The sequence below is a fragment of the Mesorhizobium shangrilense genome, assembly GCF_040537815.1.
Taxonomy (GTDB): domain Bacteria; phylum Pseudomonadota; class Alphaproteobacteria; order Rhizobiales; family Rhizobiaceae; genus Mesorhizobium; species Mesorhizobium shangrilense.
The window spans coordinates 4800449-4914249 of sequence record NZ_JBEWSZ010000001.1 but is presented as its reverse complement, the minus strand read 5'-3'; the positions used below and the strand labels follow the sequence as shown (position 1 = coordinate 4914249).

Annotated in this window: 101 protein-coding genes and 1 tRNA gene (2 of these 102 running past the window's edge); 41 read left to right on the top strand and 61 right to left on the bottom strand. The window is 63.8% G+C overall.

From position 1 onward, the window contains the following. The 5 genes from ABVQ20_RS23680 to ABVQ20_RS23660 form a co-directional block, all read left to right on the top strand. Positions 1–951, top strand: the 3' portion of a protein-coding gene (locus ABVQ20_RS23680; RefSeq protein WP_354461889.1) for a GlxA family transcriptional regulator. The gene continues 21 nt to the left of window position 1, outside the view; only the last 951 of its 972 coding nucleotides appear in the window; its start codon lies off the left edge, out of view; its stop codon occupies positions 949–951. Between the two features lie 237 nt (positions 952–1188). Next, on the top strand, positions 1189–2493 hold the full coding sequence (locus ABVQ20_RS23675) for a M24 family metallopeptidase (RefSeq protein WP_354461888.1): 1305 nt from the start codon (positions 1189–1191) through the stop codon (positions 2491–2493). Between the two features lie 346 nt (positions 2494–2839). Then, on the top strand, positions 2840–3520 hold the full coding sequence (locus ABVQ20_RS23670) for an isochorismatase family protein (protein WP_354461887.1): 681 nt from the start codon (positions 2840–2842) through the stop codon (positions 3518–3520). Positions 3521–3570: 50 nt separating this feature from the next. Next, positions 3571–4548, top strand: a complete 978-nt coding sequence (locus ABVQ20_RS23665) for an alpha/beta hydrolase (RefSeq protein WP_354461886.1) — start codon at positions 3571–3573, stop codon at positions 4546–4548. A gap of 336 nt (positions 4549–4884) precedes the next feature. After that, a complete protein-coding gene (locus ABVQ20_RS23660) occupies positions 4885–6525 on the top strand; it encodes an ABC transporter substrate-binding protein (protein ID WP_354461885.1) in 1641 nt (546 codons plus the stop codon). 266 nt (positions 6526–6791) lie between these two features. On the opposite strand, the gene ABVQ20_RS23655 is transcribed toward ABVQ20_RS23660, so the two are convergent. The 5 genes from ABVQ20_RS23655 to lepA all read right to left on the bottom strand — a co-directional run bounded on the left by ABVQ20_RS23655 (position 6792) and on the right by lepA (position 12178). Beyond that, entirely contained in the window at positions 6792–7301 is a 510-nt protein-coding gene (locus ABVQ20_RS23655; RefSeq protein WP_354461884.1) for a hypothetical protein, read from the bottom strand. Between the two features lie 16 nt (positions 7302–7317). Then, on the bottom strand, positions 7318–7836 hold the full coding sequence (locus ABVQ20_RS23650; RefSeq protein WP_354461883.1) for a hypothetical protein: 519 nt from the start codon (positions 7834–7836) through the stop codon (positions 7318–7320). Between the two features lie 183 nt (positions 7837–8019). After that, a complete protein-coding gene (locus ABVQ20_RS23645) occupies positions 8020–8724 on the bottom strand; it encodes a hypothetical protein (protein WP_354461882.1) in 705 nt (234 codons plus the stop codon). A 5-nt stretch (positions 8725–8729) separates the two neighbouring features. Next, on the bottom strand, positions 8730–10307 hold the full coding sequence (locus tag ABVQ20_RS23640) for an RNA-directed DNA polymerase (protein WP_354461881.1): 1578 nt from the start codon (positions 10305–10307) through the stop codon (positions 8730–8732). 65 nt (positions 10308–10372) lie between these two features. Further along, positions 10373–12178, bottom strand: coding sequence for a translation elongation factor 4 (lepA, locus tag ABVQ20_RS23635; RefSeq protein WP_354461880.1), 1806 nt, complete (start codon positions 12176–12178; stop codon positions 10373–10375). A 172-nt stretch (positions 12179–12350) separates the two neighbouring features. Between lepA and ABVQ20_RS23630 the strand changes: the two genes are divergently transcribed. The 5 genes from ABVQ20_RS23630 (at position 12351) to msrA (ending at position 16052) form a co-directional block, all read left to right on the top strand. Beyond that, positions 12351–13415, top strand: a complete 1065-nt coding sequence (locus ABVQ20_RS23630; protein WP_354461879.1) for a TadE/TadG family type IV pilus assembly protein — start codon at positions 12351–12353, stop codon at positions 13413–13415. A 98-nt stretch (positions 13416–13513) separates the two neighbouring features. After that, positions 13514–13885: an endonuclease domain-containing protein gene (locus ABVQ20_RS23625; RefSeq protein ID WP_354461878.1), complete on the top strand. Its 372-nt coding sequence runs from the start codon at positions 13514–13516 to the stop codon at positions 13883–13885. 264 nt (positions 13886–14149) lie between these two features. Continuing rightward, positions 14150–14857 (top strand): DUF1223 domain-containing protein, encoded by a 708-nt coding sequence (locus tag ABVQ20_RS23620; RefSeq protein WP_354461877.1) that lies wholly within the window; start codon positions 14150–14152, stop codon positions 14855–14857. An 84-nt stretch (positions 14858–14941) separates the two neighbouring features. Further along, a complete protein-coding gene (locus ABVQ20_RS23615) occupies positions 14942–15202 on the top strand; it encodes a hypothetical protein (RefSeq protein ID WP_354461876.1) in 261 nt (86 codons plus the stop codon). A gap of 112 nt (positions 15203–15314) precedes the next feature. Next, a complete protein-coding gene (gene msrA, locus ABVQ20_RS23610; RefSeq protein WP_354461875.1) occupies positions 15315–16052 on the top strand; it encodes a peptide-methionine (S)-S-oxide reductase MsrA in 738 nt (245 codons plus the stop codon). A gap of 221 nt (positions 16053–16273) precedes the next feature. On the opposite strand, the gene ABVQ20_RS23605 is transcribed toward msrA, so the two are convergent. The 3 genes from ABVQ20_RS23605 to ABVQ20_RS23595 all read right to left on the bottom strand — a co-directional run bounded on the left by ABVQ20_RS23605 (position 16274) and on the right by ABVQ20_RS23595 (position 17392). Then, complete coding sequence (locus tag ABVQ20_RS23605) at positions 16274–16774, bottom strand: hypothetical protein (RefSeq protein ID WP_354461874.1); 501 nt, start codon at positions 16772–16774, stop codon at positions 16274–16276. Positions 16775–16842: 68 nt separating this feature from the next. After that, entirely contained in the window at positions 16843–17142 is a 300-nt protein-coding gene (locus ABVQ20_RS23600) for a hypothetical protein (RefSeq protein ID WP_354461873.1), read from the bottom strand. Then, complete coding sequence (locus tag ABVQ20_RS23595) at positions 17120–17392, bottom strand: DUF4242 domain-containing protein (RefSeq protein ID WP_227344281.1); 273 nt, start codon at positions 17390–17392, stop codon at positions 17120–17122. Before ABVQ20_RS23595 ends, ABVQ20_RS23600 begins: the two co-directional genes overlap by 23 nt. Positions 17393–17604: 212 nt before the next feature. On the opposite strand from ABVQ20_RS23595, the gene ABVQ20_RS23590 reads away from it, so the two are divergent. Next, positions 17605–20199, top strand: a complete 2595-nt coding sequence (locus ABVQ20_RS23590) for a helix-turn-helix transcriptional regulator (RefSeq protein ID WP_354461872.1) — start codon at positions 17605–17607, stop codon at positions 20197–20199. Positions 20200–20254: 55 nt separating this feature from the next. On the opposite strand, the gene ABVQ20_RS23585 is transcribed toward ABVQ20_RS23590, so the two are convergent. Beyond that, positions 20255–21259, bottom strand: coding sequence for a cytochrome d ubiquinol oxidase subunit II (locus ABVQ20_RS23585; RefSeq protein WP_354461871.1), 1005 nt, complete (start codon positions 21257–21259; stop codon positions 20255–20257). A gap of 1 nt (position 21260) precedes the next feature. After that, a complete protein-coding gene (locus ABVQ20_RS23580) occupies positions 21261–22622 on the bottom strand; it encodes a cytochrome ubiquinol oxidase subunit I (protein WP_354461870.1) in 1362 nt (453 codons plus the stop codon). Between the two features lie 255 nt (positions 22623–22877). On the opposite strand from ABVQ20_RS23580, the gene ABVQ20_RS23575 reads away from it, so the two are divergent. Continuing rightward, positions 22878–23804 (top strand): ABC transporter ATP-binding protein, encoded by a 927-nt coding sequence (locus ABVQ20_RS23575; RefSeq protein ID WP_354461869.1) that lies wholly within the window; start codon positions 22878–22880, stop codon positions 23802–23804. Next, complete coding sequence (locus tag ABVQ20_RS23570) at positions 23801–24562, top strand: ABC transporter permease (protein WP_354461868.1); 762 nt, start codon at positions 23801–23803, stop codon at positions 24560–24562. The genes ABVQ20_RS23575 and ABVQ20_RS23570 overlap by 4 nt, the downstream gene beginning before the upstream one ends. Positions 24563–24585: 23 nt before the next feature. On the opposite strand, the gene ABVQ20_RS23565 is transcribed toward ABVQ20_RS23570, so the two are convergent. Then, entirely contained in the window at positions 24586–25623 is a 1038-nt protein-coding gene (locus ABVQ20_RS23565; protein WP_354461867.1) for a phosphatidylglycerol lysyltransferase domain-containing protein, read from the bottom strand. Between the two features lie 241 nt (positions 25624–25864). On the opposite strand from ABVQ20_RS23565, the gene ABVQ20_RS23560 reads away from it, so the two are divergent. Further along, on the top strand, positions 25865–27013 hold the full coding sequence (locus ABVQ20_RS23560) for a flavin-containing monooxygenase (protein WP_354461866.1): 1149 nt from the start codon (positions 25865–25867) through the stop codon (positions 27011–27013). 25 nt (positions 27014–27038) lie between these two features. On the opposite strand, the gene ABVQ20_RS23555 is transcribed toward ABVQ20_RS23560, so the two are convergent. The 6 genes from ABVQ20_RS23555 to ABVQ20_RS23530 all read right to left on the bottom strand — a co-directional run bounded on the left by ABVQ20_RS23555 (position 27039) and on the right by ABVQ20_RS23530 (position 33353). Beyond that, positions 27039–28037, bottom strand: coding sequence for an ABC transporter ATP-binding protein (locus ABVQ20_RS23555; protein WP_354461865.1), 999 nt, complete (start codon positions 28035–28037; stop codon positions 27039–27041). 32 nt (positions 28038–28069) lie between these two features. Continuing rightward, complete coding sequence (locus ABVQ20_RS23550; protein WP_354461864.1) at positions 28070–29131, bottom strand: Gfo/Idh/MocA family protein; 1062 nt, start codon at positions 29129–29131, stop codon at positions 28070–28072. Further along, entirely contained in the window at positions 29128–29967 is an 840-nt protein-coding gene (locus ABVQ20_RS23545) for a carbohydrate ABC transporter permease (RefSeq protein ID WP_354461863.1), read from the bottom strand. The genes ABVQ20_RS23550 and ABVQ20_RS23545 overlap by 4 nt, the downstream gene beginning before the upstream one ends. Positions 29968–29977: 10 nt before the next feature. Continuing rightward, a complete protein-coding gene (locus ABVQ20_RS23540; protein WP_354461862.1) occupies positions 29978–30907 on the bottom strand; it encodes a carbohydrate ABC transporter permease in 930 nt (309 codons plus the stop codon). A gap of 224 nt (positions 30908–31131) precedes the next feature. Further along, positions 31132–32391: an ABC transporter substrate-binding protein gene (locus ABVQ20_RS23535; protein WP_354461861.1), complete on the bottom strand. Its 1260-nt coding sequence runs from the start codon at positions 32389–32391 to the stop codon at positions 31132–31134. 2 nt (positions 32392–32393) lie between these two features. Next, entirely contained in the window at positions 32394–33353 is a 960-nt protein-coding gene (locus tag ABVQ20_RS23530) for an N-acetylmuramic acid 6-phosphate etherase (RefSeq protein ID WP_354461860.1), read from the bottom strand. Positions 33354–33552: 199 nt separating this feature from the next. On the opposite strand from ABVQ20_RS23530, the gene ABVQ20_RS23525 reads away from it, so the two are divergent. The 6 genes from ABVQ20_RS23525 to ABVQ20_RS23500 all read left to right on the top strand — a co-directional run bounded on the left by ABVQ20_RS23525 (position 33553) and on the right by ABVQ20_RS23500 (position 40685). Then, the gene (locus tag ABVQ20_RS23525) at positions 33553–34431 is read left to right on the top strand and encodes a glucosamine kinase nucleotide-binding domain-containing protein (protein ID WP_354461859.1); all 879 of its coding nucleotides are present in this window, start codon (positions 33553–33555) and stop codon (positions 34429–34431) included. Next, the gene (locus tag ABVQ20_RS23520) at positions 34428–35210 is read left to right on the top strand and encodes a GntR family transcriptional regulator (protein WP_354461858.1); all 783 of its coding nucleotides are present in this window, start codon (positions 34428–34430) and stop codon (positions 35208–35210) included. The genes ABVQ20_RS23525 and ABVQ20_RS23520 overlap by 4 nt, the downstream gene beginning before the upstream one ends. 14 nt (positions 35211–35224) lie before the next feature. Beyond that, entirely contained in the window at positions 35225–36259 is a 1035-nt protein-coding gene (locus tag ABVQ20_RS23515; RefSeq protein ID WP_354462257.1) for an SIS domain-containing protein, read from the top strand. Next, positions 36256–37428, top strand: coding sequence for an N-acetylglucosamine-6-phosphate deacetylase (nagA, locus tag ABVQ20_RS23510; protein WP_354461857.1), 1173 nt, complete (start codon positions 36256–36258; stop codon positions 37426–37428). Before ABVQ20_RS23515 ends, nagA begins: the two co-directional genes overlap by 4 nt. A gap of 26 nt (positions 37429–37454) precedes the next feature. Beyond that, positions 37455–38567, top strand: coding sequence for an NAD(P)/FAD-dependent oxidoreductase (locus tag ABVQ20_RS23505; RefSeq protein WP_354461856.1), 1113 nt, complete (start codon positions 37455–37457; stop codon positions 38565–38567). 75 nt (positions 38568–38642) lie between these two features. After that, positions 38643–40685 carry an ABC transporter ATP-binding protein/permease gene (locus ABVQ20_RS23500; protein WP_354462256.1) on the top strand — a complete coding sequence of 681 codons (2043 nt, stop codon included), beginning with the start codon at positions 38643–38645 and terminating at the stop codon, positions 40683–40685. Positions 40686–40798: 113 nt separating this feature from the next. Here ABVQ20_RS23500 and ABVQ20_RS23495 read toward each other — a convergent pair whose 3' ends face one another. The 5 genes from ABVQ20_RS23495 to ABVQ20_RS23475 form a co-directional block, all read right to left on the bottom strand. After that, entirely contained in the window at positions 40799–42313 is a 1515-nt protein-coding gene (locus ABVQ20_RS23495) for a malonate--CoA ligase (RefSeq protein ID WP_354461855.1), read from the bottom strand. A gap of 52 nt (positions 42314–42365) precedes the next feature. Next, the gene (gene rpe, locus ABVQ20_RS23490) at positions 42366–43043 is read right to left on the bottom strand and encodes a ribulose-phosphate 3-epimerase (RefSeq protein ID WP_354461854.1); all 678 of its coding nucleotides are present in this window, start codon (positions 43041–43043) and stop codon (positions 42366–42368) included. A 291-nt stretch (positions 43044–43334) separates the two neighbouring features. Then, positions 43335–46685 (bottom strand): DUF7929 domain-containing protein, encoded by a 3351-nt coding sequence (locus ABVQ20_RS23485; protein ID WP_354461853.1) that lies wholly within the window; start codon positions 46683–46685, stop codon positions 43335–43337. Positions 46686–46695: 10 nt separating this feature from the next. Beyond that, positions 46696–48660, bottom strand: a complete 1965-nt coding sequence (locus ABVQ20_RS23480; RefSeq protein ID WP_354461852.1) for an NHL repeat-containing protein — start codon at positions 48658–48660, stop codon at positions 46696–46698. Positions 48661–49005: 345 nt separating this feature from the next. Then, positions 49006–49542, bottom strand: a complete 537-nt coding sequence (locus tag ABVQ20_RS23475) for a MarR family winged helix-turn-helix transcriptional regulator (protein ID WP_354461851.1) — start codon at positions 49540–49542, stop codon at positions 49006–49008. Positions 49543–49785: 243 nt separating this feature from the next. Between ABVQ20_RS23475 and dnaK the strand changes: the two genes are divergently transcribed. The 6 genes from dnaK to ABVQ20_RS23445 all read left to right on the top strand — a co-directional run bounded on the left by dnaK (position 49786) and on the right by ABVQ20_RS23445 (position 55605). Next, on the top strand, positions 49786–51702 hold the full coding sequence (gene dnaK / locus ABVQ20_RS23470; protein ID WP_354461850.1) for a molecular chaperone DnaK: 1917 nt from the start codon (positions 49786–49788) through the stop codon (positions 51700–51702). A 212-nt stretch (positions 51703–51914) separates the two neighbouring features. Continuing rightward, positions 51915–53045, top strand: coding sequence for a molecular chaperone DnaJ (gene dnaJ, locus ABVQ20_RS23465; protein ID WP_354461849.1), 1131 nt, complete (start codon positions 51915–51917; stop codon positions 53043–53045). 204 nt (positions 53046–53249) lie between these two features. Next, positions 53250–53855: a phospholipid N-methyltransferase PmtA gene (gene pmtA / locus ABVQ20_RS23460; RefSeq protein ID WP_354461848.1), complete on the top strand. Its 606-nt coding sequence runs from the start codon at positions 53250–53252 to the stop codon at positions 53853–53855. Between the two features lie 65 nt (positions 53856–53920). Continuing rightward, complete coding sequence (locus ABVQ20_RS23455) at positions 53921–54517, top strand: NADPH-dependent FMN reductase (RefSeq protein ID WP_354461847.1); 597 nt, start codon at positions 53921–53923, stop codon at positions 54515–54517. Positions 54518–54528: 11 nt separating this feature from the next. Next, positions 54529–55242, top strand: coding sequence for an orotidine-5'-phosphate decarboxylase (pyrF, locus tag ABVQ20_RS23450; protein WP_354462255.1), 714 nt, complete (start codon positions 54529–54531; stop codon positions 55240–55242). 75 nt (positions 55243–55317) lie between these two features. After that, complete coding sequence (locus tag ABVQ20_RS23445; RefSeq protein ID WP_354461846.1) at positions 55318–55605, top strand: DUF1330 domain-containing protein; 288 nt, start codon at positions 55318–55320, stop codon at positions 55603–55605. 38 nt (positions 55606–55643) lie between these two features. Here the strand turns inward: ABVQ20_RS23445 and ABVQ20_RS23440 are convergent, their stop codons facing one another. From ABVQ20_RS23440 to ABVQ20_RS23400, 9 genes are all read right to left on the bottom strand, one after another. Further along, on the bottom strand, positions 55644–56912 hold the full coding sequence (locus ABVQ20_RS23440) for a low temperature requirement protein A (protein WP_354461845.1): 1269 nt from the start codon (positions 56910–56912) through the stop codon (positions 55644–55646). Positions 56913–56973: 61 nt separating this feature from the next. Further along, entirely contained in the window at positions 56974–58053 is a 1080-nt protein-coding gene (locus tag ABVQ20_RS23435) for a D-alanine--D-alanine ligase family protein (protein ID WP_354461844.1), read from the bottom strand. Between the two features lie 143 nt (positions 58054–58196). Continuing rightward, on the bottom strand, positions 58197–59078 hold the full coding sequence (locus ABVQ20_RS23430) for an SMP-30/gluconolactonase/LRE family protein (RefSeq protein ID WP_354461843.1): 882 nt from the start codon (positions 59076–59078) through the stop codon (positions 58197–58199). Beyond that, a complete protein-coding gene (locus ABVQ20_RS23425) occupies positions 59075–59713 on the bottom strand; it encodes a 2-dehydro-3-deoxy-6-phosphogalactonate aldolase (RefSeq protein ID WP_354461842.1) in 639 nt (212 codons plus the stop codon). The genes ABVQ20_RS23430 and ABVQ20_RS23425 overlap by 4 nt, the downstream gene beginning before the upstream one ends. Then, on the bottom strand, positions 59710–60654 hold the full coding sequence (locus ABVQ20_RS23420; protein WP_354461841.1) for a 2-dehydro-3-deoxygalactonokinase: 945 nt from the start codon (positions 60652–60654) through the stop codon (positions 59710–59712). Before ABVQ20_RS23420 ends, ABVQ20_RS23425 begins: the two co-directional genes overlap by 4 nt. Continuing rightward, positions 60651–61418, bottom strand: coding sequence for an SDR family NAD(P)-dependent oxidoreductase (locus ABVQ20_RS23415; protein ID WP_354461840.1), 768 nt, complete (start codon positions 61416–61418; stop codon positions 60651–60653). The genes ABVQ20_RS23420 and ABVQ20_RS23415 overlap by 4 nt, the downstream gene beginning before the upstream one ends. Positions 61419–61573: 155 nt before the next feature. Beyond that, a complete protein-coding gene (locus ABVQ20_RS23410; protein ID WP_354461839.1) occupies positions 61574–62923 on the bottom strand; it encodes a putative bifunctional diguanylate cyclase/phosphodiesterase in 1350 nt (449 codons plus the stop codon). Between the two features lie 126 nt (positions 62924–63049). Then, positions 63050–64843, bottom strand: a complete 1794-nt coding sequence (locus ABVQ20_RS23405) for a GtrA family protein (protein ID WP_354461838.1) — start codon at positions 64841–64843, stop codon at positions 63050–63052. A gap of 117 nt (positions 64844–64960) precedes the next feature. Continuing rightward, entirely contained in the window at positions 64961–65152 is a 192-nt protein-coding gene (locus ABVQ20_RS23400; RefSeq protein WP_354461837.1) for a hypothetical protein, read from the bottom strand. Between the two features lie 259 nt (positions 65153–65411). On the opposite strand from ABVQ20_RS23400, the gene ABVQ20_RS23395 reads away from it, so the two are divergent. After that, positions 65412–66545 (top strand): acyltransferase family protein, encoded by a 1134-nt coding sequence (locus ABVQ20_RS23395; RefSeq protein WP_354461836.1) that lies wholly within the window; start codon positions 65412–65414, stop codon positions 66543–66545. Between the two features lie 63 nt (positions 66546–66608). Here ABVQ20_RS23395 and ABVQ20_RS23390 read toward each other — a convergent pair whose 3' ends face one another. After that, a complete protein-coding gene (locus tag ABVQ20_RS23390; RefSeq protein WP_354461835.1) occupies positions 66609–66755 on the bottom strand; it encodes a hypothetical protein in 147 nt (48 codons plus the stop codon). 133 nt (positions 66756–66888) lie between these two features. Between ABVQ20_RS23390 and ABVQ20_RS23385 the strand changes: the two genes are divergently transcribed. From ABVQ20_RS23385 to ABVQ20_RS23365, 5 genes are all read left to right on the top strand, one after another. Then, positions 66889–67899 (top strand): glycosyltransferase, encoded by a 1011-nt coding sequence (locus ABVQ20_RS23385; protein WP_354461834.1) that lies wholly within the window; start codon positions 66889–66891, stop codon positions 67897–67899. A 9-nt stretch (positions 67900–67908) separates the two neighbouring features. Further along, the gene (locus tag ABVQ20_RS23380; protein WP_354461833.1) at positions 67909–68283 is read left to right on the top strand and encodes a GtrA family protein; all 375 of its coding nucleotides are present in this window, start codon (positions 67909–67911) and stop codon (positions 68281–68283) included. 115 nt (positions 68284–68398) lie between these two features. After that, positions 68399–69340 (top strand): glutathione synthase, encoded by a 942-nt coding sequence (gene gshB / locus ABVQ20_RS23375; protein ID WP_354461832.1) that lies wholly within the window; start codon positions 68399–68401, stop codon positions 69338–69340. Between the two features lie 331 nt (positions 69341–69671). After that, complete coding sequence (locus tag ABVQ20_RS23370; RefSeq protein WP_354461831.1) at positions 69672–70673, top strand: radical SAM protein; 1002 nt, start codon at positions 69672–69674, stop codon at positions 70671–70673. A 297-nt stretch (positions 70674–70970) separates the two neighbouring features. Continuing rightward, the gene (locus tag ABVQ20_RS23365) at positions 70971–72503 is read left to right on the top strand and encodes a YifB family Mg chelatase-like AAA ATPase (RefSeq protein ID WP_354461830.1); all 1533 of its coding nucleotides are present in this window, start codon (positions 70971–70973) and stop codon (positions 72501–72503) included. Between the two features lie 243 nt (positions 72504–72746). Here the strand turns inward: ABVQ20_RS23365 and ABVQ20_RS23360 are convergent, their stop codons facing one another. The 5 genes from ABVQ20_RS23360 to ABVQ20_RS23340 all read right to left on the bottom strand — a co-directional run bounded on the left by ABVQ20_RS23360 (position 72747) and on the right by ABVQ20_RS23340 (position 78808). Beyond that, positions 72747–74921 carry a malate synthase G gene (locus tag ABVQ20_RS23360; protein ID WP_354461829.1) on the bottom strand — a complete coding sequence of 725 codons (2175 nt, stop codon included), beginning with the start codon at positions 74919–74921 and terminating at the stop codon, positions 72747–72749. A 267-nt stretch (positions 74922–75188) separates the two neighbouring features. Next, positions 75189–77246, bottom strand: coding sequence for a hydantoinase/oxoprolinase N-terminal domain-containing protein (locus ABVQ20_RS23355; RefSeq protein ID WP_354461828.1), 2058 nt, complete (start codon positions 77244–77246; stop codon positions 75189–75191). 83 nt (positions 77247–77329) lie between these two features. Beyond that, positions 77330–77632, bottom strand: a complete 303-nt coding sequence (locus tag ABVQ20_RS23350; protein WP_354461827.1) for a cupredoxin domain-containing protein — start codon at positions 77630–77632, stop codon at positions 77330–77332. Between the two features lie 57 nt (positions 77633–77689). Next, positions 77690–78316 carry a CDGSH iron-sulfur domain-containing protein gene (locus tag ABVQ20_RS23345; protein ID WP_354461826.1) on the bottom strand — a complete coding sequence of 209 codons (627 nt, stop codon included), beginning with the start codon at positions 78314–78316 and terminating at the stop codon, positions 77690–77692. A 120-nt stretch (positions 78317–78436) separates the two neighbouring features. After that, on the bottom strand, positions 78437–78808 hold the full coding sequence (locus tag ABVQ20_RS23340) for a hypothetical protein (protein ID WP_354461825.1): 372 nt from the start codon (positions 78806–78808) through the stop codon (positions 78437–78439). Between the two features lie 256 nt (positions 78809–79064). Between ABVQ20_RS23340 and ABVQ20_RS23335 the strand changes: the two genes are divergently transcribed. Continuing rightward, the gene (locus ABVQ20_RS23335; protein WP_354461824.1) at positions 79065–79538 is read left to right on the top strand and encodes a hypothetical protein; all 474 of its coding nucleotides are present in this window, start codon (positions 79065–79067) and stop codon (positions 79536–79538) included. Positions 79539–79701: 163 nt separating this feature from the next. Here ABVQ20_RS23335 and ABVQ20_RS23330 read toward each other — a convergent pair whose 3' ends face one another. Genes ABVQ20_RS23330 through ABVQ20_RS23320 form a run of 3 tightly spaced genes read right to left on the bottom strand, consistent with a single transcriptional unit; the run spans position 79702 to position 82701 of the window. Then, positions 79702–80058 carry a hypothetical protein gene (locus ABVQ20_RS23330; RefSeq protein ID WP_435528427.1) on the bottom strand — a complete coding sequence of 119 codons (357 nt, stop codon included), beginning with the start codon at positions 80056–80058 and terminating at the stop codon, positions 79702–79704. 50 nt (positions 80059–80108) lie between these two features. Then, a complete protein-coding gene (locus ABVQ20_RS23325) occupies positions 80109–81599 on the bottom strand; it encodes a pyridoxal phosphate-dependent decarboxylase family protein (protein WP_354461822.1) in 1491 nt (496 codons plus the stop codon). Between the two features lie 13 nt (positions 81600–81612). Continuing rightward, positions 81613–82701: a PLP-dependent cysteine synthase family protein gene (locus ABVQ20_RS23320; protein WP_354461821.1), complete on the bottom strand. Its 1089-nt coding sequence runs from the start codon at positions 82699–82701 to the stop codon at positions 81613–81615. Between the two features lie 197 nt (positions 82702–82898). On the opposite strand from ABVQ20_RS23320, the gene ABVQ20_RS23315 reads away from it, so the two are divergent. The 4 genes from ABVQ20_RS23315 (at position 82899) to ABVQ20_RS23300 (ending at position 89623) form a co-directional block, all read left to right on the top strand. Next, the gene (locus ABVQ20_RS23315) at positions 82899–84920 is read left to right on the top strand and encodes a transcriptional regulator (protein ID WP_354461820.1); all 2022 of its coding nucleotides are present in this window, start codon (positions 82899–82901) and stop codon (positions 84918–84920) included. A 206-nt stretch (positions 84921–85126) separates the two neighbouring features. Then, complete coding sequence (locus tag ABVQ20_RS23310) at positions 85127–86503, top strand: virulence factor family protein (protein ID WP_354461819.1); 1377 nt, start codon at positions 85127–85129, stop codon at positions 86501–86503. Positions 86504–86707: 204 nt separating this feature from the next. Further along, positions 86708–89329: a bifunctional lysylphosphatidylglycerol flippase/synthetase MprF gene (mprF, locus tag ABVQ20_RS23305; RefSeq protein WP_354461818.1), complete on the top strand. Its 2622-nt coding sequence runs from the start codon at positions 86708–86710 to the stop codon at positions 89327–89329. A gap of 117 nt (positions 89330–89446) precedes the next feature. After that, positions 89447–89623 carry a hypothetical protein gene (locus ABVQ20_RS23300; protein ID WP_227344205.1) on the top strand — a complete coding sequence of 59 codons (177 nt, stop codon included), beginning with the start codon at positions 89447–89449 and terminating at the stop codon, positions 89621–89623. A gap of 18 nt (positions 89624–89641) precedes the next feature. On the opposite strand, the gene ABVQ20_RS23295 is transcribed toward ABVQ20_RS23300, so the two are convergent. After that, complete coding sequence (locus ABVQ20_RS23295) at positions 89642–89953, bottom strand: UBP-type zinc finger domain-containing protein (RefSeq protein ID WP_435528398.1); 312 nt, start codon at positions 89951–89953, stop codon at positions 89642–89644. Next, a complete protein-coding gene (locus tag ABVQ20_RS23290; protein WP_354461816.1) occupies positions 89950–91641 on the bottom strand; it encodes an FAD-dependent oxidoreductase in 1692 nt (563 codons plus the stop codon). The genes ABVQ20_RS23295 and ABVQ20_RS23290 overlap by 4 nt, the downstream gene beginning before the upstream one ends. Positions 91642–91893: 252 nt before the next feature. Here ABVQ20_RS23290 and ABVQ20_RS23285 point away from each other — a divergent pair, with 252 nt between their 5' ends. From ABVQ20_RS23285 to ABVQ20_RS23275, 3 genes are read left to right on the top strand one after another with little or no spacing between them, the layout of a single operon-like run. Then, on the top strand, positions 91894–92721 hold the full coding sequence (locus ABVQ20_RS23285; RefSeq protein ID WP_354461815.1) for an FMN-binding protein: 828 nt from the start codon (positions 91894–91896) through the stop codon (positions 92719–92721). Between the two features lie 30 nt (positions 92722–92751). Next, positions 92752–93468: an FAD:protein FMN transferase gene (locus ABVQ20_RS23280; RefSeq protein WP_354461814.1), complete on the top strand. Its 717-nt coding sequence runs from the start codon at positions 92752–92754 to the stop codon at positions 93466–93468. Continuing rightward, entirely contained in the window at positions 93465–94976 is a 1512-nt protein-coding gene (locus ABVQ20_RS23275; RefSeq protein WP_354461813.1) for an RnfABCDGE type electron transport complex subunit D, read from the top strand. Before ABVQ20_RS23280 ends, ABVQ20_RS23275 begins: the two co-directional genes overlap by 4 nt. A 1-nt stretch (position 94977) precedes the next feature. Here the strand turns inward: ABVQ20_RS23275 and ABVQ20_RS23270 are convergent, their stop codons facing one another. The 13 genes from ABVQ20_RS23270 to ABVQ20_RS23210 all read right to left on the bottom strand — a co-directional run bounded on the left by ABVQ20_RS23270 (position 94978) and on the right by ABVQ20_RS23210 (position 107108). After that, positions 94978–96321: a sensor histidine kinase gene (locus ABVQ20_RS23270; protein WP_354461812.1), complete on the bottom strand. Its 1344-nt coding sequence runs from the start codon at positions 96319–96321 to the stop codon at positions 94978–94980. Beyond that, on the bottom strand, positions 96321–96986 hold the full coding sequence (locus ABVQ20_RS23265; protein ID WP_354461811.1) for a response regulator transcription factor: 666 nt from the start codon (positions 96984–96986) through the stop codon (positions 96321–96323). Before ABVQ20_RS23265 ends, ABVQ20_RS23270 begins: the two co-directional genes overlap by 1 nt. Then, entirely contained in the window at positions 96983–97312 is a 330-nt protein-coding gene (locus ABVQ20_RS23260; protein WP_354461810.1) for a PepSY domain-containing protein, read from the bottom strand. Before ABVQ20_RS23260 ends, ABVQ20_RS23265 begins: the two co-directional genes overlap by 4 nt. Before the next feature lie 82 nt (positions 97313–97394). Next, a complete protein-coding gene (locus ABVQ20_RS23255) occupies positions 97395–97937 on the bottom strand; it encodes a cytochrome b (protein WP_354461809.1) in 543 nt (180 codons plus the stop codon). 292 nt (positions 97938–98229) lie between these two features. Next, positions 98230–98314, bottom strand: a tRNA-Leu gene (locus ABVQ20_RS23250). Between the two features lie 74 nt (positions 98315–98388). Next, complete coding sequence (locus ABVQ20_RS23245; protein WP_354461808.1) at positions 98389–99009, bottom strand: 2,3-bisphosphoglycerate-dependent phosphoglycerate mutase; 621 nt, start codon at positions 99007–99009, stop codon at positions 98389–98391. A gap of 83 nt (positions 99010–99092) precedes the next feature. Further along, on the bottom strand, positions 99093–99935 hold the full coding sequence (gene dapB / locus ABVQ20_RS23240) for a 4-hydroxy-tetrahydrodipicolinate reductase (RefSeq protein ID WP_354461807.1): 843 nt from the start codon (positions 99933–99935) through the stop codon (positions 99093–99095). Next, a complete protein-coding gene (locus ABVQ20_RS23235; protein ID WP_354461806.1) occupies positions 99932–101851 on the bottom strand; it encodes an ABC transporter ATP-binding protein in 1920 nt (639 codons plus the stop codon). The genes dapB and ABVQ20_RS23235 overlap by 4 nt, the downstream gene beginning before the upstream one ends. Positions 101852–101872: 21 nt before the next feature. Next, a complete protein-coding gene (locus tag ABVQ20_RS23230) occupies positions 101873–102919 on the bottom strand; it encodes a glucokinase (protein WP_354461805.1) in 1047 nt (348 codons plus the stop codon). A gap of 187 nt (positions 102920–103106) precedes the next feature. Further along, positions 103107–104183, bottom strand: coding sequence for a penicillin-insensitive murein endopeptidase (gene mepA, locus ABVQ20_RS23225; protein ID WP_354461804.1), 1077 nt, complete (start codon positions 104181–104183; stop codon positions 103107–103109). A 186-nt stretch (positions 104184–104369) separates the two neighbouring features. After that, on the bottom strand, positions 104370–105272 hold the full coding sequence (locus ABVQ20_RS23220; protein ID WP_354461803.1) for an SDR family oxidoreductase: 903 nt from the start codon (positions 105270–105272) through the stop codon (positions 104370–104372). After that, positions 105269–106435, bottom strand: a complete 1167-nt coding sequence (gene queG / locus ABVQ20_RS23215; RefSeq protein ID WP_354461802.1) for a tRNA epoxyqueuosine(34) reductase QueG — start codon at positions 106433–106435, stop codon at positions 105269–105271. The genes ABVQ20_RS23220 and queG overlap by 4 nt, the downstream gene beginning before the upstream one ends. Beyond that, positions 106416–107108 (bottom strand): glutathione S-transferase family protein, encoded by a 693-nt coding sequence (locus ABVQ20_RS23210; RefSeq protein ID WP_354461801.1) that lies wholly within the window; start codon positions 107106–107108, stop codon positions 106416–106418. The genes queG and ABVQ20_RS23210 overlap by 20 nt, the downstream gene beginning before the upstream one ends. 162 nt (positions 107109–107270) lie before the next feature. On the opposite strand from ABVQ20_RS23210, the gene ABVQ20_RS23205 reads away from it, so the two are divergent. Next, the gene (locus ABVQ20_RS23205) at positions 107271–108077 is read left to right on the top strand and encodes an undecaprenyl-diphosphate phosphatase (protein ID WP_354461800.1); all 807 of its coding nucleotides are present in this window, start codon (positions 107271–107273) and stop codon (positions 108075–108077) included. A gap of 57 nt (positions 108078–108134) precedes the next feature. Here ABVQ20_RS23205 and ABVQ20_RS23200 read toward each other — a convergent pair whose 3' ends face one another. The 6 genes in view from ABVQ20_RS23200 to ABVQ20_RS23175 are tightly spaced (at most 48 nt apart) and all read right to left on the bottom strand, a layout consistent with a single transcriptional unit that may run on beyond the window. Beyond that, positions 108135–109529 carry a glutamine synthetase family protein gene (locus ABVQ20_RS23200; RefSeq protein WP_354461799.1) on the bottom strand — a complete coding sequence of 465 codons (1395 nt, stop codon included), beginning with the start codon at positions 109527–109529 and terminating at the stop codon, positions 108135–108137. 30 nt (positions 109530–109559) lie between these two features. Further along, complete coding sequence (locus ABVQ20_RS23195; protein WP_354461798.1) at positions 109560–110642, bottom strand: branched-chain amino acid ABC transporter permease; 1083 nt, start codon at positions 110640–110642, stop codon at positions 109560–109562. 1 nt (position 110643) lies between these two features. Further along, positions 110644–111543: a branched-chain amino acid ABC transporter permease gene (locus ABVQ20_RS23190; RefSeq protein WP_354461797.1), complete on the bottom strand. Its 900-nt coding sequence runs from the start codon at positions 111541–111543 to the stop codon at positions 110644–110646. Positions 111544–111551: 8 nt separating this feature from the next. Beyond that, positions 111552–112256, bottom strand: a complete 705-nt coding sequence (locus ABVQ20_RS23185; protein ID WP_354461796.1) for an ABC transporter ATP-binding protein — start codon at positions 112254–112256, stop codon at positions 111552–111554. Between the two features lie 48 nt (positions 112257–112304). Further along, positions 112305–113459, bottom strand: a complete 1155-nt coding sequence (locus ABVQ20_RS23180; RefSeq protein ID WP_354461795.1) for an ABC transporter substrate-binding protein — start codon at positions 113457–113459, stop codon at positions 112305–112307. A gap of 44 nt (positions 113460–113503) precedes the next feature. Then, positions 113504–113801, bottom strand: partial view of an ABC transporter ATP-binding protein gene (locus tag ABVQ20_RS23175; protein WP_354461794.1) — the 3' portion only. It continues 428 nt past the right edge of the window; 298 of the gene's 726 nt are visible here — the last part of the coding sequence; its start codon lies beyond the right edge, outside the window; the stop codon is at positions 113504–113506.

Here is a 113801-nt window from a genome sequence, read left to right as displayed (position 1 = left end):
AAGCCCACGGAAACTCCCATCACCTTCGCCATACTGGTGTTCCCCGGTTTCCCAATGATGGCGTTCAGTTCCGTCATCGAGCCGCTGCGCGCCGCCAACATCCTGGCGAAACGGCAGTGCTATCGCTGGATCATCGTCGGGGCGACGCAAGGCCCGGTCGAGGCCTCGAACGGCGTCGTCATCCAGCCGGGCTTTTATGCCGAGGATGCGCCGAAGGTCGATCGCATCGTCGTCTGCTCCGGGGGTGACGCCGATCATCTCGTTGCCGAGGATGCCGCAAGCTGGATCCGTCGGAGCCTGCGGGGCGGCGCCCATATCGGCGCGGTGGCGGATGCCGCCTTCTTCCTCGCCCGCGCCGGCCTGCTCGACGGCCATGCCTGCACCTTGCACTGGACCAGCCAGGCGGCCTTCACCGAGGCCTTCCCCAACATCGAGCTGCGGCGCGACCTCTATGTCATCGACCGCAAGCGTTTTACTTCGGCTGGCGGGGTCGGCAGCCTCGACATGATGCTGGAGATCATCACCCGCGACTATGGCGCCGAGCTTGCCGCCGGCGTCGCCGAATGGTTCGTGCACAGCCAGTTGCGGTCGAGTGTCGACCGCAAGCTGATGCCGCTGCGCCTGCGCACCGGCGTCCAGAACGAACTGGTACTGTCGGCCATCGCCATCATGGAGGACGCGGTGGAGGAGCGGCTGGGCATGGCGGAACTGACCGCGCGGCTCGGCGTCTCCTCCGACAAGCTCGAACGCTCCTTTCGTTCCGAACTCGCCATCTCGCCCAATGGCTATTACCGGCGGCTCAGGCTGAAACGCGCCGCCGATCTGCTGGCGCATTCGACGCTCGCCGTGCGCGACGTGGCGCTGGCCTGCGGCTTCGCCTCGATGTCGAGTTTCGCGCGGGCGTTTCGCGAGGAGCATGGGCACCCGCCGAAACTGGCGCGAAGGCATTAGAGCCAGCACTTTATAAGGACCCCCTCTTCTCCCCGCTGGGGAGAAGAGGGGGTCCGAAGGACGGGCAAGACACGTGGCTCGCCCCGGAATGGTCAGCCGAGCGAAGCGGAGGCTGGGGCAGCGCCATACGTTGCAGGTCCAGCGGCATCCTGCACAACATACGCGGTTTTCCGCACAATCCTTCCGCCGCTCCTGCGCCATGGTCAGCGCTCAAAACCCACCCAAGGCCAGGCACCCATGAGCATCGTCGTATTCGAACCCGACAGCACCGAAGACGTGGACTTCAAGGACCGCATGCGCCACCCCGCCGCCGCCGATCCGGCCGGCGGCATGTGGCTGTCCGACACCGAGCCGTCCTTCATCGATGCCGACGCGCTGCGCAAGGGACGGCTGGCAAAACTGCGCGGCTGGATGCGCGAGGCCGGCTATGGTGGCGTCGTGCTGTTCGACCCCTACAACCAGCGCTACGCCACCGGCTCGCGCAACATGTTCGGCTATTTCCTGCGCAACTCCACCCGCTATTTCTTTATCCCGACCGTTGGGCCGATCGTGCTGTTCGAATACCCGCAGAGCTATCATGTCTCGATGGTGCTCGACACGATCGACGAAGCGCGTCCCTCCAAGCTCGTCTGGTCGTCGGTCTCTGGCCGCGACGATGAAACCGCCGGTCCCTTCGCCGACGAGATCGCCGAGCTCCTGAAGAAGCATGGCGGCGGCTCGATGAAGCTCGGCCTCGACCGCTGCAGCCATCTGCAGGCGCTGGCCCTGGAAAAGCGCGGCTGCGAGGTGCGGGATTGCCAGGGTGAGATCCTGGCTGTGCGCGCCGTGAAGACGCCCGAGGAAGTCAAATGCCTGCAGGTGTCGATGGCCGGCGCCGAGGCCGCCGTCTATGCGGTGCGCGAGGCGATCAAGCCCGGCGTCTCCGAAAACGACCTGTTCGCCATCATGTATGGCGAGGTCATTCGCCAGGGCGGCGAGTTCATCGAGACCAGGCTGCTCACCTCCGGCCAGCGCACCAATCCGTGGTTCAACGAGGCCAGCGGCCGCAAGATCCGGCCGGGCGAACTGCTGGCGCTCGATACCGACACGATCGGCTGCTACGGCTATTATTCCGATTTTTCGCGCACCTTCCGCTGCGGCCCGGGCAAGCCGACCGACTACCAGAAGTCGCTCTACCGCATGGCGCACGACCAGGTTCAGCACAACATTTCGATCGTCAAGCCCGGCATGGCTTTTCGCGAGATCGCCGAGAAGGCGTGGAAAATCCCGGACCGTTTTGTCGACCAGCGCTACACCTCGGTCATGCATGGCGTCGGCATGCATGGCGAAACACCGTTCATCGCGCATGCCATGGACTACGCGACCTATGGCCGCGACGGCCATATCGTGCCAGGCATGGTGGTGAGCGTGGAAAGCTATATCGGCGAGAAGGGCGGCCGCGAGGGCGTCAAGCTGGAGGACGAGATCCTGATCACCGACACCGGCACCGAACTTCTGTCGCGTTTTCCCTATGAGGATGAGTTTCTGGAGAAACAGCTTTGATGCTGGTTTCGCATCTTTTGACGACTGGCGCGAACGCCCATCCCTTCGTCATCCCAGGGCGAAGCAAGGAGCGCAGCGACGCGGCGCGGACCCTGGTATCCATGCCGCGACTTCAGCGCGCCGCAACGGTGCAAGTTCTGCCCTGCTGCACTCCTCGGCCAAGGTCACGGCATGGATCCCAGGGTCTCCGCGACGGAGCTTCGCTCCTGCTTCGCCCTGGGATGACGAAGGTGGGGGTGCTTCGGCCGATCACCGCTGCTTGCACCAGTTCGCAGAAGGGGGCGACGTCGGCGTTTGACCAAGCAAGGCCGTCCATCCATGACGAAGCCAAGACCCTAGGCGCAGCATGAAAAGCCCCATCTCCATCAAGCGCGGCACGGTGGCCGCTGTCTTCATCGACCTGCAGGAAGAGCACCGGCAGGACCCGCGCTATCTGGTCGAAGGCTTTGCCGGCGTCCTCGCCAACGTCAGGCGTCTGCAGGCGGCGGCGCGGCAATACCATGTGCCGCTCTACCACTGGGCCTACATCGTCGATCTCGACAAGCAGGACCGGCCGTTTCATCCGCTCGATGCCGACGGCAAGTCGGCCTTCTCCGACAAGAGCGATCCGCTGACCGCGATCTGCCATGAGGTGGCGCCCGCCGATGGCGAGGCGCTGCTGATCAAGGCCGAGGCCAGTGCCTTCCGTTCGGGTCCGGCGACCGGCGATCTCAGATCCGCCGGCATCGAATGGCTGGTCGTCGCCGGCGTGTGGACCGAGGCCTGCATCGACGCGTCGGTCAAGGACGCGGTGGCAGGGGGATTTCGCGTGCTGCTGGTCAAGGATGCCTGCGGCAGCGGCAGCGCGGCCATGCACCAGACCGGCATCCTCAACCTCGCCAACCGGCTCTATGGCGGCGCGGTCGTCGATACCGACGCCGCCTGCCGGTTGCTCGCCGGCGAGACGGTCACCGCCTGGCAGGTCGAGGGCTCGGTGCCGCTGCGCTTCACCTTCGACAACGCGGCCCGGCTCTACGCGGAGCTGTAATGGCGCCCAAAGGCATGCCCCCAGCCCAAAATGTGCAGCGGGACAACCCCATGCCCAGGCAAGGAGCCGAGCAGACTGAAATGACCAGTCGCGGCAAATATCAGACGCGGCTCGACCCAAGCCTGTGGGCCTATATCGATGCGGTCAACGCCTGGTATCCGCCCGAGGTCATCGGCCTGCCCATCGACAAGCAGCGCGCGGTCTATGACAAGATGTGCCGGGCCTTCCACCGGGGGCCGCCGTCCGGGCTGAGGGCCAGCGACGGTCTGATCGCCGCTGCCGGCCGCGACATCCCGGTCAGGCGCTACCAGCTGGCCGACAGGGCGACCCCAGCGCTTGTCGTCTACTATCATGGCGGCGGCTTCATCCTCGGCGGGCTCGACAGCCATGACGACATCTGCGCCGAGCTCTGCGCGGGCACCGGCTTCGACGTACTGTCGGTCGACTACCGGCTGGCGCCCGAGCATCTCCACCCCGCCGCCTTCTACGACGCGGTTGCCGCTTTCGAATGGGCGGCGACAACCGGCCTGCCGGTGGTGCTGTGCGGCGAAAGCGCCGGCGGCAATCTCGCGGCCGCGGTGGCGCAAGCGACGCGCCGCCACCCGCGCGCCGCGATCGGCCAGGTGCTGATCTATCCTGGCCTCGGCGGTGACGAGACCGCCGGCTCCTATATCGAGCACGCCGACGCGCCGCTGCTGTCGGTGCACGACATCGCCTTCTACAGCGATGTCCGCTCGGCCAAGCGGCAATCACCGGCTGACCCGTCCTTCTCGCCGCTGCGCGACAGCGATTTCTCCGGCCTGCCGCCGACCGTGATCATCACGGCCGAATGTGACCCACTGTCGTCGGATGGAGAAGCCTACCGCGACGGCATCCTGGCCGCCGACGGCAAGGCGTGGTGGCACGAGGAGAAACGCCTCGTGCACTCCTTCCTGCGCGCCCGCACCACGGTGCCGGCCGCGGCGGATGCTTTTGCGCGGATCGTTGCGGCGGTCGGTGCGCTGGGCCGGGGTGATTGGCCGTATTGAGGCGCATCGGCGGAGCGCCAATCTCCCCCCTTGAGGGGGAGATGCCCGGCAGGGCAGAGGGGGTCCCCGCGCGTGAAGCGCCAGCATCATCTTTTGAAGGCAGGACGTCTGAAGGTAGGGCGTCGCGTCCAGTCGTGCCGACCCCCTCTGTCGCCTTCGGCGACATCTCCCCCTCGAGGGGGGAGATCGGCGCCACGCCGATTGGCCCTGCGGAGCACCGCACAACTCCTGCGGATTCCCGAACACTCCCCAACGTCACCCCGCCCTATCATTCGCCCATCAGGCAATGGCGTCCCGGCGGTCGCGTCCGCCCCGCCCAACAACAGGGGAACGACGATGAAGTTCATGCTGACCGACCGCAAACTGCACCCGCAAGCCAAACCCGTCGCCGAGGATTTCAGGAAAGGCGGCATCAACCGCCGCGAATATTTCGCTCTGATGGCCGGCCTCGGCGTCAGCGCCGCCGGCGCGCTGGCGCTCGGCGGCCTCGCCCCCACCCCTGCCCGCGCGGCCGAACCCAAGCGTGGCGGCGTGCTGCGTGTTGCCATGAACGTCAAGGGTTTCAAGGACCCGCGCACCTTCGACGGCGTGGAAATGTCCAATGTCGCGCGCCACTGCAACGAATATCTGGTGCGCTGGAACACCGACTTCACCTTCGAGCCCTGGTTGCTGGAAAAGTGGGAGATGAGCGACGACGCCAAGACGCTCACGCTGCATGTGCGCAAGGGCGTCACCTGGTCGAACGGCGACACCTTCAACGCCGACGATGTCGTGCACAATCTCACCCGCTGGTGCGAGGCCGGCGTCGCCGGCAATTCGGTCGCCGCGCGCATGGGCGCGCTGGTCAATGCCGACACCAAGAAGGTGGTCGATGGCGGCATCCAGAAGGTCGACGACTTCACCATAAAGCTCAATTTGCCGAAGCCCGACATTTCGCTGGTCGCCGGCATGGCCGACTATCCGGCGCTGATCATGCACCGCTCCTATGAAGGCGACGGCGACCCCAGGAAGGCGCTGGCCATCACCACCGGCCCCTGCGAACTGGTCAGCTGGGACGCCGAGACGGGCGCCGAGGTGAAGCGCAAGGACAAGCCCTGGTGGAAGGGCGCGTTCTGGCTCGACGGCATCAAATGGGTCGATTACGGCTCCGACCCCAACGCCATGCTGTCGGCCTTCGAATCCGGCGAGATCGACACCGACCACGAAACCGCCTCCGATGCGGTGTCGCAGACCGGGAAGATGGGGCTGAAGAATTCCGAGATCGCCACCGGCTCCACCATCGTCGCCCGCTTCAATGTCGGCAACGCGCCCTATGACGACGTCAAGCTGCGCCGCGCCGCCCAGCTCGCCGTCGACAATTCCGCCGTGCTGAAGCTTGGCCTCGATGGTCGCGGAAAACCCGCCGACAACCACCATGTCGGCCCCATGCACCCCGAATATGCCGATATCGGCCCGGCCAAGCGCGATGTGGACGAGGCCAAGAAGCTGCTGGCCGCCTCCGGCAAGGCCGACCACGAATACGACCTCATCTCGGTCGATGTCGAATGGCAGAAGAGCACAGCCGACGCCATATCGGCGCAGATGCGCGAGGCCGGCCTCAAGATCAAGCGCACCGTGCTGCCCGCCGCCACCTTCTGGAACGACTGGAGCAAATACCCTTTCTCCTGCACCGAATGGCTGGGCCGCCCGCTCGGTGTCCAGGTGCTGGCGCTCGCATACAAATCCGGCGCCGCCTGGAACGAAAGCGCCTACGCCAACAAGGAGTTCGACGCGCTGCTCGACAAGGCGCTGGCCATGCCCGACGCCGTCCACCGCAAGGAGATCATGGCCAAGATCGAACAGAATCTGCGCGACTCCGGCATCATCATCCAGCCCTACTGGCGCTCCGTCTACCGCACCTACCGCAAGGGCGTCGAAGGCTGCGAACAGCACCAGGCGCTGGAGCAGCATTTCGAGAAGGTTTGGATTGAGGGGTGAGGTGCCTTGGAGCCGGCTGACGCTCATTGCGGAAGTCTGCGCCGCCCCTCATTGCCCTGCCGGGCATTTCTCCCCGTATAGTGACCGGGAGAAAATAGCTGGCCGCAGCGCCGGCTCCTTTTCTTGGGACAGAGACAAGTGGCGAAACCGGCGATGACAGCGCCCTCTCCCCGTCCCCATACGGGGAGAGGATGCCGGCAGGCAGGTGAGGGGCAGCGCCGACGCCCGTCTTTTCCCTCTCCCCTCATGGAAGAGGCAAGACGCCTCTACCGCCCCACCCTCACATACGGCGCCAACTGGTGGATCGCCGCCATCATGTCGGCGCCGCTCATGTCGAGCGACGAGACCTCCATGTGCACGGTGTTCCCACCGAAGGGCAGGAAGCGGGCGAGCGCATTGGCGGGCGCGTGGCGGATCGCATCGGGCGGCGGCCCCGTCAGTTCGAAGCTGAGCATCGACGAACCCTGGCCGGAAACGAGGCGCACGCTGCGCACTGTCCGCCAGGGCACCAGCACGTCGCCGCCGCGCCGGTCGCGAAAACCGTGCTCGTCAAGCACGACCTGCGCGCTGGTGTCGAAGGCGCCGTGCGCGATGAAGAAACCGAACCCCAGGCAGCCAAGCGCCACCACCGCCACCAGCAGCACGCCCCCAACCGGAGCGCCCGAAGCCAGCCCCATCAGCGCGAAGACGCCGAAAATCCCTGAGATCAGGAATGGCCCGACTGCCGGAAAGATCTTTCCGGTGGCGCTGTTATGGAGTTCGACGGACGCGGACATGGGCGCATGGACCGGTTCACCGTGCGGGCTTCAGCAGCGTCCAGATCCAGCCGATGAAGGTGAGGACCAGGAACGGATAGCCGGCGGCGGGCAAAGGCGACGAGGTCGGCAGCAGGGGAGCGCCCCATATGATCATGCAAGCCGAGACGACAAACAGCACGGCGGCCACAACAGCGGTGAGCCGCATCCACAGGGCAAACGTTTTCGGCACGCTGACCATGACCAGTGCGGCCGCCCAAAGCGTGATGCCGCCGACATAGGAAGGCACGCTGGCCTCCAGCCCCGCCGCATTGCCGGCCATCAGCAGGCTCTCGCCGGCGAGAAAGGTCAAGAATCCGGCGGCCACGCAATCGTTCCCCAGCCGCTGGTATTTCATCGTCAGCAGCGCGGTCGCCACCACGAGTGCCACGCCGTCGATCGTCCAGAGTGTTTCGCGCAGCGGAGCGCTGGCAACGAAGGTGCCGGCAAGGCCGAAAGCGCCACCGATGGCGAGGCCGGTTGCTGCGAAGGTGTCGAGAGGGGTGGTGGAACGCATTTGAGATCTCCCCCAAGCCGTGAAGAGGATACTCCAAGGCGGGGTGTTCTCAAAGGGCGGTCCGCTATTCAGAGTGCGTGTGTTGACCGGCGAAGCGGATGGTGTCGGGCTTCGCCAGGTCAGTTCGAAATTGACCGTCGCCGCATGCCGCGTACTTTCTGTAGCCCCATCGCGCCGGGCATCCTAATGAGATATCTCGCCGCTTGAGACCGCATACGACAGACGTTGGAAAAACTGGAGAGAATTAACCCCGGACGCACTGTAAATCAATTCGTCCACATTCGTAACGAACTCTATTCCCAGAAATGGGTTGATAAGCCTGAGCTCTCGAAATCTCGCCCCATCCTCGAAATATTTCAAAGCAGAATAAACAATAACTTGTCTAATGTCGTGACTTCTGAAATTTCTTGAAACATACTTCATCTCAATCAGACAGTCATCGTCCTCGAAGTCTCCGCTACAAGACGATATCAAGCCATGTCCTTTGAATTGGGGAATCCGTATACGTGCTGGGCTAGAGGCAGGGCGATCAAAATACCGTGTAAGCCAATCGGCAAGGCGATTAATCTCAATATCTTCGCTGTCGTCACAGTAAAATTCGCCGTATTCACCCTCTACGCTGCCATCGCTCAAATATTTTGCCGCCTCTAGCAAAGCTTCCTCAAGCAGGATCGCTCTTTCGCTGCCTGGTTTTTCCCAGATTTTGAAGAAAAGTCGTCGGCCGGACTCGCTAATCAGGTCCCGCCTACTGGCAGCGTTGCGCGAACGAACAGGATCCGAAATCCGACTGTATCCCAGATTAACGGATCGAGTCACTGGTTCCAAATTAGGCAACGTCTCCCGCCAAAAGTTTGAGAATTGATTGGCAAACGTCTTCTCGCTGATCATAGTCGCTACAGCGGTATTTGGAGACTTGGCTTCTCGGAACGCCAATCTCTGACAATTTTTTCAAATGGGTCGAAGCGGCTCTTTGCATGGTCGCGCCAGTGCGCACCCTCGTCCACCATTGAGTACGATGCAAGTATCAAGGCCCTTCTTTGCCACCCCGAAATCGCTACGAAGTTGGCCTTGAACATAGACCACCAAGCAAAATTCCCCCAATTTGCGAATATCAAAATAATGTCACGTCTAATGAGATCGGAATTTTCAGTTTCGAAGCATTTGTGCAAATAATTAGTGTTATTTATGCTATTTTGTTTAGAGATGATGCGATTGGCGTAAGCGATATGCATCTCAACATTCATCACCTCGTGCTTGGAGTCGTAAAGATCGATTATCTTACTTGTAACGGAAGTTTTGGCCGCGTCATCCATGCCGTCAAACATCCCATAGATAGTTTGAAAAACTGATGTAGCAATCGGGAAAAGAGAATCCATGTTGTCAAGCATAGAAAGCGAAGCCCCATGCCTCGTAGCCGAACCGGAGTATTTTAGTGCCTCCACTATTTTCCGAGCGGTCGGTATATGCACGCGTGTCTGCGATAATTGCTCATTAAGCAGAGAAACGATGTCAATTTTCTCTAGCTCGTCCTTCAGCGCATCATACTGCTCCTGGGCGTTTGGTGCGTAGGGGTCAAATCGCAAAGTCAAAGACATTAGTCGCTGCGTCGGCGAACGGCCGTCGCCCTGCTCCCCGATCGAGGGCGACATAACATTCTTGAATTCTGCAGAAGGAAGTATGCGAGTCTTTGATTTCTGTAAGGTCAAACCCTCGTTGTCGAGGGCCTTGTATATCTGAACGATGACATCATGCGCTTCTCGTCTCGTTTGGCAGAATACATGGTAGTCGTCGGCATACCGAAAGAACCGTATTCCGGAGCTAAAGAGATATTGATCCGAGTTGTTCAGAGCCAGCTCAGAAAGTATCCGAGCGGCGGGGCCGCCTATGGGGAGTCCTGCCGATCTAGTGCCGGTAAATAATTTCAGGTACTCAAGTATTATTACTCTTACGTCATTGGGGCAATTGATCAGACGTAGGCTATTGTCGAGTTTGTGATGGCTTATCCGCGAGTAACAGTCGGCTATGTCGCATGTTACCACGTATTCACAGTTCGCGGCTTCGTTGTAAGAGTTCTTTATGAAGTCTTGCCAAGAGATATCGCGGCGGAACAAATCTCCAGATAGGTAGGTTTCTTTGTTCAATCGATACGAGAATACCCGCTCTATGCCGAGCCTGCTATCCTCAATGGAACCTGCGATTGAAAGGACGCATCCTAATAGGAAAGCATTCCAGACGGGATCAAGCTGAGATGCCCATCTAAACCCAGCATGATTAATAGCCACGAGAGATCGTATGTCATTGGGTGGATTCTGCGAGAATGCTTCCGCGAACGTCGACTTGACGTTCAGGAGCAACTTAATGAAATGCTCTCTCTTGTCGTACAATATCCTGTTTTCTACCGGAAACGGGAATATGTCGGTATCGCCGTGCCGGTATACATTAGCTACAGCGGCTTCAAAGAAATCTTTCATTTTCTTTGATCATCTAATCCTTATGAGAAGGTATCAGACAAACAAACCCTGTTCGTGGGTGATCGTCAATCGCCCATCTTCAGCGCCTGGATAAACGCTTCCTGCGGGATATCCACCTTGCCGAACTGGCGCATCCGCTTCTTGCCTTCTTTCTGCTTGTCCAGCAGCTTGCGTTTGCGCGAGACGTCGCCGCCGTAGCACTTGGCGGTCACGTCCTTGCGCAGCGCCGAGATGGTTTCGCGCGCGATGACCTTGCCGCCGATGGCGGCCTGGATCGGGATCTTGAACAGATGGTGCGGGATCAGCTCCTTCAGCTTCTCGCACATCTGCCGTCCGCGCTTTTCCGCCGCCGTGCGGTGCACCAGCATCGACAGCGCGTCGACCGGCTCCTCATTGACCAGGATCGACATCTTCACCAGGTCGCCTTCCTTGTAGTCGGTGAGGTGGTAGTCGAAGGAGGCGTAGCCCTTGGAGATCGATTTCAGCCGATCATAGAAGTCGAAGACGACTTCGTTGAGCGGCAGATCGTAGGTCAGCATGGCGCGCTTGCCGACATAGGACAGGTCGGCCTGGACGCCGCGCCGGTCCTGGCAGAGCTTCAGGATGCCGCCGAGATAGTCGTCGGGGGTCAGGATGGTGGCGCGGATCCACGGCTCCTCGATCGCCGAGATCTTCACCACGTCGGGCATGTCGGCGGGGTTGTGCAGTTCCTTCATCGAGCCGTCATTGAGCAGCAGCCGGTAGACGACGGAAGGTGCCGTGGCGATGAGGTCGAGGTTGAACTCGCGCTCCAGCCGCTCCTGGATGATTTCCAGATGCAGCAGGCCCAGGAAGCCGCAGCGATAGCCGAAGCCGAGCGCGGCACTGGTCTCCATTTCATAGGAGAAGCTGGCGTCGTTGAGGCGCAGTTTGCCGACGGCGGCGCGCAGATCCTCGAAATCAGCGGCGTCGACCGGGAACAGGCCGCAGAACACCACTGGCTGCGCCGGCTTGAAGCCGGGCAAGGCATGCGCGGTGGCGCGCTTGTCCTCGGTGATGGTGTCGCCGACGCGTGTATCGGCCACTTCCTTGATCGAGCCGGTGAAGAAGCCGAACTCGCCGGGGCCAAGCTCGTCGACATTGATGCGGGCGGGCGTGAACACGCCGGTGCGCTCGACCAGGTGTTTGGCGCCGGTGCCCATCATGCGGATGGTCTGGCCCTTCTTCAAAACGCCGTCGATGATGCGCACCAGGACGATGACGCCGAGATAGGCATCGTACCAGCTGTCGACCAGCATCGCCTTCAACGGAGCCGTCGCGTCGCCTTCGCGCGGCGGCGGCAATTGGTGGACGATGGCTTCGAGCACGTCGGGGATGCCGAGCCCGGTCTTGGCCGAGATCAGCACGGCGTTGGAAGCGTCGATGCCGATGACTTCCTCGACCTGTTCGCGGATGCGCTCCGGCTCGGCGGCCGGCAGGTCGACCTTGTTCAGCACCACGACGATCTCGTGGTTGTTGTCGATCGCCTGGTAGACATTGGCCAGCGTCTGCGCCTCGACGCCCTGGGAAGCGTCGACCACCAGCAGCGAACCCTCGCAGGCGGCTAGCGACCGCGACACTTCATAGGCGAAGTCGACATGGCCGGGCGTGTCGATCAGGTTGAGGATATAGTCCTCGCCATTGTTGGCGCGGTACTTCAGCCGCACCGTCTGCGCCTTGATGGTGATGCCGCGCTCGCGCTCGATGTCCATCGAGTCCAGCACCTGCTCCTTCATGTCGCGCAGCTCCAGCCCTCCGGTCAGCTGGATCAGGCGGTCGGCGAGCGTGGACTTGCCATGGTCGATATGGGCGACGATGGAGAAATTGCGGATGTGGTCGAGGGGCGTGCTCATGTCGCGCGCTTTAGCAGGGGCAAGGTGCATCGGCAAGCCGCACGGGGTGGCCGCTTACCTGCCGGCGCAATGGTTTCAGCGCCAACCGCTAAAATTTGATCGATCGCGTTAGAGCATAATTTGCGACCTGCATGTTAGCCGAATGAAATATTCCAGTTGCGGGGGTTAACGAATGCTGCGGCTTGCTGGCAAGTTTCTCACATCTAGAAGCGGTTCCCTTCTTCCAATATTCGCTGTCGGCATCATCCCGATGATCGCCGCCGTTGGCCTGTCGGTGGATTACACCACCGCGGTCACCGACAAGGGCAGCATGCAGGACGCGCTTGACGCGGCCACGCTGGCGATCATGACGCTGCCGCCAACGACAACCACGGCGGCCCGCCTGCAGTCGCTGCAGGACCAGTTCAAGGCCAACAACGGACAGGGCACCGCGACGCTCAACAGCTTCACCATCGCGGCCGACGGCACCACCGCCGCCAACACCTCGGCCAGTTACGCCATGCCGACCAATTTCATGCAGGTCGCCCAGATCAGTACGGTGCAGATCGGTGTCACATCGTCGGTCACCAAGACGCCGTCCCTGGTGCAGGCCACCTTCAAGCTCGATAAGGCCTCGGGCTGGTGGAACAAGACCGTCTACCTCTGGGGCACGCAGTTCGGAGCGACCACGGCACAGAAGCTGATGCAGATCACCTATACCTACAATGGCTACGGCGATCCCAAGGGCTACGGCACGACGACCGCCTACACGGTCAACGGCAGCACCACCACGATGGTTCAGAAGCAGGTCTGCACAACTGGCACATTGAAGAACCTCCAGAAAAGCCTGCCCACCGGATCGGTTATCCAGACCGATTCGTATGGCACGACATACTATTGTACCAATACGTTTTATCCCTCGACTGGCGTGGGCGCGGCGATCGATGTCAGCCAGATGGGGCAACTCTATCTGGAGATGGACGTTCCCTCTGGTTCGCCGAACGTGCTGAAATCAAACGACCCGACCACGTCGAACAGGCTGTTCATCGGCTCGGCCGAGAACAACATGCCCGAGATCCCGGCCGGCACGACCGTCGATATCTTTACAGCCGTGCCATGCGGCCAGACAGCCTACCAGGCCTGGGAAGATGGTGGCTCCGCGGTGCCCGAAGACGTCAGCCAGGCCGACTTCTTCTACACCGTGACCGGCAAGTGCGACTTCAACCAGCGCCCCTCGCAGACGGTGCTGACGCAGTAGCTTGCCTTCTCCCCTTGTGGGAGAAGGTGGATCGGCGCGCAGCGTCGAGACGGTTGAGGGGTGCTGGACGGAGCGCGACGGCTGATTAAACTGATTCCATGCCGCATCAGCCCGTTCCGCCAACCAAACGCAGCTTTGCCCGCGCACTTCGGCGGGAGATGACGGAAGCCGAAGGCAGGCTTTGGCAAGAGTTGCGGGATCGAAGGCTCGACCGCATAAAATTCCGGCGTCAGATGCCAGTCGGAAAATACATTGCGGATTTTGCTTGCCTCGAAGCCAGCTTGATCATCGAGATCGATGGTAGTCAGCACGCGGAATCGGATTCCGACCGGATTCGTGATGCCGACCTAAAGGCTAGGGGCTTTCGCATACTGCGCTTTTGGAACGACGATGTCCTGAAAGACATGAATGCCGTCTGCGACACGATCATCGCCTATGTAAGGGATAGAAATCTGCAGCCGTGGCGGTAGTGGCGCTCTTCCTTCTCCCCCCTGTGGGAGAAGGTGTCGCCGAAGGCGACGGATGAGGGGTGTTCCAGAAGACACCAACGCCTCATTCCCTCCAACACCCCTCAACCGTCTCGGCGCTGCGCGCCGATCCACCTTCTCCCACAAGGGGAGAAGGGAGAGGGCTCTATGATCACAAACCGGTGAGCGCTGTAACGAAGCGGCGCGTGGCGGCGAAGTGGGGGGATGAACGGCGCATCAAGGTGCCGTCCCCACGGGAGCACGCCAATGTCGGGATCACCAGCCAAATCCAGGTTCGTTGCATTGTCCAGCCTGGGCGCGCTAGCGCTCGCGGCGTCGATCGTCACGGCGCAAGCCCAGCCGCTCACCGTCGTGGAGCTGTTCACCAGCCAGGGCTGCTCGTCCTGCCCGCCGGCCAATGCCAACCTGATCAAGGTCAAGGACCAGCCGGGCGTGCTGGCGCTGTCGTTCAACGTCACCTACTGGGACTATCTCGGCTGGAAGGACACATTCGGCAGGCAGGAATTCACCCAGCGCCAGGTCAGCTATGAGCCGCCGCTCGGCCATGACGGCCCGTTCACGCCGCAAGTGGTTGTCAACGGCCATGCCGATGTCGTTGGCGCCGCGCCGGGCGAAATCGAGCATCTGATTTCCGCGAGCGGCCGCACCAGCGGCCCGTCGCTGTCGCTCGACGGCGGCAAGATCAGCATCGGCGCCGGCTCGGCGCCGGGCGGCCGGGCCGATGTCTGGCTGGTTCGGTATCAGCGTGGCGTCGTCGAGGTGCCGGTGGCGCGCGGCGAAAACACCGGCCGCACCTTGCCGCACGCCAATGTCGTCCATTCACTGGCGAAACTCGGCAGTTGGACCGGCAATGCCACCGACCTGCCGCTGCCCGCCGCGCCGGGTGGCCTCAGCACCGCCGTGCTCGTCCAGTCGCCAGGCGGCGGACCGATCCTGGCCGCCGCGACGAACTGAAACCGTTTCGCGCAACACCGCACGAGCGGCGCCGCATTCGCCGGCCGCCATGGGGCTGCCATCAACCTCAAGAGGATACCACCAATGATCAAGTCCAGCCGCCTGCCCGCCATCGCCTTCGCGTTGTGCTCGACCGTGCTTTTCGCCAGTGGCGCCGCGCGCGCCGACGACGCTGTCAATGCGATGAAGCCCGCTGCCAACGCCATGAAGCCAGCCACGGATGCGATGAAGCCTTCGAATGCCATGAAGCCTGCGGCTGATGCGATGAAACCGGCCGATCCGATGGCCTCGAATGCCATGAAGCCGGCTGCAGACGCCATGAAGCCCGCGACCGATACCAATTGAAACCGGCCTTGCGGCCGCACGCGAAAGTGACGCGGCGCCGCAACTCATGCGTCGCATGCGCGCAACTTATCCCATAAACTCTCGTCCGATGGACGTCACAGGAGCTCAAGCCATGACTGACATTCGAAAACCAGCCGCAAGGCACTCGCTGAATTTCGCCAGGGGCGCGCTTGCCGCGCTCGCCTTGGCAGCGGCCGGTGCCGTCTTCTGGCAGTCGCCGGCAATCTCGGCCGAGGATGCCGTGGTGATCCCGCCGCCGGCGATGGACGAAAAGGCCGCCAGCGGCACCGAGACCGCGATCTTTGCCGGCGGCTGTTTCTGGGGCGTGCAGGGCGTGTTCCAGCACGTCAAGGGCGTGACCAGGGCCGTCTCGGGTTACACCGGCGGCAAGAAGGACACGGCTGTCTACGAGACGGTCGGCACCGGCCGGACCGGGCATGCCGAATCCGTCGAGATCACCTACGAGCCGTCCAAGGTCACCTATGGCCAGCTGCTGCAGGTCTATTTCTCGGTCGCCCACAATCCGACGCAGCTGAACTATCAGGGCCCGGACGAGGGCACCCAGTATCGTTCGACCATCTTCGCCGAAAACGACGCGCAGAAGAAGATCGCCGAAAGCTACATCGCCCAGCTCGACAAGGCCAAGGTGTTTTCAAAGCCGATCGTGACCACGCTGGAGATGGGCAAGACCTTCTATCCGGCAGAGGGCTACCATCAGGATTTCCTGACGCTGAACCCGACCTATCCCTACATCGTCTACAACGACCTGCCCAAGGTGGCGAACCTCAAGCAGCTGTTCCCGGCGCTGTATAGCGAGAAGCCGGTTCTGGTGCAGTCGGCCTCTAACTGAGTCTCGGGTTATCTCCCCCCTCGAGGGGGAGATGTCGCCGAAGGCGACAGAGGGGGTCGCCGCGCGTGGAGCGCCAACCTCCATCCGCCGCAGGAGGCCGCCTCCGGTCGAACCGACCCCCTCTGGCCTGCCGCGTTCGTCGTTCGGAAAGCCAAGCAATTGGCTTTCCGTCCGCTACGCGGACCACTCCTCACCCCCCTCGAGGGGGGAGATTTGCGCACTCAGCCGCCCATCTTCATCGCATCGCACGACACGTTCGGGTTCATGTCGGCGAAGGTGCCGGTCGGGTTCTGTTTCCAGACCCAGACATGCAGTTCATAGAACGGGCCGAGGCCATAGCGGTTGGGCGCGCTGTCGAAGTTGAACAGCTGTCCCTCCAGCGAGGCCGGTCCCTTCGAGGTGATGTACTCGACCGCCACCAGCTTGAGCTTTCCGTCGGCCATCGGCTCGTACATGACGGCCTGCGGCTTCGCGAGATTGATCGTATCGTCCTTCAGATAGGCCGCGTTGACATAGTGGATGCCCATGGCACCGCCGGTGATGCTGCTGGCGCAGGGGATCGGCGCATAGCCTTCGGCGACCGCCGCCGCCACGTTCTCGAAGCGGCTGTTGGCGGCGCGCACCTTCTCGGCCAGCGCATTCGTCCCGGCCGCATGGGCGGCGCTGGACAGGCACATGATGGACAGCACGGCTAGGCGCCTGCCCCAAAGTGTGGCGTTCATGATGTCTCCATTCGTTGTTGATGATGCGCGGCCGGCCCCGCTTTCGAAGCCGCCCGTGCGCTTTCGGATCAACGGAAATCCAGGTCGTTCCAGTATTCCCAGTGGTTGCGCCGCGTTTCCCGTTGCGGCAGCCCGACGTCCCGCCTCAGAAAATCGTCTTGTGGAGGCAACCGGCGCCGCCTTTCGCGCAAGGGCGAAAACAGCAGCGAGGCAACCCGCCGGAAACCCCGGCCCAGTATCGTGCCTCGTCCGACCGTTCCCGAAGCCGGCAGGATTTCGGCGTTGGCCGCGTCATCAGGCATGTCGCGATCGACGCGAACGGCAGGCCGATGCTCATCGGCGCGATCAACGATAAAAGTAGGGGTCAAGGACCCGCACCTCCGTGACCTTGTCGACAGGCAGCGAATTCTTCTGGGCGGTGCTGCGAATGGCTTCGGGCGAAGGCGCATCGTAGATGCAGAAGGAGTGCTTCTTGTCGGGCGACACGTAGGATCGGACCCAGGTCACGCCTTTTTCGGCATTGCGCATGATGACGCCGCCCAGCGCATTGGCGCCGGCATCGTTCATCGGCACGTTAAGGCCGTCCGGAAATGTGCGTTCGACTATGTAACGGGGCATGGATGTCTTCCTTTTTCCATTGATTCACGCTCGATCCGAGCGCGGCTGGACAAAGATCACGCTCGTAAACGGCGCGCATCGGAGCCTTTCCCCATATTTGGCGGGACGATTCCCCATGTTTGCAACGTTCATGCTGGGAGCCACAAAGCAGATACCGACCCGATCTATCCTGGCGGACATGGCGAGATCGCTGGACTGATCCCTGTGAGCGAATGACGATGCTTCTGGAACGGCAGACACAGCTGGAGCAACTGGACGGCCTCATGGCGGAGGCGGCGAGCGGCCGCGGCCACGTCGTGGCGTTGGTTGGAGAGGCGGGCGCCGGCAAGTCGGCGCTTGTCGAGGCATTCATCGCCGGACCGGCCAACGGTGCGCGCATATTGCGCAGCGCCTGCGAGGACCTGTCGATCCCCGACCCGCTCGGGCCGCTCTACGATCTCGCCCGCGAGGCACAGTGGGCGATGCCGCAGGCGATCGACGCCCGGCAGGGACGGAGGCTGCCCTTGTTCTCCGACGCGCTGGACGTCTTCGAGGCAAGGACGCAGCCAACCCTGCTGGTGATCGAGGACTTGCACTGGGCCGACGACGCGACGCTCGACTTCGTCCGCTTTCTTGGCCGGCGCATTGCCAACACCCACATCCTGCTGCTTTTGACGGCGCGTACCGACCGCAGCGAAGGACAGATGCGCGTGCGCCGCGCGCTCGGCGAAATTCCGGCCGCGAGCATCGCCCGGATCGATGTGCCGCTGTTGAGCGAGGCGGCGGTGCTTTCGCTCGCCAATGCGGCCGGCCGCGATGGCGATGCCATCTACAGGGCGACGGCCGGCAACGCCTTCTTCGTCACCGAACTGTTGAGCGCCGAAAGCGAGACAGCGCTGCCAGCCAGCGTGCGCGATGCCGTGGTCGCGCGGGCCGAACGCCTGTCCGCTGGCGCCCGCGCGATGCTCGATGCCGTCTCGGTGTTCCCGAGGCGAGCCGACGCCTGGGCCTTGACGGGCCTGTGCGGCGTGGCCAGCGCCGGCCAGCTGGCGGAATGCGTCTCGCATGGCCTGTTGGACGATCTTGGCGACGCCTATGCGTTTCGCCATGAGATCGCCCGTCGCGCCATCGAGACGATGCTGGCGACAAGCCAAAGGCGCGAGTTCAACCAGCGCGCTTTGTCGGCGCTGCTCGAAAATGGCGGCGTGGCCACCGCGCGCCTCGTCCATCACGCGGTGGAGGCGCACGATCTGGAGGCGGTGCGCCAATTCGCACCGGTCGCCGCACGCGAGGCCTCACGCGTCGGCGCGCATCGCGACGCCGCCGGCTACTACGAGGCCGCCTTGCGCCAGGCCGACACCTTGCCGATGGACGAGCGCGCCGGACTTTACGAGCAATATGCGTTCGAGTGCCATTTGATCGCGCGCATCGACGAGGCCATCAAGGCGCAGGAACAGGCGCGTGTGCTGCAACAGGCGCTGGGCAACACGCTGAAGGAAGGCGACAGCCTCAGGTGGCTATCGCGCTTCGCCTATCTGCTGGGCGACCGACAGGCAGCCGACCTGTTCGGCGCCCAGGCGGTTGCGTTGCTGGAGACGGTTCCGCCAAGTGCCGAACTCGCCATGGCCTATTCGAACCTGTCGCAGCTGGCGATGCTGGCCGAAAGGCTGGACGAGACATTGTCGCTGGGCGGCAGGGCGATCGAATTGGCCGAGCAGCTGGACCGGCCTGATGTCGTCTGCCACGCGCTCAACAATGTCGGCGCCGCCGAGCAATGGCTGGATCCGGCGAGCAGCCGACTGCATCTGGGCCGCAGCCTCGAAATCGCGCTTGCGGAGAATTTCCAGGAACATGCCGCGCGCGCCTTCACCAACTGCGCCTGCGGCGGCATGAACCAGCTGAGCTATGCCGAGGCTCAGTCCTTTCTCGATCGCGGCATCGACTATTGCGTCGAGAACGATCTCGCCACCTGGCGCGATTACATGCGTGGCGTGCGGGCCCAGTTGCTGCTGCGCTGGGGTCGCTGGGACGAGGCGGCCGCCGAGGCGCTGGAAATCCTGGGCGATGACCAGGCAACGGCCCTGGTGCGCTATCCCGCCTTGGTGGCCCTGGTGAAACTGCGGCTGCGGCACGGCGATCCATCGGTCGAACCGCTTCTCGGCGAGATGATGCGGTTCCTGGAAAGGGGAGCCGAACTGCAGCGGCTGTTGCCCTATGCCGCTGTCGTTGCCGAGCAGGCATGGCTGGGCGAGGCGCAAAAGGATGAGGCGCTGCGACTGATCGATCTTGCCGAAACCCTCTCACCGACGCGGGCGGTCTTCGCCGAACTGGCCTGCTGGCGGCAGCTGCTGGCTCCCGATGTCGCCCCCGGCGACACGGCCGGCATGGCCGCGCCCTACCGGATGCTTCTTCACGGAGACTGGCGAGCGGCGGCCGCGATTTGGGCGGATCTCGACGCGCCCTACGAACGCGCACTGGCGCTCGCCCAGGGCGACGAGGCGTCGCAACGCCTGGCGCTGGAGATCTTCGAGGCCCTCGGCGCCCGGCCGGTTGCGAGCCATGTGCGCGACACCATGCGGCGAAACGGCGTCAACCACATTGCGCGCGGGCCGCGCCGCACCACACGCGCCAACAGCGCCGGCCTGACCCAGCGGCAGATGGAAGTGCTGCAGCTGATCGAGCGTGGCTTTTCCAACAAACGGATTGCCGAGCATCTTACCATTTCGCCAAAGACCGTCGACCACCATGTCTCGGCGGTGCTGGGCAAGCTGGACGCCGGCTCTCGCGGCCAGGCCACGGCGGCGGCACGCGATTCCGGGTTGATCTGAAGCGCCTGGATAGCCGGATCCGCCGGGTGCCGCCGCGAGCGGGCGGCGGTCCCGGTCAATCGTATGTCAGGTCCGTCGCCTTGCCGCCGAACACCCGGTAGGCATAGAACGAATAGAAGATGATGACCGGCAGTACCACCACCGTGCCGGCCAGGATGATGGCCAGGCTTTCGGGCGCGGATGCCGCCTGCCAGATCGTCAGCCGGTCGGGCACCACGAACGGATAGAACGACCAGGCCAGCCCCGCAAAGCCGAGCGCGAAGATGGCGGCCAGCGTCAGGAATGGCGTCAGGGAATGGCGGTCATCGGGCTTCGGCAGATGGAAGGTCTGCCACCACAGCCACAGGAACAGTATCGCCGACAGGATCGGCAGCGGCGACAGATAAAGCACCTCCGGCCAGACGAACCATTTGTCGAAGATGCGCGGGCTGGCGAAGGGGGTCGCCAGCGACACGGCGGCCATGCCGAACGCGGTCAGCACCAGCGCGGTGCGCAGCCAACGCACAGCCTTCTTCTGCAACGCGCCTTCGGTCTTGTAGATCACCCAGGCCGCGCCCATCGCCGCATAGGCCGCCGAAAGGCAGAGCGCCACCAGCGCGCCGAAGGCCATGCCGCCCAGGCCGACATCGAGGCCCAGCACATAGACGCCCAGCATATAGCCCTGCGCCAGCGAGGCGATGATTGAGCCCAGGAAGAAGATGCGGTTCCAGCGATGCTTCCTGCCTGCCGGCACCTTGGCGCGGAAATCGAAGGCGACGCCGCGCAGGATCAGGCCGATCAGCAGCACGAAGACCGGGATGTAGAGCGCGGTGAGGATGATGCCGTGCGCCAGCGGGAAGGCGACCAGCAACAGGCCGACCGCCAGCACCAGCCAGGTTTCGTTGGCGTCCCAGAACGGGCCGATGGCCGCGATCATCGTGTCCTGCTCGGCATCTTCAGCCACCGAAAACAGGATGCCGATGCCGAGATCGAAGCCATCGAGAATGACGTAGATCAGGATGGCGAGCCCCATCAGGCCGGCGAAGATCAGGGGGAGCAGGGTTGGCCAGTCGTAGCTCATGTCACGCTCCTGCGGCCGGCTGTGACAGCGGCGCGTTGAGAACACCCGGCAACGGCGAGGTGTCGCCGTCCTTCGCTGCTTTCAGCGCCAGATGCACCAGCACGCCGAGATAGGCGATCAAAAGCAGCACATAGAGGATCAGGTAGATGACGAGCGTCAGCGCGACATGGCTGCCGGCGATCGGGCCAACGGCGTCGGCGGTCTTGAGCACGCCGGTGACCAGCCAGGGCTGGCGGCCGATCTCGGTGGTGTACCAGCCGGCGAGCGTCGCCAGCCAGCCGGACAGCCCCATCGGCACCATCAGCATGGCGAGCGGCTTTGGCAGGCTGTGGCGGCGTTTGAGGAAGAAGGCGGCCGACCAGGAGACGGCGAGCATCATCAGCCCGGTGCCGACCATGATGCGAAACCCCCAGAACACCGGAAACACCGGGGGATGGTTGCCGGGATAGTCGTTCAGGCCCGGCACGACCCCGCTGGCGCTGTGGCGCAGGATCAGGCTCGCGCCATCGGGAATGGCGAGCTCGAACCTGTTCTCCCTGGCCGCTTCGTCGGGGATGGCAAACAGGATCAGCGGCACGTTGGGGCCGGTGTTCCAGTTCGCTTCCATGGCGGCGACCTTCTGCGGCTGATGCTCCAGCGTGTTCAGGCCATGCTGGTCGCCGGCAAAGATCTGGATCGGGATCAGGACAGCCGCGGTGAACACGCCGGTGCGCAGCGCCTTCCACATCGATTCCGAACGGTCGCCGTAGAGATAGCGCAGCGCCGACAGGCCGGCGATCAGGAACGAGACCGTCAGGCCGGAGGCAAGCAGCATGTGGACGAGGCGGTAGGGCATCGACGGATTGAAGACGATCGCCCACCAGTCGACGGCGTGTGCCACGCCGTCACGGATCTCGAAGCCGGCTGGCGTCTGCATCCAGGAATTGAGCGCGATGATCCAGAAGGCGGACAAGGTGGTGCCGCCGGCCACCAGCACCGTCGCCAACGTGTGGATGCGGTTGGAGACGCGGCGGAAGCCGAACAGCATGATGCCGAGGAACGCAGCTTCGAGGAAGAAGGCGGTGAGGATCTCATAGGCCAGCAACGGCCCGGCGATATTGCCGACCTTTTCCATGTAGCCCGGCCAGTTGGTGCCGAACTGGAAGCTCATCGTGACACCGGAAACCACGCCCATGGCGAAGGACAGCGCGAACACCTTCACCCAGGTAAAATAGGCGCGCATCCAGGCTGAATCGCCTGTCGCGTTATAGCGAAGTTTGAAGAAGAGCAGCACCCAGCCGAGCGCAATGGTGATGGTCGGAAACAGAATATGAAACGATATATTCGCGCCGAACTGGATGCGCGAAAGTATGAGCGGGTCCATGGCGGGCTCCGGCTGCTGCTAATACTCGCGAAGAATAGGCCCGAAGCGCGTTCAGGTCAAAGCGGCGTCCTGCCGCGAGGCTCAACGCCACAGGACAATTTTACCGGTTGCATGCGGCGCATTCCCAGGCGATTGCTTCCAATGTCCAGAACTGTCAGCAGCGCCCCAGAACTGTCAGCGACGCCATTGACTTCCGGTTGCACGCAGCGACATTCGGCCTATATCAGGGGACCTCTTTCAAGCAGCCGTTCAGCCATGCCCTCCATCCTGTCCATTTCCGGGGTCTCCAAGACCTACGCCACCGGTTTCACCGCGCTCAAGGAAGTCAACCTCGACATCCAGCGTGGCGAAATCTTCGCACTGCTCGGGCCCAATGGCGCCGGCAAGACGACGCTGATCTCGATCGTCTGCGGCATCGTCAACCGCTCGACGGGCACGGTCACGGTCGACGGCCACGACATCAGCAAGGATTACCGCGCGGCGCGCAGCCTGATCGGCCTGGTGCCGCAGGAACTGACGATCGACGCCTTCGAGACGGTCTGGGCGACGGTCAACTATAGCCGCGGCCTGTTCGGCAAGCCGGCCAACCATGGCTTTGTTGAGAAGGTGCTGCGCGATCTTTCGCTGTGGGACAAGAAGGACGCCAAGGCGATTACGCTCTCGGGCGGCATGAAGCGGCGGCTGATGATCGCCAAGGCGCTGTCGCACGAGCCGCGCGTCCTGTTCCTCGACGAGCCGACCGCCGGCGTCGACGTCGAATTGCGCCAGGACATGTGGGAGATGGTGCGCCGGCTGCGCGAGGACGGCGTCACCATCATCCTCACCACGCATTACATCGAGGAAGCCGAGGCCATGGCCGACCGCGTCGGCGTCATCAATCGCGGCGAGATCATCCTGGTCGAGAACAAGGCCGAGCTGATGCGCAAGCTCGGCCGCAAGCGGCTGGTGCTGGAGCTGCGCAACCCGCTGACGGTCATTCCGGAGGCCTTCTCGAGCTATGCGCTGGAGCTGTCGCCGGATGGCGGGCAGCTGACCTACACCTATGACAACCAGGCCGAGCGCCCCGGCGTCGCATCGCTGATCCGCGATCTCGAAGCCGGCGGCATCCAGTTCCGCGACATCGACACGCTCAACAGCTCGCTCGAGGAGATCTTCGTCAATCTGGTGAGGAGAGAGCCATGAACCTGCGCGCAGTATGGGCGATCTACCGGGTCGAGATGGCGCGCGCGTTCCGCACCGTGCTGCAAAGCATCGTCTCGCCGGTCATCTCGACATCGCTCTATTTCGTTGTCTTCGGCTCGGCCATCGGCTCGCGCATCACCGAGATCGACGGCATCAGCTATGGCGCCTTCATCGTGCCGGGGCTGATCATGCTGTCGCTCTTGACGCAATCGATCTCCAACGCGTCCTTCGCCATCTACTTCCCGAAGTTCGTCGGCTCGATCTACGAATTGCTGTCGGCGCCGGTCTCCTATCTGGAGATCGTCATCGCCTATGTCGGGGGTGCCGCGACCAAGTCGATCATCCTCGGCTTGATCATCCTGGCGACGGCATCACTGTTCGTGCCGCTTCACATCGAACATCCGTTCTGGATGGTTGCCTTCCTGGTGCTGACGGCGGTGACCTTCAGCCTGTTCGGTTTCATCATCGGCATCTGGGCAAAAAGCTTCGAGCAGCTGCAGCTGGTGCCGCTTCTGATCATCACGCCGCTGACCTTCCTCGGCGGCAGCTTCTATTCGATCCACATGCTGCCCGGCATCTGGAAGACGATCACGCTGTTCAACCCGGTGGTGTACCTGATCAGTGGGTTCCGCTGGAGTTTTTTCGGCAAGGCTGACGTCTCTGTCGGTGTCAGCCTGGGCATGACGCTGGCCTTCCTGGCGATCTGCATAGCGATCGTCGCCTGGATCTTCAGGACCGGCTACCGGCTAAGGAACTGACGCGGCGAAGCCAAACCAGAACTTCAAATCGCCTTGACCAGCCGCAACAGCCCGAGCATCTCGACATAAGTCCCTTCGCGGAAGGCGATATAGACCGGCTCCTCCGCGCCATGGAAGCGGCGCTTGAATGCCGCCTGGCCCTGCAGGTTGAACCGGCGGCGGTTGACCCATGGCGAGTCATAGGCACGCTGGAAGGCATTGCGCCAGAAATCGCTCTCGGCAAATCCGCTTGACCCGATGTCGAGCATCGGCGACAGGCCGAGCGTGACGACCGAGATGCCCTCTTCGCGAAAACGGTCGACGGCGAATTTGGTCAGCCCGATCTCGGCATGCGACGAGGCACCGACATGCTTGCGCTTGAAGGCCGTCGTGTAGCCGATGACCTTGCCGTCGCGAAACAGCGGGTCGAAATCGAGCAGCGCGACAAGGTCACCGTCCGGGTCGTACAGCACGAAACGGCGCATGTCTTTGCCGAGATTGTCGTAGAACGGGCGGTTGAGGAAACCCATCTCCCATCGCTTGACGATGCGGTCGCCGCGCCAGTTTCCGGAAAGCCGGGCGATCTCGTCGAGGGGGACCGTGCGCCTGTCCTCGTCGAACGAAAAGCCTTTCTTCAAGAGCCAGCGCTCGGAATAGCGCACGGTCTCGTTGCGTTTGCCGGAAAAATCATGTTCGGGCAGATTGAGGCGGGTGTCGACGCCCAGGCGATTGATCTTGTAGCCGAGCTCGGCCAGCACCCGCGCGGTCTCTTCGCCGATCTGCACGAACCATGGGCTGCCGGCGCTCTCGACGAAGCGCCTGATGTAGTCGGGCCGGAGGGCTGGAGCCACCACCGGATCGCCAAGCGCGAAGTGGTGCTTCATCTTGGTGCCGAAGGCGATGTAGCCGTCGGTATCGCCGAAATAGGAAAGCTTGTCCTGGACGGCGGTCGAATAGGCAAGCGAGAAATCGCCATGCCGGCGAACCAGCGCCAGCCGCTCGACAAGAGTTAGTCCGCGCCGTTCCACCTTGGGCGCCGCGCCTTCGAGCAGGCGATCAAAATAGATGCGCAAGGGGGGCATGGTCGAACTTCCGCGTGCCGGCTACTGCGCTGCGTGTCCCGCTGGACACGCAAGGAACGCTGCACCGCTTTGATCTCTCCGCACGACCCTTCCCGTTGGGCCATGCACCGTTAACACGAAATCCCCCAGCCCACGGACCTCGAATCAATCGCATTGACGCGACCTGATTATCGACCATATCGCGCAAGTGCCATATAGGGCGCAACTGGCGGGAATGCATCGAAAAAGGATTCGCGACGCAATGGCGGCAACAACGACCGGGCCGGCAGCCAACGAGCCGGTGATCGTCATAGGCGCGGGCGCCGCCGGGTTGGCAGCCGCCGATGCGCTGCGCGGCCATGGTGTGTCGGTCGTCATCCTGGAGAAGGAGTTTCGGCTCGCCGAGCCGTGGCGGTGCCGGCATGAGCAGTTGCACCTCAACACCCACCGGGCGCTTTCCATGCTGCCGGGGCTTTCCTACCCGCCCCGTACCCCCGCCTTCCCGAACAAGGGCGTCATCGTCGATTATCTGGAACGGTTTGCCACTGAGCGGGGCCTCGTTGTCGAATTTGGCACGACCGTCGAGCGCATCGAGCGCAAGGATGGCGGCTGGCTTGTGCACACCATCGAGGGCGTGCGTCGGGCCAGCCAGGTGATCGTGGCCACGGGGCGTGACCGCTTGCCGTGGATACCGGATTGGGACGGGATAAAATCCTTTCAGGGCCGGCTCATCCACGCCGGCGAGTTCGGCGCGGCGCAGGCCTATGCGGGCAAGAGCGTGTTGGTGGTGGGTGCTGGAAATTCAGGCTTCGATGTGCTCAACCATCTTTCCGGTGTCGACACCAAGGAGATATGGCTGTCGGCAAGGCAGGGGCCATCGCTGCTGCCCAAGCGGGTCGGCAGCGTGGCCGTCCATCGCTTCGCCGGCATCATGGCGCAATTGCCGACATCGGTCGTCGACACGATGATCTCGGCAACGCAGCGTCTCATCTTTGGCGACCTCACGCGCCATGGCTTGCCGCCGGCGCCGAAGGGCGGTGCGAGCCGCCTCGGCGCCGAACAGATCGCCATTGCGGTCGACGACGGTGCCGTGGCGGCACTCAAGGCCGGCCGTATCACGGTGGTCGCGCCGGTGGCGTCCTTCAGCGGCAAAAGCGTGCGCCTGAGCGACGGCAAGGTCATCGAGCCGGACGTGGTGATTGCGGCGACCGGCTATCGCAGCGGTCTCGAAACCATGGTCGGCGATCTCGGCGTCCTCGACGGCAAGGGCGTCTCGAAGGCCAATGGCGGCACGCCAACCGGCCAGCCCGGCCTATGGTTCATCGGCATGCGGCCGAGCCTGACCAGCTATTTCCACAGCGCCGGCATCCAGGCCCGCGCCATCGCCAGGCAGATCGCAAAGGCGAGATGACGCCGCCGCGCCATCTCCCAGGCGGCTATTTCAGCACTTTCCCGTCGGCGCCGAACCTGTACGTCCGGGCCGGATCCGGCGTCGCATAGAGGGTCGCGCCGGGTTCTGCATCGTAGACGCCGAAGATACGAACGGTGATCAGTCCGGCCTTCTCGCAGTCGAGATAGAGATTGGTGTCGGCGCCGAGATGCTCGGCATGCACCACGGTTCCCTTCCAGGCCCCGGACTTCGGATCGACGGTCAGATGCTCGGGACGCACGCCGATGGTCTTGGCCGTCTCGCCAAGCCGGGCGCCATCAATGAAGTTCATCTTCGGCGAGCCGATGAAACCGGCGACGAACTCGTTGGCGGGCGCGTTGTAGAGTTCCATCGGCCCGCCGATCTGTTCGATCCGGCCGGCGTTCAGCACCACGATCTTGTCGGCCAGCGTCATCGCCTCGACCTGGTCGTGGGTGACGTAGATCATCGTTGCCTTCAGCCGGCGATGCAGCTGCGCGATCTCCAGACGCGTGTTGACGCGCAGCGCCGCATCGAGATTCGACAGCGGCTCATCGAAGAGAAAAAGCTTGGGCTCGCGCACCACGGCGCGGCCGATGGCGACGCGCTGGCGCTGGCCGCCGGACAGTTCGGCCGGCCGCCTTCCGAGATAGGGCTCCAGCGACAACATCGCCGATGCGACGCCGATGCGCCGCTCGATCTCGGCCGCCGGCGTGCCTGCCTGCTTGAGGCCAAGGCCCATATTGTTCTTCACCGTCAGATGCGGGTAGAGCGCATAGGTCTGGAACACCATGGCGATGCCGCGTTTGGCTGGCGGTATGGTGGAGACGTCCACGCCGTCGATCACCACCCGGCCCGAGGTCGAATCCTCCAGCCCGGCAATGACCCTGAGCAAAGTCGACTTGCCGCAGCCGGACGGGCCGACGAAGACGACGAACTCGCCATCCGTCACCTCGAGGTTGATGCCCTTCAGCACCTCGACCGGCCCGAAGGCCTTCTTCACGTTCTCGATGTTCAGCGAGCCCACGGCTTCGTCCCTGTTCTAGAGTTCGACTCGTCTTAGAGTTTGACGGCAGCGCCGCTGCGCACGCTCTCGTCGGCGGCAAGGCAGACGGCGAGCGATTTCACCGCGTCGTCCATGTGTTTGGTGAGATCCAGATCCTCGCGGATCGCCTTCAGCACGAAGGCCTGTTCGAGGTCGCAGAGATCCTGATGGCCGGGCTCGCCCGCCATCGACAGCATCTCGTCCTGCTTGAGGAACTTGCCGTCCGCCCCGGTCGCGGCACTGTGCAGGCGTATGGTCGAGGTCTTGGTGTGGGTGTCGATGTCGTCGGACTTCACGCCTTCCTTCATCACGATCGACACGCAGCCATTGGGCGAAATCACGTCCTTCACGAAGAAGGCCGTCTCCGAAATCATCGGCCCCCAGCCGGCCTCGTACCAGCCGACCGAACCGTCGTCGAACAGCACCTGCAGATGGCCGTAATTGTACATCGACGGCGCGATCTCCTCGGTCAGCCGCAGCCCCATGCCGCGCACCTCGACCGGTTTGGCGTCAGTGATCTGCAGCATCACGTCGAGATAGTGCACGCCGCAATCGACGATCGGCGAGGTCGTCTGCATCAGCTGCTTGTGCGTCTCCCAGGTATGGCCCGAGGATTGCTGGTTGAGGTTCATGCGAAACACATAGGGGCCGCCGAGCTTGCGCGCTTCGGCGATCAGCCTGATCCAGGACGGGTGATGGCGAAGGATGTAACCGATCACCAGTTTCTTGCCGTTGGCCTTGGCGGCCGCGACGACACGCTTGGCATCGGCCACTGTCGTTGCCAGCGGCTTTTCGACGAAGACATGGCAGCCGGCCTCGAACGCCCTCACCGCATAGTCGGCATGGCTGTCCGAATAGGTGGCGATGCAGGCGACATCGGGCTTTTCGTCGCGCAGCGCCTCGTCGAACGAACGGCGGATGCCGTAGCCGGAAAGCCCGTCCGGCAGTGGCACGTCGGAGCGGTTGATCAGCGCGGCGATCTCGAAGCCCGGATTGTTATGATAGGCCAGCGCATGGCTGCGGCCCATATTGCCGAGTCCGGCGACGACGACACGAAGAGGTTTCTGCGAACTCACTTGACTGCTCCGGAGGTGATGCCGCGGATCAGTTGCCGCGAGAAGATGACATAGAGGATGAGCACCGGCATGATCGCCAGCGAGAGTGCGGCCAGGATCGCGTTCCAGTTGGTGACGAACTGGCCGAGGAACAGCTGCGCGCCCAGCGTCACGGTCTTGGTCTCTTCCGATGGCGCCAGGATCAGCGGGAACCACAGATCGTTCCAGATCGGGATCATGGTGAAGACGGCGACCGTCGCCATCGACGGCCGCACCAGCGGCAGCACCAGCCGGAAGAAGATCGTGTATTCCGACAGGCCGTCGATGCGTCCTGCATTCTTCAGGTCGTCGGACACCTGTTTCATGAATTCCGACAGGATGAAGACGGCCAGCGGCAAGCCTTGCGCGGTGTAGACCAGGATCAGCGACGTCAGCGTGTTGACCAGCCCGCTCGCCACCATCAATTGCAGGATGGCGACGGTGCCGAGCCGGATCGGGATCATGATGCCGAGCGCCAGATACAGACCCATCAGCGAATTGCCGCGAAACCGGTACTCCGACAGCGAGAAGGCCGCCATGGCGCCGAACAGCAGCACGAAGAACAGCGAGGCGACGGTGACGACAAGGCTGTTCTGGAAATAGTGGATGAAGTCGCCCTGGCCGATCACGGTGGTGTAGCCGATCAGGTCGAATGTCTTTGGTGTCGGCGGCGTGAGCGGCGCGCCAAAAATGCCGGCGCGTGACTTGAACGAATTCATGATGACCAGGATCACCGGAAACAGCGCGATCGCCGTATAGGTCAACAGGATCGCGTGGGCGCCGATGGTGCGGGGCAGGGAACGGGTGGCCGTGCTCATCTCTTGCTCCTCAGAACTGGTAGCGACGCAGGCGCGTCTGCACGAGGAACAGGTAGACGCAGACGCCGCCGAGGATGATCAGGAACATCATCGTGGCGATCGCAGCGCCCATGTTGGGATCGCCGACCTGCAACTGGAAGCCGAAGAAGGCGCGGTAGAGGAAGGTGCCGAGAATATCGGTCGAATAGTTCGGCCCGGCGAGCGCCCCTTGCGCGGTGTAGATCAGGTCGAAGGCATTGAAATTGCCGACGAAGGTGAGGATCGAGATGATGCCGATCGACGGCAGGATCAGCGGCAGCTTGATCTTCCAGAATTGCGACATGCCGGTGATCCCGTCGCATTCAGCCGCCTCGATCACCTCTTCGGGGATCGACAGCAGCGCGGCGTAGATCAGCATCATCGGGATGCCGACGAACTGCCACACCGAGATCAGGCTGAGCGCGGTCAGCGCATATTGCTCCTTGCCCAGCCATGGCGTGAACAGGCTTTTCAGGCCGACAAGATCAAGCATATGCGGCGCCACGCCCCACAGCGGCGACAGGATCAGCTTCCAGGCGAAGCCGACGATGACGAAGGACAGGATCGTCGGCACGAAGATCGCCGTGCGGTAGAAGACGGCGAATCTCAGCCTGGGGCTGGAGAGCAGCGCCGCCAGCATGACGCCGATCGGATTCTGCACCAGCATGTGGATGATGAAGAACCAGGTGTTGTTCCTCAGCGCATTCCAGAAACCCACTGACCAGTTGGGGTCGCCGAACAGGGTGCGGAAGTTTTCCAGTCCGACGAAGACCTGGTGCTGCTCGATGTTGCGAAACAGCGACAGCTGCAGCGTACCAGCCAGCGGCAGGATCATGATCGCCGTATAGACGAGCACGGCCGGCGCCAGGAAGATGCCTATGTGCCAGCGGAACGGTCGTTTCGGTCGTATTTCTGCGGCCATGAGTTCGGTCCCCGCCGTCTCTCGGTTCTAAAGGGTGTGATGGTAGAAAAAGCCTCGATGCAATGCCCGTGTCCGTCCCCGGAGGAGGACAAGGCTTGCGACAAGTCAGCTGGCCTTGCCCGGAGAAGAAGAGGGTAAGGCCGGGAGGCGGTGCCGACAATCGCAATCTGGGATAATCCGGAGCCGGCTGGGCATGCGCCCGGCCGGCTCCGTTGCCTGAAGTCTTACTTAGCCGGCTTGTACCAGCTGTCGAGACCGGTCTGCAGCTTCTTGGCGGCAGCTTCCGGCGTGTCGGTGCCGTTGATGACGTTGGCCGATTCAACCCACGTCTCGTTCTCGAGGTTCGGCGTGCCGCGCGACAGGATCTGGTAGGTCGAGCGGATCGTCGACTTGCACTTGCCGCGCCAGGAGACGAATTCCTGCGCCAGCGGGTCTGCCATCTTCACCGGCGAGGAGTTCAGGCTGAAGAAGCCCGGCAGCGCATTGGCGTAGATGGTGGCGAAGTCCGGCGAGGCGACCCAGGACAGGAAGGTCTTGGCCGCATCGGCATTCTTCGATGCTGCATTCAGGCCCATGCCGATATCGGTATGGTCGGAGATGTAGCAGGTGTCGCCGGCCTTCTCGACCGGCGGCCGGAAGGCGCCCATCTTGAACTGGGCCTGCGTGTTGAACAGGCCGATTTCCCATGAGCCGGCCGGGTAGATGGCGGCGCGGCCCAGCGTGAACAGGTTCTGGCTGTCCGGATAGGTCTGTGCTTCGAAGCCGTCGCCCAGATAGGGCTTCCACTTGGCCAGCTCTTCATACGGCGCGACCCAGTCCTTGTCGGTCAGCTTCTGCGTGCCCTTGATCAGGGCCGCGCGGCCGTCCTCGCCCTTCCAGTAGTTCGGGCCGATGTTCTGGTAGCCCATGGTCGCGGCTTCCCACAGATCCTTGGTGCCCATCGCCATCGGGATGTAGGTGCCGTCGGCCTTGATCTTGTCGAGCGCGGCGAAGAACTCGTCGCGGGTCTCCGGCACCTTGATGCCGAGCTTGTCGAAGGCGTCCTTGTTGTAGATGAAGCCGTGGATCACGGAGGCCATCGGCACGCAGAAGCTCGCCTTGCCGTCGTCGGTCTGCCAGGCGGCCTTGGCCACGGGCGAGAAGTTCTCCATGCCGGGCAGCGATGTCAGATCGGCGAGGTTGCCCTTCTTGAACAGTTCAAGCGACTTGTCGAACGGGCGGCAGCTGATCAGGTCGCCCGCCGAGCCGGCGGCGAGCTTGGCGCCAAGTGCTGCGTCATATTCGGTCGGAGCCGATGGTGCGAACACCACCTTGATGCCGGGGTTCTTGGCTTCGAAAGCCGGGATCAGCTTGTCCTTCCAGATGGCAAGGTCGTCGCCGCGCCAGCTTTCGATGTTGAGCGTTACGTCGGCGGCATAGGCCACTCCGGCCGAGCCGAGAATGCTTGTACCGAGAAGAAGTGCCGTCAGTAGTTTCGTTTTCATGCTCAGTCTCCCTGTTGACCTTTTTCAGGTTCGGTTTTGATGAGAACAGGGGTTTTGTGTCCCTTGCTCCCCTCGATCGCGGAAAGGGCGGGCCGCAGCTTCTGGCCGGTCCCTTCCAGTATCTTCTCGGCCGCATCGGCGCTGGCGGCGCCGGCGGCGAGCAGAATGGCTGTCTTGACCGCGCCGCCGCTTTTCTCCAGCAGGCGGGCCGCGTCGTCCTTGCCGCGCCCGCTGATGGCGGCGACGATGCGCGCCGCGCGGTCGCGCAACTTGATATTGTCGGCCATGAGGTTGACCATGTAGCCGTCATGCACATGGCCGAGATGGATGGCGGTCAGCGTCGACAGCATGTTGAGCGCGATCTTCTGGGCGGTGCCGGCACCCATGCGCGTCGAGCCGGCGATCACCTCCGGCGGCGTTTCGAGCAGGATGGCAACGTCTGCCAGCCGCAGCAGCGGCGTGTCCTTGTTGTTGGCGATGCCGATGGTTGCAGCGCCACGGCGTCGCGCGTCCTCGATGGCTCTGACCGCATAGGGTGTCGAGCCGCTGGCGGAGATGGCGATCAGGCAGTCGCCCTCGCCGATGCCGGCGTTGGCAAGGGCAGCCGAGGCTTCGTCGGTATCGTCCTCCGGGCCACCGGCAAGTGTCTTGAAGGCTTCGTCGCCGCCGGCGATCAGGATGGCGATGCGCTCCCGCTTGATGCCGAAAGTGCCCGGCAGTTCCAGCGCATCGGCCAACGCCATCAGGCCGGAACTGCCGGCGGCGGCGTAAGCGAGCCTGCCACCGCTGTTCAGTCGGTTCGCGATGACTTCGGCGGCACGGGCAATGGCCGGAATGGCGCCGCGCACGGCCTTGGCGGCCTCGATCTGCGCATCGGCGAGCGAGGAAAGGATGGCGTCCGGAGCCTGGATATCCAGACCCCTGGCATTCTGGTGAAGCGCTTCTGTGCGCGTTTCGGCCATCCCATTTCCTCCAACCTCGGAAACAATACCAAAAAAATACCACTTGTCCACATGCATTAACGGATTCGCGGTCCAGAAATCAGTGAGCCGACGAAATGCGTAGGTTTTTCAATAAAATACGCCTTAATCTTTTTGAAACGGAAATTAATCCTTGGCTATTGGTATTTTATTGGTATTATCAAGCCGGAGGAGAAATCGCGTGAATTTCGTGCTCGGTATCGATGGCGGCGGCACCAGCTGCAGGGCCGCCCTGGCAACGGCGGACGGCACGGTCGTCGGCCGCGCCAAAAGCGGCGCCGCCAATATCCGCACTGACCTCACCGGCGCCAGGACGAACATCGTCGAGGCGGCGCGGCAGGCATTCATCGCCGCCGGCCAGGATCCGGACTTGATCCCGCAAACCCCCGCCATTCTCGGCCTCGCCGGCGCCAATGTCGGCACCTACCGGCAGCAGCTCGAAGCAATCCTGCCGTTCAGCATCAGCCGCGTCGAGACCGATGCCGAGATCGCGCTGGAAGGCGCGGTTGGTTCCGGTGATGGCGCGATGGCGATCCTGGGCACCGGCACCGCCTACATGGCGCGCAAGAATGGCCAGTCGCGGGCGATCGGCGGCTGGGGGTTCCAGGTCGGCGACCAGGGCAGCGGCGCCCGCATTGGCCGCGACCTTCTGGAGCAGACGTTGCTTGCCTATGACGGCGTCCGCGAAGGTTCGCCTCTGACCGACAGCATGCTCGCCGTTTTCCGCAACAATCCGGAGGACGTTGTCGAATTCACCACAAATGCCAAGCCCGGCGACTTCGGCGGCTTCGCGCCAAAGGTCTTCGAGCACGCGGCGAAGGGCGACAGCGTCGCCAACTGGATCGTCGACAAGTCGATCGCCGATGTCGAAGCCTCGCTTGGCGCGCTCGATCTTGCTGGCGATGCGCCGCTCTGCCTGCTTGGCGGGCTGGCGCCGCTTTACGCGCCGCGCCTGTCGGTACGCTACCAGGCGCTGCTGAAGCCGCCGCTCGACGATGCACTGGGCGGCGCGGTACAGATGGCGGCCCGTCTTTTCGCCAGGGCGGAGGCGGCTCGATGAGCGATGCCGCAGACCAGATCTTCGCCACGCTGAAACAATCGTCGCAGAGCGGCGCACCGCTCTATCTGCAGCTGCGCAAGAGCATCGAGGACGCCGTCAATCGCGGCCTGATCGGGCCGGGCGATGCACTGCCCTCCGAACGTGACATCGCCACCAAGGCCGACATTTCGCGCGTCACCGTGCGCAAGGCGGTGCAAGACCTCGTCAAGGGCGGCATCCTGGTCCAGCGCCATGGCTCCGGCACCTTCGTGGCGCCGCGCATGGAACGCGTCGAGCAGTCGCTGTCGCGGCTGACCTCCTTCACCGAGGACATGGCGCGGCGCGGCATGGCGGTGCGTTCGGCCTGGCTCGACCGTGGCCTTTACGCGCCTTCGCCAGACGAGATGATGGTGCTCGGCCTGTCGTCCAGCGAACTCGTGGCGCGCGTCGCGCGCCTGCGCATCGCCAACGACACGCCGCTGGCGATCGAACGCGCCTCGCTGTCGGCCAGCGTGCTGCCCGATCCGGCGGGGATCGGCTCCTCGCTCTACGCGGCGCTGGAGTTGACCGGCAACCGGCCGGTGCGGGCGGTGCAGCGCATTTCCGCCGCCAATCTCGGCGATGGTGACGCACGCCTGCTCGAAGTGCCGCCCGGCATTGCCGGCCTGCACATCGAACGTATTTCCTATCTGGCGAGCGGCAAGGTGATAGAATTCACCCGCTCGATCTACAGGGGCGACGCCTATGATTTCGTCGCCGAACTGCGGCTGACAGGGCCGAGCGAAGAGGGCCGACCATGAGTGCAGTGCCGACAATGTCGACAGAAATGACCCATATGCGACGCGAGATCGAAGAGATCCCGGAGGCCGTCGCCCGCCTGCTCGACGGGTCAGGGGCGGCACTGACGGAGGCCGGTCGCGGCATCCGCGAACGTGACCCGCACTTCGTCGTCACCGTGGCGCGCGGCTCCTCTGACCATGCCGCAACCTTCATGAAATATGCCGTCGAACTCACCGCCGGCCTCGCGGTCGCGTCGGTCGGCCCGTCGATCGCCTCGATCTATGGCGCCAAGCTCAGGCTCAACGGTTCCGCTTGCCTGGCGATCTCGCAGTCGGGCAAGAGCCCGGACATCGTCGCCATGGCAGAAGCGGCGAAGGCAGGCGGCGCATTGACAGTCGCCATCACCAACACCGCCGACTCCCCGCTGGCACGCGCTTGCGACTATTCCATCGACATCCTGGCCGGACCCGAGCGCAGCGTCGCGGCGACCAAAACCTTCATCAATTCCGCCGTCGCCGGCCTCGCCTTGATGGCGCACTCCACCGGCGATGATGCGCTGCTGGCCGCCCTTGCCCGCTTGCCCGAGCACTTCGGCAAGGCGATCGCCTGCGACTGGATGAGCGTGCTGGCCGAGACGATCGAGAAGCAGAAGTCGCTGTTCATCCTGGGCCGCGGCCCGTCGGCGGCGATGGCCAACGAGGCGGCGCTGAAGTTCAAGGAGACCTGCGGCATGCATGCCGAGGCCTATAGCGCCGCCGAAGTCATGCATGGCCCGCTGGCGCTGATCGGCCCGGACTTTCCGGTGCTGGCGCTGGCCGCCCGCGACGCTTCCGAACCGTCCGTCGCCGAGGCCGCCGACAGCCTCGCGGCCAAGGGCGCACCGGTGTTCGTCACCTCCGCGCTTGCCAATCGCGCCACGCGCCTGCCGCATGTCGCCACCGGCCACCCGTTGACCGATCCGCTGACGCTGATCGTCTCCTTCTACATGTTCGTCGAGGCCTTCGCCCGCCATCGCGGCCTCGATCCGGACGCGCCGCGCAATCTTCGCAAGGTGACGGAAACAGTATGAGCGATCGTTTTGCCCTGACTGGCGCCCGCATTTTCGACGGCGACGATTGGCATGAAGACCACGCGCTTGTCGTGCGCGATGGCCTCGTCGAGGCCATCTTGCCTGCCGGCGCTGTCCCCTCCGATATCAGCAAGGTCGACACCGGCGGCGGCATCCTTGCACCCGGCTTCGTCGACCTGCAGGTCAATGGCGGCGGTGGCGTCATGCTCAACGACCATCCAGACGTTGCCTCGATCGAAACCATCTGCCGGGCACATGCGCCCTTCGGCACGACGGCGCTGCTGCCGACGCTGATCACGGACACGCCGGAGATCACCGCTGCAGCGATTGCCGCCGGGGCGCAAGCCGCGCGGCTGAAGGTGCCGGGCTTCCTTGGCCTGCATCTCGAAGGCCCGCATCTGTCGATCGCCCGCAAGGGCGCGCATGATCCGAAGCTGATCAGGCCGATGACGGATGCCGACCAGGCGGCGCTGATCGCCGCGCGCCAACAGCTGCCGGTGCTGCTGACGACGATCGCGCCCGAATCCGTCGACCCTGCCCGCGTTGCCGTCCTGGCCAAGGCGGGCGTTGTCGTCAGCCTCGGCCATTCGGATACCGGCTATGCCAGCGCGCGCGACTTCGCCGATGCCGGGGCATCGATGGTCACCCATCTGTTCAACGCCATGAGCCAGATCGGCAACCGTGAGCCGGGGCTTGCGGGTGCTGCGATCGATATCGGCACCCTGTCGGCCGGCATCATCGCTGACGGCATCCATGTCGACCCCGCCACCATGGCGATCGCCTTGCGTGCCAAGCAGGGGCCGGCGAAAATTGTCCTGGTCACCGACGCCATGGCGACGATCGGCACCGACATGACCTCGTTCACGCTGAACGGCCGCACCGTTTTCCGCAAGGATGGCACCTTGCGGCTGGCCGACGGCACGCTGGCCGGCGCCGACCTCGACATGATATCGGCGGTGCGCTTCGTCCACCGCGTCATCGGCCTCGATCTCGACGAGGCGTTGCGCATGGCCTCGCTCTATCCGGCGCAGGCGATCGGCCAGTCGCATCGGCTCGGGCGGTTCGCCAACGGCACCGCCGCCGACATCGTTGCGCTGTCGGATGACCTCGACGTCAAGGGCGTCTGGATCGACGGCGCCAGTGTTTTCGAAGCGGGCGCGAAGATCTAGGATCGGCCGCTCCGGGGAAACAGCCCATGCACGAAGTCGACTGCGTTGTCGCCGGGGCGGGTGTCGTGGGCCTTGCCGTCGCCAGGGCGCTCGCTGTGTCCGGGCGCTCGGTGCTGGTGGTTGAAAAGACCGATGCCATCGGCACCGGCACAAGCGCGCGCAACTCCGAAGTCATCCACGCCGGTATCTATTATGCGCCGGGAAGCCTGAAGGCCCGGCTTTGCGTTGAAGGGCGCGAACGGCTCTACGCCTACTGCCGCGACCGCAACATCGGCCATGCGCGCACCGGCAAGCTGATCGTCGCCGTCGAGCCCGTGCAACTCGACAAGCTGTCGGCGATCCGGACCAATGCGGAACGCTCCGGCGTAACCGACCTCGAATTGCTGACACGGGCGCAGGCTCAAAGCCTCGAACCCGCGCTGAACTGCGCCGGCGCATTGCTGTCCCCGTCTACCGGCATCATCGACGGCCACGCACTGATGCTGTCGCTGCGCGGCGATGCGGAAGCAGCCGGCGCTTCATTTGCGTTCCTCACCACCGTTACCGGCGCCACAGCCACACCCGACGGGATCGAAATCCGCACGCAGGATGCCGATGGCGAGCCCTTCGCGCTGCAGGCCGGTGCCTTGATCAACGCCGCTGGCCTCGACGCACAGGCTTTGGCTGGTCGTATCGAGGGCTTTCCGCAAAACCGCATTCCGCGCTTGTGGCTGGCGCGCGGGAATTATTTTGCCCTTTCGGGCCGTTCGCCTTTTTCCCGGCTGATCTATCCGGTCCCGGTCGATGGCGGGCTCGGCGTGCATCTGACCCTCGACCTTGGCGGCAGCGCGCGCTTCGGTCCGGATGTCGAATGGGTCGACAGCGTGGACTACACGGTCGACCCCGTTCGAAGCGCGGTCTTCTACGATGAGATCAGGCGCTATTGGCCCGATCTTGCCGCCGGTGCCCTGCTGCCCGCCTACGCCGGCATCAGGCCGAAACTCTCCGGTCCCGGCCAGTCGGCCGCCGATTTCATGGTGCAGGGGCCTGCCGATCATGGCGCCGGCCGGATCGTCAATCTGTTCGGCATTGAAAGCCCTGGCCTGACGGCGAGCCTGGCGATCGCCGACCATGTCGTCGATCTGCTGTACCCTGAATGACGGGCGCTGTTGGGCGCGCTTTCATCTCAAGCGGACGTTATGAAACCTTTTGATTTTGAGGTCGTTATCGGGCGTATGTCCGAGGCGAAATCCAAAATGAAACCGGCCGACCGCATCGAGCCGCGCGGCGCCCTGAAGCCGCGTCGAGGACAGCCGCGACGACAAGAGCCACGTGAGGAAAAGTCGCGCGAAAAGAAGGCGTCTACAGTCGAAGCCGCATCGGAGATCGTCGGCGAGGCGGCGCCGCCCCCGGATGCCGTCGAACCCGATTTGGAACTGACGCCCGAGGAGTCCGAACAGGCCCGCAAGAAATACCTGCTGAGGCGCTTCTGGATGAGCGGGCGAGGTTATTGGGCCCGGCACGGCGACAGGCTCGCCTGGCCGTTGACGCTCGGGCTGCTGATCCTGATCGGCATCAATGTCGGCTTCCAATACGGGATCAATGTCTGGAACCGCGCGATTTTCGACGCCATTGAGAAGCGCGACGCCCACACCGTCTATGTCCTGAGCGCAGTGTTTGTGCCGCTCATGCTCGGAAGCATGAGCCTTGTCGTTGCACAGGTCTACCTGCGCATGACAATGCAGCGCCGCTGGCGGTCCTGGCTGACCACTTCGGTCATAGCGCGCTGGCTGGCCAGCGGCCGCTACTATCAGTTGAACCTCGTGAAAGGCGACCACCAGAACCCCGAGGCCCGCCTGTCGGACGATCTGCGGGTCGCCACCGAGTCGCCCGTCGATTTCGTCGCAGGCGTCATTTCCGCTTTCCTGTCGGCCTCGACCTTCATCGTGGTGCTGTGGACGATCGGCGGCGCGCTCACCTTGCCGATCGGCGGCTCAACCGTCACCGTTCCCGGCTTCCTCGTCATTACCGCGGTGTTCTATGCCGCGATCACCTCCACCTCGATGTTCATCATCGGCCGCGATTTTGTCCAGCTCTCCGAGAAGAAGAACCAGGCGGAAGCCGAATTCCGCTACGTGCTGACGCGCGTGCGTGAAAACGGCGAGAGCATCGCCTTGCTTGGCGGCGAGGAAGAGGAGAGTAGCGGCCTCGACAAGACCTTTGCCAGCGTGCTCAAGCGATGGGCGCAGCTGACCGGCCAGCACATGCGCACGGCGCTGGTCTCGCAGGGCTCCAGCCTGTTCGCGCCGGTCGTACCGGTTCTGCTGTGCGCGCCAAAATTCCTTGAAGGCTCGATGTCGCTCGGCCAGGTCATGCAGGCCGCCTCCGCCTTCGCCATCGTTCAGGGCGCATTCGGCTGGTTGGTCGACAACTACCCGCGTCTGGCCGACTGGAACGCCTCCGCACACCGCGCCGCCTCGCTGATGATGTCGCTCGACGGGCTGGAGCGCGCCGAAAAGAGCGACGATCTGGGACGCATCAAGCATGGTGAGACCGAGGGCGACGCGATGCTCTCCCTCGACAATCTCTCGGTGACGCTCGACGACGGCACCTCCATGGTCAAGGAGACCGAGGTGGTGATCGAACCCGGTGAGCGGGTGCTGGTGTCCGGCGAATCCGGCTCGGGCAAATCGACACTGGTGCGGGCGATCGCCGGCCTGTGGCCTTGGGGGAGCGGCAGCGTCAATTTCCACCCCGACAAACGACTGTTCATGCTCCCGCAGCGCCCCTACATCCCCTCGGGCACGCTGCGCCGCGCGGTCGCCTATCCCGCGGCGGCCGAGAAGTGGACGGTCAAACGGATCAAGGCTGCCCTCGACAAGGTCGGCCTCGGCCATCTCGCCGACCGGATCAAGGATGAAGCGCCATGGGACCAGACGCTATCGGGTGGCGAGAAACAGCGCCTCGCCTTCGCGCGCCTGCTGCTGCATAGTCCCGACATCGTCGTGCTGGATGAAGCGACCTCGGCCCTCGATGAAAAGAGCCAGGACCGGTTGATGGAAACGGTGATCCGTGAATTGCCTGATATCACCATGATCAGCGTGGCACACCGCGCCGAGCTGGAAGCCTTCCACACGCGAAAGATCACGCTCGAGCGGCGCAAGGGCGGCGCAAAATTGGTCAGCGATATCGACCTCATCGCGCGCAAACGCAGCCTGTTGAAGCGCGCCTTGTGGGGGTCCGGCACTCGGGTCGAAAGGCCGCGCAAGCTGGAGTAAGGTGGCGCTGTCCGAGAGCAATTCCAGGAAAGCGTGACGCGGTTTCCGTCCGGAATTGCGTCAACAAAAGACAGGGAGCGGTTCGCCGTTTCCCGGAAACAGCGAACCGCTAGCTAGGACGCGTAGAGATCCTTGTATGCATCGCGCAGGAGGTTCTTCTGCACCTTGCCCATCGTGTTGCGCGGCAACTCGTCGACGAAGATCACGCGCTTCGGATGCTTGTACTTGGCCACCCGTTCCGTGATGGCGCCGAGGATTTCGGCGGCGGTGATCGTCGAGGCCGGCGACCGGACGACGACGGCGGTGACGCCTTCGCCGAAATCCGGATGGGTAACGCCAATGACCGCGCTTTCGCTGACGCCGTCGAGCGCGTCGATCTCGCTCTCCAGTTCCTTCGGGTAGATGTTGTAGCCGCCGGAAATGATCAGGTCCTTGCCGCGCCCGACGATGTGGACATAGCCATCGGCGTCGATCATGCCGAGATCGCCGGTGATGAAGAAGCCGTCGCCGCGAAACTCGGCCCGGGTCTTTTCCGGCATGCGCCAATAGCCGCCGAAGACGTTCGGGCCCTTCACCTCGATCATGCCGATCTCGCCTTGGGCAAGCGTCCCGCCGCCGTCGGGATCGGCGATGCGCAGCGACACCCCAGGCAAGGGAAAGCCGACCGTGCCGGCACGCCGTTCGCCCTCATAGGGGTTCGACGTGTTCATGTTGGTCTCGGTCATGCCGTAGCGCTCGAGGATGGCGTGGCCGGTGCGCTCACGCCATGCGTTGTGCGTTTCCGCCAACAACGGCGCCGATCCGGAAATGAACAGCCGGATGGTCTTTGTCGATTCGTGATTCAGGCCGTCCTGCTGCAGCAGGCGCACATAGAAGGTCGGCACGCCCATCAGCGTGGTGGCGCGCGGCAGCAGCGAGACGATGCGGGCCGGGTCGAATTTCTGCTCGAACAGCATGGAGGCGCCGGCCATCAGTGTGACGTTTGTGGCGACGAACAGACCATGCGTGTGGAAGATCGGCAGCGCGTGGACCAGCACGTCGTCGCTCGTGAAGCGCCATTGGTCAACCAGCACCCGCGCGTTCGAAGCAAGGTTCTCATGGCTGAGCATGGCGCCCTTCGAGCGACCGGTCGTTCCCGACGTGTAGAGGATCGCAGCGAGATCGTCCGCGCCCCGCTCGACATCGTGGAAGTTGGAAGACTGCCGCGAGGCCTGGTCCGCCAGCGATCCCCGGCCATTGCGGTCTAGGGTGACCACGATGGCGCCGGATGTCTCGACCAGGCGCCCGATGTCGGCAGCCTTCGCCGGATCGCAGACGATGACTCGTGGCTCGGCATCGCCGAAGAAATATCCGAGCTCCGTCAGCGTATAGGCGGTGTTGAGCGGCAGAAAGACGGCGCCCGCACGCACGCAGGCAAGATAGAGCAGCAGCGCCTCCGGGCTTTTCTCGACCTGGACGGCAACCCGGTCGCCCGGCTCGACATCCAGTTGCAGGAGCGCGTGCGCCAGCTGCGCCGACCGCGCCAGCATATCGCCATAGGTGAGCGAACGCCGGTCATCCGCCTCCAGCAAAAGCCGCTCTGGCGCGGGCATCCGGGAGCGGAAAGCGTCGAACAGGTGGTTGCTCATCATACCCTCCGGCTGCGGGCCGCTACGGCGAGGCTACAGGTGGCGTCGCGCGTCAGCGGGCCGCGTTGTCGGCCGCTGACCGGATCGCCTCGATGTTCGCCCGATACGCCTCGACGCTGTTGCCCTTGAAGACGGCAGCGCCCGCCACCAGGACGTTGGCGCCGGCGGCTGTGACCAAGGGCGCTGTTTCGGCGGAAACGCCGCCGTCGATCTCGATATGGATGGGCCGGCCGCCGATCAGTGCCTTCACCCGCTTCACCTTCTCGACGATGCCGGGAATGAAGGCCTGGCCGCCGAAGCCCGGGTTGACGGTCATGATCAGGATCAGGTCGAGACGGTCGAGCACATATTCGATGGCGCTTTCCGGTGTAGCCGGGTTGAGCGACACGCCGGCCTTCTTGCCGAGGTTGCGGATTGTCTGCAACGAGCGGTCGAGATGCGGTCCGGCCTCGGCATGCACCGTCATGCCGTCGCAGCCGGCCTCGGCAAAGGCGGCCAGATAGGGATCGGCCGGCGCAATCATCAGATGGCAGTCGAAGAATGCCTTTGTGCGGTTGCGGATCGCCTTGATCACGGGCGGGCCGAAGGTGATGTTGGGCACGAAATGCCCGTCCATCACGTCCAGATGGATCCAGTCGGCGCCGGCCGCTGCTACTGCTTCGACCTCGTCACCAAGCTTCGAAAAGTCTGACGCCAGCACCGATGGCGCTATCAAGGTTTTCTTGCTCATCGGACGACCTTTCAAGGTGCTTTTGCCTGGGTCGGCAGCCTGATGCATGTCGCCCAAAAGTGCGCAGCGGTTTTGGGACAACGACATGCATGAAGATAGACACTTCAAGCGCGCCGCATGAATCCGTTCAACGCGACGCGCTTTAATGTCCCGGGCGTGACTTGTCGAGTGCCTGACCAACAGACGCTCAGGCGGTGAGCTAGTCGTTGCCGTCTTGGCCCTGGTGGCCAAGGTCCAAAGAAAACCCCGCCGGCGAACCGGCGGGGTGTTGGTCTTCTGAGTTGTGAATGATTACGGCTTCAGCATCAGGTTGTTTCGCGCCGGAGCCTGCTGATCCACCTGCGGCTGGCGCCTTGGCAGCAGGATGTTCGGGTTGAGCAGCAGGCCCGGGTTGATCTCGATCGATGGATTCCGGCGGATCGGAACACAGTCCGGATACCGGCCGGTCGTTCCGGCCGGGCAGAGTCGCCTCACGATCGGCTGGCACTGGCCGTTGATCATCCGCGCGCCGGGTGCACACTTCACCTGAAGCTTGCGGCATGCGCCGTCGATCACCTGGGTCCCGCGTGGGCAGACGCAGGCGTCGCTCTTGCCGCGCACCTGACCGCGGATGTCGCATTGCTGCACGGTCCTGACCGGTACGCAGGCCCTGCCACGCAGTTGCGTGCCATCCGGGCAGACGCAAGCGCCGTCCTGGGTGCGGACCTGGCCACGCAGCAGCGTGCATTGCGTCGGTCTTGGCCGGTCCGGCACGCATGCCCGGTTCTGCCTATGCGTCCCGTCGGGGCAGGTGCAGCTGCCATCCGGTGCCTGCACCGCGCCGCGGATCGTGCACCGCTGCTTGATGATCTGGCAGGCGCCGTTCACCACCACGCCCTGCCGGCAGACGCAGTCGCCATCCAGGTTGCGGTACTGGCCGGGCAGCAAGGTGCACTGGCCCGAGGGTTGCTGCTTGCTCGGCGCGCACCGTCCGTTCCGCAGATCGGTTCCGCGCGGACAGATACATTGCCCGTCGGTGGTCCGGATCTGGCCCGGCAGCAGCACGCAACGCTGCGGGATGGGAAGCGGCAGAAGGTTGATGCCGCCGCCCGATGAGCACTGGCCGTTGCGGAAGCTGGTGCCTTGCGGGCAGACGCAGTTGCCGGCGTCGTTCATCACAAAGCCCGTGGAACATCCCTGCTTCAGCGGATGCGTGATGGTGAAGGGGTGGCAGGCATAGGCTTTGCCGCGCTCGCCCTGCACATTGGTGGCATTGCCTGGGAGCACGTCGCCTCCGCCCTGCACCGGCGTGTCCGGAGGCAGGACGCCGACGCAGTTCTGCCCGTTGACAGTGCCCTGCAGGCTGGCGAGGCGGCCGTCGTCGGGAAGGACCACGCTCACATGGTGGACATGGCTTTCCCCGGCGCCGAGCGACAGGTTGGCGATGCAGGATGCGGGCAGAGTTGCTGGCTCCGGCGAGCAGCCGAAAGGCGGGTCGATCGAGGTGATCGCAACGCCGTCCAGCCGACCCAGGCCATCGACGCCGACCGCGTCACCGATGCGGACCGGACCCGAGAACGCACCTGGCCCATCATTGGTGATGGTGATGGTGAACGAGCAGGGCCGGCCAACCTGGCAGGTGCTGTCGCCGGTCTTCTCGACACGGATGCTGGAGCCGCCGTTTGGATGACGGATGCGTTCCGTGGCGCAGGCCTTGTTGTTGGAGAGGTCGGTTTCACCAGGGATGGGTTTTACCTCGGCGCAGTTCTCGACCGTGTCCGATCGATATCCGGCCGGCATCACCGCCCTGACGACGATCGATGTCGAAGCGCCCGGCACCAGTGTGATGCCGGCATCGTCGCAGCGGAACTGGCCGGGACCGGTCGGCCCGCAGGTCCATGGCGGGGTCGGGCCGAAGGTCGAGGATGCCGGTGCGCCGCCTGGATAGGTGTCGGTCACCGTCAGCGGGCCGCTATAGGTGGCGGTGCCGTTGTTGATGACATCGATCACGAAGGTGCAGACGCCATCGGCCGTGCATACTTCGCCGCGCGCCCGCTTCTTCAGGATCAGGTCGACCTTCTTTTCGACCGGCGGCTGGCAGTCGCGGTCACGATCGCCACGCCGGCAGATCGGGATCGAGGCGCAGCCCCGGTCGTTCTGCTGGCTGCCGAACAGCGGCTTGCCGCTTGCGCCGTAGTCATAGGTGGCGCAGTTGCGCAAGTCGTGGCCCGGCCAGCCCGGAGCCGGTTTGAAGCCGATCTTGAGGTCGACAAAGGCGCCCGGATTAAGCGTGGTCACCGGATAGGTGCAACTCATCGGGCTTGTCGTGGGTGTACAGACCCAGGGTGCATTCGGCCCTGAATCGATGGTCGAACCGGCCGGCAGCGTCACCTCGTCGAGCACGATCTTGCCGTTGTAGGGTGCGGTGCCGACATTGGTGACCCTGATGGTGAAGTCGCAGCCGCCGGCCATCGTGCAACGCGGCACATCGGCATGTTTCTCCACCTTGAGGTCGGGCTCCCTATCGCGTGGCGGACATTTCAGGTCCGGCGGGATGACGATGTCGATCGTCTGCGTGCAACAAAGGCCCCAGCCCTCCTTAGGGCCGGCATAGGAGTTGATGCCGGTGACGATGATGTGGATCGTCTCGCCGGGCGATGCGCCGACGATCTTCCAGTTGAGCACGCCGCCGCCAGCCGGCACCTGCTGCGTGTCGGGGATGATGGTGATGCCCGGCGTCGTCGTCGAAAGCTGTACCCACTTGCCGCCCATCTCCGGTCCGACCGGCATGTGGTAGATGAAGGCGCCGCCGCCGGGTACGCAATCGACCGTGCCTCTTTCGATCTTGAAGCATTCGTGCTGGGGAGGTGGCGGCGGGTTGCACTTGGTGACGTCGATCCTGATCGAGGTCTTGACGCCGGTGAGAATGTTGCCGTCGTCGGGCTTGCCCGGGTCCTGCGACGGGATGATGGTTCCCGCGCCGCCGCCCTTGGCCACCGTGATCATGCCTTGGTTGTCGACAGTGGTCGGCGAGGGAAACGCCGCATGGTCGATCTTGGCGGTGATGCGGAAGTTGATGACGCGCTCGTTGGCGCCGCCAAGGCCGTCGAGATCGGTGGCCGAGATGCGGAAGTCGGAAACACCAGCCGTATCGTTGGGGCTTGCCGAGGTGCTGATCGTGGCAATGGGCAGAGGTCCGCCCGACGAATCCGTGCCGTCGCCGGACACCTGGACATTGACGATCTGCAGGCCGTGCGGAAGCTGGTCCTTGAAGTCGAGCCTGGCGGCTTTCAACGAGGCCACCAGGCTTGGGCTGGCAAAGCTCTGCGGATCGCCGCGCAGGCCGAAGCTCAGCGAATATTCGACATAGTCGCAGCCTCTTTGGCCGCCCGTCTTGGTGAAGAAGGGCACGACCCGGCCCGGTTCCGGATTGATGATGCGGGAGTTGTCGAGATCGAGGCCGGGATCAGGGTTGGCTGCCTGGTTGGTCTTGGCCGCGAGGTCTTCGGTGAAGCCCGGCGTGGGGCCGAGCATGGCGACCGCGATACCGGCCGCCATCAGCCAGCGCGAACCGCGCCTGGCATATGACAGGGGTTTCATGATGGTCTCCATGACGGTTGGTCGGGTGCTCGTCGCGAGCGGGGACAGGGCAAGAATGGTCATCTTTCCCTCCTCAGCGTTCGCAACGGACGGCTGGCGTCCGCAGCGGCACGGTCATCTTGCAGCAAGGGTAATAGCCGCCCTTGTCCTGGTCGGACTTCCTGTAGAAGCAGAGCCCGACATTGACTGTATCGCCCGGATTATGGCCGGTGATGTCGATCGTGTATGGCGCGCCAGGCGCGTGCGACTGGGGTGTGGTCACCCCGACGCCCGGTGTCCTGGACTGAGCCGTGATCGAATCGCCGCCCAAGCCGGCATGGTCATGGAGATAGAGATCGGCCCTGAGCCCCGAGGGCGTGCAGAAATACTGGACATCCTCGACATCGAGACAGGGCGGCAGATTGCCGGGCGGTGGAAGGTCCGGCGGATAGAAGGGTGGCAGGTAGCCGCCCGGTATCTGTTCATAATAGCCGGCACGGCCCTCGCAGGGGTGCCAGACCTTGACATCGCCGACATGGCCTTCAACGTCGGGGTCTTCGAAATAACCATCGAAATCGGTGAACCACGAGCCGAAGGGCGGCACGTTCGCCGGCTTGATCAGCGCGCTCGGCGTGATCTGGACACCATGCACGGCCAGCGGCCCGCCGGCGGCAAGCCGGTCGGCAAGGGTGGGGTTCTCACGCAGCTTGTCGCCGGTGTTGACCAGCGTGTCCGTGCAGACGCTGGTATCGAGATTGCCGTCGGCGTCATAGCCATATTGCAGGTCGACGCCCCCGGCGGACTGCCGGTTGCCGTCCGGGAAACCGACCGCGTATTCCTGCGGCACCGGCACCCAGGTCGATTCCGTCACTGGGTCGTCCGGATTTTCGCGCCAGTAGCGAATGACCTCGCCTTTGCCGGAATCGGCGAACAGGCTGTAGTCATAGCGGTTCTCGACCGGGCCGCGCTGGGCCAGGTACATGAAGCCCTTGTTGTCGAAGGCAATGTCGGTGACGGCATAGTCCTGGTCGGCCTTGACCGTCAGCTCCCAGCGCGGATCGCCGGAGAACTTGCCGTCGCGGGCAATGCCCACCGACCAAATCTCGGCCTTCTCGCCGACCGAATAGTAAAGCCGGCCGCCATGGTAGGCGACGGCCCAGACGCGGCGCTCGTCCTGTGTATAGCCCCAGGTCGCGGGGTTTTCCGTGTCGAAGGCGGCGCCCTGTATGTCCATCACCGAGCCGTCATCGGCGACCGGGGCGAGCCCGTGCGCCGGACGCCCGGCGACGCCATGGTCGAACGTGTCGACCGGCGCGCCGTTGGCATCGATGCGGTGGATGAGGCCGGTGTCCAGGTCGGAGGCGAAGAACTGGCGGTGGTTGGTGTCGAAGGTGATGTTGCCGATGCCGGGACCGCTGTTGGTCTCGATATCGGCGAACTTGCTGACCTGGCCGGTTATGCCGTCGATCTTCCAGATCGTGCCCGGCCCGCCGCCGTTTTCAAGGCCGAACTGGCCTTCCATGAAGGTGGCGCCGGCGGTGCCGTGATGCTGCCGCTGCGGCCGCCCAGTGCCCTTGGTGTCGGGTGTGACGATGCGAATGCCGTGCAGCGAACTCGCCGCCGCATAAAGGTTGGGAATGCCGGACGGAACGCCATCGCGCATGCCGTCATCATAGGTGAGGCCGAAAACCTGGCCGATCTGTCCGGCCGTCACCTCGAAGGGCGGCGGCGTCGAGACAAGCTGGCCGGAAGCCGGCCCGCCGAGATGGGAAACGTCGAACACGCGCAAGGTGGCGCGTGTGGTGTCGATGAAGGTTTCGTCGACCGGGTCGACGCCGGGCGGCAGGCCCTGGTCGAAATTGGGGATGGTTGTGCCGGAAAAACCGGTCACCGCCATCGAGCCCGGATAGATGATCTGCGTCTGCGCGTCCTGCGCCCCGGCGGGTCCGCCGAACCACAGGCTGGCGGTGAGGGCCAGCGCCAGAAATCCGCCGATCGTGTGGATGGCGTGGCGCAGGCGGCCGGCAGGGGACATGAACGAGCCGTGGACGCGAGACATGGAGCTATCCCCGTAGGCTGGGGGAGCAACGCCCGGTCTTGCCGCGCGAATCAGGGCAAGGCGCGGCGTTCCGTCACGTTTTTCCCTGATCGAATTGTCTGCTTTCCTCATTGTCACGATACGCCGGCTCTTACGCAGGGTCAACGGAATCAGCGGAAAGCCCAGCGCATCCGATCCGTCCCGAAGGCGGTGGTCGCGCTGGGCTCCCATTGTTCCCGGAGACCTTGAAGCCTCTGGTTTTCCAGTCATGGGACTTCCTTTCCGGGCCGCGCCATGCGGCTCCTGAACGTCAGTCGCCGCTCGGGATGGAAAGGTTCATGGATGACCTCGGCCGAAGGCGAGGCATCAGCTCATATGGCTGATCGGGCAGCGCTCGCGCACGCAGACGGATTCGTCGCACACCCTGCAGACAACGTTCTGGTCGTCGCCGAGGTCGACCAGCGCCGGCAGCAGTTTTTCGACCAGCGCGCCAAGGGCCTGGGTCTCTTCGGCGCTGAGGACGCCGACGGCGCGGTCGATGACGGCGCGGCGTGCGGCCAGGTTGCGCTGGAAGACGGCTGTGCCGGCCTCGGTGAGATGCAGGGCTTTCGACCTGCGGTCGCCGTCGATGCCGCTACCCCGCAGCACCAGCCCTTGCTCGACAAGGTGATCGATCAGCCTGACGGTCGCCGAATGCGACAAGGCGATGGTGCGCCTGAGCACCTCGATCGACAGGCCGGGGTTCGAGCCGATCTGGACGACGGCCGCGACGGCGCTGGGGCCGAGGCCGGTCTCCGCGCCGAATGCCTTCTCCATCTTGTCGACCAGGGCGAGGCTCATGGCACCGAAGATGTTTTCCAGCCGGAGCTTTTCCCGGCTTTCGTTTGCGACGTCTTCTGCCATCACCATATCCTGGCGGGGATAATCCTATGCATGATGCATAGTTAGGCCGTTCCCGGTCAACCGGCAAGGACGGTGGACGTCTTCAGCAGAATGCTTGCGCGTTGCGCAGCCTGTTCTTATATACGCGCCAAGCCGTTCGGCGCCGGAATGCCGGTTGCCGGAACGGGATTTCTTGTGAACAGGGGCTTTCGTCGGAACGCCTGTACGGGTCCTGAGAGCCTGCTTAGCGGAGAGACTAGAAAAATGGCAAAAGTAATCGGTATCGATCTCGGCACCACCAACTCCTGCATCGCCATCATGGATGGCAAGGAACCCAAGGTGATCGAGAATGCGGAAGGCGCGCGCACGACGCCTTCCATCGTCGCCATCTCAGGCGACGGCGAACGTCTGGTCGGCCAGCCGGCAAAGCGCCAGGCGGTCACCAATCCTGAAAACACAATCTTCGCGGTCAAGCGCCTGATCGGCCGCCGCTATGACGATCCGGTGACGGATAAGGACAAGAAGCTTGTCCCCTACAAGATCGTCAAGGGCGACAATGGCGATGCCTGGGTCGAAGCCGGCGGCAAGAAGCAGTCGCCGTCGCAGATTTCGGCCATGATCCTGCAGAAGATGAAAGAGACGGCGGAAGCCTATCTCGGCGAGAAGGTCGAGAAGGCGGTCATCACCGTTCCCGCTTATTTCAACGACGCCCAGCGCCAGGCAACCAAGGACGCCGGCAAGATCGCCGGCCTCGAGGTCCTGCGCATCATCAACGAGCCGACCGCGGCAGCCCTTGCCTATGGCCTCGACAAGAAGGAAGGCAAGACCATTGCGGTCTATGACCTTGGCGGCGGCACGTTCGACATTTCGGTGCTCGAAATCGGCGACGGCGTGTTCGAGGTCAAGTCGACCAACGGCGACACCTTCCTCGGTGGCGAGGATTTCGACATGCGTCTGGTCGAATATCTGGCGGCCGAGTTCAAGAAGGAACAGGGTATCGACCTGAAGAACGACAAGCTTGCCCTGCAGCGCCTCAAGGAAGCTGCGGAAAAGGCCAAGATCGAGCTGTCGTCGACGACCCAGACCGAAATCAACCTGCCCTTCATCACCGCCGACGCGACCGGTCCCAAGCACCTGACGCTGAAGCTGACGCGCGCCAAGTTCGAAAGCCTGGTCGAGGATCTCGTCCAGCGCACCATCGAGCCCTGCAAGGCGGCGCTCAAGGATGCCGGCCTGAAAGCCGGCGAGATCGACGAGGTGGTCCTGGTCGGCGGCATGACCCGCATGCCCAAGATCCAGGAGATCGTGAAGCAGTTCTTCGGCAAGGAGCCGCACAAGGGCGTCAACCCCGATGAGGTTGTCGCACTGGGTGCCGCCATCCAGGCCGGCGTGCTGCAGGGCGACGTCAAGGATGTGCTGCTGCTCGACGTGACGCCGCTGTCGCTCGGCATCGAGACGCTGGGTGGCGTGTTCACCCGTCTGATCGAGCGCAACACCACGATCCCGACCAAGAAGAGCCAGGTGTTCTCGACGGCTGAGGACAGTCAGTCGGCCGTGACCATCCGTGTCTTCCAGGGCGAGCGTGAAATGGCAGCCGACAACAAGGCGCTCGGCCAGTTCGACCTAGTCGGCATCCCGCCGGCCCCGCGCGGCGTGCCGCAGATCGAGGTCACATTCGACATCGACGCCAACGGCATCGTCAACGTCTCGGCCAAGGACAAGGGCACCGGCAAGGAGCACCAGATCCGCATCCAGGCGTCGGGTGGTCTTTCGGACGCCGACATCGAGAAGATGGTGAAGGACGCCGAGGCCAATGCCGAGACCGACAAGAAGCGTCGCGGGCTGGTCGAGGCCCGCAACCAGGCCGAAGCGATGCTGCATTCCTCGGAGAAGTCGCTGAAGGAATATGGCGACAAGGTTTCGGAAACCGACCGCAAGGCGATCGTCGATGCCATCGCCGCCCTGAAGACGGCTTCCGAAGGCGACGACGCCGCCGACATCGAGGCCAAGTCGCAAGTGCTTGCCGAAGCTTCGATGAAGCTTGGCCAGGCCATGTACGAGGCTTCGCAGAAGGAAGCGGCGGAAGCCGATGCCAAGGCGGACGCCGCCAAGGACAGCGACGTGGTCGATGCCGATTTCGAGGAAATCGACGAAAACGACGACAAGAAGAAGTCGGCCTGAACGGCCTGACGGCTGACAAAGCGGAAAAGCCCGGCGCAAAGCCGGGCTTTTTTGCAACCTCGGCTGAAAAAAATATCGGCTTGGCCGAAAAAATGCGGGCAAGCCCGCGCTGACACTGGCATCCCGGCTCCATCGCACCTAAATCGGAACGGCGTGCCGGCAAACGACGCAACAATGCATCAAGACGTTGAGCATCCGGACAGCGGGAAAAAATGAAAGCTGATTTCTACGAAACGCTGGGTGTCCAGAAGGGTGCCGACGAGAAGGAGCTCAAGAGCGCTTTCCGCAAGCTCGCCATGCAGTTCCATCCCGACCGCAATCCCGGCGATCATTCCTGCGAGCACAAGTTCAAGGAAATCAACGAAGCCTACGAGACGCTGAAGGACCCGCAGAAGCGCGCGGCCTATGACCGCTTCGGTCACGCCGCCTTCGAGCAGGGCGGCATGAATGGCGGCGCGCAAGGGTTCGGCGCCGGCGGCTTCGCCGATATTTTCGAGGACATTTTCGGCGACATGATGGGCGGGCGCCAGCGCCGCTCCTCGGGCGGCCGCGAGCGTGGCGCCGACCTGCGCTACAACATGGAAATCTCGCTGGAAGAGGCGTTCGCCGGCAAGACCGCGCAGATCCGCGTGCCGGCCTCGATCTCCTGCACCGAATGCTCGGGCACCGGCGCCAAGCCCGGCACCCAGCCTGTCACCTGCTCGATGTGCAATGGCCATGGCAAGGTGCGCGCCACGCAGGGCTTCTTCTCCATCGAGCGCACCTGCCCGCAATGCCAGGGCCGCGGCCAGACCATCAAGGATCCGTGCCCGAAATGCGCTGGCCAGGGCCGCGTCACCGAGGAGCGTTCGCTGTCGGTCAACATTCCGGCCGGCATCGAGGACGGCACCCGCATCCGGCTTGCCAATGAGGGCGAGGCCGGCCTGCGCGGCGGCCCGTCCGGCGACCTTTATATTTTCCTGGCGGTCAAGCCGCACGAGTTCTTCCAGCGCGATGGCGCCGACCTCTATTGCAAGGTGCCGATCTCGATGACGACAGCCGCCCTTGGCGGCTCCTTCGAGGTGACGACGCTGGATGGAACGCAGACCAAGGTGAAGGTGCCGGAAGGCACCCAGAACGGTCGCCAGTTCCGCCTCAAGGGCAAAGGCATGCCGGTGCTGCGCCAGGCCAATATCGGCGATCTCTACATCCAGACGGCCGTCGAGACGCCGCAGAACCTGTCGCGTCGCCAGCGCGAGCTGCTGGAAGAGTTTGAACAGCTCTCGTCGAAGGACAATTCGCCCCAGTCGAGCGGCTTTTTCACCCGCATGAAGGATTTCTTCGAATCTTTTGGCGAGCGCTGATGCATGTCGCCCAAAAGCGGGAACCGGTTTTGGGGGCAACGATATCGATCTGGCGGAATCCAACGCACGCCGGGTCAATCCGTGAAACGCATCACGCCTTGAGACACGACCAAAACTATCTTGTCCACGACATTGGCATGACAGCACCTTGCCTTGGGTCACCCAAGTGTTAAGTACCATCGTGGGGCGTTCTGGAGAACTTGCATGACACGTGGTCCCGGGTTGCGGAAGACGCTGGCCGAAAAGTTCGACGACGAGCTCAAATTCTTCAAAGGGTGGATCGACAAGCCGAAGACGGTCGGCTCGATCGTGCCGACCAGTTCCATCACCGCTCGCAAGATGGCGTCGATCGTCAATCCGAAATCGGGCCTGCCGGTGCTTGAGGTCGGCCCGGGCACGGGTGTCATCACCCGCGCCATCCTCGCCCAGGGCGTGCGGCCCGAAAACCTCTACGCGGTCGAGTATTCCACCGACTTCGTGCGCCATCTGCGCCGGCTCTACCCTGGCGTCAACGTCATCGAGGGCGACGCTTTCAATCTCGATGCCACGCTCGGCGACAAGAGCGGCCTGACCTTCGATTCCGTCGTCTCCGGCGTGCCGCTGCTCAACTTTCCGGTCGCCCAGCGCATCGCCTATATCAACAGCCTGCTCGACCGCATCCCGGCCGGCCGGCCGATCGTGCAACTGACCTACGGCCCGATGTCGCCTATCCCGCCCGGCCGCGGCAATTACACCGTCGAGCATTTCCACTTCGTCATCCGCAACATCCCGCCAACGCAGCTGTGGATCTACCGGCGCGGCGCGCATTGAGGCTGATAAGCGCTTGGGATTCGGGCAACACTTGACCTATACCTGCCGGCTGACAAGGTAGGCCCATGGCAGTGATCCCGAAAATCCTCGTTTTCGCCGGCTCGGTCCGGACCGGCGCCTTCAGCGGCAGGACCGCCGACGTGGCGCAGACCGAACTCGCCATGCAGGGCGCGGTCGTGACCCGCATCTCGCTCGCCGACTATCCGCTGCCGATCCTGGATGAGGATCTGGAAAGGGAAAAAGGCATTCCCGAGAATGCCATGAAGCTCGCCCGGCTGGTCGCAGCCCATGACGGGCTGCTGATCGCGACGCCGGAGTATAATGGCTCCATCCCGCCGCTGCTCAAGAACACGATCGACTGGGTGAGCCGGGTGCGCAAGGACGGCGGCCGGCCGTTCAGGCCTTTTGCCGGCAAGCCTGCCGCGCTTTGTTCCTCCTCCGACGGCAAGTTCGCCGGCATACGCTGTATCAATCATCTACGCGCCGTGCTGGTCAGATGCCAGCTGGAAGTGATCACGCCGGAATGCTCGGTGTCGGGCGCCAGCGGCGCTTTCGACAAGGACGGGCATTTCACGGACGAAAGACTACGCCAATCGATGGAGCATCTATGCCGCACGCTGATCGAAACATCGCGCATGCTGTCGACCCGGGTCGAGGCGTGATTGCCGCCGCCATGCAGGCTCAATCCATTCAGGCCCAGTCGATCCAGGAAAGACTGATCGTTGGCCTCGACGTGCCAACGGTGGCTGAAGCCGAGAAGGTGGTGCGCGAGCTCGACGGCGTCGTCTCCTTCTACAAGATCGGCTATCAGCTTGCCTTCGCCGGCGGGCTCGACTTCGCCCGCGAGCTGGCCAGCGGCGGCACGAAGGTCTTTCTCGACATGAAGTTGCTCGACATCGACAATACGGTGGCCAAGGGCGTCGAGAACATCGTCAAGATGGGCATGAGCATGCTGACGCTGCACGCCTATCCCAAGACGATGAGAGCGGCGGTAGAGGCGGCCAGGGGTAGCGACCTTTGCCTGCTTGGCGTCACCGTGCTGACCTCGATGGACGAGCAGGACGTGATCGACGCCGGCTATGAATATGATCCGCACACGCTGGTGCTGAGGCGCTCGGAACAGGCGCTCCATGCCGGCATGGGCGGCATCGTCTGCTCGGCCGAGGAAACCGAAGCGGTGCGGCGAATCGTCGGGCCGAACATGGCGGTTGTCACGCCGGGCATAAGGCTTGCGGGCAGCGACCATGGTGACCAGAAGCGCGTGGTGACGCCGGCGCAGGCGATCCGCAGCGGCTCCAGCCATCTTGTCGTTGCCCGCCCGGTTGTCGGGGCGGCTGACAGGCGTGCGGCGGCCGAGGCGATCCTTGCCGAAATGCGCTCCGCCTGAAGGCACACCGGCGGTCATCCGGAGCGACTTTCAAATTCGGGCTTTCGCCCTACAACGGAAATCAGGGAGGAAAAAATGCCCAAGGGATACTGGATCGCCCGCGTCGATGTGCGCGACGCCGAAGGCTACAAGGAGTATGTCGCCGCCTCCAAGCTGGCCTTCGACCGTTTCGGCGCGAAATTCCTGGCGCGCGGCGGCGAGCATGAGAAAGCCGAGGGGGCTGGCCGCGCGCGCAACGTCATCATCGAATTCGAATCGCTTGGCGTGGCGCATGACTGCTACCATTCGCCGGAGTATCAGCGCGCGGTCGCCATCCGCCAGAAAGTCGCCGATGGCGAGATCGTCCTGGTCGAAGGCATCTGACGCACGGACGGATACCGCCCCGGCGGGCGCCCCCTGTCTCAGTGCAGCGTTTGTCGCGCGTCGAGCGCCAGCGATTCGGCTTGGTGCCGGTGGCCGTGGATTTCGTAGCCGACGACGGTGAACGCCGGCGCCATCGTCAGGATGATGAGGCAAACGGCCATGTCCACGCCGGCGAGCGCGGCGACAATGGCAAGCGCGACCACCGCCGCGGTTCCCGCCAACAGCCAGATATGGAAAAGGTCGAAACGCGGCACGAGGTAGTAGTAGAGCGCGTAGATCGCGCCGAGGAAAATGGCGAGCGGCACGGCGGCGGAAAGCAGGGTCGCCAGGGGGCCGATATGAGCTTTGTGCTCGATGAAATAGGCCGCGACATGCAGGCCGGCTCCCGTCGCGACGATTGCAGCGACGACCAGCATCTGGCCATAACCCCAGACGAAGGCGCGCTCCCGATGCGCGTGGAGGACCGGTGCTGATGGCAGCATGTAATAAACCCACCACATACCGAAAGTGAGCCCGGTGCCGGCAACGCCGACAAGCACGGCATCGAGGTTCCAGCCCTGCTCCTCGACCACGGCCGACAGCGTCGCCAGCGTGCCCACGACGCTTTCGCCCAGCGCGATGATGGCGAACAGGCTGTAACGCTCGGCCATATGGTGGGCATGCCAGGGCGTGCCACCATTCCTGCGCTCGGCAATCACCGGCCCGGCAAGTTCGATGACAAGCAGGATCGCGCCAAGCACCAGGCTTGTCAGTACCGAGAAGTCGAACAGAATCTGCACCACCCAGCCGACCTGCGCGATCGAGATGGCGGTGACGTAAGTCAGGCAGATTTCACGCCTCGAGGGATCTTGCCTTGCCGCGCGCAGCCACTGGAAAATCATGGCCACGCGCATGATGACGTAGCCCAGCACCATAATGGAATTGTCGAGATGCTCGCCGTTCTCGATCGAGGTGAACATGCGCGGCAGGCCTATCGCCAGCACCAGCACGCCGATCATCTGCACCATGGTGACGAGGCGGAAGATCCAGTCGTCGGTGTCGTAGGCGGAAGAGAACCAGGAAAAGTTGATCCAGGCCCAGCAGATGGCGAAGCTCGCAAAGCCGAAGCCAAGCAGCGCGGCGGTATAGTGGCCTTCCGCCAGGGAATGCGCCAGCTGCGACGAGGCAAGGCCGAAGGCAGTGGCGAAGGTCAGGTCGAAAAGAAGCTCCAGCGGTGTGGCGACGCGATGCGCCTCATGCGGATCGCGTCCGCTCATGCGCTTGATGTGGTGATGCAGGCTCTCGGAGCTGACTGGCGTGGTGGTCATCGGGCGGCCTTCATTGACAAGGCCGCGACAGTAGAGGCGATGCGGAGGGCGTCAAGGCAGGCTATTGCGCCGCAAGCCTTTGCGGGCCCGACAGCCGGCTTGCCGCCATCTCGGCCATGGCATCGGCCAGGCTCATATTCCACTGCGAGCGGCAATAGGCGCGAAAATCGAAGCAGGGCAGGCCGGGGCAGACCTCGAATTCTATGAGATGAATAGTGTCGTCGGACTCGACCCTGAGATCGATCGAAAACACATCGCGCAGGCCGAGCCCGCTCATCAGCCGCTCGGCTATGCTGCGTATTTTTGCATCGGCGCCTGGCTGGCTGTCGCCGACCGGCAGCAGTTCCGGCTCGGCGTATTGTCCTTGCGCCTTCGCCGCTTCGCCCGTTTCGCCGTAGAGCGCCATGCTGTCTTCCATGGTCTGGAAATCGGCACCTGAATCGACAAAGGCGACACCGAGCGCCTCGACACCGGCGCCGGGCACCAGCCCGAGGAAACTGGCGCGCACATTGCGGCCGGGGACGTAGGGCTGCACGACGACATCGTCGCGATAGGCTGCGTAGACGCGCCGGCTGAGTTCGAGCGCGTGGCTCAGGTCATTGCAGCGTGAATCCGGCCAGATGCCGATCTTGGCGCCCAGCCGGTTCGGCTTGACGAACCAGCCCGCCGCCGCCGCCGGTGGTTCCACCAGCCATTTTCCGTTGCGGGCAAGGCCAGCCTGCGGCGCCGGCAGGCCGAGTGCGCCGAGCACAGCGCCGGAACGGAACTTGTCCTGGCAGAGTGCGAACAGGGAATCGTCGGCGCCGATCGTCTTCAGCCCCTTGAGCCTGGCGAGTGCCGGTGCCGCGCCACCCCGGAAATAGGCGATGCCGTCGGACAGTGTCCAGACAAGCGTGTCCTGCGGATTCTGGTCGGCGAGCGCATCAGCGGCATCGTCGAGCGTCACCGGCCCAAAGGAAAGACCGCGCCTGAGGCAGGCGGCGGCGAGCGCTTCGAACTCATACGCAAGATCGGTCGACTGCGCCAGGTAGGACGAAATCTCCGTGGCACGGTCGGGGGCATAACCGTCGGCGATCAGCCGGTCGAAGCAGGCCTTCTCCGGCTCGTAGACAAGGATCAGCTTCGGCTTGGTGTTGGGCATGGTCGGACGATTCCTGGCGGTGCTTTGGTCTACCATCGCATGGCGCTTGCAATCGGCTTTCGCGAAACCGACGCATGCCGGACGCATGCGTGACAGTGGCGGACTGCGTCAACGCGGCGCATATCAGGCCGCGCTTGGCAAACTCAGGCGATCAGCACGCGCGGTTCAAAGCGGCCGTTGACGGGAATGTCGAGCAGGAAGGTCATGCCGGCCTGCGGATCGAGCTTGCGCTGTTTTTCGTCCTTGCCCTTCCAGGCCGATGTCACTGTCAGCCGATCGCCCTTGCGCCCGACGAATGCGGGGCAGGAAGGCTGCGTCACCGGCATCGCGATTTCGCGCTGCAGCGTGCCATCGGGCGAATAGGCCTTCACCGCCTTGCCACCCCAGACGGCGTTCCACAGCACGCCGTCGCGGTCCACGACCGAGCCGTCGACATGGCCCTTCGACGAGCGATGGTCGACGAACACTTTTGGCTCACCTGTGGGCAGGCCGGTTGCCGGATCGCAGGTGACGCGCATCAGGAGGCCGGTCGCGGTGTCGGTGTAGTAGGCGATCGTGCCATCCTCGGAAAAGCAGATCGAATTCGACACGGTGATGTCGGAAAACAGCCGGCGCAGCTCGCCCTTGAAGAACCAGTAGATCGCGCCGGCGCCCTTCTCCTCGTCCTTGCCCATCGTGCCGGTCCAGAACGCGCCGCAGGGGTGGACGCGGGAATCGTTGGAGCGGGTGAGCGGATTATCGGCCTCGATCGCCGTGTGCAGCGTCAGCTTGCCGGTAGTCACGTCGCGCACATGCAGGCCGGTTTCTGTGGCGATAAGCTGTCTGTTATCGTCTATGATGGCGACGGCGCTGGCCATCTGGCCGAGCTCATGGATTTTTACAGCACCGCCGGAAAGGCCCTTCTCCAGCATATGGCCGTTGACGATGTCGAACCAGAAAAGCGCGTCGGTGCCGGGATCATAGCTCGGCCCCTCGCCCAACTGGCAGACATGGTCGGAAAAGACGGAAACGATCTCGCTCATCATGCCTCTCCGAAGGCTGCGTCCCAGGCCGCCACAGCGGCATGCGCGCGCGCGGCCACCTCATCGACGCTCATGCCCGGCTTGAACAGGCTGGAGCCGAGGCCAAACATGGTGACTCCCGCCGCCTTGTAGCCGGCAAAGTCTTTTTCCGAAACGCCGCCAACCGCGCCCACCAGCGTCGATGGCGGCAGCACCGCGCGCATGGCGGAAATGCCGGCCGCGCCGATCACGCTTGCCGGAAAGAATTTCAGCGCCGAGGCGCCCAGCCGGATGGCCTGGAACGCCTCGGTAGGTGTCAGCACGCCGGGCATTGTCACCAAGCCATGATGCATCGCCCGCGCCATCACCTCGGCGTCGATATTGGGGCTGACCAGAAGCCGCCCACCGGCCTTGTGCAGGCCATCGACATCCGCAGCCGTCAAAACGGTGCCGGCGCCGACCAGGGCGGTTTTCGGAAGCACGTCCACGATCCGGGCGATCGACGAAAAGGGCTCGGGTGAGTTGAGCGGCACTTCGATCGCCTCGATGCCGGCGTCGAAGATTGCCTGGCCCATGGCTATGGCTTCGGCCGCTTTAAGGCCACGCAGGATGGCGACCAGCCCGCGCTTGAGCTTCGGAAAGCTTGCTGTCTGCGTCATCGGGCAACTCCGGTTCTGGCGATCATGCCATTCTCTCGTGCCGCTTCGATAAGGCCGGCGCGCACGGCTTCGTCCGCGTCGACGGTCCTGACCGCAAGCCCGGCAAGGCCAAGCGCTTCCCCGTAAAGCGACGCCAGCGCGCCGGAAGCGATCAGCACGACGGATGCGGATGCATCTCCATAGCGGCGTCTCGCCGAGGCGATCTCGCCGCCGATCAGCAGGCCGGACAGGCAAGCGGCCGCATCGTCGGCCTTGAGGTCCTGAAGCAGGCCGGCGGCGCGGATCGAGAACAGTTTTGAGGTGACGTCGCCGCCTTCGCTCAACGCCGTCTCGCACCAGCGTCGGAAGAATGGGTTTTCGGCCGTGACCGGCTCTGGATGCTCGCCCAGCGAGTGACGCAGGATCGAATGGCCAGCCAGCACCGAAAACAGTTCGCCGGTCGGCCAGGTGCAGAAGCCGGCGACGCCGCCATCCTCGATCACAACCCATTTGGAATGAGTGCCCGGCATGCAGACGACATGGCGACCCTTTGCCGGCAAACCAGCGCCCGCGAGCTGCGTTTCCTCGCCACGCATGACGTCCGGTGCGTCGGCCAGGCGCTGGGCGAGACCAGGCACGATGCGGATGTCGCGTTCCTGGCCGGGAACCCGCGCAGCACCCGCGAGAATGGCACTGAGCGGCGACGGCACGGTTACATAGGGCGCCTCCAGCCAGCCTTGGCGAGAGCCGGCCATGCCGCAGATGATGACGGGCAGTTGCGCCGTCGCGCCCATGGCCGCCAGATGGCCTTCGAGAATGGTCGAAAACCCCTTTTGCTGCGCGGTGATCAACCCGTCGTCGCCACGGCGCTCGGCAAGGACCTTTCCCGTTTCGTCGATCAGCCAGGCCCTGAGACGGGTCGTGCCCCAGTCAACGACTGCAACGGCCGCTGCCTCGCTCACAGGAAGCCCCCGTCGACGATCAGCATCTGCGCGGTCAGCATGCGCGAAGCATCCGACGCCAGGAACAATGCCGTCCCGACCATGTCATCGGGACGCATCACTTCCTTGATGCATTGTTTGGCGACATGGGCGGCGAGAGCCTGCTCGGTCACCCAGAGATCTCTTTGTCGCTCGGTGATGACCCAGCCGGGGGCGACCGCGTTGACGCGGATGCCGTCGCTTCCAAGCTTTCCGGCCAGACCCTTGGTCAGGCCGACGATCGCCGCCTTGGCGGCGGTATAGGAGGGCATGTCCGGATGGTTGATCAGATAGGATGTCGAGGTGAAATTGATGATCGAACCGCCGCCTGCCCGCTTCATGCCCGGCGCCACCGCCTGCGCGGTGAAGAAGTGCGGCCGCAGATTGATCGCCTGGTTGTTGTCCCAGAATTCCACCGTGACGTCTTCCACGGCATGCCGATCGTCGACTGCGGCGTTGTTGATCAGCACGGTGACGTCGCCATGCGCTTCGGCCGCGCTGGCCGCGGAGGCGCGCAAGGCTTCGATGTCGCGCAGGTCGGTCTTGAGATAGAGGGGCCGCCGTCGGAGCTCTTTCTCGATGCGGTCGGCAAGCACCTGGCTGGGGCCGTCGGCGATGTCGATGAAGGCGACATTGGCGCCCTGGCGCACAAAGCTCTCGGTCAAGGCCGCGCCAATGCCCGAACCGCCGCCGGTGATCAGCACCGAAGCGCCTTCGAGGTCGGCAAAATGCGCCGATGGCATCATGATCTGTTTCTCCAAGCCGGACCGGCGCGCATCCTAGCCAGACACGTCCGGCGGGCAAGGGCGAAAAGCAGATTCGTTTTGCTTATGTCTGACAAAAAGACATCGCGGCTCAGCGCGAGCTCAATGTGCTTCCGGACAGATCGCGGATCGGTGGCTCAGATCGCCTTGGCGTGCAGGGCGCCGCGGAACGAATCGCGCAGGTAGCCGAGCGTCGCGTCGGCGTCGACCGGCCTGCCGAACAGGTAACCCTGCCCGCCGGCGCAGCCGAACTGGACGAGCCGGTCGGCCTGCGCCTCCTGCTCGATGCCTTCGGCGACGACGTCCATGCCAAGCCCCTCGCACATGGCAAGGATCGCCCGGATGATGTGTTCCGACGGACGGTCGTCGAGAATGGAGGAGACGAAGGCGCGGTCGATCTTGAGCTTGTCGAAATGGAATTCGCGCAAACGGCCAAGCGAGGACTGCCCAGTACCGAAATCGTCGAGCGACACGCGGATGCCGACGCGGCGCAGATCCTCGACGATCTTCTCGGCCGAGGCCGGATCGTTCATCAGGCCGGTCTCGGTGATCTCGATTTCCAGCCGGCGCGGGTCGAAGCCGGTGCGGTCGAGGATCGCCAGTATGTGCAGGCCGGTGTTCTGGTCGACGAGCTGCGACGGCGACAGGTTGAAGGACAGGAACAGGTCCTTGGGCCAGCTCCTGGCTGCCTCAGTGGCCTTGCGCAGCACCAGCTGCGACAGTGGGCCGATGATGCCGCGCTCCTCGGCGATGGGAATGAACACCGTCGGCGGCACCGAGCCGAGGTCGCGGTCGGTCCAGCGCGCCAGCGTCTCGAAACCGACGGTGCGGCGCGTGTTCAGGTCGACGATGGGCTGGAAATGTGGCTCTACCTCGCCGGCCGAGACGGCGCGGCGCAAGGCCTGTTCGATGCGGGTGACGCGCTTGGCCGCCTCTTCCATTTCGCGGGTGTAGACGACCACCCGACCGCGTCCCGAACGCTTGGCGTGGTAAAGCGCCGTCTCGGCCTTGTTGACGAGGATTTCGGTCGTCTCGTCGCCCGAATAGAACAGCGAGCAGCCGACCGAGGCCGAGAGCCTTGCCGTGCGTTCGCCGACATCATAGGGCGCCGACAGGATCTCGATCAGCATGCGGGATTTCTCGGCCGCAGCTTCCTCGCTGAACACCATCGGATAGAGAAAGGCGAACTCGTCGGCACCGATGCGGCAGACCGTGGAGTAGCCGTCCATCGAGGCGCGCAGCCGCATCGCCACCTGGATCAGGATGTCGTCGCCGGCCTTGTGCCCGAACAGGTCGTTGATCGGCTTGAAGCCGTCCAGGTCGAGAATGCCGACGGTGAAAGGCGCCGGGTCGTCGGCCCGATCGCTGATCAGACGGTCGACCTTGTCGAAGAATCGACGATGATTGCCAAGCCCGGTCAACGGATCAGTGAACGCCAGATCCGTTGTCTCCCTGTTTGCCTGACCGGTGCCAAACGACGTTTGCATCGGTGTCCCTGTTTTAGAACTCGGAATTTATTTCCAGACTGGCAGCAAACCCTTTAGGAAACGTATCCCGAAGTCGAGTTTTCTCAGGGCAATGTAGATTGGCCCGAACAGCTGAAAAATACTTGCTCAACTGCCTGGCCGCACGCGATAGAGTTCGAGCTGGCTACCCTGCGTTTGCGCGATCGGTTCGAGCCATTCCGGCACGTTGCCGCCCGCAAGCCCGGCAAGAAAGCCCTCCGGTGCCTTGGAGGCGAGAAGCCTGGTTTCCGGGTTGCCGCGGCACACCGCGACGAGGCCGACGCGGTGATCCCTGGCGATCGTCCTGGCGGCCGCGGTCGATCCCATGAAGGCGTCGAGCGCCAGGAGATTTCCCGCGATGTTGCGATGATAGGGCCCGGCGAAAACACGGTTTTGCGTGTAGGCCAGGATGGGCGATCCAAGATTGGAAATCGCCAGCACCGTGGTTTGTGGCTGCTGGCCTAGCATGGTGAAGGTGGCCTTGCTCTCGCAGGTCGCGTCAACGTCGCCATGGTCGGCCACCGGCTTGTCGGCTTCGAACGCAAGCGAGGCGGCGGCTGCGGCGCCCGTCCAGACGGCATTCACCGACACCAGCCAGACAGCGGCCATCTTCAAGGCCACGCCGCGCGAGGAACTGGTTTCCGCCCGCTGGCGCCATTTCGCGATCCAGGCGGAAAGCGGGATGACCGCGAAGGCGATCGAGAATGTCGACGCCCGCACCTCCCAGGTGCTGACGATGAAGGCGACGACGAGCAGCGCGCCGACAATGCTGTCCTGCCTGCGCCAGCCGCCACCGCGCAGCCGCAGCGCCATCAGGATGATCGCCAGCAGCGGCGTTGCATAACGCGCCGCCACCCGCGCCGGATTCTCGAATATGAGTTTGTACAGCGACTGCGCCTCGTCGATGTGGTCGAGCCACAGCGTCTTGATGCGTGGGTCGAGATTTGCGTAGGGCATGGCCAGGCATTGCGGAAACAGCACCACGACGACCGCGCCCAGCGCCAGGGCAAGCAAGCCGAGCGACATCACCCGCCGCTGGAGCGTGCGGTTCATGGCATCGATCGTGGCAATGGCCGCCAGGCCGGCGCCGCCGATCGCGGCGGCCGCGAACTGCACGACCGAGAATGTGTCGCATTGCGCCTGGCTCCATGCGGACACCGGCACGGTGGTGGCGAAGACGACGGCGCAAACGCCGGCAAAGCCAATGCCGAAATCGTGGGCGATCAGCCGCTCCCCCGTTCCGCCGGTGAGGAAGAGCATGGCGACGAGGACGCCGAGGGCGCCGGCATAAGGCGCGCTCTCCATGCCGATGGCCATGGTCAGCGCCGCGCAAATCCCGGAAGGCATGGCCGCCCATCTGCGGGTCGGTGCGTCGAGCAGCAAGCTGAGGCTCGCAAGCGTCAGCATCAGCTGGATATTGTGGTGGTCGAGAGAGCCCGGCGAAAAGATCCCCAGATAATAGAGCGCCGCGCCACCGACGACGATGGCGGGCACGACGGCGCGCTCTCCGGCGAAATTGCGCGCCGCGCGAATGATGAAGAACACCGAAAGCCAGAATTGCAGGGCCGGCCAGGCCACTTGCACGATCCTCTCGGCCAGGGCCATGTTGCCGGTCAGTGCGGAGGTGCCCAGAATGGCAAGGGCAAGCGGCGCGTCGAGCAGCCGCGACCAGTGCATGATGAAGCCGCCTTCCGGGCCCATCCTGTACTGGTGCATGTCGAACCAGCCCTGGCCGGCCAGCAGGTCGCGCACCTGGACCAGCTGCAGCAGGCTGTCATTGTCGCCATGGGCGTTGGCCAATTGCGGGAAACCCGCATAGGCGCTGACGGCAACGGCCACCAGAGCGGCGAGCAGCGCCAGCACGAGATCGAACTTCCAGGCGCCGTCCTTGGCTGTGCCCATTTCATGACCTTTGGAGGAATGTCGACCGGTCCTAGCCTAGCCTTGTCGGCTTCAATAAATAGTAAAGCCGCCTTGGCGAGGCTGGCTTTCAGTCCTGAACCGGATGAACGTCAGCGGTTACTTGACTGCGTTCACCCGTCCAACAAAGAGGGCCAGCGGTACAACCGCAGCTTCACGGTCGTTCTCGCCGACGGAGTTTCCCGTCGAATAGTGCTGAACGACAACGATCCAGCGGACTTCGTCGTTGAGGTTCTTATCGGCGGCAGTAGGGCAATCTCGGTAGTGACTGTGGAACGCCTCCTGGTTCATCCGTTTTCGACGATCCCGCCGCAGCTCGGTAACATCAGCACTCCACACGCGGCCCTGCCCGGAACGAGGACCCCGGGTCTACCGCACATGGGGCAGAAGTTTGCGGGACGCACACATCGGCGATGCCCAAGTTTAGAGGAGTATGTGCCGGAGCCCCGACTTTCTGCGTTTAATGAATTGAAAATAATTCTGACGCAGAGATTGGTCGTGCAAGGTCTGTGGAACGATTGCGCAAAACGCGGGATCCGTGGTCTGAATCATGAAATCCTCGACTGGAGAACATTACCCGGCGCTTGATCATATTCGCGGCCTGGCGATTTTTCTGGTCTTCACCTGGCATTTTCTCCACCAGTCCCCTGAGGGGCCTGTACCTTATGGCTTCGTACCGGCTTTTCCCGTGTTCAGCCTTCTGGATGAAGGGCATACCGGCGTTTCATTGTTCATGGCGCTTTCCGGCTACCTGTTTGCCAAGCTCCTTGATGGAAAGCAGATCCGGTATCTGCCCTTTTTTGCCAACAGGGCGCTAAGACTGCTTCCGCTGCTTTTGGCCGTGATATGTATCGAGGCTTGCCGGAGATACATGGCTGGACAACCCTTGGGCGAATATTTCACGGGGGTCGGTGAGGGGCTTGTTCTTCCCATCCTTCCGAATGGCGGCTGGTCCATAACCGTAGAAGCCCACTTCTATATACTGCTTCCGTTCCTGCTGATGGCATCCAGGCGGTTCGTGTTCGCTCCCCTGCTGTTCATTGCGGCAGCCATCTTGCTGCGGGTCGCGCTGTACGAGCAAATCGGCCAGGCGCAGTCTGTAGCCGCCTGGACCATCATTGGACATGGAGACCAGTTCTTGGCCGGCATCTTCGCCTTCCAGGTTCGCGCCTATGCGAAGGACCGGCACTGGCTGGCGATGGCTGTTCTGGCGGCATTTTCGGGGTTCTTCTGGTGGTTCGATGCCGCCGGCGGATTTTATCAACTGGTGCGTTATCCGTCGCCGCACTGGATATGGATCATCTTGCCGACCATCGAGGCGGCAGCGTATTCGTTTGGGATCGCATACTACGATACGAGTTTTTCGCAGAAGCGAGCGAGCCTTCCGCTCAAGATCATGGAGAAGGCCGGGTCTTATAGTTATTCAATCTATCTGCTGCACCTGTTTTTCGTCATGCAGTTGGCTGAGTTCATCAACACCAGAATTATGAGCATAAGCAATTTCTACGTGGCGTGCCTCTGGTCCGGCCTGTGCTTCCTGGCGACCATCCCGATCGGCTACCTCAGCTACACATGCGTCGAAGCGCCGTTCCTTCAACTGCGTGTACGATATGTGGGCAATCGGCAGGCAACTGCTGATCCCGTCACGGTCGGCTTCGGTACGGCCGTTGCCGCACCCAAGTAGCGTCCTCAGAGCGGCTGAGAGGCGCCTGAGAACCGCCTTCGAATGGGAATCGCACCAAGTCTGTCAGCTTCCTTGCAGCTTGAACCAACCTCGATGTTCAAACGACGGTACGGGTTCTTCGTCACGAGACGCTGGCGGCAAGGCTGCCGGCGCGGCAAGCGGCGCCAGCACGAGATCGAACTTCCAGGTGGAAGCGCGGTCCTTGGCCACTCATTCTCATGACCTTTGGAGGAATGTAGACCGGTCCTAACCTGGCCTTAACGGCTTCAATAAATAGTAAAGCCGCCTGAACGGGCTGGCTCTCAGCGCCACCATATCGTCAGGCAAGGCGCCGGAGATGAAAATGCCGCAAGAAGTTCGTTGTGAACCTTCCATCGCCGTGCTCTTGCCCTGCTACAATGAGGAGCTGACGATCGCCGAGGTGGTCAGGCGGTTTCGTGAAACGCTGCCTTCGGCGCAGATCTATGTCTACGACAACAATTCCAAGGATCTGACCGCGCTGCGGGCTCGCGCCGCAGGCGCCATAGTCGTGCGCGAGGCGCGCCAGGGCAAGGGCAATGTGGTGCGCCGCATGTTCGCCGATATCGATGCCGACATCTATCTGATGGCGGATGGCGACGGCACCTACGCCCCCGAGGACGCGCCGCAACTGATCAACACGCTGCTGACCGAACGCTCCGACATGGTGGTCGGCACCAGGCGCGGCGTCACCGACGATGCCGGCAGGACCGGCCATGCCTTCGGCAACCGTATCTTCAACAGCCTCTACAAGCGGCTGTTCGGCACCGATTTCACCGACATCTTCTCCGGCTATCGCGTTTTCACAAGGCGTTTCGTAAAGAGCTTCCCCGCCGTGTCCGGCGGCTTCGAGATCGAGACCGAGATGTCGGTCCATGCCTCGCAGCTCAAACTGCCGGTCAGCGAGATCGCGCTCGACTATGGCCGCCGTCCGGAAGGGTCGTCCTCGAAACTGTCGACCTATCGTGACGGCGCCAAGATCCTGTGGATGTTCGCCATGCTGGTGAAGGAGACGCAGCCGCTGCGCTTCTTCGGCGCCTTTTCGGTATTCTTCCTCGGAGCCAGCCTGTTCCTGATGGCGCCGGTGCTGATCGAATTCGTCGAGACCGGCCTTGTTCCGCGCATGCCGACCTGGGTGCTGTCCGTCGCGTTGCTGCTGCTCTCCATGCTGGCGGCGGTGACCGGGCTGATCCTCGATTCCGTGTCGCGCGGCCGGGCCGAGCAGAAGCGTATCTTCTATCTGTCGATGCCGTCGGGCCGTGTCGAGCGCCGCGAGCGCGCGGGCGAGCCTGAAACGCTCAAGACCCCGCACGGCAAGACGCCCCGCGCGGCCTGACGATTGATCATGAAACGCATCGTTCGTTTCATTTTCGCCGGCGGCATCGGCTTCGTCGCCGATGCGGTGGCACTGTGGTTGCTGCTGGACGTTACGCCATACGGGCCTTTCCTCGCCCGCATCCTGTCGATCGGCTTCGCCTTGTGCGTCACCTGGTCGATCAACCGGCATCTGACCTTCCAGCCATCGAGCCGCGGCATCGCACGGGAAGGCGCGCGCTATGGCGGCGTCGGCATCGCCACCAGCATCGTCAACTATCTCGTCTATTCGGCCATCCTGCTCGCACTCCCGGCGGCTCCGCCGCTGGCCGCGCTCGCGGTCGCGTCGCTGGCTGCCATGACACTGTCATTCCTCGGCTATTCGCGGCTGGTATTCGACCGCTAAGGGCCTCTTCCGCCGAGTCTTGCCATCAGCCCCAAGCCGCATCCGGCGCTGGCCCGATTGGCAGAACGCCGCGGGTTCCTTATATCGCTTGCGTCGACTGCCTCGGAGATCTGACATGAAGCTGAAAATTGCCGTCCAGATGGACCATATCTCCACAGTGTCGATTGCGGGGGATACGTCCTTCGCGCTGTCGCTGGAAGCACAGCGGCGCGGCCACCAGCTGTTCCACTACACGCCCGACCGGCTGTCACTACGCGACGGCAAGGTGTTTGCCCGCATCGAGGAAATGACCGTCCGCGACGAGAAGGGCAGCCACTACTCGCTGGGCGAGAAGGTGCGCACCGACCTGTCGGAGATGGACGTCGTCCTGCTCAGGCAGGACCCGCCCTTCGACATGAACTACATCACCACCACGCACATCCTCGAGCGTATCCACCCGAAGACGCTGGTCGTCAATGATCCGGCCTGGGTGCGCAACAGCCCGGAAAAGATCTTCGTCACCGAATTTTCCGACCTGATGCCGGACACGCTGATCACCAAGGACCCGCTGGAAGTCGCCGCCTTCCGCAAGGAGTTCGGCGACATCATCATCAAGCCGCTCTACGGCAATGGCGGCGCCGGCATCTTCCATCTGCTGGAGGCCGACCGCAACTTGGCCTCGCTGCTCGAAATGTTCGGCCAGATGTTCCGCGAGCCCTATATCGTCCAGCGCTACCTCAAGGACGTGCGCAAGGGCGACAAGCGCATCATCCTGATTGACGGCGAACCGGTCGGCGCCATCAACCGGGTGCCGGCCGAGCATGATTCACGCTCCAACATGCATGTCGGCGGCCGCGCCGAAAAGACCGAACTGACCGCGCGCGAGCGCGAGATCTGCGCCCGCATCGGTCCGTCGCTGAAGCAGCGCGGTTTCATCCTGGTCGGCATCGACGTCATCGGCGACTACATGACCGAGATCAACGTGACGTCGCCGACCGGCGTGCGCGAAGTCCGCCGTTTCGGCGGCGCCGACATCGCCAGCCTGTTCTGGGACGCCGTCGAGGCGAAGCGGACATAAGCCGTTTTCATTTTGTCTTAGCCATGTTCCGCTTTTGCAACCGGGCTTGATCTGACTGCAACTTTAGCGATTGCATGTTCGGGTGATGTTCTTGATTTGATCAAGCAATTGATTGTGCTCAAGAGGTCGGTATCGCTAGATTCCAACTGCATCCCCAACCGATCGATTTAGGCAGCGCCGAAACCGGTCGGCGACAGCTCCGGAGCCTGCATGGACTCCCACCACTTGACCGGGTACCGTAAGTTAACCGTTCGAGGCTCTTCTGTTTTTACCGGAAGCGACGGGGCGGAGCTTCGTGAAGCAGGGCACGACTATGGCGGATGGAAGTGCGATGGCCTCGGCACATCTTGCCGCAAGCAGCGCTCCTGGAAACGCTTCGCGCTTCTATGATGTCGAAGCTGATTGGACCCTCCTTCGGGGATGCAATTTTCGCTGCACCTATTGCTTCTCGCCGCCAGAAGTCCTTGCCACCAAGATAGGTGCCCACGCCAGGCCGGAGAAGTGGCAGGAGGCATTCGATGCCACCGGCCTGACCTGGCTCCTCCACATCACGGGAGGGGAGCCGACCGCCTATCCCGAATTCAGTCGCCTATGCCAGTTGCTGACGCAACGCCATCACCTCTCGGTCAACACCAACCTATCCCTCGACACGGTCCTGTCACTCATCGGTGCGGTTGATCCGCAGCGTATCCGTTTCATCCACGCCGCCTTCCATCCCAACGAACGGGAGAGGAAGAATGGCATTGCCGCCTTTGTGCGGCGCGCTGTGACGCTTCGCGACGCCGGCTTCACCATGCTGATCACCATGGTGGCGACGCCCGAGGTGCTCGCCAACTTCGACGAGATGGCCGGCCCCATCCGCGATGCCGGACTTGCCGTGACGCCCAAGATCCTGCGCGAAAATTTCCAAGGCAAACGCTATCCGGATGCCTATAGCGAGGTGGACAAGGCGCGATTCAGGACGGCGCTCCTCGGCGGCCAGACCGCCTACCAGAATGTTCTCGACGGCATGGGCGAGGCGCCGACCATCAACTTCTTCAGCGACGAGGACTATCTCGGCGGCGTGCCCTCCTTCAAGGGACGCACATGCGATGCGGGCTACAAGTTTGTGGCCATCACGCCCGAGGGCGATGTTTCCCTGTGTGGGGGACCGCAACTCGGCAACATGCTCGATGGCTCGCTGCGCCTGCGGGACAAGAGTTCGGTCTGCAATACGACCTATTGCGTCTATTTCTGCGCGAAGTATGCGCAGCCTGCCGTGGAGACGCCCGAGGGAGCCTTGCTGGGTTGGGGGCGTCGTCTCCTGTCGAGGACAAACACCCTCTTCAGATAGAAGGCTGTGAAACCTTGAGAGTGAAATGGCTGCGGCAGCCAGAGTCGCCCGCATGCTCTCAGTGGCTTCTGTCGCCTGACCACGGCGATGGTTCTCTAGTGTCATCGAGCCCTGAACTTGATTGTGCGCTGGAAGACCCCGATCAAAGACCGAGCATGGGCGACAAATGATCTTGTGTGGTCAAATGTTCCTGTAATGTTCTTGCTCAAAATGAAAATCTATGGTTGTCTAGGCTGACCTCGCTCGCGGCCTGATCGCAGCCGCGAGCGAGCCGGTCTCTTGGGGGCTTGAGAAGAAATGGTGGCGCGGGTTCGCACGGTGGCTTTCCAGGGCATCGAGGCCGTACCGGTCGATGTCCAGGTGATGATCGCACCCGGCAAGGTCAACATGCATATCGTCGGCCTGGCCGACAAGGCGGTGGCCGAGAGCCGCGAACGGGTGCAGGCAGCACTTCATGCCTCCGGCCTGTCGATGCCGTCGAAGAAAGTCACCGTCAATCTGGCGCCCGCCGACCTGCCCAAGGAGGGCAGCCACTATGATTTGCCGATCGCGCTTGGCCTGATGGCGGCACTTGGCGCCATTCCGGGCGACATGCTGGCCGGTTATGTGGTGCTCGGCGAACTGTCGCTCGACGGCACCATCGCCGCCGTCGCCGGCGCGCTGCCGGCGGCGATCGGCGCCAATGCCGAGGGCAAGGGCCTGATCTGTCCGTTCGCTTGTGGGCCGGAGGCGGCTTGGGCGGGGCGGGAATTCGATATTCTGGCGCCGCGCAGCCTGATCGCCATCGCCAACCATTTCCGTGGCACGCAGGTGTTGTCGCGGCCGGAGGCCGGCGTCCACGCCTCGGCGCGCGACCTGCCCGACCTCTGCGACATCAAGGGCCAGGAGACCGCCAAGCGGGCGCTGGAAGTGGCGGCGGCTGGGGGGCACAATCTGCTGATGGTGGGCCCACCCGGTTCCGGAAAATCCATGCTGGCGCAGCGGCTGCCGTCGATCCTGCCGCCGCTGGCGCCGAAGGAACTTCTGGAAGTCTCGATGATCGCATCGGTGGCGGGCGAGCTCGGCGAAGGCAAGCTGACCGACCGGCGGCCATTCCGCGCCCCGCACCATTCGGCCTCGATGGCGGCCATGGTCGGCGGCGGCATACGTGCCCGGCCCGGAGAAGTCTCGCTCGCCCATCACGGCGTGCTGTTCCTCGACGAATTCCCCGAATTCACGCCGCAGACGCTGGATGCGCTCCGCCAGCCGTTGGAGACCGGCGATTGCATGATCGCGCGCGCCAACCACCGCGTCACCTATCCGGCGCGCATCCAACTGGTCGCGGCGATGAATCCGTGCCGCTGCGGCATGGCTGGCGAGCCCGGCTATCGCTGCCTGCGCGGCGAGCGCTGCCGCACCGACTATCAGGCGCGCATTTCCGGCCCTCTGCTCGACCGCATCGATCTGCGTATCGAGGTGCCGGCGGTTTCGGCCAGCGATCTGATCCGGCCGGACCGGGCCGAGAAAAGCGAGGCCGTGGCGCTGCGCGTGGCGCGCGCCCGCACCATCCAGCGCGAGCGTTTCGAACGCCTCGGCGTCACCCGCGCCACCACCAATGCGCACTGTTCGCCTTCCATCATCGAGTCGATCGCGACGCCGGACGCCGCCGGCCTGACGCTGCTGAAGGACGCCAGCGAAAAGCTCGGCTTCTCCGCCCGAGCCTATCATCGCGTGCTGAAAGTCGCGCGGACGCTGGCCGACCTCGACGCCAGCGAAACGGTGGGCCGCATCCATCTGGCCGAGGCGATTTCCTACCGGATGATGTCTGAGCGGGTGGCGCAGGCGGCGTGACGTTTCCCTCCCCCTTGAGGGGAGGGTGGCCGCGAAGCGGACGGGAGGGGTCGCAACGGCAGTGCGCCAACTCCAATTTCGACGATGTGCCTTGGTAGGGCGTTCATCGATACGTCCGAAACCTGCTCGGTTTCAAACTTCGGCAAGGCCGAGAGTCTCTTCGACGACCCCTCCCGTCCGCTTCGCGGCCACCCTCCCTCAAGGGGGAGGGGGACGTCAGCGCTAGGGATCTACCGTTGGCGCCTAGCCCACCCGCTCTTTCGCCTTCAGCTCCAGCCGCCGTGCGTGCAGCACCGGCTCCGTATAGCCATTGGGCTGCTCGCGGCCCTTGAAGACGAGATCGCAGGCGGCAAGGAAGGCGATTGAATTGTCGAAATCCGGTGCCATCGGCCGATACAGCGGATCGCCGACATTCTGCCGGTCGACGATCGCCGCCATGCGCCGTAGGGAGTCCATCACCTGGATGCGCGAGCAGACATCGTGGCGCAGCCAGTTGGCGATGTGCTGCGAGGAGATGCGCAGCGTGGCACGATCCTCCATCAGCCCGACGTCGTTGATATCTGGCACTTTCGAGCAGCCGACGCCCTGGTCGATCCAGCGCACGACATAACCAAGAATGCCCTGTGCGTTGTTGTCGAGCTCCTTCTGGATGTCGGCGTCGCTCCAGTTCGGGCGTACCGCGACCGGCACCGACAGGATGTCGTCGAGCTTTGCCTTGGGCCGGCTCCTCAGCGCCGCCTGCACGGCCTGCACATCGACCTTGTGGTAGTGCGTGGCGTGCAGTGTGGCCGCCGTCGGCGACGGCACCCAGGCGGTGTTGGCGCCGGCCTTCGGATGGGCGATCTTTTCGACCAGCATCGCCGCCATCAGGTCGGGCATCGCCCACATGCCCTTGCCGATCTGGGCATGGCCGGCCAGTCCGCATTCGAGGCCAGTGTCGACATTCCAGGCTTCGTAGGCGGAAATCCAGGCCGCCTGCTTCATGTCGCCCTTGCGGATCATCGGGCCGGCTTCCATCGAGGTGTGGATCTCGTCGCCGGTGCGGTCGAGGAAGCCGGTGTTGATGAAGGCGACGCGGTCTTTTGCCGCGCGGATCGCCTCCTTGAGGTTGACGGTGGTGCGCCGCTCCTCGTCCATGATGCCCATCTTGATGGTATTGTCGGCCATCCCGAGCAGCGCCTCGACACGGCCAAAGATCTCGGCGGCGAAGGCGACTTCCTCCGGCCCGTGCATCTTGGGCTTCACCACATACATCGAACCGGCGCGGGAATTGGCGCGACGTCCCTTCGGGCCGACATCGTGCAGCGCTATCAACGCCGTGATGGCCGCATCCATGATGCCTTCCGGCACCTCGTTGCCGTCGCGGTCTGATATCGCCGGGTTGGTCATCAGGTGGCCGACATTGCGCACCAGCATCAGCGAGCGGCCGGGCACGGTCAGCGTGCCGCCATTGGGCGCGGTGTATGAGCGATCGGGATTGAGCTTGCGGGTAAAGGTCTTGCCGCCCTTGGTGATCTCTTCCGCCAGGTCGCCCTTCATCAGGCCCAGCCAGTTGCGGTAGACGACGACCTTGTCCTCGGCATCGACAGCCGCCACCGAATCCTCGCAGTCCTGGATGGTGGTCAGCGCAGATTCCAGGATGACATCGGCAATCCCGGCCGGATCGGTCTTGCCGATCTGGTTGTTGCGGTCGATGACGATCTCCGTATGCAGGCCGTTCTTCACCAGGAGGACGGCATCGGGATTGGCCGGATCGCCGCGATAGCCGGCGAATTGCCTGGGGTCGGCAAGCGTCGTCGAGCCGGCGCCGGCGCTCAGCCGCAGCGCGCCGTTCGCCACCGAAAGCCCGTTCACTCCGGCCCATTTGCCGGAGGTGAGCGGTACCGACTCGTCGAGAAAGTTCTTGGACCAGGCAACCACCTTGGCGCCGCGCGCGGGGTTGAAGCTCCTGCCCCTTTCCGCGCCAACCGTTTCCGGAATGGCGTCGGTGCCGTAGAGCGCATCATAGAGCGAACCCCAGCGCGCATTGGCGGCGTTCAGCGCATAGCGCGCATTCATCACCGGCACCACCAGCTGCGGCCCGGCAACGACGGATATCTCCGGGTCGACATTGTCCGTCGTCACGCTGAAGGCCGGGCCTTCGGGAACGAGATAGCCGATCTCCTTGAGGAAGGCCTTGTATCCATCCATGTCGACGGGCGCGCCATGGGCGCGATACCAGCCGTCGAGTTTCTCCTGCATGGCGTCGCGCTTGGCAAGCAACGCCCGGTTCTTCGGCGCGAGGTCGTGGACGATGGCCGAAAAGCCGTTCCAGAATGCGTCGGCCACGATCCCGGTGCCCGGCAGCGCCTCGCGCTCCACGAAATCATGCAGCTCGCGGGCAATCCGCAATCCGGCGATCTCGATGCGGTCGGTCATCAGCGTGTCTCCAGACGAAAGCTTTTGCGGGCCTTTGGCATGTCGGGGTTCGAGGGTCAATTCGGCTTAAGGTGAAGGGGCCATTTAGGCAAGGTTGGCAACGCCGCCGATCTCCCCCCTCGAGGGGGAGATGGCCGCGGAGCGGCCAGAGGGGGTCGGTTCGACTGGGCTCAGCCTCCTCGACAGAATAAAGTTGGCGCTCCATGCGCGGCGACCCCCTCTGTCGCCTTCGGCCTAATCTCCCCCTCGAGGGGGGAGATTAGGCTCTCAAACCGCGATCCTTGGCCGCCCGGACGCCACCGCCACCACATGCGCCTCGATGAACATGCGCTGGCCTTCGACGGTCGAAACCCGGAATTCGGTCATGACTTCGATTTCGGCGCTGTCGGTGCCGGCATCCCTGGCGCGTCCGGCGGCAATGGCGCGGACATCGCTTTCGGCTGACGCGATCGCCGCTGCCTCATCGAGAAAGTCACGCACGGTCTCACCCGAGGCGACACGAAACAGGCCCTCCTTGGGCTGGCTGACCCGTGCCTCCGCCGAAACCCGCACCTGGCCGACGACCGCGCCAAGCGCGTTGGCGACGTCGGTATCCTCGGGCACCACGCAGTCATTGCCGATCAATGGCGGCAGGCCGGCATAGTGCAATGGCGCGGAGGCGCCGAGGCCGATGACCGGCCGGTCCAGCGCGACGCTGAGGCGCGCGATGCCTGGATGCGCGTCGACCGCGCGCTGCACCAGCGCATGCGCCACGGTCGATGCGCCATCGAGCCCATCCTCGGCAAAGGCGGTTTCGAGGATGTATTCGGCCGACCAGCGCGTCAGCGTCACCAGCACCCGCTCCGAGATCGCTTCCGGCGAGGCGGCAATCGCTTGCCCCCGGCCGTCGCGCCTGCGGGCGAACAGTTCGGCGCCGAGGCGCGCCGTGGCCGCATCCCAATTCGCCTGCTTGCCCAGCACATGGGCGGCGTCGGACGGCGTGAAGCCGGCGACATGCACCAGCCCGCGCGACACCAGCCGGTTCAGGGTCGCGTTCTGCGCATTCGAAGTCAGAAGCTTGTCGACGGCAATTGGCGTGGCACCGATCACCTCATAGAGCCGCGCCTCGGCCCCGGTCAGCCCGGCGGCAAGCCGGTCAGGCACACCTGTCCTGACGGCGAACCGGCCGTCCATGCGGCCTGGATTGGGCGAACGCAGCTGGCGCTCGAGTTCCAGGGTCACGGCTTCTGTGTGCATCATGCCGGCCAGGGCCAGCGGCACCAGGCGGCGAGGCCCGAGCAGGATTTTCGGATTGAGCGCGCCGTCTTCGAGCGTCACTTCGGAATCGCCGCCGAGGCCGAAGGTGCGCATCGCCACTGCCTCGACCATGGTGCGGAAGCCACCGACCGTGGCGCCTTCGGGATCAAGCCGCGGCCGGCCCTTGTCCAGCACCGCGACGTCGGTGGTGGTGCCGCCGATGTCGGAGACCATGGCATTGTCGAGGCCGGTCATGTGGTGGGCACCGACCAGACTGGCGGCCGGGCCGGACAGGATGGTCTCGATCGGTCGCTGACGGGCGAAGGCGGCCGAGACGAGCGCGCCGTCGCCGCGCACCACCATCAGGGGGGCGGCGATCTTGCGGGCTTCGAGGAAACCTTCGGTTGCCGCCACCAGCCGGTCGATCATCGAGATCAGCCTTGCATTGAGCAGCGTCGTCAGCGCCCGGCGCGGGCCGCCGAGCTTGGCGGAGAGTTCGTGGCTGGCGGTGACCGGCAGGCCGGTCTTCTCGCGGATCAGGTCGCGGGCGGTGATCTCATGCGCCGGATTGCGGGTGGCGAAATAGGCGCAGACGGCGAAGCCGGACACCGATTTTTCCAGCTCGGGCAGCGCTGCCTCCAACGCCGAGAGGTCCAGCTTCGCGGCATTGCCATGCACATCATGACCGCCAGGGCAGAACACCACCGGGTCAGTGCCCAATGCCGTCTTCAGCCCGTCGCGCGCGAGGTCGGCCTCCGAAAAGCCGATCATGATCAGCGCCACCCGGCCGCCCTGGCCCTCGACCAGCGCGTTGGTGGCAAGCGTCGTCGACATCGACACCAGTTTTATCGCCGCCGGGTCGGTGCCGGCCTTCGCCAGCACCGCGTCGACCGCGCCTGAAATGCCGACGGCAAGATCGTGCCGCGTCGTCAGCGACTTGGCCTTGGCCAGCACCTTGCCCTTGTTGGGTCCTTGTTGGGGGCCCTCCGTTTCGGACCACAACACGGCGTCGGTATAGGTGCCGCCGGTGTCGATCCCGAGGAACAGGGGCGACCTGGCGAAGGACTGAGGCTTGGTCTTGGTGGTCATTGAGGCGGCGATCCGGAGAAGCGAGGATGTTTGCTCCCCGCCCTTAGCCGATCGGCCGCCGAAAGGAAAACCGGCCAGCCGTGCTATTTCGCCGTGACAGTGCCCTTCATAGTGCTGTGGATCGCGCAATGGAATGGGTGGGCGCCCGCAGCTGATATCTTGACCTTGGCGCTCTTGCCGGTGGCGAGGTGACCGGTGTCGAAGGAGCCGTCAAGCGCGGTGGCGGTGTGCGTCATCGGGTCGGCATTGGTGAAAGTGATGGTATCGCCAACGGCGACCGAGATTTTCGCCGGGTTGAATTTCATGCCCTTGATCTGGACCGCATGGTTGGCGGCATAGGCAGGCATGGCAAAGGCAAGCAGAGCAAGAACGAGCATGGTGCGCATGATGGATTCCTCCCGAGCGCGAACCCTCATCCTACACTAACGCTGGTGGGTGGTCTTTCATCCCACAAAGCCAACCTTTTTATGGGTACCATCGCAGTAAGGCTTGTTGGCCGAATGGCCGCATCGGCACAGGAACGCAACCGTCGCCCGCTCGACCGTATGGCCGGTGCCGGTGACGATCTCCAGATTGCCCTCTAGCTTGAGCGGGCCATTCGTGGTCGGCTTCACAATGAGTGGCCCGTCCCGCGCTTCGAGTGCCGGCGTGTCCTTGAGCGCCGGCTCCCCGGTGGCGGCAAACCCCGCCTTGCTGTGGCTGCCGTCACAGAACGGCTTGTTTTCGGAGGCGCCGCAGCGGCAGAGCGTGGCACGGAACAGCGTCTTCTCGCCCAGCACGATCTCGGCGTGGACAGCCAGCGGGCCATTCTCCCGGATACGCACGGTGTTCACCGCCGGCGGCTTCTCCTGCGGCCCGCCATCCTTGCGGACATAGGTGATGGCGCCCGAAGGGCAGTTTTCGGCGAGGGCCACGATCTTCTCGACGCTGGCCGCTTCAGGGTGGATCCACTCGCCGGGCGCATTGGGCACGAAGACATGCGGATCGCCAAGCACGCAATTGCGCGAATGAATGCAGCGTTTTCCTGAAAACCCGACGTCGATCTTTTCGCTTTCGACGATGCCAGCCATTGCTGTGCTCCTGTTGCCTGGAGCACGCTCGCGTCCGATAGGACAGACGCGGCGCGCTCTGGGTATTTGCTTGGTGCAAGCTATGGCTACGCTGGGAAAAGCGTCAAGCTGGCAAACCGGTCAGGGGACCAGATTGATTTCCTCGGTCTCGCCGCCGGTGCAGGTGTAGCAGCAATCCTCGCATTTTTCCTTGTTGCCGGGTCCGACGCCCCAATAGGTTCCCTCGTCACCGTCGACCCAGGCGCCGTAGCAGATCGATTCGCCCTGGTTGCAGGATATCGGCAGCTGCTTGGTCTCGCCGTCATCGAGGTAGTAGTCCTTGCCGTCACCCGGCCAGACATAGTCGCGGTCCTGGCTGTAAAGCTCGACGCGCATGGCGTTGGGATGGCTGTTCTTGATGGCAAAGGTGATGTCGGCGGCCTGTGCCGCCGGTGCGAGCAACACGGCAAGAGAGAGCGCGGCCAGCGTGCGGCGCGCATAAGCGTAAAACATGGTAACCCCCTGGAAAGAAACGGCCCGTCCGACCGCATGGATACCCATGCCATGCCGCGCTGGTGCACGGAAGGGGGGGCCGCGACCGGATCCTGATTTTTCGGGATGGCGTCCCGACCGCTGGGGTGCTGGCCGCACGGAACCGTCCTCCGCCGAAAAACACAAGCGGTGGCTGCTCCTGACGCTGCCCTGTCAGGAGGCCTCTGCTATGAAGGCGATGCATTCATGGTCGATGCTGTCGAGGGGGGACGTGATTATGAGCGGGTTTGACGATTTCGATTTCCTGGTCGGCGAATGGTCGATCACCAACGAGTTCCTGCGCGGGCGGCTGGTTGGCTCGACGGATTGGGAAACCTTCCCCGCCACCTCGCGCGTCGAAAAGGTGATGCCGATCCCCGGCGGCGGCTTCGGCGGCAATCTCGACCAGATGTTCATCCCAGTGCGCGATTTCACCGGCATGACGCTGCGCCTCCACAATCCCGAAACCGGCCTGTGGTCCATCTACTGGTCGGACACCAAGAGTTTCCGGCTGTTTCCGCCGACCGTCGGCCGCTTTGTCGATGGACGCGGCGAGTTCTTCGGCGACGATGTCGAGGGTGGGCAGAACGTGCGCGTGCGCTTCCTGTGGACGGCGGGTGCCAGCCCGCGCTGGGAGCAGTCGTTCTCGACCGACGATGGGCAGAGCTGGGAGCTCAACTGGGTGATGAAGTTCGAGCGAGTGGCGGGATAGAAGCCTTCCCTTCTCCCCCCTGTGGGAGAAGGTGGATCGGCGCGCTAGCGCCGAGACGATTGAGGGGTGCTGGACGGAATGAGGCGTTAGCGTCTTCTGGAACACCCCTCATCCGACCTCGCTTCGCTCGGCCACCTTCTCCCACAAGGGAAGAAGGCAAGCACTACTCCACCAGATCGATCGTCTCCGTCGAATGCTCGACGCAGGTGAAGCAGCAAGTGTCACAGGGCTGGTCGTTGTCCGGACCGACGCCGGCGGAGATGCTGTCATTGCCGTTTACCCAGGCGCCATAGCAGATGCGCTCACCTGCATTGCAGGAGATCGGGATCGATTTCCGCGAGCTCGGATCGATGAGGAAAACCTTGTCGTTGCCCGGCCAGACAGTCTCGCGGTCATGGCTGAACAGTTCGACCGCGACAGCCTCCGTGCGCTTGTTCTTCACGAAGAAGGCCATGTCCGCCGCATGGGCGGTCGTGGTGAGAACAAGGGCGGCGAGCGCGGCAATGCGAAACAGCGTCACCATGAGCACCTCCCCGAATCATTGCAGCAGATTCGCACGGCCGCCCGTAACTAGGAAGATGCAGCGCCCGGCTTCCCCATCTCCCGCACCAGCCTCACCACCTCCCGCACCAGCAGGTCCAGGTCCTCGCGCCGGGTGCGGTGGTTGGTGATGGCGACCCGCAGGCAGTGCTCGCCGCGCACCGTCGTGTCCGAAAGCGCGGCTATGCCCTGTTCCTGCAATCGCAGCATGATCTCGGTGTTGAACGCCTTCAGCGTCGCGCCCGTCATATCGCCGGGCCGACAGCGGAAGCAGACGATGTTGATGGTCGGCGGCACAACCAGTTCCAGCAGCGGCTCGTCCACGATCAATTCAGCGAGATAGCCGGCCTGCGCGATGTTCTGGTCGATCAGCCGGCCGAACTTCTCGATCCCATGCTCCTTCAGTGCCATCCAGACCTTGAGTGCCCGAAAACCGCGCGTGGTCTGCATGCCGTAGTCGTGCAGCCACTGGCCGGAGGCGAGGCCGCGCGGAGCCGATTCCAGATATTCCGGCGTGACGGCGAAGGTGTTGCGATGCGCCAAGGCGTCCCTGACCAGGGCGCAGCCCGCTTCGAACGGCGCGTGCAGCCATTTGTGCGGGTCAAGGGCGATCGAATCCGCCCATTTGATACCGGCGACGCGATGGGCATTCTGTGGCGCAATCGCGATCAAGGCCCCGATGCAGCCGTCGACATGGAACCAGAGGTCTTCCTCATGCGCCAGCTTGGCAAGCACCTGCAGACTGTCGATCGCCCCGGTGTTCACCGTGCCGGCGTTGCCGATGACGCAGGCCGGCTTGAAACCCGCCTTGCGGTCCTCGGCGATCGCCGCCCGCAAGGCACCAATGTCGATGCGCAGGCTGGCGTCGGTCGGAATACGGCGCAGCGCCTGGTTGCCAAGACCAAGCGCCTCCATGGCCTTGCGGTGGCAGGAGTGGATCTGATCCGAACCATAGAAGCGCAGGGGCTTCTCGATGGCGGCAACGCCGTGCTCGCGAACGTTGATGCCCGCCTTGGTGTTGCGCGCAACGGTCAGCCCGATGATGTTGGCCATAGAGCCACCGCTGACCAGCGTGCCGCTGGCCGAAGCCGGAAAACCCAGCATCTCCTTGCACCAGTTCACCACCTGGCCGTCCACCAGCGCGGCGGCATGGTTGCCGCCGCCGAGGTTGGAGCCCTGGATCGCCGCCAGGAAATCGCCGAGCGCGCCGGCAAGATTGCTCGATCCCATGTACCAGGACCAGAAGCGCGGGTGGATGTTGCCCATCGGATAGGGCATCACCTTCTCAGCGACTTCGCCATAGACGTCAGCCAGCGACGCGGGCGATCGGGGCAGGGGTGCGGTGAAGAACGCTTTCACGTCGCCTGGCATCTCCTGCCACACCGGACGATCCCTGACATCGCGCAGGTAGGCGACGGCATCGTCGACGATGCGATGCGACAGTGTCTGCACATCGGCCCAGTCCGATGGGTCAAGCGTTTCCTCGGCCACCATGCCAAGTGTTTCGTGTGCGCCGTCCATGACATGGCTCTCGTCAAGCCGCCGGAAACTGGCAGCCGGGCGTCGAACGCGAGAGGGCGATCTCGTCGGCGTCCATTTCGGCTTCGATACCGTCGAACAGCGGCGTGGTCATGTAGCGTTCGCCGGTGTCGGGCAGCATGCACAGGATCACCGATCCCGCCGGCGCTTTCTCGGCGACCTGGAGCGCCACTGCAAAGGTCGAGCCGCCGGAAATGCCGGTGAATATGCCTTCCTTCTGCGCCAGCGCCTTGGCCCATTTGATGCCTTCGGGCCCGGCAATCGGCATCACCTCGTCGTAAAGGCTGGCATCGATCGCCTCCTGCAGGACATTCGGGATGAAGTCCGGCGTCCAGCCCTGGATCGGGTGCGGCTCGAAGGCGGGATGGCTGGCGGCCGGCGCGCCATCGGCGCCGCGCTCCTGCGGCTTGCCGCTGCCGATGAGCTGGGCATTGGCCGGTTCCGAAAGCACGATGCGGGTATCCGGCCGCTCGCGGCGCAACACACGCGCAACGCCGACGACTGTACCGCCGGTGCCATAGCCGGTGACGAAGCAGTCGAGCCGTGAGCCGGCGAAATCATTGATGATCTCGCGCGCCGTCGTCGCCTCGTGGATGGCCGCATTGGCCTTCGTCTCGAACTGACGCGCGAGGAACCAGCCGTTGGCCTCGGCCAATTCCACCGCCTTCTTGTACATGCCGAAACCTTTCTGGGCGCGTGGTGTCAGCACCACCTTGGCGCCCAGCATGCGCATCAGCTTGCGGCGTTCGATGGAAAAGCTGTCGGCCATGGTCACCACCAGCGGATAGCCTTTTTGCGCGCAGACCATGGCCAGCCCGATGCCGGTGTTGCCGCTGGTCGCCTCGACGATGGTCTGCCCCGGCTTCAGCGCGCCGCTACGCTCGCCTTCCTCGATGATGTTGAGCGCCAGCCGGTCCTTCACCGAAGCCGCCGGATTGAAGAACTCGGCCTTCACATAGATGGTCGCGTGGGCAGGTCCCAGATTGTTGATGCGGATTACCGGCGTGTCGCCGACCGTGTCGAGAATGCTGTCGAACAGGCGCCCGCGCCCGGCCGTGGTTCTGATTTTCTGCTGATGCAACATGGAAGAACTCCTCGTCTGTCGTCGTTGTCGTCACGAGCCGGTTACAAACCGGCGGCTTGGGCGGCGAGGTTTCGAGACCTTGCCGCGTTATGTTCATTGACGTGCCGGCAATCCGGCGTGGGCGCATCGCTGCCCTGTCGTTCTGGCGATAAAGGAGACGCCGACTGGTCTGCGTGGGAACAGGCGTGGGAACGCACGTGGAATCCGTCCTATCGAGCCCCGATGGCTGCACGGCTGGCCTTGTCGTGCGCCTGTTTGGGCCGCTGACGGTTGCGCGCGATGGCGCTACAATCGAACTTCCGCAATCGCGCAAGCTGCGCGCACTCCTCGCCTATCTGGCGCTGGCGCCACATCCGGTGGGGCGCAGCCGCCTGTGCGAGCTCTTGTGGGATGTGCCGAACGATCCCAGGGGCGAGCTGCGCTGGTACCTCAGCAAGCTTCGCGGCGTTCTCGACGAACCGGACCGCCGCCGGATCGAGACGCAGGGCGATACGGTTGCGCTGCGCCTCGAGGACGGTTTCGTCGACGCAATAGCCGTTGCGACGGCCGCCACAGAAGGCATCGCGGCACTCGGTGTGGAGCGACTTCAGGCTCTGGCCAAACTGTTCGCGGGTGATTTTCTCGATGGGCTGGAGCTCGATCGCAACCCGTCTTTCAACAGCTGGCTGACCGCGCAACGCCGCCGCTTCCAGTCGTGCCATGCCGCCATCCTGGAACATCTTGTCATAGGCTTCCCGGCGGGTTCGGAGGAGGTGTCGGCGCATCTCGACAGATGGGTGGAGCTGGCGCCCTTCGACGCACGCGCGCATGCGGCACTGCTGGCAAATCTCGCTGAGCGCGGCCAGTTCGGCGCGGCCGAGGCGCATATGACGGCAGCCGCGCGGTTGTTTCAGTCGGAAGAGCTCGATTTCGAGCCAGTCCGTGCGGCCTGGGGGACGATTCGAGGCGAGCGGCCGGCCGCGGCTTTGCGGACGCTGCCACGCTTTCTGCCGGCGCCGGCGCAGCCGGTGGCAATCGCGCCTGCCGATGCGCCGGCCGAAAATCGCCATGCCCGGCTTGCGGTAATGCCGTTCGTCGAAGAGGCCGGCGTTCGCGGCGGCCTGGCCGACGGCCTGACCCACGACATCATCACCCGCCTGGCCAAGCTGCGGGACTTTTTCGTCATCGCACGCGGGTCGGTCTTCGCGCTCGCCGAGAAGGCCATCGCGCCGGAGGATGCCGGCCGCAGGCTGAACGTCGACTATGTCACCACCGGCACGGTGCGCAGCCAGCCAGATCGTATCATCGTAACGGTCGAACTCATCGAGGTTGGCACGGCCAGGATCGTCTGGGCGGAGACATTCGAACGCAGGCCCGACGACATCTTCGCCGTGCTGGACGACATCGGCAACAACATCGTGTCCTCGATCTCCATCGAAGTCGAGACGGTCGAGCGCAACCGCGCCATGCTGAAGGCGCCCAACTCGCTGAACGCCTGGGAGGCCTATCATCGCGGCCTCTGGCACATGTACCGCTTCACCCAGTCGGAAAACGAACTGGCGCGGCATTTCTTCGAAGTGGCCGTGCAGCAGGACCCGACCTTTGCGCGCGCCTATGCCGGCCTGTCCTTCACCCATTGGCAAAGCGCCTTCCAGCGCTGGGGCGACCGCGACCGGGAAGGCGCGCTCGCTTTCGAATCCGCAGGCCGGAGCCTGCTGGTCGACGACCACAATCCGGCGGCGCATTGGGCCATGGGCCGGGCGTTGTGGCTGCGTGGCGAGCAGGACGGGTCCTTGATCGAATTGGAAAGAGCCGTGGATCTGAGCCCGAACTTCGCGCTCGGCCACTACGCGCTGTCCTTCGTCCACTCGCAGTCAGGTGACCCAATGGCGGCGATCGGCTCATCCGACCATTCGCGCCATCTGAGCCCCTTCGATCCGCTGCTGTTCGGCATGTTGGGTGCCAGGGCGATGGCGCATGTCCGCCTCGGCCAATTCGACGAGGCGGCCGAGTGGGCGCTGAAGGCCGCCGCCCGGCCCAACGCCCATGCGATCATCCTGGCGATCGCCGCCCATTGCCTGGCACTGGCGGGTCGGCTCGACGAGGCGCGCGGCTTTGCCGCCGCCATCCGCAAGACGATGCCGCACTACTGTGCGGATGATTTCATAGGCACCTTCCGCTTCGAGCCGGATGCCGCGGCGCTGTTTAGGCAAGGCGCCAGGTGGATCGGGCTGGGCTGAGGCGAACAATGGCGACGGGCGCGTCGCACCGCCGCCACTGTCAGGGATCACCATGGACGGCCAAAAGGCCGCAGCTCGCGCGATGGGTTGAACATTATATTGCCTTGGATTCCGGTCAGGAGCCCAAAGACGTGGTTTCCCCGCGGCTTTTATTTGCCGCGCGGCCCGCTTACAAAATCGCTGAACAGAATTTTGAGAAGACAATCTTGCCCCTTTCGCTTTCAAACAGTCTCAAGTCGGTCGCCGCATTGCTGTTCGTGGCCGTTGCTTCCGGTGCAACGCCTGGCATGGCCGCGGAATTCGATACCGGCATGATCCCTGGCGGTCACATTGCCTTGCCGGCGCAACCGCCATCCGTCACCGTGTTCGTCTTCTCCGCTCTCGACGGCTGGTCACCGGCGGACGAGGATCTTTCGAAGCGGCTGGTGGACAAGGGCGCCGCCGTTGTCGGCGTCGACATGCCCAGCTATCTCGCCGCGATAGACAAGACCGATGGCGACTGCGTCTACCTGGTGTCGGACATCGAGACGCTGAGCCATGAGGTGATGCGCGCAGGCAAGGCTTCCGTTTACAAGCCGCCGATCCTGGTCGGATCCGGCACGGCCGGCGGCTTGGTGATGGGCATCGCCGCCCAGACACCGCCGGCGACCATCGGCGGTAGCGTCGCCGTGGACCCGACCGAGACATTTCCGTCGAAGCGCACGCTGTGCAGCGGTGCGCCCCGGCATGATACCGCCAACGGCATCGTCTACGACCTGCTGCCCGGGCAGCTCCCGGAAAAACTGAACGTCGTGTTCACCCCCGCCGGCACGGCCGACCAGCGCGGCCATATCGACAGCCTGATCAAGCAGGGCCACGCGATCAACCTGACACAGAGCACCAGCGCCGCTGGGGACGCGCTCGAAGCGGCGGTCGATGCCTTGCTTGCTCCGGCGGCGGGATCGATTTCCGACCTGCCCATCGCCCAACTGCCGGCAACGCCGACCGAGGACACGCTGGCCATCGTCTATTCAGGCGACGGCGGCTGGCGTGATATCGACAAATCGATCGCGACCGTCCTTCAAAGCAAGGGAATTCCAACGGTCGGCATCGATTCGCTTCGCTATTTCTGGTCCGCTAAGACGCCGCAGGCCATCGCGACCGACCTGGAAAACCTGATCGCAACCTACAAGGACCGCTGGCATGTGAAGCATGTGCTGCTGGTCGGCTATTCCTTCGGCGCGGACGTGCTGCCTTCCGTCTACAATGTGCTGGACAAGGCCACGGCGGCCGACATCGCGCAGATTTCGCTGCTGGGCTTCTCCACCGGCGCGTCCTACCAGATTACGGTCGAGGGCTGGCTAGGCTCCAGCAGCGGTGACGAAGTCCCGACCTTGCCCGAGCTTCGCAAGATCAACCCCGCGATGATCCAGTGTTTTTACGGTGAGGACGAGGACGATACCGCCTGTCCGCAGCTTGTGGGCAGCCCGATCCAGACGATCAAGACCACCGGCGGGCATCATTTCGACGGCGATTACAACGGTTTGACGCAGAAGATCATTGACGGATTGCACAAGCGGCTGGCGGCTCAGCCGGCTCCCTGATTTGAGATCAAAAATGTTGCGGTGCCCAATTGGTGCCAAAATCTGAGGGGAATTATGCCGCCCTTCCAGTATAGAGCGTAAAAATCGCAGTTCATCATCGGCCCGAGGATCACCATCTTCGCGCGGGATGCTGAGGGGCGCTTCCGGAGCGGCGCGGCAAGTCCGATCGGCCCGCGGGATATAGCAAGAGAGACGAAGGTAGGAATGTCGAATACAGACGATATGGCGGTGGCGGAACCGAAAGGGCTTCGCTCCCATGCCGGCAAGGTGCTGGCAATTGCCGTAGCAGCAGTGGCACTTGTGACGCTTCACCAGATGATTTCGGGGATAGACCCGTCCGACATCCAGCGTCAGGCATTCACACTGAGCCCGCATGCCATCCTTGCCGCCATCCTAGCGACATCAGCCAGTTTCGTGGCGCTGGGCCTTTACGATGTCATCGCCAGCCGCTCGGTTGCGCCCGGCCGCGTGACATGGCAGATCGCCGCCCTCTCCGGCATGGCCGGCTACGCTTTCTCCAACCTGCTGGGTTTCCATCTGCTGACGGGCGGCGCCATTCGGTTCCGCACCTATTCGCGCAGCGGCCTCGATGCCGGCGAGATCGGCCAGATCGTGCTGCTCACCTGGCTCGCCATCTGGCTTGCCTTCGCCGTGATGGTCGCCATGGCACTCATCTTCGATCCCGCGGGCATTCCGCTGATGGACCTCATCCATCCAGCCGCCGATCGCCTGCTGGGGGTCGCGATCCTGCTCGGCCTCATCTTCGCCATCGTGCGTGCGCGCGCCCATGCCAGCACGATCAATCTGTTCGGCTGGACGATCCCGCTGCCCCAGAGAAACATGATCCTGCTGCAGCTGTTGGTAGGCACGTTCGACATTGTCGCCTCCGCCGCGACGCTCTACGTGCTGCTTCCGGCTGATGTTTCGGTCGGCCCGGCGCTGTTCCTGACCGTCTATGCGACCGCACTGGTGGTGGGCGCGATCAGCCATGTCCCAGGCGGCATCGGCGTGTTCGAAGCGACCGTCATCGCCGGCCTCGGACTGGCGGGCAGGGCGGACGTCCTTGCCGCGCTCGTCGTCTACAGGCTGATCTACTATGGGCTGCCTTTCATCGTCGCGGCCATCCTGCTTGCTGCGTTCGAATCGCGCTATTTCGTCTCCCGCCTACCAACCCGCCTGTCCGCGCCGCTGCGCAGCCTCAAGACCGTGATGCCGCTGATCACCTCGGCCATCGTCTTCATGTCGGGCATCGTGCTTCTGCTCTCCGGTGCCACGCCGGGCATTCCCGCCCGGCTCGACGCGCTCGAGGACGTGCTGCCGCTGTCGCTGGTCGAATCGTCGCATTTCCTCGGCAGCCTGCTTGGGCTGGCGCTGCTGATCGTCGCCTATGGGCTGCGCCGGCGCCTGTTCCATGCCTGGGCAATCTCCATGTCCCTGCTGGTGATGGGCGCGCTGGCCTCCATGGCCAAGGGCATCGACTGGGAGGAAGCGATGGTGCTCGGCGCCACGGCACTGTTCCTGTTTCTGTGCCGGGACGCGTTCTATCGCCGGGCGCCGCTGGATGTCTCGAGAGTATCCTGGCGCTGGCTCGGGCTGATCGGCCTGGTCGTGGCCGCCACCACATGGCTCGGCTATTTCTCCTATCGCGACGTGGAGTATTCCAACCAGTTGTTCTGGCAGTTCGAGTGGAGCGGCGACGCGACGCGCATCCTGCGCGCGACGATCGGACTGGCCATCGGCGTATTCGTTCTCGCCATGTATCGCCTGATCCACCAGCCCGGCGGCGGCAAGGTGCGGGCCAAGACCGAGGTTCACGCTGACATCGCCGATATCGTGGCGCAGTCCCCGGACACGCAGGCCAACATCGCCCTGCTCGGCGACAAGGAGTTTCTTCTGTCGCCAAGCGAGAAGACCTTCATCATGTATGGCCGGGCCGGAAATTCCCTGGTGAGCTTGGGCGACCCGATCGGCAATCCGGCGGAAGCCAACGAGCTTGTCTGGCGGTTCCGCGAAGTGGCCGACAAGCAGGCCAAACGCGCTGTCTTCTATGGCGTCCAGCCGGAGAACCTGCCGCTCTACCTGGACATGGGCTATTCCCTGCTCAAGCTTGGCGAGGTGGCCAGGGTCAATCTCCAGACCTTCAATCTCGAGGGCCAGAAGAACCAGGAATTCCGCTACGCTGACAGGCGGGTGACCCGCGAGGAGATCGTCTTCGAGATCATTCCCGCCGTGCAGGTACCGTCGGTCATGGCGGAACTGCGCGATGTCTCCGACACCTGGCTCAAGGAGAAGAACGGCTCCGAGAAAGGCTTCTCGCTTGGCCATTTCGACCCGGACTATCTCGCCCGGTTCGACTGCGCGGTCATGAAACAGCACGGGCGCATCGTGGCGTTCGCCAACATCTGGCGCGGCGGCGGCGTCGAGTTGTCGGTCGACCTCATGCGCTACAAGTCGGGCGTTTCGAAAGTGCTGATGGACGCCTTGTTCGTCCGCCTGTTCCTTTATGGCAAGGAACAGGGCTACACTTGGTTCAACCTGGGCGCGGCGCCGCTGTCGGGAATTCCCGATCATTCGCTTGCATCGCGCTGGAGCCGTCTTGCCCGCCTTGCCTTCCGCTATGGCGACGAGTTCTACAATTTTGGCGGCCTGCGCGCCTTCAAGCAGAAGTTCTCGCCGGTGTGGACTCCGCACTATCTTGCCTGTCCCGGCGGCTTCAACATTCCGCAGGTGCTGCTCGACGTCAATTTCCTGGTCTCGGGCGGCCTGGGCAGGCTCATCGGCGCCAACAGCAACAAGGCGCCGGGACAGAAGTCCGAAGCCGCGTGATGCCTGCCAGTCGCGACCGAACGGTCCCGACTGGCCCCCGTTAATGAAGTCGGAAGGAGTTGTTTAACCGTTCGCGGTTATGTCTTCCCCTGAGGGGCATCAGCAGAGTGAGTATCAATGAGCGACAGCCCTGAAAAGCGCAGCGAATGGCGCGCCATTTTTTACGTCCAAGCCCGTGTTGCCATCCTGTTTGTGCCAGTTGTCGCCAGCCTGCTTATCATAGCAGCACTTGCCGGAAACGAACGCAAATCCGTTCCCGACGTCGACCGGACGGTCACAGGGTCCTTGAGATAAGCGGGCTCCGGGCACTGCTCAGTAAAAGCGCGGGATCGGACCGTTCTGCGGCGTGGTGCGATCGCCAAGGTCCAGAAAGACCTCGTCGACATAGCACCAGCCCCAGCCTTCGGGCGGATCATAGCCCTCGATGACCGGGTGGCTGGTGGCGTGAAAATGCTTCGTGGCGTGGCGGTTGGGCGAGTCGTCGCAGCAGCCGACATGACCGCAGGTGCGGCAGAGCCGCAGATGCACCCACCATGATCCGCTCTTCAGGCATTCCTCGCAGCCAAGCGCGCTCGGCGTCACGTCCTTGATACCAGCCGCATGGCTGCATTCATCCGCCATCATACTCTCCCGATCCGTTCAGGCGCGACGGCATGGTTGCCGTCCTTCGCAAGATAGGCATGCAGCGCCGCAACCACTTGCGCTCCCTCGCCGACAGCCGCCGCGACGCGTTTGACCGAGCCGGAGCGCACATCGCCGATGGCAAACACCCCTTTGCGGTTTGTCTCCATCACGCCATGTGCCGATCCTAGGTCCGATCCGGTGCGGACGAAACCCTTGGCGTCCAGCGTCACGTTGCAGTTCGCCAGCCAGTCGGTATTGGGGTCGGCGCCGATGAACAGGAAGAGATGCCGGATCGGGCGTGTCGTTTCCACGCCGCTGTCGCGGTTGCGCCAGCGCACGGTGGCAAGGTTGCCTTCGTTGCCCTCCAGCGCCTCGATTTCGGTTCCGGTCAGCACCTCGATGTTCGGTTGCGCCTTGATGCGTTCGACCAGATAGCGCGACATGCTCGCATCGAGACTGCCCCCGCGCGCCAGCAGCGCCACCTTCCGCACATGGCTTGCGAGATACACCGCCGCCTGCCCGGCCGAATTGCCGGCGCCCACCAGCGCCACCTCCTGGCCGCTGCAAAGCCGCGCTTCGATCGGCGACGCCCAATAATGCACCGACGTTCCCTCGAACTGCGCCAGGTTGTCGATATCGAGGCGACGATAGCGCGCGCCGCTGGCGATCACCACGCTGCGCGTCCGCACCGTCTCGCCGTCGCCGACATCAAGCCTGTAGCAGGCGCCATCGGTCGCCGAGCCCAGCAGCTTCGCCTCATCGGGGATCACCATTTCGACGCCAAACTTCTGCGCCTGGTTGTAGGCGCGCGCCATCAGCGCCATGCCCGAAATGCCCGTTGGGAAGCCGAGATAGTTCTCGATGCGGGAGGAGGCGCCCGCCTGCCCGCCGAAGGCACGGCAATCGAGCACGATGGTCGACAGCCCTTCGGAGGCAGCATAGACCGCGGCCGCCAGCCCGGCCGGTCCGGCGCCGATGATGGCGACGTCGTAGAGCTTGTCGGCATCGATCGGCCGCAGCAGGCCGATGCAGCGGGCAAGGTCCTTCTCGCCGGGATTGAGCAACAGCCTGCCGTTCGGGCACAGCACGATCGGCAGATGGTGGGGGTCCACGTCGAAGCGCTCGACCAGCGTCCTGGCGCAAGGGTCGGCAGCGGAATCGAGCACGCGGTATGGCTGGCCGCTGCGGGCCAGAAACCCCTGCAGCCGCAACACGTCGCTGTTGTCGACGGGCCCGATGATGATTGGCCCGCTCGTGGCGCTTTCCAGCAGCCCGACACGGCGCAGGATCAGCGCCCGCATGATGCGTTCGCCGAGATTGGCTTCCTGCACCATCAGGTCGCGCAGCCTCTGCGAGGGGATGACAAACGCCTCCACCGGCTCAGCGGCCTCCGCGTTGACCAGCGAGGGGCGGGCCGACAACTGCGCCAGTTCGCCGACGAAACTGCCCGGACCATGGGTGACGATCGTTTCGCGCCGGCCAAGCCCGCCATCCTGGGTGATGTCCACTCTGCCCGACAGGACGACGATCAGGCCTGGCGCCACGTCGCCGGCCGTGATCATGCGTTCGCCGGCGGCATAGGCGCTGGCCTCGCCGAAACGGCGCATGCGATCGATGTCCGCCTCGGCCAGCGTGGGGAAGGCCTGGTCGCGACGGGCGCCGAAGATCGGGTTGATGGATTGAGACATGGCTTTGAGCGTAGCGCCATGACCGTGCAGTTTGAAGGGGGTTTGTTCAGCGCCTAGCCGGGAGGGGAGGTTAGCGGATAGCCGCCTCTCTGCTCGTTCCGCGATGACGATCTGATGTCGCATACTGCAATAATCGGCGCTGCCGGCGGTCACAGGCGCTGACAGCCAATTGTCAGCTGTGTCGTGGCACAGTGTTTGCGAATTGCCGCAAAGCCGACTCGCCGGCGCAGGATCCAATTTGGAACGCAGCCCATGAAACAGATTGCCTTGTCGCTTTTCGTGGTCGCGTCCTCGGGTGCCTACGTCTGGGATCAGGCGGGCAAGGCCCCCACCGGCGACGTGATTGACACCGCAGGATCCGCCGCCGAGGAAAGCATGCTGCCGCCCCCTGCTCCGGCCAGCCCGATTCCAACGAGACCCGTTCCGGCGCCTGCCGCGCCATCGCCTGGGATTCCCCAGCAAAGTGTGCGGCTCAGGCCTCCGGCGACCGCGCCGGCCACGGTCGCCAGCGAAACCACGGCGGCGATCGCTATTCCCGCCCAAGAGCCACCAGCCGCCGAGAAGCCGCCTGCGGTCAGCCTGCCGCGGGTTTCCCAGGCGTCGGCCCGACCGCTGGAACAGGCGCCAGCTCAACGCGTCGCCGATGCCGCGCCGCAGGCAGTGACCTTCGCCATAACCCCGGCCGTCTACATCCCTATTCCCCAGCCGAGGCCGGATTATTCGCAAGCACCCGCCCGCATCATCAAGGCCGCCATGAAGCCGGCGGTCAATCTCGCCACCAAGCCGGCGGGGCACGGCTTTGCCGACGGCACCTACACCGGTCCTGTCGCCGATGCCTATTACGGCCTCATCCAGATTCAGGCTTCCATCCAGGGTGGCCGTCTCACCGCGCTCAAAATCCTGAAATACCCGAATGACCGCCGCACCTCGATCAGCATCAACCGGCAGGCGCTGCCGATGCTGCGTGACGAAGCGATCAGCGCACAGAGCGCCAATGTCGACATAATTTCGGGCGCCACGCTGACCAGCAGGGCCTTCATCCAGTCACTCGGCGGCGCATTGAAGAAAGCGTCGTCCTGATCCATGCGCGAGACCCGGATTCTGATGGGCATGCCCATCACCGTCGACATCGACGGTGCCTCGGGCGGCGTGCTTGTCGCCACGGTCTTCGACTATTTCGAGCGGATCGACCAACGCTTCAGCACCTACAGGAGTGACAGCGAGATTTCGGCCATCAACCGGGGTGACCTCCCGGTCCGCGACTGGAGCGGCGAGATGATGGAAGTTCTGGCCCTTGCCGAACAGACGAGAACCGAGACGGGCGGATATTTCGACATCCGCAAGCCCGACGGTTCGCTGGACCCGTCCGGCATCGTCAAGGGCTGGGCCATCCGCAATGCGGCCGGGATCGTCCAGCGGGCCGGCATCAGCGATTTCTTCATCGAGGCCGGCGGCGACATCCAGTCCGGCGGCAGGAATGCTCCGGGCCTCGACTGGAGCGTCGGTATCCGCAATCCCTTCAATGCCGATGAGATCATCAAGATCGTCTATCCGCGCGGGCATGGCGTCGCCACTTCCGGCACCTATGTGCGCGGGCAGCACATCTACAATCCGCTTGGGTTCGGCGATCCGATCACCGAAATCGTCAGCCTGACCGTCATCGGCGCGGATGTGTTCCAAGCCGATCGCTTCGCCACTGCCGCCTTCGCCATGGGACGGGACGGAATTCTGTTTCTCGAGCAGACGCCGGGCCTGGAGGCCTATGTTGTCGACAGCAACCGCCGCGCCACGCCGACAAGCGGCTTCGGAGCCTTTTGCCAACCATGATCAGGACCGTCGACCGGTTTCTCGACCATCAGACCATGTACCGGCTGGTCCTCTACTATCTGATCGCGTTGCTGGGTGCGGCCCTTGTGCTCGGCTTCTTCAAGCTTGTGCCGCATGACCCGGTCGCGCTCGCCTTCACGACGGGATTGATGCTGGCCGCCTGCTGGATCACCAACAGGGTTTTCGCTTATGTCTTCAAGGTTCCGGCCAACAACGAGTCCGTCTATATTACAGCCCTCATCCTGGCACTCATTCTCGACCCGGTGGCAGCCACGGACCTCAAGGGGATCGGCGCGGTGGTATTCGCCTGCGTCTGGGCGATTTCATCCAAGTTCATCCTCGCCATCGGCGGGAAGCACCTGTTCAACCCCGCGGCCCTGGGTGTGGCACTCACCGCGCTGCTGCTCGACCAGCCGGCCACCTGGTGGGTCGGCGGCAATCTGCCATTGCTTCCCGTCGTGCTTGCCGGCGGCCTTCTCATCGTGCGCAAGCTGCGCCGGCTCGATCTGGTCGCGACCTTCGTCGCCGTGGCGCTGGCGACGATCCTGGCAACCACCGAGCCTTCGCAATACGCCACCGCGCTGACGGAGACGCTGGGCTCGTCACCGCTGTTGTTCTTCGCCTTCGTGATGCTGACCGAGCCGCTGACGGCACCGACGACGCGCTGGCCACGAATCGCCTTCGCCGCCATCGTCGGTTTCCTGTTCGCCCCCAACATCCATGTCGGCTCTTTCTATTTCACACCGGAGCTGGCGCTTCTGGCGGGCAATCTCTTCGCCTACGCGGCAGGCCCGAAAGGACGCTTCGTGCTGACGCTCGAACGCATCGAGCAATCCGCCGTCGACAGCTACGACTTCATCTTCAGGTCACCGCGCAAGCTCGCCTTCCAGGCCGGACAGTATCTGGAGTGGACGCTCGGTCTCGACCGTTCGGACAATCGCGGCAATCGTCGCTATTTCACGGTCGCATCGGCACCCACGGAGCAATCCGTGCGGCTTGGCGTCAAATTCTATCCGCAATCAAGCGCCTTCAAGCAGGCGCTGGGCACGATGAAGCCGGGCAGCACGATCCATGCTTCCCAGCTGGCCGGCGATTTCACCCTGCCGGCCAATCGCGAAACCAAGATTGCCTTCCTGGCTGGCGGCATCGGCATCACGCCATTCCGTTCGATGCTGCAATATCTCATCGACAGCCATGAAAGGCGTCCGATCGTCGTGCTCTACGGAGTCGAGACCCAGCAGGACATCGCCTATCGCGATGTTCTGGGCACGGCGAGAAGGGAACTGGGCATCAGGACGGTGCTTGCCGTGGCCAGGGGCGCCGAGCGCGGCCAATATCCCGGCTATATCGACGCGCGCCTGGTGCGCCTTGCCATTCCCGATTATCTGGAGCGGACCTTCTACATTTCCGGCCCCCAGGCCATGGTCAAGGCGTTGCGCGACAAGCTGCTGGCCATGGGTGTTCGCCGTTCGAGGATAAAGGTCGACTATTTCCCCGGCTTTGCCTGAATCAGCCGTGTCGGGGCAGGGCGATGGTCACGACCAGGCCGGGGTCGGCATTGGTCATCGTCAGGCGTCCGCCATAGGCTTCGACAATGTCTGAAACGATGGCCAGGCCTAGCCCGCTGCTGCCGCCCTTGCTGTCCAGTTGCACCCCGCGCGACAGGGCGGATTCCCGATCTGCGTCCGGTATGCCCGGGCCATCATCGGCGACGGCGATGGAGACCTCGCCGCCGCTTGCCCACGCATTGACCTGAACCGAGGATGTTGCGAAGCGCGCCGCATTCTCCACCAGATTGCCCAGGATCTCCGACAGGTCGCCCTCATCGACCGGCGCCATGAAATCCTCCGCGACGTCGATCAGGAACGAGAGCCGCTTGCCGCCCGGCGTGCGCTTGATGACGGCGATGACGCCGGCCGCGGTTTCCCCGACCCGGCACGATGCCTTGCTGGAAACGCCGGGCGCCAGACGGGCGCGCGCCAGTTCCCGCTCGACATGACGTCGGATCGCTCCAGCACTCTTCTCGATCTCGTCGGCGAGTTCGGTCTCGCCCTTCTTGCGCAGGGCGCGGATGTCGGCCGACAGCACCTGCAGCGGCGTCTTGAGGCCGTGTGCCAGGTCGGTGGCGCGCGACCGGGCCCGTGCGAGCGCTTTCTCCTGCGCATCGAGGAGGCGGTTGATTTCGTCGGCGAGCGGCTGCACCTCGCGCGGCGCCACACCGTCAAGCCGTGCCGATCGCTGCGCGATCACGTTTCGCACGGCTACCCTCAAGTTTTCCAGCGGCGCAAGGCCAACGGTGATCTGGATGAAGAAGGCCGCCATGAGAGCGGCCGCGAGCATGATGAGCGCAGGCACGAGATCCCTGACATATTCGCGCACCGACACTGTGACGCTGCGATGGTCTTCCGCCACGGTGGCGCGAAACGACCGGCCGTCGGCATCGGTGATGGTGCGCACAACGGCAATGGTCAGTTCGCCGCCTGGCCCCTTGAGCTCCTCGATCTTTTTCAGTTCGCCGCTCGCCCCCTGGTCGGGCAACGCAAGCGTTGCGTCCCACAATGAACGCGAGCGCACCAGGCTATGGCTGGTCAGGTCTTCCACCTGCCAGTAGTGGCCGGACAGCGGATTGATGAAGCGCGGGTCGGTCAGGTCGGCCTCGACCGAAAGCCGGCCGTCGGCAGCGAAGCTGGTCGCGCCGATCAGCTCGTTGAGATCGACGGTCAGTTCGCTGACGATACGCCGCTCGACATTCAGTTCGAACAGATAGCGCAGCCCGACCCCGGCAATGGCGAGAGCGACGAGGATCGAGATGGTTGCCGCCGACCAGAGCCTGAAGCGGATCGAGTTTCCCATCAGGGCGGCTCGTCGGGCACGAAATATCCGAACCCGCGCCGCGTTTCGATAACATCGTTGCCGAGCTTGCGGCGCAGGCGTGCGACGATCACCTCGATTGCGTTGGGATCGCGATCATTGCCCGAATCGTACAGATGCTCCGCGAGTTCGGTCGGCGCCACCACGCGCCCGGCATGATGCATCAGGAACGCCATCAGCCGGTATTCCAGCGGCGACAGCGCGACGGGAACGCCGCGCAGCGAAATGCGCATCTGGCGCGTGTCCAGCAGCAAGGGGCCGGATTTCAGCACCGGCGCCGCCTGGCCCGTTGAACGGCGCAGGATCGCGCGCAGCCGCGCCAGCAACTCTTCCATTTCAAACGGCTTGGGCAGGTAGTCATCGGCGCCGGCATTGATGCCTTCGACGCGCTCGGTCCACAGGCCCCTCGCGGTCAGGATCAGAACGGGAAAACGGCGGCCGTTGGCCCGCCAGCGCTTCAGCACTGTCAGGCCATCGAGCTTCGGCAATCCGAGATCCAGAATCGCTGCGTCGTAATTCTCGACGTCGCCGGCGAACCAGGCGGCTTCGCCGTCGCGCACGCTATCGACGGCCATTCCAGCCGTCTTGAGCACCGCCGCGATGTCGCCGGCAATACGGGGTTCATCCTCGGCGAGCAGGATCTTCATCGGTCGCCGCCCCTGCTGCGTATCAGCACCCCGGCGCCGGCGTCCACATCGACGATCCTGCGACGTCCGTCGGCGGCAACGACCTGGAACCGATAGACCCACCTGTCGCCTATCCGGATGAAATCGACAGCCACGATATCGCCGGGGGTCTCGGCGCGAACCACGGCCAGGATGTTGGACAGGCCCTTTATTTCGCCGCGCTCGTAAAGATCCCGTGCCCGATCATGATCGCCGTCATCATCCCCGTCCGCACGCGCGGCAAGCGGCCCGGCAAGAACGAGCCCGCACAGTCCCACCATCGCAAGGGACTTCAGCGGCGATTTCATCCAAGCGCCAGCTGTGCGCGTCCGCAAACATGGCAGACGGCACCACGCGGCTTGCATCCGACCGGTGTAGTCTGAACCGCGATCACGAGCCACTTGTCCCCGGCAGCATTCGCTTGAGCACGTCGTCCCTGCGGATGAAATGATGCCAGAGCGCAGCCGCCGCATGCAGCCCCGCAAGAATAAGGATCGCATTGGCGCAGAGGCTGTGCAGCTGCCTGATGAACCCGGCCGTGGCGCGATCCGGCGAAAATGGCGCCGGGATGGTGAAGAGACCGAAGAAGCTCAAGGCGTCGCCCCGGTACCATGTCAACAGGATGCCGAGAATGGGAATGGCCACAAGCAGTCCGTAGAGCAACAGATGCGCGATCTTGGCTACCCATTGTTCAAGCTGTGACATTTCCGCTGGCAGGCCGGGCGTTCCCAGTGCCAGGCGCAAGCCGACGCGGACGACAACCAGTGCGAAGAGCAACAGCCCAAACGAGATATGAAGCCACCAGACCAGCGCACGGCCGGGATCGCCGCGCGGAAAAAGGTCGACCACGTAGGTCAGGCCATAAAGGCCGATGACCAGCAGAAACACGGCCCAATGAATGGCCTTCTGGGAGCTGGCATAGGTGGGATTCATTCGAAAATTCCAGTTTTGAATTCTTTAAACTAGCCGCGATCTTGTCAAAGCTTTGTCCGGTAGCGATGCGCTCGGCAGCCATCGATGAGACGGTGGCGATTCGGCCGGCGAAGCGGTCCCGTGACCGAGCCTTGGTGGTCGTGATCCGGCGGGACACTGGCAGGGGGAACCTGTCAGTTCGCTGACATCAGGACATCGGGCAGGCTCGATGGGCCGGATAAAGAAAAAGCCCGGACGAACCGGGCTTTTTCTTTCTAGTCTCGGAACCATCGACTGGTTCGAAACGGGAATTTGGTGCCCAGAAGAGGACTCGAACCTCCACTCCTTGCGGAACACGGACCTGAACCGTGCGCGTCTACCAATTCCGCCATCTGGGCTGGTGCGGGCTCATGTAAGCGGGCAAGCGATGTGTGTCAACGCGCTTTTTTAAAGCTCTTGCTCGCTTGCCGGCTCAGCTGTCCAGCACTTCCTTCGACGCCACCGTCGAATCGGCGTTCAGCGTGTAGATGACGGGCACGCCGGTGCCCAGTTCCAGCTTGACGATCTCTTCGCCAGACTTGCCGTCCAGCGCCATGATCAGCGCGCGCAGCGAGTTGCCGTGGGCCGCCACCAGCACTGTGCCGCCGCGCAGCACATGCGGCTGCAGGTCGTGCAGATAATAGGGCCAGACGCGTGCGCCGGTGTCCTTCAGGCTCTCGCCGCCGGGCGGCGGCACGTCATAGGAGCGGCGCCAGATATGCACCTGCTCCTCGCCCCATTTCTGGCGGGCGTCATCCTTGTTGAGGCCGGAGAGATCGCCATAGTCGCGCTCGTTCAGCGCCTGGTCGCGGATGGTCTTGAGATCGCTCTGGCCGACCGCGTCGAGAATGTGCTGGCAGGTCTTCTGCGCACGCGAGAGCACAGAGGTGAAGGCGATGTCGAATTTCAGGCCACGTGCCTTCAGCTTCTGCCCGGCGGCCTTGGCCTCGGCGTGGCCCTGCTCGGTCAGGTCGACATCGCGCCAGCCGGTGAACAGGTTCTTCAGGTTCCATTCGCTCTGGCCATGGCGCACGAGCACGAGAGTTCTCGACATTTTTGCTCCCTTCGCGAGCAATTCCAGGAAAAGTGTGAAGCAGTTTTCCGTCCGGAATTGCGTTAAAACAGGTTGTGGTCCGCTCAGCTGAGGCCGAGCACGTCCCGCATGGAATACAGTCCCGGCTTCTTGCCGCGTGCCCAGAGCGCCGCCTTGACGGCGCCGCGCGCGAAGATGGCGCGGTCCTCGGCATGGTGGGCAAGCGTGATGCGTTCGCCGGTGCCGGCCAGCACCACCGAATGGTCGCCGACCACGGACCCGCCGCGCAGCGCGGCAAAGCCGATCGAACCGGTCTTGCGCACGCCGGTGTGGCCGTCGCGCGACCGTACGCTGTTCCCATCGAGATCGATGCCACGCCCGGCGGCGGCGGCTTCGCCAAGCAGCAGCGCCGTGCCAGATGGCGCGTCGACCTTGTGGCGATGGTGCATTTCCAGGATCTCGATGTCGAAATCGTCGGCGTCGAGCGCACGCGCGGCCTGCTCCACCAGCACCGCCAGAAGATTGACGCCGAGGCTCATATTGCCGGATTTGACGATGGTCGCGTGGCGCGCCGCCGCCGCGATCCTGGCATTGTCTTCCACCGAGCAGCCGGTGGTGCCGATGACATGGGCGATGCGCGCCTGTGCGGCATAGCCAGCGAATTCGACCGTGGAGGCCGGTGTCGTGAAGTCGAGCACGCCGTCGGCCTTGGCGAAGGCCGGCAGCGGATCGTCTGATATCGGCACGTTGATGATGCCGATGCCGGCCAGTTCGCCGGCATCCTTGCCAAGATGCGGCGAGTCCGCCCGCTCGATCGCCGCGGCAACGCGCGCGCCCGGAATGGTGTGGATGGCGCGTATCAGCGCCTGCCCCATGCGGCCGGCAGCACCCACGACCACCAGGCCCATGTCTCCACTGGGAGTGTCGCTACCGGGTGTGTCGCTCATGTGTTCCCCCCGACCGTTTTCCTGGCCCGTATATCCTGCGCCGAAGTCTGGATCGGCTGGGTGTCGTCGACCAGACCCAGCCCCTTGTTGCCCTGTATCCGGTGGAAACGGGCATAGACGCTGTGCGGATCGGCCATCAGCGAGGCGTGCGTGCCCTCTTCGACCAGACGGCCCTGTTCCAGCACGATGATGTGGTCGGCGTTGACCACCGTCGACAGCCGGTGCGCGATGACGATGGTGGTGCGCCCTTCCATCACCTCGACGAGCGCCTGCTGGACACGGGCCTCGGCTTCGTTGTCGAGCGCCGAGGTCGCCTCGTCGAGCAGCAGGATCGGCGCCTGCCGCACGATGGCGCGGGCGATCGACACGCGCTGGCGCTGGCCGCCCGAGAGCGTCGCGCCGTTCTCGCCGACCGGCGTGTCATAGCCTTGCGGCTGTTGGCGAATGAACTCGTCGGCCGCGGCCAGCTTCGCGGCCAGCTCGATGTCGCTGTCGGTCGCCGAGGGCCGGCCATAGCGGATGTTGTCGCGGATGGTGCCCTCGAACAAATAGGGCGCCTGCGACACATAGGCGATGGAGCCGCGCAACGACTGTTTGGTGAGCTTGGAAATGTCCTGGCCATCGATCTCGATCGTGCCGGCCTCGACGTCGTAGAAACGCTGCAGCAGCGCCACCAGCGTCGTCTTGCCGGCGCCGGATGCGCCGACGATGGCGGTCATCTTGCCGGCGGCCGCGACGAAGCTCAGATCCTGCAGGACCGGCATGTCCTCGACATAGCGGAAAGACACGTTGTTGAACCGCACTTCGCCAGTGGTGAAGCGCGCCTCGGTGGCACCCGGCGCATCACCCTGCTTCGGCTCGAGATCGAGAAGCTCGTAGATCATGCGGGCATTGACCAGCGCCCGCTCCATGCCGACCTGCATGCGCGCCAGGCGTCTCGCCGGGTCATAGGCCATGATCAGCGCGGTGATGAACGAGAAGACCGCACCTGGCGGCTGCCCGAGAACCAGGGCGCGGTAGCCGGAATAGGCGATGACGGAGGTAACGGCGAAACCGGCCAGTATATCGGAAATCGGCCCCAGCCTCTCCGAGACGCGCGCTATCTTGTTGTTCCGCTGCTCTGCCGTCTCGGCCATGGCGCCGATTTGACGCGCGAGCGCCTCCTCCATGGTGAAGGCCTTGACGATGGCGATACCTTGAGTGGCTTCCTGGATGGCTCCGGTCAGTCGGGAATTGATCAGCACGGATTCGCGGTTGATGCGACGCAGTCGACTGGTGATGTACACCACGGCCCAGATCAGCGGCGGTCCGATCAGCAGCGAGCTGAGCGACAATACCGGGTCCTGGTAGATCATGACGCCGAGAAGGCCGACCAGCGTTACCGCATCGCGGGTGATCGAGGTCAGTGTCAATGACAACAAGTCGCGAATGCCGCCGACATTTTCGTTGACCTGCGCCGCCAACCGGCCCGAACGGGTGTCGTTGAAGAAGCCGACCCCGAGCTTCATCAGATGATCGAATATGCGCTTCTGGTAGCGCGCCACCAGATTGTTGCCGATCTGAGCAAGCGCCACGGCCTGGCCGTAACCGGCGAAGCCGCGCAGCATGAAGGATCCCATGAAGCCGGCGCATATCCACACGATCGCGTCGCCACGCCGTTCGTAGAATATCTGGTTGACCATCGGGGCCATGATCCAGGCCGTGAAGGCGGTCGTGCCCGAAACGATCAGCAAGCAAGCGATGGCCACGACATACGACCAGCGATACTCGGTACCGTTTTCAGTGAGGATGCGGCGGAGCACCGCCGTGACCTCGCCGGGCCGGACTTTCTGCTTGGTTGGGGTTTGAGGAGTCAAATCAGAGCGCTTCGTCGGTTTCCGCTTCCCGCAGCCGGGTTGCAATTTGGCCCCCCTCATAGCGCCATGGCGCCGGTTTGCCTATGCCTTGGGGTGACTAACTTCGTCGCGCCAGCGCCGGCCCGCAGTCTGGACGCCAAACAACGATGGGTTTCTGGCATAGGCGGCAAGCCCCGAAAGGGCGGCCAGCGGATGGGTGATCACGTAGACTGGCATGGTCCGCATCAGTTCGCTGTGCGGCGCCTTGTCCTCGAAGGCGGCGCGGAAATTGCCTTCCTTCAGCGCCGGCACGATCTTCTGGGCAATGCCTCCTGTCAGGAAGACTCCACCGCGGCTCATGAATACCATTGCGAGATCGCCAGCGGTGCGCCCGAGGCAGGTGACGAACATCGACAGTGCTTCCTCCGAGACAGGATCGGCTTTCGCCAGTGCAGCGGCGGTGATTTCGGCCGGTGTGGTGAAGGGCGACGGCTTGCCGTCGGCCTTGGCCACTGCCCGGTAGGCGTTGACCAGTCCACGCCCGCTCAGGATTTGCTCGCCAGAAATGCGGCCTTCAAGCTTCTCGATATGCGGGAAAACCTCGAAATCCCGGGTCGAGCGTGGGCCGATATCCATATGGCCGCCTTCGCCCGGCACCGGTATCCAGTGATTTAGCGCATAGATCAGCCCGGCGACGCCGAGTCCGGTTCCGGGGCCGAGCACCACGCGTCCGGCACTGGGCTCGGGGGCACCGCCGCCGATCTTTTCCATATGCTCCTCGCCGAGTGCCACGACGGCCAGTGCCTGCGCCTCGAAATCATTGAGCACGACAATGTCGCTCAGGCCCAGATTGGCGAACATCTGCCTGGGTTTCACGATCCAGGGGCAGTTGGTGAGCTGGATCTCGTCGCTGTCGACAGGTCCGGCAACGGCCAGCACCGCCGAATTGGGGCGGATCGACGATCGGTCGAGCACCGCCGCCTGGATGGCTTCGTCGATGGTGTTGAAATTGGCTGTTTGAACGATGGTTGGCTCGCCCGCCTCGGAGTTCGCGTCAACAACGATCGAGAAGCGCGCATTGGTGCCGCCGATATCACCGATCAGGATCGGAAACCGCAACAAAGCGCCGTTGTCACCTGTGCTTGGCATGCTCTCGTCCGTCCCCGGCGCCCCTGACGGCATATCGCCGTTCATCCGTTGACTAGCGCATGAGTTTGAAAAGGGAAATCGGTTTTCGAAACCGGCGGCCAACAGAGGCATGTTCTGCGGCCAAACGGCCACTATTTCATAAAAACGGCAGGCTAAACCGATTCAACACCCGGAAATGACCAAGGCGTCAGTTTCCCGGCCGCGGCAGCGGCACGCCGCCCTCCGGGGTTGCCGCAAAGGCATTGGCGGAGGCCGGCAGGGCAGGCTCGCCGCCGCCGGCAGTTGCCGGAGGCGAGGGCGCTTCTGGCTCGGGCGCCGCGGTCGCCATCGGCACGCCGCCGCCATGGTAGGTGGCGGCCTCGGCGGAAACTGGTCCCGGCGCCTCGAGCACGGCCTGGCATTCCCTGGGCAAGTTCGCCATCGTCATCAGGTCGCGTGCCTTGGGTGCATCCGGATTCTTGTTGGGCCGCCACGGCTCCTCGGTGAACCACCATGCCAGCGGCTTGCCGCAACCATCATCCGCAGGGGTCGCTTCCTGCCCCTTGCAACTGGGTGAGCCCGGCTGGCAGCCGATGCGCATGTGGAAATGATAGTCGTGGCCCCAGAACGGCCGGATCTTGCGCAGCCAGCCGCGGTCGCCCTTGACCGTGTCGCACAGCTTCTTCTTGATGCCCGGATTGACCAGGATGCGTTCGACCTCAGGATAGCTCGCCGCCCGCTTCAGCAGCCTTGTATGCGCTGGCGTCCACAGCGCGTCCTTCACCAGATGGGTCTTCTCGTTGACCATCAAGGTGGCGCTCATGCTCTCGCGCTGCGCCATCGACAGCGGGCGACTGGGCATCGGCGTCAGCCAGATGTCGGCGTCGAGTCCGATCTGGTGCGAGGCGTGGCCTGTGGTCATCGGGCCGCCACGCGGCTGCGCGATGTCGCCGATCAACAGGCCCGGCCAGCCGTCGGCGACGGCGTCAACAGACAGTTTCTCGATCAGCGCGATCATCGCCGGATGGCCCCAGCGGCGATTGCGCGACGGTCGCATCACCTCCCAGGTCGGTCCGGCCATGGGAATGGCGACGCCGCCGGCAAAGCAGCCCTTGGAATAGAAGCCGAAGGACTGTGGGGCCGTTGCCGTCGGCAGTTTCTTAGCGCCGAACAGGTCTTTTGCCCGCTCCTGCGCCGCCGCCGGTTGTACCCCTAGGGCGAGCAGACCGAGAACAGCGGCCAGCAAGGGCGTTTTGCAAAGAGATGGCCGCAACGCTGTCTTCATCTAAACGGGCCCCCAACCGAAATCCCAGGGCCGAATCATAGCACGCAACGCTGCTTGCTTCGATCGCCAGGGCATGATCGCGAAAAGTGGTAAAGGGTTTTCTCGGACAAACGGTTTCCGTTTGTCCAGAGATCATGCTCCAGCAAAGCGACAGATCAGCACGGCCAACCCGATCATCATCCTGATCTAGCGCTGCATAGGGCTGCGCGCCGCGCCGTCGCGCCAGTCACCGCACTTCCACATATGGTCGAAGGCGGCGCGGTAGTCCGGGAAGCGGAAGCTGTATCCTGTCGCCTTGATCGCGGCATTGGCAACGCGCTTGTTCTCGCCATAGAAGGATCGCGCCATCGGCGAAAGCTCAGCGCCATCGAACGGAATTTCGGGCGGCGGTGTGACACCCATCAGCGAAGCGGCATAGGTGACGACATCCTGCGGCGGTGCCGGCAGATCGTCGGTGACGTTGAAAATGCCGCCACGATTGCCGTCGGCGAGATGCCAGAGCGCGCCTGCGATGTCCTCGCAATGGATGCGGTTGAACAGCTGGTCGGGCTTGACCAGCCGCCGGGCGGTGCCGTTTTCAAGGTTGACCAAGGCGTTGCGACCCGGCCCATAAATGCCGGAAAGGCGCAGGATGGCCGCCGGCCGGCTGATTTCCTTGCCCAGTTCCAGCCAGTCTTCTTCTGCCGCCACCCGCATCACCGAGCGTTTTGATACCGGCCGGCATTCGGCTGTTTCATCGACCCAGCCGCCGCCATGATCGCCGTAGACGCCGACAGTTGAAAGGTAGGCGATCCATTCCAGTGCGGGCATTTCGGTCAAAATCGCCTTCCGGGCGGCGTTCAGCACGGGATCGCCGGCCTCCTCCGGCGCGACTGAGATCACCAGATGTGTCGTTTTGCGCAACGCCGCGCCGATCTCCGGTGTCAGCGTGCCGTTGAACGCGAGGGGAGCGATGCCGGCTTGGCGCAGCGCTTCGAATTTTTCCGGTGACCGCGTTGTCCCAAAGATCGTGGCGGCTTCGGAGTTGGCGCGGGCAAAAGCCTTGCCCGAATAGCCGGCGCCGAAAATGAAGATATGCTTCCTGGTCATGCATGCGTCCCGATTGGATTTGGCTTTGACAGCGCCAGCCGCCATTCGTCGCGAACGGTCTCGTCGCTCTCCGTCTTCAGGCCGGCAACGGCGCGTTCGGAATATTCGGTATCGGGCACCAGCCGCGCCAGCGCCCATATCGCCGCGCCCCGCACCAGCGGCGACGTATCGTCCAGCAGGGTACATACGATGCCGGCCAGCCCAGCATCGCCGGAATTGCCGGCGGCGATCAGCGCATTGCGGATAAAGCGGTCGCGGCCGATGCGTTTTATCGGCGAACCGGAGAAGAATGTGCGGAAGGCGGGGTCATCGAGGACAAGCAGGTCGGCCAATGCCGGCTCGCGCAGATCGTCGCGCGCCGCAAGCTTGGCCTCGGAAGCCGCCTGCGCGAACTTGTTCCACGGGCAAGCGGCGAGGCAATCGTCGCAGCCATAGATGCGGTTGCCGATCTTTTCGCGGAATTCATGGGGAATCGGCCCCTTGTTCTCGATGGTGAGATAGGAGATGCATCGCCGTGCATCGAGCCGGTAGGGCGCGGGAAAGGCATCGGTCGGGCACGCGTCGAGACAGGCGCGGCAGGAGCCGCAATGGTCGATCTCCGCGCGGTCCGGCGCGAGTTCGGCGGTGGTGAAGATGGTGCCCAGGAACAGCCAGGAGCCGTGCTCGCGGCTGACGAGGTTGGTGTGCTTGCCTTGCCAGCCAAGCCCGGCCGCTTCCGCCAGCGGTTTCTCCATCACCGGCGCGGTGTCGACGAACACTTTCACGTCGCCGCCGGCGCGCGCCACGATCTTGCCGGCGATCTCCTTCAGCCGGCCCTTCATGACATCGTGATAGTCGCGGTTGCGCGCATAGACGGAGATCGCGCCGCGGTCGCGTTTGGCCAGGATCGATCGCGGATCGTGGTCGGGGCCGTAATTCATCGCCAGCACGATGATGGAGCGGACCTGTGGCCACAGTGCCATCGGTTCGCTGCGCCGCTCCAGCGTCTCGGCGATCCACTGCATCGACCCGTGAAAGCCGTCGGCGACGAATTCGGCAAGCCTGGCCGGCGCCAGCGGAATCGCATCGGGGGTGGTGACGGCGACGGCATCGAAGCCGGCGCGATGCACCTCCGCGTCGATCAGCGCGCGCAGTTTTGACGCGTCAGAAGTCGAGGTCCGCATAATGCGACACCGGCGATATCCCGCGCACCCGGTCGGTCAGAAGCGGCCGGAAGGAGGGCCGCGACTTCACCCGCGTGTACCATTCGCGCGCCGCGGCATGTTCGCGCCAGTCGATTTCGCCCAGGTAATCCAACACCGACAGCGTCGCCGCCGCCGCCAGGTCGGCATAGGTGACCCTGCTGCCGGCCAGCCAGTGGCGGGTGCCGGCCAGCCAGTTGGTGTATTTCAGATGCTGGCGGATATTGGCGCGCGCGGCGCGGATCGCCGCCGAATCGGGCGAGCCTCCGCCCGCCGTTTCCGGCATGACCGGCTTCAGCACGCGTTCGCGCACCAGATGCCGGGTCACCTCGCCTTCGGCCTTGGTGAGATACCAGTCGGTCAGCCGGCGGATTTCGGCGCGTTGCATCGGATCTTCTGCAAACAGCCGCTTGTCGCGCTTCAAGACGCCGCGCGTCTCGTCGAGATATTCGGCGATCACCATGGCGCCGACGATCGGCACGTCGCCTTCGGCGAGCAGGATCGGCAGGGTGCCGGCCGGGTTCAGCGCCAGGAACTCCTTGCGCCGCGTCCACGGCTTTTCCTCGATCAGGGCCAATTCCTCGCCATACTCGCCGAACGCAAGGCGGACGAAGCGGCACGTGGCGAACATGGGATGGTGGAAAAGCGTCAGCATGGGTCCGTGATGGTCAAAGCGCACTGGCGAATCGCCGGATGCGCCGGTAAGTCTTTGCCGCTCGTGTTAGCGGGCTGTCAGGGTGCAGCGACCTATAGGGGCACTTCCGCGCCATGACAAGCAAGCCGTTCTATTAGCCGCCAATCGATTGCCGGGGTTGCCATGGAAAGCCAGACCATCGTCGAAGCCTTGCTGCTCGGTCTTCTGGAGGGTCTGACGGAGTTCATTCCGGTCTCGTCGACGGGTCACATCCTGCTCGCGGGCCACTTTCTCGGCTTCCAATCGACCGGCAAGGCATTCGAGATCCTGATCCAGCTCGGCGCGATCCTCGCCATCCTCAGCGTCTATTTCGGCCGTCTTTGGAAAATGCTGCTCGATCTGCCGCATGACCGGCTGACGCGGCATTTCGTCCTTGGCATCCTCATCGCCTTCCTGCCGGCGGCGTTTCTGGGGGCGCTGGCGCATGATTTCATCAAGACGGTGCTGTTCGAATCGCCGAAGCTGATCTGCATCATGCTGATCATCGGCGGCGTGGTCCTGCTTGTGGTCGACCGTATGAAGCTCAAGCCGGTCTACCGCGATGTAGAGCGCTTCCCGACGCGGCTTTATCTGCAGATCGGCCTTTTCCAGTGCCTGTCGCTGATCCCCGGCACGTCGCGCTCGGGTTCGACCATCGTCGGCGCGCTGCTGCTGGGCGTCGACAAGCGAGCGGCCGCCGAGTTCTCCTTCTTCCTCGCCATGCCGACCATGGTCGGCGCCTTTGCCTTCGACCTGTTCAAGAACCGCAACGTCCTGACATCGGCCGACCTGCCGATCATCGGCGTCGGCTTCATCGCCGCCTTCGTCTCGGCGCTCATCGTCGTGCGCTTCCTGCTCGACTACGTCTCTCGGCGCGGCTATTCGCTGTTCGGCTGGTGGCGGCTGGTTGTCGGCAGCGTCGGGCTGGTTGCCTTGCTGATCTGGGGCTAACGCCCCGATCCTGTAACGGGCGGGCATCCCGGCAGCCGGGATCCCGGATGGCCTGCATCAACTGACGAAATAGCGCTGCCATTCGAAGTCGGTGATGTGCGACGCCTGCCAGGCATCAAACGCGGCCTGCTCGGCCCGCCTGCTCTCAGCATAGTTGTCGCGAAAGGCTTTGCCAAACGCCTCGGCGCAGAAGTCGGACGCGGCGAAAGCCTCGATCGAGGCGTTGAGCGTGCGCGGCAGCTTCGGCTTGTCGAGATTGGCGAGGTTCGATGTCACCGGCGCTTCGAGCGGCAGGTCCTTCTCGATGCCCTCGCAGCCAGCCGCCAGGATCGCGGCGATCGACAGATAGGGATTGATGTCGGCGCCCGGCGCGCGATGCTCCAGCCGACAGGCGCCGTCATTCGGCGTTGTGATGGCGCGGATCGGCGCGGTGCGGTTCTCGAATCCCCACGCGACGTCTTCCGGCGACCATGCGCCACGGTCGAAGCGGCGATAGGAATTGACTGTCGGCCGGAACAGGAGATGCGTTTCCTGCATCCGGTTGAGCACGCCGGCCAGAAACTTCTCGGCGACCGGCGTCAGCTTGTTCGGCCCGGCGGCGAAGGCCGGCTTGCCGTCGCGCCACAGGCTGACATGGTGATGCGCGCCACAGGCGCTTTCCTTGCCCGGCGGCTGGAAGCGGGTCATGAAGGTGGCGACCAGGCCACGCTCGGCGCACAACTCGCGCAGATGCAGTTTTGCGCGCATGGCATCGTCAGCCGCCTCCAGCGCCGACTTCGGCGTCAGCGCGTATTCATACATGCCAAAACCATATTCGGTGACCAGCGAGGCGACGCCGATGCCGATGCTCTTCATGCGGGTGATGAACTCGGCGGCAAAATCCTGGTATTCGCCGTTGCGCACCAGATCATAGTTGATCAGCGAATGGCCCCAGGGCTTCAGCTCGCGGTAGCGCCCGGCGCGCATCAGATCATGGTCGGCGTGAAAAATGCCGAATTCGTATTCGAGCGCGAACATCGGCTCGTAGCCGAGCGCCTTGGCGCGCGCCTCGACGCGGGCCAGCACGCCGCGCGGATCGAACGGGCAGACAGCACCATCGAGCATGTAGGAAGACGTGATGGCCGAAGCGAATTTCGGCTTCCAGCCGTGCTGCACAACAGTGGCGGGATCGATGATCCCCTTGATGTTGGGAAAGCCGTTCTCCTCATTGGCGCTGGGCGAGGCGAAGGCCACATCGCCCATCGGCTGGCCGTCGCCATGGGTGACGCAATAGAGGATGGCGTTGATCGATTCGCCATAAGGCGAGAGTTTTAGCGGCGCGATCTTGGAGCGGAATGCTCCCGACGTGTCCACCGTATGCACCTCGACGAATTCGACGCCGCGCGATGCGAGTTCCTTCTGCAACGCCTCGAGCTTCGGCGCGTACTCCGCCGTCCTGTCCTCAAATTCCACTTTCAGTCCTCCACCAAACCACGGGCGTCGCTATTTCGCGTTGCGCCGGAAAAATCGCGACAAGAGTTCGTCGAGTTCGTAGCGGCCACTGATGCCGCTTGGCCGGAAGGCCATGCACAGCACGATGACGACGCCGAGCGCGACGCCCGACAGGCCGAGCATTTGCGGCAGCTGGATGCCGGCGATCGTCACACCGGATTCGATGCTGCGGATGAATTCGAGCCCCACCGAAAGCACGATCACGCCGGTCACCGCACCCGTCACCGTCGCCATGCCGCCCAGGATCAGCATCGCCAGCGTGTTGAAGATCATCTGGAAGTAGAACAGTTTCGGGCTGATCGTGCCGGCGAAATAGGCGTAGAGCACGCCGGCGAGACCGCAGATCAGCGCTGACAGCACCCATGACATCAGCCGCAGGCGCCGGGCATCGATGCCGAGCGCGGCCGCCGCTTGCGGGCTCTGGGCGCTTGCGCGGAGTTGCAGGCCCCAGCGGCTGTCCTTGAACAGCCGCGCCAGCACGATCACCACTACGGAAAATGCCATCATCCAGGGCAGGCCGACCACTTTTGGAATGCCGAAGAAGGCCTGGTTGCCCTTGAACAGGTCGGTCCAGTTGAGAAACACCGAATGGACGATGATCAGCAGCGCCAGGCTGACGATGGTCGCGGCGACACCCGAGAGGCGGCTGATCACCTTGCCGCTGACGGCTGCGATGATGCCGACCACGATCAGCGCGATGAGCGCCGACGAGACGGGATCGAGCTGCAGCGTGGCGAAGCCGAACGGAGCGTTGGGGATCGACAGTTTCTTCATCGCCAGCGGCGTGGACAGGATGGCGACGCCATAGGCGCCCATGCCGACAAAGGCGCTGTGGCCGAGATTGGCGATGTTGCTGTTGCCCATGAACACCTGCAGGCCGACGACGACGATCAGGTTCACGAAGGCGCCAAGCGCCAGATAGGTGTAGTAGGTCGGCGCGAAATTCAGGATCGTCAGCCCGATCACCAAAACGGGGAGAGACGTCACCAGCCCGCCGATCAGCGAGCGCGTCAGCGCATTGCTGTGCGCAGCAGCAACTACCGGAGGCGCTGAATTTTCCAGGGCTTGCGACACTTCAAATCTCCTTGTCGCCAAGTTCGACCCGCTGGCCGAGCAGGCCCTCCGGCCGGTAGACAAGCAGCGCGACGATGATCACGTAGGTGAGCGCATCCTTGAAGCCCCCATATTCCTGCGGCAGCGCGACCAGCAGGCCGACCTCGATGAAGCCGAGCAGCATGCCGCCGGCGGCCGCTCCGGCCAGCGACCCGAACCCGCCGATGACGCAGGCGACGAAGGCCTTCAGCACCAGGCTGAAGCCGAGATCGGGCGAGACGCTGCCGCGCCGCGCGATGATGAAGACGGCGGCAATGCCGGCGAGCGCACCCGAAATGGCGAAGGCCGTGGCGATCACGCGGTTTGCCCGGATGCCCATCAGGCGCACCGTGGCGAAATCGCGCGAAGCCGCGCGGATCGCCAGGCCCAGCGTCGAGCGGTTGAGGAAGAGCACCAGGGCCAGGATGGTCAGGCCGGAAACGACGAGTTCCATCACCTGCAGCGACGACACGGCGAAGGGGCCGAAGAACCACATCTGGTTGAGGCCGTTGAGGATCGAGACCGATTGCGGCTTGGGCGAGATCAGCAGCATGAACAGGTTCTGCACGACGATCGAGACGCCGAAGGCGGTAAGCAGCCCGGTCGTGGTCGGCGCATAGCGCACCGGGCGGAATGCCACCCGCTCGAAGGTGACGGCAGCCAGTGCCGCCGCCGTAACGGCTATCAGCACAGCGACGATCGGCGAGGTCAGCCCGAGCGCCGCCGCCAGGAACACGCTGTAGGCGGACACGCCGATGATTTCGCCATGCGCGAAATTGACGAGGCCCATGATGGAAAACACCACGGCGAGGCCGAGTGCGACCAGCGAATACTCCGCGCCGAAGGCCAGCGCGTTGAGAAGCTGCTGCAAGGCATAGTCCATGTCGCCGCCTATCCGCCAATATAGAGGTTGAAGAGGCCGTGTTCGTCAGCGAGACCTGCTGGCGGCCCGTTGTAACGAAGTGTGCCGGCGCTGACGACATAGACGCGGTCGGCGAAACGCAACGCCTGCTTGGCGTTCTGCTCGACCACCAGCAGCGTCAGCCCCTCCCGCTTGAGCTCGCCGATGAAATCGAAGATCTGCACCACGATCTTCGGCGCCAGCCCGAGCGACGGTTCGTCGAGCAAAAGCAGCTTCGGCCGCGACATCAGCGATCGGGCAATGGCCAGCATCTGCTGCTCGCCGCCCGAAAGCGTGCCGGCCGCTTGCCCGTAGCGTTCGGAAAGCACCGGAAACAGCGCCAGAAAACGCTCGATATCCCCGCGCACACCTTTGGGATCGCGCCGTGTCGCCGCACCCAGCCGCAGGTTCTCGCCGACCGTCAGATTGGCGAAGATGTGCCGGCCCTCGGGCGTCGAGGTCAACCCGGCACGAATGCGGTCCTCGGTACGGACACGCGAAATATCCTGGCCGTCGAGAAAGATGCGGCCCGAGGCCGGCGTGACCAGGCCGGTCAGCGCATTGATGGTCGAGCTCTTGCCGGCCCCGTTAGGGCCAAGCAGGGCGACGAGTTCGCCCCGCCCGACCTTCAGGCTGAGGTCGCGCACCGCTGTGACCGCGCCGTAGCGGACGACCAGATTGTCGACGCTCAGCACGACGAGAACTGCCTGGCTCGATCCATCATCACTTGACCCGCCTGCCCGTCAGTTCAATGCCGGAACGAAGGTCGGCGGCGTGTCGGTGATCAGCATCCGCTTGCCGTTCGAGAACCCCATCACCGGCACGGCCTTGACGGGATAGCCTTTTTTCTCGGCGAAGGAGATGACCGGCGCCGTGGTGCCGGGATAGCCGCCCGGCGCGCGGATCGCCTCGCGCAAGGCGGCGGGCTCGACGGTGCCGGATTTCTTCGCCGCCTCGTAGCTGATCTGCACCATGTCGGCGCCGAGCGCGTCGAAGATGCCGTTGATCTTGTAGCCGTCGGCCTTGCACTGGGCGAGGAACTTGTCGATCGGGCTGTCGATGCCGGTCGCGCCATGGGTGGCGAACATCACCTTTTCCAGCGAGGCCGGATTGCCGACTGTGCCCTCCAGCGACTTGTCGTCGAAGGCATCGCAACCGGCGACCCAGCCGTCATAGCCATTGGCGCGCAACTGGCGAATGAAGATGCCGACATCCGGCAGCACGCCGCAGATATGGATGGCGTCCGGCTTCTGCGGCAGTGCCTTGATGCTGGCGATCTGCGGCGACCAGTCGGTCGTGCCCCAGGAATAGTTGAGCTTGGAGACGACCTTGCCGCCGAGATGCTCGAAGACCTCGCCGAACCATTCCGGCAGTTTTTCGGAATAGGAGCCGGCATCGGGCGAGACCATCAGCGCCACGGTGCGCGCACCCTTGCCGTAAAGCGCGTTGGCTGTGGCTGCCGCGTTGATCGGATCGGGCACCGCGCCGGCGATGAAATTGTCCAGCCCGGCCTGCTGCATTTCGAGCTGCGTGTTCGGCGCCGAGAAGACGGTGGCGCCATAGGGCGCGGCGATTTGCGCAGTCGGGATCAACGCATCCGGGAATGGCACGCCGGTGATGATCTGGGCGCCGGCGTCGAGGAATTTCTGGCCGAGCGACACCGAAAGCTGCGGATCGGAACGATTGTCCTCGATCATCAGTTCGACCTTGGGATCACCGGCACTCGCCGCCTTGTTCAATTTGTCGGCCATGCAGCGCGCGCCTTCAGCCTCGCTGTAGGGCGCGTAAGTGCCGGTCATCGCCACCGCGAGCCCGATCTTCAGGTCGTTGGCCTCGGCATGCGCGACCTGCAACAGCCCTGCCGCGACGACAGCGGCCCCCAAAATCATCTTGTCCATTGAACCCCTCCTTCTCTCTTGTTGTTGCTGGCCCCAGGGCGCCGTCACGATGTCTCGGACTGCCCGACATAAACCTCGATGACACGCGGATCGCGCCACACCGCCTCGGTCCGCCCGGATGCGATCACCTGGCCCTGGTCCATGACGCAGAGCCGGTCGCAAAGCCGGTTGATGAAACGCAGATCGTGGTCGATGACGATGGTGGCGCAGCCGACGTCGCGGCGGATGCCTTCGATCGCCACCGCCAGCGTCTCGGACTCGCCCTCATTGAGCCCTGCCGCCGGTTCGTCGAGCAGCAGCAGCGATGGGCCGAGCGCCAGCGCGCGGGCGATTTCGAGCCGG

Excerpts from the sequence above, each read along its gene's own strand:
- ABVQ20_RS23485 (WP_354461853.1), bottom strand. The coding sequence starts at position 46,685 with ATGACCATTCTTGCCCTGTCCCCGCTCGCGACGAGCACCCGACCAACC.
- ABVQ20_RS23295 (WP_435528398.1), bottom strand. The coding sequence starts at position 89,953 with ATGATGGCGGATGAATGCAGCCATGCGGCTGGTATCAAGGACGTGACG.
- ABVQ20_RS23440 (WP_354461845.1), bottom strand. The coding sequence starts at position 56,912 with ATGACCACCACGCCAGTCAGCTCCGAGAGCCTGCATCACCACATCAAG.
- ABVQ20_RS23545 (WP_354461863.1), bottom strand. The coding sequence starts at position 29,967 with ATGAGCACGGCCACCCGTTCCCTGCCCCGCACCATCGGCGCCCACGCG.
- ABVQ20_RS23255 (WP_354461809.1), bottom strand. The coding sequence starts at position 97,937 with ATGAATCCCACCTATGCCAGCTCCCAGAAGGCCATTCATTGGGCCGTG.
- ABVQ20_RS23595 (WP_227344281.1), bottom strand. The coding sequence starts at position 17,392 with ATGCCCCGTTACATAGTCGAACGCACATTTCCGGACGGCCTTAACGTG.
- ABVQ20_RS23340 (WP_354461825.1), bottom strand. The coding sequence starts at position 78,808 with ATGTTTTACGCTTATGCGCGCCGCACGCTGGCCGCGCTCTCTCTTGCC.
- ABVQ20_RS23675 (WP_354461888.1), top strand. The coding sequence starts at position 1,189 with ATGAGCATCGTCGTATTCGAACCCGACAGCACCGAAGACGTGGACTTC.
- ABVQ20_RS23650 (WP_354461883.1), bottom strand. The coding sequence starts at position 7,836 with ATGCGTTCCACCACCCCTCTCGACACCTTCGCAGCAACCGGCCTCGCC.
- ABVQ20_RS23480 (WP_354461852.1), bottom strand. The coding sequence starts at position 48,660 with ATGTCTCGCGTCCACGGCTCGTTCATGTCCCCTGCCGGCCGCCTGCGC.
- ABVQ20_RS23335 (WP_354461824.1), top strand. The coding sequence starts at position 79,065 with ATGAGCGGGTTTGACGATTTCGATTTCCTGGTCGGCGAATGGTCGATC.
- pyrF (WP_354462255.1), top strand. The coding sequence starts at position 54,529 with ATGCAGGCTCAATCCATTCAGGCCCAGTCGATCCAGGAAAGACTGATC.
- ABVQ20_RS23475 (WP_354461851.1), bottom strand. The coding sequence starts at position 49,542 with ATGGCAGAAGACGTCGCAAACGAAAGCCGGGAAAAGCTCCGGCTGGAA.
- ABVQ20_RS23280 (WP_354461814.1), top strand. The coding sequence starts at position 92,752 with ATGCCCATCACCGTCGACATCGACGGTGCCTCGGGCGGCGTGCTTGTC.
- ABVQ20_RS23275 (WP_354461813.1), top strand. The coding sequence starts at position 93,465 with ATGATCAGGACCGTCGACCGGTTTCTCGACCATCAGACCATGTACCGG.
- ABVQ20_RS23605 (WP_354461874.1), bottom strand. The coding sequence starts at position 16,774 with ATGAACGCCACACTTTGGGGCAGGCGCCTAGCCGTGCTGTCCATCATG.
- mepA (WP_354461804.1), bottom strand. The coding sequence starts at position 104,183 with ATGAAGACAGCGTTGCGGCCATCTCTTTGCAAAACGCCCTTGCTGGCC.
- ABVQ20_RS23345 (WP_354461826.1), bottom strand. The coding sequence starts at position 78,316 with ATGGCTGGCATCGTCGAAAGCGAAAAGATCGACGTCGGGTTTTCAGGA.
- ABVQ20_RS23430 (WP_354461843.1), bottom strand. The coding sequence starts at position 59,078 with ATGATGAGCGAGATCGTTTCCGTCTTTTCCGACCATGTCTGCCAGTTG.
- dnaK (WP_354461850.1), top strand. The coding sequence starts at position 49,786 with ATGGCAAAAGTAATCGGTATCGATCTCGGCACCACCAACTCCTGCATC.
- ABVQ20_RS23530 (WP_354461860.1), bottom strand. The coding sequence starts at position 33,353 with ATGGCCGAAACGCGCACAGAAGCGCTTCACCAGAATGCCAGGGGTCTG.
- ABVQ20_RS23640 (WP_354461881.1), bottom strand. The coding sequence starts at position 10,307 with ATGAAAGATTTCTTTGAAGCCGCTGTAGCTAATGTATACCGGCACGGC.
- ABVQ20_RS23210 (WP_354461801.1), bottom strand. The coding sequence starts at position 107,108 with ATGCTGACGCTTTTCCACCATCCCATGTTCGCCACGTGCCGCTTCGTC.
- ABVQ20_RS23265 (WP_354461811.1), bottom strand. The coding sequence starts at position 96,986 with ATGAAGATCCTGCTCGCCGAGGATGAACCCCGTATTGCCGGCGACATC.
- ABVQ20_RS23325 (WP_354461822.1), bottom strand. The coding sequence starts at position 81,599 with ATGGACGGCGCACACGAAACACTTGGCATGGTGGCCGAGGAAACGCTT.
- ABVQ20_RS23260 (WP_354461810.1), bottom strand. The coding sequence starts at position 97,312 with ATGAAATCGCCGCTGAAGTCCCTTGCGATGGTGGGACTGTGCGGGCTC.
- ABVQ20_RS23230 (WP_354461805.1), bottom strand. The coding sequence starts at position 102,919 with ATGCCAAGCACAGGTGACAACGGCGCTTTGTTGCGGTTTCCGATCCTG.
- ABVQ20_RS23370 (WP_354461831.1), top strand. The coding sequence starts at position 69,672 with ATGGCCTCGGCACATCTTGCCGCAAGCAGCGCTCCTGGAAACGCTTCG.
- ABVQ20_RS23625 (WP_354461878.1), top strand. The coding sequence starts at position 13,514 with ATGCCGCATCAGCCCGTTCCGCCAACCAAACGCAGCTTTGCCCGCGCA.
- dapB (WP_354461807.1), bottom strand. The coding sequence starts at position 99,935 with ATGAGCGACACACCCGGTAGCGACACTCCCAGTGGAGACATGGGCCTG.
- queG (WP_354461802.1), bottom strand. The coding sequence starts at position 106,435 with ATGCGGACCTCGACTTCTGACGCGTCAAAACTGCGCGCGCTGATCGAC.
- ABVQ20_RS23515 (WP_354462257.1), top strand. The coding sequence starts at position 35,225 with ATGTCGACAGAAATGACCCATATGCGACGCGAGATCGAAGAGATCCCG.
- mprF (WP_354461818.1), top strand. The coding sequence starts at position 86,708 with ATGTCGAATACAGACGATATGGCGGTGGCGGAACCGAAAGGGCTTCGC.
- nagA (WP_354461857.1), top strand. The coding sequence starts at position 36,256 with ATGAGCGATCGTTTTGCCCTGACTGGCGCCCGCATTTTCGACGGCGAC.
- ABVQ20_RS23270 (WP_354461812.1), bottom strand. The coding sequence starts at position 96,321 with ATGGGAAACTCGATCCGCTTCAGGCTCTGGTCGGCGGCAACCATCTCG.
- ABVQ20_RS23320 (WP_354461821.1), bottom strand. The coding sequence starts at position 82,701 with ATGTTGCATCAGCAGAAAATCAGAACCACGGCCGGGCGCGGGCGCCTG.
- ABVQ20_RS23670 (WP_354461887.1), top strand. The coding sequence starts at position 2,840 with ATGAAAAGCCCCATCTCCATCAAGCGCGGCACGGTGGCCGCTGTCTTC.
- ABVQ20_RS23645 (WP_354461882.1), bottom strand. The coding sequence starts at position 8,724 with ATGATCAGCGAGAAGACGTTTGCCAATCAATTCTCAAACTTTTGGCGG.
- ABVQ20_RS23180 (WP_354461795.1), bottom strand. The coding sequence starts at position 113,459 with ATGGACAAGATGATTTTGGGGGCCGCTGTCGTCGCGGCAGGGCTGTTG.
- ABVQ20_RS23220 (WP_354461803.1), bottom strand. The coding sequence starts at position 105,272 with ATGACCAGGAAGCATATCTTCATTTTCGGCGCCGGCTATTCGGGCAAG.
- ABVQ20_RS23665 (WP_354461886.1), top strand. The coding sequence starts at position 3,571 with ATGCCCAGGCAAGGAGCCGAGCAGACTGAAATGACCAGTCGCGGCAAA.
- ABVQ20_RS23415 (WP_354461840.1), bottom strand. The coding sequence starts at position 61,418 with ATGATGCCATCGGCGCATTTTGCCGACCTCGAAGGCGCTTCGGTGCTG.
- ABVQ20_RS23395 (WP_354461836.1), top strand. The coding sequence starts at position 65,412 with ATGAAATCCTCGACTGGAGAACATTACCCGGCGCTTGATCATATTCGC.
- ABVQ20_RS23290 (WP_354461816.1), bottom strand. The coding sequence starts at position 91,641 with ATGTCTCAATCCATCAACCCGATCTTCGGCGCCCGTCGCGACCAGGCC.
- ABVQ20_RS23505 (WP_354461856.1), top strand. The coding sequence starts at position 37,455 with ATGCACGAAGTCGACTGCGTTGTCGCCGGGGCGGGTGTCGTGGGCCTT.
- ABVQ20_RS23405 (WP_354461838.1), bottom strand. The coding sequence starts at position 64,843 with ATGGGCACAGCCAAGGACGGCGCCTGGAAGTTCGATCTCGTGCTGGCG.
- ABVQ20_RS23235 (WP_354461806.1), bottom strand. The coding sequence starts at position 101,851 with ATGAGGGGGGCCAAATTGCAACCCGGCTGCGGGAAGCGGAAACCGACG.
- ABVQ20_RS23540 (WP_354461862.1), bottom strand. The coding sequence starts at position 30,907 with ATGGCCGCAGAAATACGACCGAAACGACCGTTCCGCTGGCACATAGGC.
- ABVQ20_RS23245 (WP_354461808.1), bottom strand. The coding sequence starts at position 99,009 with ATGTCGAGAACTCTCGTGCTCGTGCGCCATGGCCAGAGCGAATGGAAC.
- rpe (WP_354461854.1), bottom strand. The coding sequence starts at position 43,043 with ATGAGCAAGAAAACCTTGATAGCGCCATCGGTGCTGGCGTCAGACTTT.
- ABVQ20_RS23560 (WP_354461866.1), top strand. The coding sequence starts at position 25,865 with ATGGCGGCAACAACGACCGGGCCGGCAGCCAACGAGCCGGTGATCGTC.
- ABVQ20_RS23360 (WP_354461829.1), bottom strand. The coding sequence starts at position 74,921 with ATGACCGACCGCATCGAGATCGCCGGATTGCGGATTGCCCGCGAGCTG.
- msrA (WP_354461875.1), top strand. The coding sequence starts at position 15,315 with ATGACTGACATTCGAAAACCAGCCGCAAGGCACTCGCTGAATTTCGCC.
- ABVQ20_RS23495 (WP_354461855.1), bottom strand. The coding sequence starts at position 42,313 with ATGAGCAACCACCTGTTCGACGCTTTCCGCTCCCGGATGCCCGCGCCA.
- ABVQ20_RS23535 (WP_354461861.1), bottom strand. The coding sequence starts at position 32,391 with ATGAAAACGAAACTACTGACGGCACTTCTTCTCGGTACAAGCATTCTC.
- ABVQ20_RS23655 (WP_354461884.1), bottom strand. The coding sequence starts at position 7,301 with ATGTCCGCGTCCGTCGAACTCCATAACAGCGCCACCGGAAAGATCTTT.
- ABVQ20_RS23410 (WP_354461839.1), bottom strand. The coding sequence starts at position 62,923 with ATGCAAACGTCGTTTGGCACCGGTCAGGCAAACAGGGAGACAACGGAT.
- ABVQ20_RS23630 (WP_354461879.1), top strand. The coding sequence starts at position 12,351 with ATGCTGCGGCTTGCTGGCAAGTTTCTCACATCTAGAAGCGGTTCCCTT.
- ABVQ20_RS23445 (WP_354461846.1), top strand. The coding sequence starts at position 55,318 with ATGCCCAAGGGATACTGGATCGCCCGCGTCGATGTGCGCGACGCCGAA.
- ABVQ20_RS23570 (WP_354461868.1), top strand. The coding sequence starts at position 23,801 with ATGAACCTGCGCGCAGTATGGGCGATCTACCGGGTCGAGATGGCGCGC.
- ABVQ20_RS23435 (WP_354461844.1), bottom strand. The coding sequence starts at position 58,053 with ATGCCCAACACCAAGCCGAAGCTGATCCTTGTCTACGAGCCGGAGAAG.
- ABVQ20_RS23400 (WP_354461837.1), bottom strand. The coding sequence starts at position 65,152 with ATGAACCAGGAGGCGTTCCACAGTCACTACCGAGATTGCCCTACTGCC.
- ABVQ20_RS23590 (WP_354461872.1), top strand. The coding sequence starts at position 17,605 with ATGACGATGCTTCTGGAACGGCAGACACAGCTGGAGCAACTGGACGGC.
- ABVQ20_RS23580 (WP_354461870.1), bottom strand. The coding sequence starts at position 22,622 with ATGGACCCGCTCATACTTTCGCGCATCCAGTTCGGCGCGAATATATCG.
- pmtA (WP_354461848.1), top strand. The coding sequence starts at position 53,250 with ATGACACGTGGTCCCGGGTTGCGGAAGACGCTGGCCGAAAAGTTCGAC.
- dnaJ (WP_354461849.1), top strand. The coding sequence starts at position 51,915 with ATGAAAGCTGATTTCTACGAAACGCTGGGTGTCCAGAAGGGTGCCGAC.
- ABVQ20_RS23500 (WP_354462256.1), top strand. The coding sequence starts at position 38,643 with ATGTCCGAGGCGAAATCCAAAATGAAACCGGCCGACCGCATCGAGCCG.
- ABVQ20_RS23300 (WP_227344205.1), top strand. The coding sequence starts at position 89,447 with ATGAGCGACAGCCCTGAAAAGCGCAGCGAATGGCGCGCCATTTTTTAC.
- ABVQ20_RS23350 (WP_354461827.1), bottom strand. The coding sequence starts at position 77,632 with ATGCGCACCATGCTCGTTCTTGCTCTGCTTGCCTTTGCCATGCCTGCC.
- ABVQ20_RS23565 (WP_354461867.1), bottom strand. The coding sequence starts at position 25,623 with ATGCCCCCCTTGCGCATCTATTTTGATCGCCTGCTCGAAGGCGCGGCG.
- ABVQ20_RS23660 (WP_354461885.1), top strand. The coding sequence starts at position 4,885 with ATGAAGTTCATGCTGACCGACCGCAAACTGCACCCGCAAGCCAAACCC.
- ABVQ20_RS23385 (WP_354461834.1), top strand. The coding sequence starts at position 66,889 with ATGCCGCAAGAAGTTCGTTGTGAACCTTCCATCGCCGTGCTCTTGCCC.
- ABVQ20_RS23205 (WP_354461800.1), top strand. The coding sequence starts at position 107,271 with ATGGAAAGCCAGACCATCGTCGAAGCCTTGCTGCTCGGTCTTCTGGAG.
- ABVQ20_RS23285 (WP_354461815.1), top strand. The coding sequence starts at position 91,894 with ATGAAACAGATTGCCTTGTCGCTTTTCGTGGTCGCGTCCTCGGGTGCC.
- ABVQ20_RS23190 (WP_354461797.1), bottom strand. The coding sequence starts at position 111,543 with ATGGACTATGCCTTGCAGCAGCTTCTCAACGCGCTGGCCTTCGGCGCG.
- lepA (WP_354461880.1), bottom strand. The coding sequence starts at position 12,178 with ATGAGCACGCCCCTCGACCACATCCGCAATTTCTCCATCGTCGCCCAT.
- ABVQ20_RS23355 (WP_354461828.1), bottom strand. The coding sequence starts at position 77,246 with ATGACCACCAAGACCAAGCCTCAGTCCTTCGCCAGGTCGCCCCTGTTC.
- ABVQ20_RS23585 (WP_354461871.1), bottom strand. The coding sequence starts at position 21,259 with ATGAGCTACGACTGGCCAACCCTGCTCCCCCTGATCTTCGCCGGCCTG.
- ABVQ20_RS23425 (WP_354461842.1), bottom strand. The coding sequence starts at position 59,713 with ATGACGCAGACAGCAAGCTTTCCGAAGCTCAAGCGCGGGCTGGTCGCC.
- ABVQ20_RS23615 (WP_354461876.1), top strand. The coding sequence starts at position 14,942 with ATGATCAAGTCCAGCCGCCTGCCCGCCATCGCCTTCGCGTTGTGCTCG.
- ABVQ20_RS23455 (WP_354461847.1), top strand. The coding sequence starts at position 53,921 with ATGGCAGTGATCCCGAAAATCCTCGTTTTCGCCGGCTCGGTCCGGACC.
- ABVQ20_RS23380 (WP_354461833.1), top strand. The coding sequence starts at position 67,909 with ATGAAACGCATCGTTCGTTTCATTTTCGCCGGCGGCATCGGCTTCGTC.
- ABVQ20_RS23620 (WP_354461877.1), top strand. The coding sequence starts at position 14,150 with ATGTCGGGATCACCAGCCAAATCCAGGTTCGTTGCATTGTCCAGCCTG.
- gshB (WP_354461832.1), top strand. The coding sequence starts at position 68,399 with ATGAAGCTGAAAATTGCCGTCCAGATGGACCATATCTCCACAGTGTCG.
- ABVQ20_RS23520 (WP_354461858.1), top strand. The coding sequence starts at position 34,428 with ATGAGCGATGCCGCAGACCAGATCTTCGCCACGCTGAAACAATCGTCG.
- ABVQ20_RS23575 (WP_354461869.1), top strand. The coding sequence starts at position 22,878 with ATGCCCTCCATCCTGTCCATTTCCGGGGTCTCCAAGACCTACGCCACC.
- ABVQ20_RS23365 (WP_354461830.1), top strand. The coding sequence starts at position 70,971 with ATGGTGGCGCGGGTTCGCACGGTGGCTTTCCAGGGCATCGAGGCCGTA.